Consider the following 115,343-nt stretch of genomic DNA (forward strand, 5'->3'; position numbering starts at 1 on the left):
AAACCGGCACCTATAATAACAACCTTTGCCATAGTGTTGCTCCCGTTATACTTGTTTTTATTGCAGCCCCCTCGGGCTTCATGAAAAGAACACGCAAAATTAATACCAAAATGCCATATAGCCAAGCAGTTATACAAGAATATTGAGCATATGCTATATTTTAACACGTACCATACACGCCTTTGGCGAGATATACCTGTAGTTGCGTTCCCGCAAAATCCAGCTTTATTTATACAACCACAAATTAACATTAAATAGCGAAACAGGCACCATGAACCTGCAACAGAAAAAAAGAATCGCTGCTATAGACTATGGAACGAAGCGCATCGGACTTGCATGGAGCGACCCTCTCGGACTCTTTGCCCAGCCTGCCGGCACATGCGCACATGACGAACTGTTCGCAAAACTCTCGGCAATGGTTGACGAAGGAGAAATCGGCATCATCCTGGTAGGATATCCGCTCAACGACGATGGAACGGAAAACACCATGACCAGAGTTGTAGACCGGTTCATCGACGATCTCGGTGTCGCCTTCCCCTCGGTGCCGATTCAACGGGTAAACGAACACCGCTCTTCGCGCGATGCAATGCGGATTCTTGCCGAATCAGGCATAAGCCGCAAAGAACGTCAGAAAAAAGGGCGCCTTGACAGCGCGGCGGCATGTGTTATTCTGCGGGAATATCTCGATTCGCACCGCTGAAGTCAGACTCAGAGGGTTTTTATTTTGCCGTTTTTGCCGAGGCTTCCGTATTTTAGCTGTTTACATACCCGATCATCAACCAATATCGATCCATGAGCAACCCTTCCTTGCTTGACGTGTTCAAGTCTACCGGCGCCCTGCTTGAAGGCCATTTCCGGTTAACCTCAGGCCGCCACAGCAATACCTATTTCCAGTGTGCAAAAGTGCTGCAGCATCCCGAACACCTCTCGCAGATCTGTAGCCTTATAGCGGAGCATTTCAGGGGTGCCGGAATCGACACCGTAATATCGCCGGCCATCGGAGGCATTGTGGTAGGCACTGAGGTCGGACGTCAGCTCGGAGTGAAAACGATCTTTGCCGAACGCAAGGACGGAGCCATGACCATCCGCCGCGGATTCGGCATTGCTGAAGGTGAACGGGTGCTGGTAATCGAGGATGTCATCACGACCGGCGGTTCGGTAGCCGAAGTAATCGCGCTCATCGAAGCGGTCGGAGCAAAACTCGCAGGAGTGGGATCGGTGGTAGACCGCAGCAGCGGCAAGGTTCGGCTCGCCGAAAACCAGTTCTCGGTACTGGCCATGGACGTAGTCAGCTACGATCCCGAAGAGTGCCCGCTCTGCAAGGCCGGAATACCGATTGAAGCGCCGGGAAGCAGAACCATCCGGCAGAACTGAAGCGCCGGACCCGTGCAACCCGTTATCAGGACAATATCGTTCGTCGGCCTGGGGCTGATCGGCGCTTCAATGATGCTGGCGTTCAGGCAGGCGCATCCCGAGGGAGACGAGCCCCTTTTCCTGAAAGGATACGATCCCTTGTTCAGCGAAGAGGAGCGTCAGGAAGTTCTCGACAGCGGACTCGACCGTTTTGAAACCGACAAAACCGATCTCTATGACGCCGACCTGATCATTCTCTCGGCGCCCGTAAAGGTCAACATCGCCCTGCTCGACGAGATCAAGGCATTAGCCAGCTCGGCGGTGCTGGTCACAGACGTTTCGAGCACCAAGTCCATGATAGCAGAAAAAGCGCGTGATCTCTGCATCCCGTTCATCGGCATGCATCCTATGGCCGGAAGAGAACAGCAGGGTTTCCGGGCTGCAAGCGCCGAACTGCTGCAGGGAAAAACCCTCATCCTCTGCGATAACGGCAACTTTCTCGATGAACCGAAAGGCAGGGCATTGTCGGCACTGCTCACTGCGGCCGGCTGCAGAACGATGATCATGGACCCTGCAAAACATGACAGAATCGTGGCAAATATCAGCCACCTTCCTCAACTGATTTCCACGCTGCTCGTCAACCACTGCGAAAAGAACATCGCCGCCTCGGGTCCGGGTTTCGCCACGCTGGCGAGGCTTTCCGGCAGTTCATGGGAAATCTGGAACGATATCGTACAGACGAACAGCGCCAATATAGCCGATGAACTTGAACGGTTCGCCGCCGAACTGGAAGTACTTGCCGAAGAGGTGAGGCGCCTTGACACACAGACCATTTCGTCGAGATTCAGCAATGCAAACAGGTTGTACCAAACCCTCAAGGAGCTCCACAAATAATGAAATTCGGCATCGTCGTCAACACGGAGCGCAGGGAAGCGCTGGTTCTGGCCAAGGAACTGACCGGCTGGCTCGACCGGCACAAGGCAGGATATGTTCTGGAATCCCTTTCCGCAGAAAAACTCGGCATCGGACCTTCGGCAAAAATAGACGATCTCAACCGGCTTTGCGACGTCTTCATATCGCTCGGCGGCGACGGAACCCTCCTCTTCACATCGCACTATTCCGAAACGAAACCGGTTATCGGTATCAACGTCGGGCACCTCGGATTCCTCACAGAGTTCAGCCAGGCCGAGATGTTCCCTGCCGTGGAAAAAGTGCTTGGAGGAACCTACTCGATTCACAACCGATCCCAGCTTGAAGCCGTCACGACGATCGACGGCCGCGAGCAGAGGCTGCGCGCACTGAATGACGTAGTAATCGAAAAGGGAACCTACCCGCGTATTCCTACCTTCGTCATCCGCCTTGACGGAGAGCTGCTGGGTTCGTACCGGGCTGACGGCATCATCATCGCTACATCGACCGGCTCCACCGCATATTCCATGTCAGCAGGGGGCCCGATCATCGCTCCCAAATCATGCGTGTTCGTCATTACGCCAATCTGCCCGCATATGCTGACGGTCAGGCCGATCGTCATCAGCGACGAAAAGATTATCGACGTATCGGTCGATGCGCAGACAGGAGAGTTTCCGTTGAACTGCGACGGACGCATCACCAAAATGCTGCTGCCGCAGGAGACGGTAACGGTTAAGAAATCAGATACGCTCATCAATCTCGTCGCCAACGAAAGCAGAGATTACTGTGAAATTCTGCGCACAAAACTGCTCTGGGGCCGCGAGCATAACTCCGGTCAGTAAACAAGCATCCGAATGCACCCCGCAAAAACCGCTTCATGAGCCACCCTGTCAGCCCTGCAGTCCTCCGCCATATTCTCGGCATACCGGAACGGACTCCTCTTTCCATCGATGCCATGTGTGCCGATCTCCGGTGCATGCTCTATCCCGCCACCGCGATAACGGCAAGGCTCGAACGGTTCTCGCTTGCTCTCGTCCGGGCAATGCGGACGCTTGGCATATCGACAGAGACATATGGCGAAACATCGCTTGTAAACGGTCGGTTCATCCCCGGTACGGTCATCCTCGCACCCGGCATCTTTCATGACGGAGAACTTGCCATAAACCGGGTTTCGACGCTCTATAACAATATCATCGTCGGCATCTACGACGAACCGCCGCCGCTTGAACCAAATGCGACGGCCCAGGAGAGGCTGGACGCCATTGTCCGGCGTCTGGCCCGGGATATGGTGCATATCCTGATCTACGTGACTGAAACATCTTGGACCATATGCACCATGAACGGCGGAGTTGCTACCTTCGATACTCCGCATCCCGCCAGAAAAGACGTGCGCGACACCCTGGTTCCGAAACTGACGGCTCAGGTGGTTCCGCCAAAACCGGAGGATTTCGACTTGCGTTCAGGCGAACTGCACCTTAAAAGTCCGGAGTACACGGCGGCTGCCGGTGACTTTCTTGCCTGCAGCCGATGCTGGTCTTCAAACAGCTGTCTCCTTACTCATACATCGACCGACGGGCTGGAATACCGCAATGATTTTTACCGGAAAATCGTGGCTCGATATCTCGACAAGCGCAGCGGCATGAGCTACGGATTTTTTGCAAAACAACTGCCGGTCGCCGTCCAGCCGGCAAAACCGGCCGGCGAAACCGTTCAGGGATGGGTACCGGTCAGAATCGCGGGTCGGACAATGCTCGTCCCTGTGCCGGACGTACGGGTGCTCACAACCCGGTCGGGATGCCGGAAGCACGCGCTGAATTGCGAAACCGACCTTGTCGAAATCGGAATTGAACAGGGAAAAGCATACATCAAGACACCTTCGGAGCTTCCGGAGGGTACCGGCAGCCGGCCATCGTTCGATACCTTCACCATCCTCGCCCACGCGCTTGGCAATGCATTCATCGCGTCCATTCTGAAAACCCTGAAGCCGGGAGCGCTTTTTCCCGATGAACTTGAAAAAAACGGGGCATCTATGACCCATTGGCATGCTTACCCCGACAGTTCTATCCTGCCGGCAGGATACTTCATGCACGGCCAGAGCAATCCGCCGGTCTCCTGCTCGACGCCCCAGTCGGCGGCATACAGCCTGTTCGGGAAAATCGAGGCGCTCGAACATGCGCTCTTATCCGGAAAAGCGTATCAGGGCGATGTGCATGTCGAACCGCACCACGGCACGAACATCGTGGGAGTTCTCAGTCTCGAGGAGACCGCCCGGTTTCTGAACGGGCATGTTCCGCAAGGGACGATCCCGGAAACCTCTTCAGAAAGAAAAAAATAAACGCGGACCTACCCTTCGGTCTCCTGATCGCTGTAAACCCACTTTCCCTGCTGCTGCAGCACCATTTCGACAATTTCCCGGATACACCCCTTGCCGCCTTCGTAAGCGGAGATATAGCCCACGCGGTTCCGGAGATAGTCTGCCCCGTCTATCGGCGTTGCGGGAAAACCCACCCTCTCGAGCAGGGGAAGATCGGCAATATCGTCACCGATATAGGCACATGCTTCATCCTCGATACCGTACTGCCGAAGGAAGGCTTCATAGGCATCGGGAAGACTCGATGACCCGAGATAGATGCCGGTCACGCCGAGCGATTCAAGGAGGGGGCGGAATCCTGCCGCATCCCGATCCGAGAGCACGGCAATCTGCAGACCCTGGCCGATTGCGGCCCGGATAGCGGAAGCGTCCCGATTGGAAATGGAGACAATCTCGCCTCCGTTGCCGTCGAAGGTCATTCGCGGGCCGTTCAGGACGCCGTCAACCGGAAAGATGACGGCCCTGACGGCCTGCAGTGCCTGCTGGATCTTCGATGATGGATCGGCCAGCGAAGGCTCCATGCCGAAATACTGAAAACCTGACAAAACGTTCTTCCTGTTTTAACGTGAATGAATCGACTGCATGCACTGAGAAAGCCGCTGCAGTTCGTTGACGACGGCGGCAAAATCGCCGAGAGGAATCTGGGTCGCCGCATCGGAAAGCGCCGACAGAGGATCCGGATGCACTTCGAAAAAAAGTCCGTTCACTCCCGCAGCCACGGCAGCTCGCGCGAGCGGAAGCAGGTAGCGGCGCTCTCCTCCCGAAACTCCGTTGCCGGCCCCGGGGAGCTGCAGACTGTGGGTTGCATCGTACACCACAGGATATCCGGTCTCAGCCATCTGCGGAATTCCCCGGAAATCAACCACGAGGTTGTGATAACCGAAACTGGAGCCGCGTTCCGTCAGCATGATCCTGCTGTTGCCGGTAGCGGCAACCTTCGCCGCGGCATGAGCCATATCGCCGGGCGCCATAAACTGACCTTTCTTGATATTGACTGGCAGCCCGCTGCGGCCGGCGGCCACCAGCAGATCGGTCTGACGGGACAGAAATGCGGGTATCTGGAGCACGTCGACAAAGGGCGCCGTACGTTCGACCTCAGCCACCTCGTGAACATCGGTCAGTACAGGCATGCCGAACCGCTCTCTGACCTCTGCAAGAATATCGAGAGCCTCGTTGTCCCCTATACCGGTAAATGACGATACTGACGAGCGGTTAGCCTTGCGGTAGGAGCCCTTGAATATGAAGCGCACACCTCCCTCGGCGGAAATGCGCCGCAACTCCCCTGCCACGTCGAGAGCCATCTCGCGGCTCTCGATGACGCATGGACCGGCAATAAAAAAAAGAGAACCTTCCGTTGGCATGTCAATAGTGCCGATTGAGAACTTTTGCACGGTGTTACCGGTTATTTTACTGATAGTTACCTTTACCCCCAAATGAGGGAAACGAAATTTTCGACTGACGTTAAATTTACAACATTATTTATTATTAGCATCCGGTAATCAAACAAGAGAAAAAACATGAGTACCGCAGATACAAAACAGCGCCTCCAGGAAATAGAAAAGCAGCTTGCCGGGCTTGTAGAAGAACAGACCAGAGTGAAAGCCCAGTGGGAAAGCGAAAAAGAGCTGATACGTGGATCGCGCGACCTGAAGTCCGAACTCGAACAGCTGAGAGTGCAGGCTGAAGAACATGAACGGCAGGGCGACTACGGCAAGGTTGCTGAAATCCGTTATGGCAGCATTGCACGCATCGAACGCGACATAGAGGAAAACCGCAGAAAAATCGAGGAGAAACAGGCCGCGGGCGACCTCATCATGAAAGAGGAGATCGATGCCGAGGATATCGCCGACATCGTCTCCCGATGGACCGGCATACCGGTCAGCAAAATGCTTCAGTCGGAAAGGCAGAAACTGCTCGGCATCGAAGATGAACTGCACAAACGGGTGATCGGGCAGTACGAGGCTGTCAGCGCGGTCAGTGAGGCAGTAAAGCGATCGCGCGCCGGCATGGGAGACGAAAAGCGGCCTATCGGCTCCTTTATTTTTCTCGGTCCGACAGGCGTTGGAAAAACCGAGCTTGCACGCACCCTTGCGGAATACCTGTTCGACGACGAGGATTCGCTTATAAGAATCGACATGAGCGAATATATGGAGTCGCACAATGTGAGCCGGCTCGTGGGCGCCCCTCCCGGTTACGTCGGCTATGAAGAGGGCGGACAGCTCACCGAAGCCGTAAGAAGAAAACCATTCTCGGTGGTACTGCTCGACGAGATCGAAAAAGCGCATCCCGACGTCTTCAATATCCTGCTGCAGATTCTCGATGACGGCCGGCTGACCGACAGCAAGGGCCGTACGGTGAATTTCAAGAACACCATCATTATCATGACGAGCAACATCGGAGCCCATCTGATCCAGTCGGAAATGGAAAAAATGGACGGCACCAGCCGGGATGCCGTACTCTCCGGTCTGCACGACAAGCTCTTCCAGCTGCTCAAGCAGCAGGTACGCCCCGAGTTCCTGAACAGGATCGACGAGATCATCCTCTTCACTCCTCTATCCAGAGAAGACCTTCGCCATATAGTGCAGGTACAGTTCAACCGCATCAGGGCAACGGCCATGCGCCAGCGCATTTCGATGGAGATAACTCCTGAAGCTCTCGACTGGCTTGCCGATGCGGGATTCGATCCGGCTTTCGGAGCCCGTCCGCTCAAACGCGTGATGCAGAGAAAAATCACCAACAGACTCTCGGAGATGATCCTCTCCGGCACGGTTCAGGAGGGCGACAATGTACTTGTCCGCTTGACGGAAGGCGAACTGCAGATCACCAGAAATGCGGGAGTAGCATGAAACCGCCAACCGTTCTGGCTGCACTGCTGCTGCTCACCCTCTTTCCCGGTCAGACCCTCCAGGCCTCCGCCCGGGCGGACAGCCTCTCCATCAAAATCGGCCAGATGCTCATGATCGGCTTCCGGGGCATGACCGTCGACGATGCTCCGGAAATCGTCGGGGATATCCGCTCACGCCATATAGGCGGGGTAGTGCTGTTCGATTACGATATGCCCCTGAAATCACCGGTAAGAAACATCGGAAGCCGGGAACAGCTCTCGAAGCTGACAACAGGCCTGCAGCAATTGTCGGACATCCCGCTCTTCATCGCAATAGATCAGGAAGGCGGAAAAGTGAACCGGCTGAAAGCATCGAAAGGCTTTCCGCAATCGGTTTCCGCGGCACACCTCGGAATGCTCGACAACCCCGACAGCACCGAAGCCGCTGCAAGGAAGACCGCGGCGACAATGAAGTCGATGTGCATGAACATGAACCTCGCTCCGGTACTCGATCTGAACGTCAATCCGGACAACCCGGTCATCGGCAGGCTCGGCCGCAGCTACTCCGCCGATCCGGCAATTGTCGCACGGCACGCCATGCTGACGGCAGCAGCGTTCCGCGAAGAGGGAATCATTCCGGTATTCAAGCATTTTCCCGGACACGGCAGTTCTGAAACCGATACCCACAAGGATTTCACGGACGTTACCGGAAGCTGGACTGAAAAAGAGCTTGAACCTTACCGGGCCATGATAGATGCCGGTTACAACGATGCCGTCATGACCGCACACGTATTCAACCGGAAGCTCGACAGCCGCTTTCCGGCAACACTCTCGAAAAAGGTTCTGGACGATCGCCTCCGACAGCAACTCGGATTTGGTGGTGTGATCCTCAGCGACGACATGCAGATGCAGGCCATTGCAGGTCATTACGGGCTTGAGAAAGCTGTTCGGCTTGCCGTGGAAGCCGGCGTTGATATCCTTCTCTTCGGCAACAATACGGCCTACGATCCTGACATAGCTGAAAAAGCATCGTCGATCCTGCACCGTCTGGTTAAGGAGGGAACCATCAGCAAAGCCCGCATCGATCGATCATATCACCGGATCATGAAACTCAAGGAACGCTTTATATACTACTGCAAATGAAAACCCTCTACCTCGTCAGACACGCCAAATCAAGCTGGGACAACCTGCAACTCAGTGATTTCGAACGAACCCTGAACGATCGCGGAATGGAATCAGCTCCGCTCATGGCTGAACGGCTTAAAAAGAAACATATCGTTCCCGGCATAATGGTGTCGAGCCCCGCAATCCGGGCGATCACAACGGCAGGCATATTCGCCGGCATCCTCGGTTATCCGGAAAAGGCGATTGTTCAGAACATGGATATCTATACCGGCAACACCTCGGATCTTCTCAGGATAGTTCGTGCGCTTCCCGACAGTTGCCAGTCGGCGATGCTGTTCGGACACAATCCTGTCATGACGGAATTCTCGAACCTGCTTACGGGAGAGCATCTCGAAAACATGGTCACCTGCGGAGTGATGCGGATCGATATGGGAGAAAGCTGGAAAGAGACCGGAGAACGAACAGGAAAAGGGGTATGGTACGACTACCCTAAAAAAAAGGATTGAGGCGATTAATAGATCTCCGTCTTCGGCTCGCGGGTCATCAGGTCGAGGGTTGCCTGCAGAACCGGTTTCTTCTCGAAGAGCATCTCGCAGACCGCCTGGGTTATAGGCATTTCGACGCCGCAGGTTCGGCTCAGTTCGTAGACAGATTTCGAGGTAAGAACACCTTCGGCAACCATATCCATATGACTCACCACATCGTCGAGCGAACGACCCTTACCGATCTCTTCGCCGACATAGCGATTGCGGCTGTGCCGACTCAGGCAGGTAACAACAAGATCGCCGATGCCCGAAAGCCCCGAAACCGTTACCGGATCGCCGCCCAGTCGCTCGCAAAGCCTCGATATTTCAGCGAGGCCTCGGGTGATGATGGCAGCCTTCGCATTATCGCCATAACCGATACCGTCCGAAATACCCGCAGCTATGGCGATGACGTTCTTCACCGAACCGGCAATTTCAACCCCGACGATGTCGGTGTTGGTATAAACACGAAACATGCTGGTGCGGAACGCGTCCTGAACCTTTTCGGCCGTTTCCTGAGAGGAAGAGGAAGCTACAACCGTGGTCGGCAACTCCCTTGAAACCTCTTCTGCATGACTCGGCCCGTAAAGTGCGGAAACCTGTGCAGGAACGAGTTCCGGCAGCGTTTCAAGCAGCACCTCCGACATGCGTTTCCCTGTCCGCAATTCGATACCCTTGGCGACGTTCACGATGATGCGTCCCTGCATGGAAATCCCTCTGAGCTGTTCGGCGGTTTCGCGAAGAGCCTGGGAAGGCACGGCCGTCACGATCATGGAGGCCGGAGTTACCGCATCGATGATCGAATCCGTGACCCTGAGATTTGCAGGAAATGCGACGCCTTCAAGGTATCGGCGATTTTCGCGCTCGGCGGAGAGCTGCCGTGCGAATTCAGGTCGATGGGCCCACAACGAGACTCTGTGGCCTTTTCTTGCCAGAAGCACGGCAAGCGTCGTACCCCAGCTTCCTGCGCCAAGAACGGCAATATTGATAAAATCCCCGGAAACGGTCACGAATGTTTACCGAAAGTTACCCGATTCTCGGTGCCGGCCAGCAGCCTCCTGATGTTGGCGCGATGGGTATAGAGAATCCCGAGGGCTACGATCAGACCGAAAATCAGCAGATGGTAGTCGAGACTGTCATGGAAAGAAACCGGGGCGCCGAACAGCCTGATATAGTAATCCAGACCGCTTCCAAGCTCGAAAATATACTTGCGTACGGCGATGATCAGCGGAAACGCGACCGCTGCAAGCATAGATGCCACCGAAACATAACGGGAGATATAGATGGTCAGAAGAAAAACGCCGATCACCATCAGCATGCTGACGGGAGCTATACCGATGAGCATACCGGCCGCAGTGCTGACACCCTTGCCTCCCTTGAAGCCGGCGAAAACCGTGAAAACATGACCGACCACTGCGCTCATTCCGGCAACCAGTCGCAAGGCGACTTCATTCATATCAGGAAAAACATCGATGGGATAATGGCGAAAAAAAGCGACCACGGAGACGGCGGCAACGACGCCCTTGAAGATATCGATCAGCGTGACCGAAAGGCCTGCTTTCCAGCCAAGTACCCTGAAGGCGTTCGTCCCTCCGGCGTTACCGCTGCCGAACTTCCTCACATCGATGCCTTTGAGCATTTTTCCCGCCATGATGCTGGTAGGAATGGATCCGATAATGTAGCTCACTGCTATAATGGCAAATAACGTCAGCATAGCGTATTGGTTAATTATTGCGCGGCAAGATCCGGGAATCGCTCCCTGACGCTTCCGGAACCCCCGTCAGCTTTGATCCGATACCGCTCACGATAAGGAATAATGCCTTTTTCTGCGAAAAATGGCAAAAAGCATCATGTTCTGGTAACTGAACCTATAATGTATGCAATTTCACCCTTTGATTTCAAATAGTCCATGATTCCTGCTGCCCCTTCCCGGCGAATCACCATCACGAGACCGATGCCGAGATTGAAGGTCCGGCGCATGTCCTCTTCAGGAACATCCCCCTCTTTCCGGATGATATCGAAAATGGCCGGTTCGGGCCATGAAGACCAGTCAACCGAAAGATCGAGCCCCTTCGGAACGATACGCATGGTGTTGCCTGTCAGACCTCCGCCGGTGATGTGAGAGAGGCCCCTGACATCGGTATTGCCCGACAGCGGAGCGATAACCTGCAGATAGCTGCGGTGAACCTTGAGCAGCTCTTCGCCGACAGTGCCTTCGAGCCCTGCAAAACGCTCGCGCATCCTGCCCTCGAACACTTTGCGGGCAAGCGAATATCCGTTGGTATGCAAGCCTGTCGACGGCAGCCCGATAAGTACGTCACCCTCCTCGATCGTCGATCCGTTCACGATTTTAGCGTGATCGACCACGCCCACGATCGTACCGGCAAGATCGAAATCGGCTTCGTCGTATACGCCGGGCATCTCTGCTGTCTCTCCTCCGATAAGCGCGCAGCCGTTCTCCCTGCAGGCGTTCACCATCCCGGTAACCACCCCCGCCGCTATGTCGGGTGAGAGCCTGCCGCAGGCATAGTAATCGAGGAAAAAGAGCGGTTTGGCTCCGCAAACAAGGATATCGTTCACGCAGTGATTCACCAGACACGAACCGACCGTATCGTAGATACCAAGTTCGATGGCGATTTTAAGCTTGGTGCCTACGCCGTCGATGCTGCTGACCAGTACCGGTTTGCTGTATCCTGAAAAATCCGGCTGATAAAAACCGCCGAAAGCGCCGATATCGGTTATGACTCCCGGGGTAAAGGTCTGGCGCACCTGGGGTTTGATCAGGCGAACGAACTCTTCTCCCGCTCTGATATCCACTCCGGCTTTCTTGTAATCCATGATGGCGTGTTCTGTTTTTTTATGCGTTTTTATCCATATCATTGAAATCGTTGCACTCCGGCGACACCCTACGGGATCCCTGCGGGCTTTTCAAAAATACCGGCAGTCTCTTCGCCCGAAAAGAACTCGTGATGCAGGGTATTGACCGCCTCGTTGACATCCTGCTCCTGAACGACAAAACCAACGTTGATCTCGGATGAACCCTGTGAAATCATTCGGAGGTTGACGTTCCGGAGCGAACTGAAAATTCTTCCGGCAACGCCTTTCGACATCCGGAGATTATCGCCTACCACGCTGACCGTGGCTACTGCATGCTCAATATCGACCTGGCCCAAAGCCTTCAATTCCTGGAGCAGCTCGTCGCCGAATGATTTGTCGTCGACCGTCACCGAAACCGACACCTCGCTTGACGAAATCATCTCTATGGAGACCCCGTGACGCGAAAACGCGCCGAAAAGCTCGGTCATGAATCCGTAGCGCCCAAGCATGCGATTGGAACGGATGTTGATGATGCACTGGCCTTTCTTGACGGCGATCGACTTGACAAGCCCTCCATAGCTCATGCCGGCAAGCCGCTCGGGGTCGTCGGTAATGAGCGTTCCTTTCGCGTCGGGATGCCAGGTATTGAGCACCCAGACCGGAATATTCTTCTCCACCGCGGGAGCGATGGTATCGGGATGAAGCACTTTAGCGCCGAGATAGGCGAGCTCTGCGGCTTCGCTGAACGTCATGACCCGGATGCTGCGAGCTTCGGGCACAATCCTCGGATCGCAAGTCATCACACCGTCGACATCGGTCCATATCTGTATGGCGTTGTCGCCGAGCCATGCGCCGAGCAGCGCCGCAGTAAGGTCGGATCCACCCCGTCCGAGCGTGGTGGTGCGACCGGCTTCAGTCGCGCCTATATATCCCTGCGTGACCACGATGGTACCCGCTTCGAGCAGCGGCCTGATGATGGCTGCGGTATTAGACTCGCAAACCGGAGTGATCGGTCTGGCGGCTCCGAAATTGTCATCGGTTATCATCACCCTGCGGACATCCACCCACTCTGCCTGGTACCCCTGCTCTATCATGGCAGCGGAAAACACGGTAGTCGAAAGCAGTTCGCCGAAAGAGCAGAACATGTCTTTCGACCGTTCGGTCAGTTCTCCGACGATATCGACGCCCCGTGCAAGCATTTCGAGCTTCGACACATATCCATCGACCTTCGCGGCAAGCTCCGGTTTGGCCGCCTGATCCGTTATCAGTTCTTCGATAAGCGAAAGATGGTGCGCCCGAACCTCCCCTGCAAGCATAAGCGCTTCGTCAATATCGCTACGGCCGGCGGCATCGGCCAGCCGGACGAGTTTGTTCGTAATTCCGCTGCATGCGCTGAGCACCACGAGCGGCGTTCCGTTCCGTTGTTCACGAACGACAAGATCTATTGCCTGCTGCATCGCCCTTGCGTTACCTACAGAGGTTCCGCCGAATTTCATAACCGCCATAACCTGCAAACAGTAAAGGATTAAGTTTTCTTATTGCCGAAGTTTTCGCTTATTTGCAATCATCACCCGTCGGTGCTTTTCCGGATAAACGTCACCCTCCATCCGGAAGAAAACAGAACAGCCGTTTTATGACACAAAACCTCGGCCGGTTGAACGGATCTTCATTGAAACGCCACTATTACGGTAACCTGCGGACAACGTTCCTTTTCACGCTGCTGCTGGCGACGTTTGCCGGATGCAGCACCGTCTCCACAGGCTCCCGCTACGATCCGGACTGCAAATATAGCTTAAAAAAGAGAAAAACACATATACCGAGAATCGTTCCGGGCTCCCCTGTCCCGGTGACGGAAGAGCTTCCGGTCAAGGTGCCGGAGCGTTCTGTCCGACAGATGTTTTCATCTGTCATGGAGCGGTTCGGTACAACATACCTGCGGGGCGGCAGATCGCTCGACGGCTTCGATTGCTCGGGCTTTGTTCAGTACATTTACGAGGAATCCTTCCAGCTCCTCATGCCGAGAACATCTGCCGACATGGCATCGCTCGGCCAGGTTGTTCCCCGCAGAAAACTCCGGCCGGGAGATCTCGTTTTTTTCAGTAACGGAGGCAGAACCATCGACCATGTTGGCATCTATATGGGCGATAACAGTTTCGCCCATGTATCGACAAGCCGCGGCGTACGCATCGACCGGCTTGATTCCCGTTATTACGATCAGCGGTTCGCATGCGCGGCCCGCATCATCATGCCGGACTGAGCGCAAAAGGCCCCCAGACCGACACGCCTCGTAATTTTTCCCTATATTGACCGCCTGAGCATATAATCAAAAAAACCGGTTATCGATTCCACCATCATGCTGCCGACAGGAACACACAACTATATCGAACTCGCCATAACGATCGCACCGGCCCTTTTCGAACCCTATATAGCCATTCTTTCTGAAGAAGGCATCGAATACTTCCTCGAAGATGACGACCGCCTGCTCGCATACCTCCCCGAAACCCTGTGGAACGAGGATAAGGAGCTTGCCGTGCGCAACCTGCTCGAAGAGACTTTCGGCAGCGTACCGCCCTACAGGGCGAGCTTCATGGCCGACAGAAACTGGAACGCCGAATGGGAGGCCCACCTGCAGCCGATCGAAATTTCAGACCGGTTCCTGATCGTTCAGAAAAACAAGGAGGTCTCTCCGAAACCGGGGCAGATCGTCATCGAGATCAACCCTAAAATGTCGTTCGGCACCGGTTACCACGCCACCACCCGTCTCATGCTTCGGCAGATGGAGAATCTCGACCTGCAGGATCGAAAAATAATGGATATAGGCACAGGAACCGGCGTGCTGGCCATCGCCGCCCGAAAACTCGGAAACCGGCATCCCATCCTCGCTTTCGACAATAATGCATGGGCCGCAGAAAACGCGGTTGAAAATGCTGAAGAAAACGATGCGGCAGATATCCGCATAGAACTGATAGATGCAGAAGAGGAACTGGTAAAAAACCTCCGTGAAGGTTATGACCTGATCCTGGCGAACATCAATAAAAACGTGATCGACCGGATACTGCCTGTCATTAGAAACTATGCCTCGGAAGCGGACGTACTGCTGTCGGGAATCCTCGTGTACGATGAGCCCTGGCTGAAAAAACTCCTGAAGCGGCTCGGCTACGTCAACATAAAGACCATATACGAGGATGAGTGGCTATCGAGCCTTGTGCGTGCGGAAACCGCTTCGAAATCCTGAGCTGTTCCATCCATGAGACGTGCATCCTGCATCGATATCGGCACCAACACAGCCCTTCTGCTTATTGCAGACCTTGAACCTGAAAGCGGCTCCATCATTCCCCTGCTGCACCGGCAGACCATAGTCCGGCTGGGCGAGGGAGTCGATGAACGGAAACTGATCTCCGCAGAAGCAATACGGCGTCTTGCCGCCTGCATGGAGGAATACCGCCGACTGTCCGAAGAACATGGCGCAGAAGCGATCATCGCCTGCGGCACCAGCGCCCTGCGCGATGCTGCAAACCGTGACGAGGTTATCGGAGACATCGGCCAGAAAACCGGTATCGGAATCACATGCATCTCCGGCGAAGAAGAAGCCGAGCTTACATTCTTCGGAGCGGTTGCAGGAATGAGCGAGCTGCCTGAAAGCTTTCTTGTCATCGACATCGGCGGAGGAAGCACGGAAATCTCCATGGGAAGCATCAACTGCCTGGAAGAGAGCATCAGTATGGATATCGGCTCGGTAAGGCTTACCGAACGTTTTTTCAGGGCGCAACCCCCTTCTGCTGACGAGTTCGAAGCCGCAAGGAATGAGATCAACAGGGTGCTGACAGGATGCATCATACCGTTCTTCGAAGCCAGGGAATCGGTTTACGGGGTTGCCGGCACGCTTACGACGCTTGCGCAGGTCAGCCAGGGGCTGAACGGATTCGATGCAGCGAAGGTGCAGAACTACAGGCTTTCCTATGCAGAGGTGAATCGGCTGCTCGCACGTTTCGGCAGTTGTTCGCTCGAAGAGATCGTCGCCGAGGGAATTCCCGAAGGACGCGCCGACGTCATCACCATGGGGACGCTCATTCTGCACCAGTTCATGCGACTGCTCGGCGTAACTGAAGTGAGGGTCAGCATACAGGGGCTGCGTTTCGGGCTTGCGCAGAAAGAGCTGCTCCGCCTGCGGCAGCCTTGACGCCGTAGACGCAGACCGGCTCGCCGTCGCTATCCCTTGTAAAAAAAAGATAGCGGCTGTCGCTCTCCCTGAGCCGGAACTTTCTGCGTATCTCTTCCGATTGAAGCGGAAAATCACGACGCTGAAGAGCCGCTTCCGTAATATCGTGCCGCCGGAGAAACTTCCTGAAGGTTTTAGGCCTGTATCGCTCGACGGCCATAACACGGAAGACTCGGCCGGGAAAATCGGCAATAAGCACGTCGGCGGTAAGATAATCGACGCTTCCGTTCACGAACGACAATCCGAGATCAAGAGCGAGCTTTCCGGCAAGACCGGCCCTGATGACTGCAGCATCAGGTTCGTAGAAATATGTTTGCACCTGGTGCGACACCGCTCTTTCTTCCGTTCCGGTTCCCGATATTGCAAGCTCGACAGCACCATCTTTCGAGAGCAGCACGGCCGTTCGCAGCACGCCATGATCGTTCGGCTCGCCCCGCTCAAGCAGCAGCAGCGATTCCCTGCACTCTCCGTCAACAGATACTACGCGTATTTCCGAGAGCGACGGCAAGTCCCTCCTCAACCCGCTCGGTTCGAGAGCCGGAGAAGCCTTTATCATCACTCTCGGTGCCTTGGAAAGCAGCAGGTCATGAGCGGCCGTGACGTCAGGGCTCGCCGCAACGAGGCCGACGGAACGCCGCCCGCTCTCCCTTCGGGCAGGATCGACGAAAATCCATTCGAAGTGGTTATCGGGAAACAAATGCAGCATAGAGAGACTCTCTCCATGCAGAATTTCCACATTGGTGAGATCGAGCTTGCGAAAATTGTTCGCGGCAAGTTCCGCAAGCACCGGATCGCGCTCGCAATACACCACGCAGCGAAACACCTTTGAAAAAAAGATGGTATCGACGCCAAGCCCTCCGCTAAGATCAATCACTCTCTCTCCGCTCATAATCGAAGCCTTGTATGCCGCCGCAGCTTCGCCCGATGCCTGTTCGAGAGCAAGAGAAGCGTAGAGTAACCCCTTCAGCGAGAGCATCGGTATTTTTTTCGCCGCCTTCCTGCGGCAGGCGAGCTGTTCGGCGATCGCCCTTGCGGGAATATCCTCGCGGCCCTGAAACCGCATGGCAAAATCGGCAGGGTCATCGGAACCGTGTTCTTCGAGCAGGGCGAGATTTTCCGGCAGCAGCAATTGCCGGAGTTCATCGAGAGTCATTTCCCTGTCGTCCCTGCCTTCTTGCAATGTTCCTCGACAAGTTTCCGACGAAGCACCTTGCCTACCGTGGATTTCGGGAGCGCTTCGATGAATTCCACGTGCCGGGGAATCTTGTAGGCGGCAAGGTCCTTGCGGCAATAGTCGCAGAGTTCATCTGCAGCGAGCGTGTGGCCCGAGCGCAGCACGACCCATGCCTTGACCGCCTCAACCTTGTAAGCATCGGGAACTCCGGCAACGCTTACCTCCTGCACGGCGGGATGGCGGGCGATCACCTCCTCGACATCTCTGGGCCATACCTGGAAACCGCCGGGTTTGATGACATCTTTTTTACGATCGACGATAAAAAGATAGCCGTCCTCGTCGAGATAACCGAGATCGCCCGTATAGAGCCATCCATCCCGTAAGACAAGAGCAGTCTCCTCAGGATTCTGCCAGTACTCTTTCATAAGCTGGGGTGCGCGCATGAGCACCTCGCCGACCTCTCCGGAACCAAGTGCCCCGGTTCCGGTCTCCTGATCGACGATACGAACCTCTACATCGGGCACGGGAATTCCGACCGAGCCCGGCTTATAGGTTCCGAGAATGGGCGTGAAGGTCGAAGCGAGAGTGGTTTCGGTAAGGCTGTAAGCGTCGATGATCCTTCCTCCTGTCAACTCTTCGAAACTGCGCTTGGTTTCCTGCATGAGCGGAGCGGCTCCCGAGACGCAGAGTTTGATGGATTGCATGACTCCCCGCCGCTTCTTCACCACCGGATGGTTGAGCAGCGCGGTAAAAAGCGTCGGAACGCCGGGAAGGACAGCTGGCCGAAGAGTTCGGATCGAGTGCAGCAGGTCGTCGAGATCGCGCGGGTTCGGTATCAGAACAAGAGGGTATCCGCCCATCAGGGCCGCCGGCATGATCCCGGCCTGACCATAGACGTGGAACAGCGGCATGTTTAGAATAATGGAATCTTTCCCTTTTTCGAGGATCACGCTGAACCATGCTGCAATCTGCATGCCTGATATGACAAGACTGCTGTGGGTACTCACGGCACATTTCGGGTTTCCGGTCGTACCACCGGAAAAAAGGAAGAGCGCAGGGGCCTCGCGGCTGACCGGCATGGGCCGGGCTTCTGCTCCGACATGCCGCCGGACAAGATCCTGCAGCTGAAAATCTCCTTTATGCAGTTCGATGCGATGGCCATCCTTCTTTTCCTTCAGCAATGTGAACAGCAGGCTTTTCAGGGGAGGCAGATACTCCTTGATGCTCGTAGCTATCACCCTCCTGAGCCGGGTATCCGGACTGACCGCTCTGATCTTGCCGTAAAAACTGCTGAGCACGATAACGGTTTCCGCTCCGCATTCGTTGAGCGCGTAAGCAAGCTCGTTTTCCGTATAGAGCGGGTTCAGCGGCACGACGATCGCGCCTGTTTTCCAGACAGCGAGTTCGCCGATGATCATCTGCGGAGAATTGGGCATGAGCATTGCCACTCTGTCGCCGGGCGCAACGCCAAGCTCTTTGAGCGATTCGGCCAGAGCATTGCTCTCCCTCTCGATCAACCCGTAGGAGAGCTCACGGCCCTTGAAGTGCATGGCCGGCGTCTCCGGATGTTCCGATGCCCTCTTGCGTACGATATCGACAAGCGTCTGTTCCGGATAGGGCTCAAGCGTATGGGGAACTCCTTTATCGTAATGATGGATCCAGGGTCTGGCAATAGTCATGACAATTGCGTCTTGCGTTGGTAAAACGGCATAAAAATCTCAGTTTACGCACTCTGCAGGGATAAATCAAAAATGTGAACCGTATTCCCCCGCAATATCGCAGACAGCGGTTGTCAGCAGCTCAAGATCTCCCGTGCCGATGATGAAAGGCGGCATCAGATAGACCAGCCTGCCGAAAGGACGTACCCAGACACCTTTTTCGACGAATCGTTTCTGGATTTCGCTCATATCGACTTGGCGTTTCAGTTCGACGACCCCTATAGCGCCAAGCACGCGGACATCGGCGACGCCGTCGAACCCGCGACAGGGTTCTAGCCCCTCCTGCAGCTGCCGCTCGATGCGAAGCACCCTATCCTGCCATCCCGATCCGAGCAGGAGCCGGATGCTTGCGACGGCAACGGCACAGGCGAGAGGATTGGCCATGAAGGTCGGACCGTGCATGAACACCCCGGCCTGGCCGGAACAGACCTTTTCGGCAACATCTTCAGTTGCAAGCGTCGCGGCAAGAGTCATGTACCCGCCGGTCAGCGCCTTGCCGAGGCAGAGGATATCGGGCGCCACCCCGGCATGTTCGAGCGCGAATAGTTTTCCCGTACGCCCGAAACCTGTTGCGATTTCATCGAAAATCAGAAGCACGCCGTGCAGGTCGCAAAGCTGGCGCAGCCGACGCAGGTAGTTCGGAGAGTAAAACCGCATGCCTCCGGCACCCTGTACCACAGGTTCGATGATCACGGCGGCAAGTTCGTCGGCATGTCGTTCGAGCTTCAGTCGCAGATCGGCGATATGCTCTTCGCTGCAGATATCGGAAAAACCGCACTGCGGCGCTTCGGCAAAGTACTGTTCAGGAAGAACACCCCGGAAAAGACGGTGCATGCCTGTTTCGGGATCGCAGACCGACATGGCTCCGAACGTATCTCCATGATAGCCGGAACGAACGGTCAGCATCCGCTTCTTCCGGAAATTGCCAAGTCCGGCCCAGTACTGGATCGCCATTTTCAGGGCGACCTCCACCGCTACCGATCCGGAATCGCAGAAAAACACCCGGTCAAGCGGTTCAGGGGTAATCCCCAGAAGTTCTCTGGCCAGCGTGACCGCTGGTTGATGGGTAAGACCTCCGAACATGACGTGGCTCATGCTTTCGAGCTGCTCACGCACCGCACGATTGAGTTCGGGATGATTGTATCCGTGGATTGCCGCCCACCAGGATGACATGCCGTCCACGAGCTTGCGTCCGTCTTCGAGCTCGATATGCACCCCGCTGGCGCCTTTTACCGGATAGACCGGCAATGGCCCGGTAATCGAAGTATAGGGGTGCCAGATATGAGCGCGGTCGAAATCGAGATCGATTGTATTCATGCAATGAAATGGTCTCTGGTTTTTCAGCCGTCTGCGAGTCCGAACATCTCCGCCGAGCCGGCCTCAAGCCCTGATTCGTCAAGCGTGGCTATCGGTGCGGAACTGCCGTAGCGTTTAAGAAAATTGAGAATCGTCCCGAAGGCATCGTCTCCGATCGTCCGGTCGGCTTCCCGAAACCGGTTGAAAACAATCCCCTTGAGTGAAATTCCCCGCTTCAGGCAGGCTTCGATGGAAAGCAGGGTGTGATTGATGCTGCCGAGTCGCGAGGATGTCACCAGCAGCAGCGGGTAACCTGCATCGCGGATATAATCGGCAAGCAGCAGGTCGCCATTGAGCGGCACCAGCAGTCCTCCCGCACCTTCGAGCAGAATGGTGCCATAACGCTGCTGGAGCCTGAAAGTTGCCCGTCTGATGGCTATCGGGTCGATTGAGCGGCTCTCCAGTCTTGCCGCAAGATGGGGGGATGCCGGATACTCGAACACATAGGGCGAAGTGATCCCGTCGATGTCTTCCTGCATCAGTCCGATGCCCATGAGCCGCCGGTGCTCGACGATGTCTTCGGCAACCCTGCCGGAACATCCGGTCTGCACAAGTTTCTGGGTTATGACCCGTACCCCGCGATCGAGCAAAGCCCTTGCAAGCAGTCCTGTCGCGACGGTTTTCCCCGTTCCGGTGTCGATGCCGGAAACCGCAATTACTTTTCCTTTCATGGTAACATCTTCCTGAAACAGCAGTAGACCGGATGATAGGTAAGGTATACCCCTTCTTCACAGGCGTATGCCTCCTGATATCGACGAAGGAAGCGCAGGTAGCGGCCTTTCGTCCAGGTGCGCCGGGCTATGCCGTTAACGCCTGTTTTCCTGATATGATGCAGCATGGATACCGGTGAATCGAATGCCACCCGGCGATGTTCCTCTTTAAACACGATCGGCTCCAGATAACGACTTCCAAGAGCTTCCAGATCGGAAAGTTCCGGATAGCTGAGCCCCTCATCCTCAAGTGCCGCTATTTCGAGCATGTTCAGGCTGCTGAACGTGCTGAATGCAAGCAGGCCTCCCGGCTTCAGACAACCGGCAATCTTCATGAAAAAACCGTCGAGATCCGTCAGCCACTGCACCGTGGCATTCGAAACCACAAGATCGAGTTCTCCGGGCAGCTTTTCGAGCGTTTCGATATCGCCCGGAAGAAATTCAAACCGGGCATGCCCCTGCAGCACGGCTTCGCGAGCTATGTAGCCTCGGCTCTCGGCGACAATATCATTGGCAATGTACGTGTCGATGTCAGAACGGCTGAGCAGCGCCCCGGTCAGCGCTCCGGTTCCTGCTCCGACTTCGAAAACACGTCCGAAACTGCGTGACGGAACTGCGGCACAGACCATGTCGGCAAGCACAATAGCCATCTCGCGCTGAACGACGGCATGCTCGCGGTATGAGCCAAGCGCTTTTGCGAACCGCTCGCGAACAAGCCTCTTGTCTATTCCCTGCCGCATGCAAGCACCTCTTCCATACCGGCAAGATGAAAAAACGGGTAGTGAGGCATATCGGCAATCACCGTCTGCCGATAGCCTTTCCATGCGGAAAACTGTCTGGATGCGGGAAAGATCATGTCCCTGCCGCCGATAATGACGTGGTCGTACCTGAACCTTTCCCGCCCCTCGCCAGCCGTCAGCCTCCCGGAAAATGCAGCCAGTTCCTGCTGCTGGCAGAGAGCTGTCCGTTCGGGCTGAACCGAAAGAAAGTGCGTCAGAACCTCTCCGCCTCCGCACATCCTGCGGTTGAACCGAAGCCGGTTTCCGTCGTTGTAGGTATCGAGCGTAGCCTGAAACACCTCGGGATCGATCCCCTTTTCGCGATCGACGGGCCAGAGCGTCCCGTTCACCGCCACGGCATGGGAAACGGGAGGAAGCTCCGCATGGGCCGCCGACCAGACGCCGAAAGACCAGGCGACAACTGTACGCTTGCGGTACGAACACAAGGCATCGTATGTCGTCGCGTCTATCTCCCCGGTTCGGTAGTCATGGAACGCCAGGATGTCATACGCAGCCGATGCGTGAGATAGCGAAAGATGATCGGCGATCCGTCGGTCCATCCCCCAGCCGGCAAAGAAAAGCAGCGCCTCTCCGGCACCCTGCCGGATGATCCATTCGGCAATCATACCATCCCCGCCTTTATGATATCGGGAATATAGCCGATATCGTCCCACTGCAGGTTCGCTCTGAGGGAAAACCGGATTCGCGCCCGGTTTTCAGGAACGGTCGGAGGCCTGACAGCCATGCCGAGCACACCGCCGTTTCGCAGCTTTTCGGCGAGACTGACCGCGCTGTCGTTGCTGCCGGTGATGACCGGGATGATATGGCTCTCACCCGGCACCTCGAACCCCGCCTCTTTAAGCCGCCCGCGGAGCGTGGCTGCAATCCGCTGCAGGTGGCCCCTTTCGACCTGCATCTCCGTCTGTTTCCGGAGAGTCATGAAGCTCCAGGCAAGTACCGCCGGCGGCAGGGCCGTGGTAAATATGAACGAGCGCATGGTATTGACCAGGTAATCGCGAAGGACGGTATCCATCACGGCATAAGCCCCTGTCGAAGCGAAGGATTTGCCGAAAGTGCCGATGATAATATCGATATCGGCAACGGTTCCGGTTGACTCGCAAAGGCCAAGTCCCTTCTCACCCAACACGCCGGCGCCATGGGCTTCATCGACAATGAGCACTGCGCCGTAGCGTTTCCTGAGTTCCACGAGCTTCCGGAGATCGGCAAAATCGCCATCCATGCTGAATACCGATTCGGTCACGATGAACGTGTGCCTGTAACGACCCTTCGTCCCTTCAAGCAGCTCTTCGAGATGTGCGGTATCGTTATGTCGGTAACGCTGATGCGCCGCTCCGGAAATACCGGTACCGTCGATGATGCTTGCATGGTTGAGCCTGTCGGAAAGAATGAGGTCGCTGCGTCCCGCAAGAGCCGGAAGGATTCCTACGTTGGCGTGGTAACCGCTGTTGAAGACCAATGAGGCCTCTCTGCCGTAGAGCCGTTCAAGTTCCCGCTCGAGCTGATCGTACCAGCGATGGTTTCCGGTAAGAAGTCGGGAAGACGAACTGGTCATGGCGAATCCCTGTTCCCTGCAGGCATCACTGAAGGAACCGCGAAGAAAACGATCTTCAGCGAGACCGAGATAGTCGTTCGATGACAGGTTCAGGCGAGGCTCTCCTGCGACATAAATATTCTTTCCGCTCCGTTCCCCGATATCGGGAAGCACGCGAAGCCTGTTGTCACGGCGAAGCGCATCGAGCCTGCCATGGATAAACGCATGAAACTCCACGATTAGGACGCCCTCCCGCCGAACTGCGCAAGCTGGTTGACGAAAGCCCTGTCGGTGCAGACATCCCTGCCTCTCGTTGTCAGATATCCTCCGGTCAGAAAACCATTCGCTCCGGAAAGCATGAGGAGCCCCTGAAAATCCTTCATCACGGTCTCTCGCCCTGCAGCGAACTTAATGATTTTTCGGGGATGGACGAGGCGGCAAATCGCGAAGGTCTTGACGATATCGGCAAGACCGGTCGCCGGAGCTGCTTCGAGCGGCGTGCCGTCGATCGGCACCAGCACGTTGAGAGGAATGACCGCAACGTCAAGATCCGCAAGGGCAAAGATCATGCCGATGCGCTCAATCATACTCTCGCCGACGCCGATTATACCGCCGCAGCAGACCGGTATACCGTATTTCGCGAGCAGCCTGACCGTAGCGATGCGCTCCTCGACTGTATGGGTATCGGCGATCAGTTCTCCGTAACGTGACGGGTCAACCTGGATATTGATATTGTAATGAGCAATCCCGTGCTCCGCAAGTGCGGCTGCGGTCTCCTCGCCGAGCACGCCGAGCGATGCGCAGACGTTAAGTCCCGGCAGTTCGCGCCGCAACCGGTCGATCATGGAAATGATCCTGCGGAATTCCGGCGTAGGTTTAAGGTACCCGTATCCGCTTGTCACGATGCCGAAATGCCGCACTCCCTGAGCAAAGGTCTCCGCCGCCTGTTCCACTGCCGCGTCTTCGGAGGCAAGGTCGTAAATATCGATCTTCGCGCTGTTATGGCGCGACTGGGCACAGAACCGGCAGTTCTCTCCGCACTCCCCTGATTTGGCGTTCATGATGGAACAGGTATGGAGATCTCCGGACTCTCCTGCATAACGAAGACGCACCTTATGCGCCAGGGAAGCGAGATCGAGCACCGCATCTCCCGGAATGCCGGCAAGCTCGATAGCGCTCTCCCGGTCGAGAGGCTCACCGGTCTCAAGTACCCGGTATGCCTTGATGACAGCCTGATGTATAATGGTACTCATAAATGGTTATGTTAATCTGTTCACATGGTATACGCACTGGAAAGCGATGCCTCTCCGGATGATATCGGCCTTACGGTGCCGTCGACCATACCGAGCAGCAGTTCCCCTCCGGGAGCAATACCTTTCACCGTCCCTGTAATCTGCCGGGTCAGCTGGTCAACAATCACATCCCTTCCCTGCAGAAGCGAATACCGCTCAAGATAGGGCAGGATAAACCCGAGATCATCTTCGCGGAGCCATTGCAGGTAGAGTTCCTCGAACCGGTTCAGCACTCCTGCCAGCAGCTCCGGTCGGCACAGAGAAGAACCGCATTCACGACGCAGAGAGGTCGCCCGGTCAAGCAGATCGGGAGCAAACTCCCCCTGGTTGACGTTAATGCCGATCCCCACGACAACGAAATGCGTTGTGTCGGGATCGGCCTGCATTTCGCACAGCACTCCGCAGAGTTTTTTGCCTCCGACGACAATATCGTTCGGCCATTTTATTCGCGCGTCGATACCGGAAAGAGTCTCGACGAGGGCCCGATGAATCGCGGCTGCCGAAAGCAGGGTTATCTGCGGAACCCGATACGAAGCCACAGGAGGACGAAGAATAACGGAAAAATAAAGGTTCTGACCTGCAGGGGAAACCCAGCTCCTGCCGAGACGCCCCCTTCCGGCGCTCTGGAAATCCGCAGTGACGACGCTTCCCTCCGGCGCTCCCGCTACCGCAAGATGTTTAGCCTCAAGATTGGTCGAGTCCGTCTCCTTCCGGTAGTGAACGATGCGGCCTGCAAACCCGGTGTTCAGAAAAAGCGCGACCTCCGCCGACACCGGAGCACCGGAAAGAGCGAGCAGTCTGTATCCCGAACCGGTAACGGCGTCGATCCGGCAGCCGCTCAGGCGTAGCTGCCGGATATGCTTCCATACAGCGCTTCTGGTAATACCGAACTCCCGGCAAAGCTGCTCTCCGGAAAGATAGCCATCCGCCGAATGAAGACGGGCAAGAATGCCGGAAGTCAGACCGCTCATAAAAACACCCTTTTAATAACCCGATACACCTTGATTGCCCCCCGAGGGCTTCCTGTTGTCAACCTGAATTTATGTGCCGGTTTACAACTATCCAACAAAAAAGCGCTATTGAAATCAATAGCGCCATCATATCCATAGAGAGCCTCGGTTATTTACCAATTGCGGCAAGCTGTTCCCGCTCGTAGTTCTTGCGGTAGCTTTCAATACCCTGGAATATTCTGTATGCGATCTTCGTCTGTTCCTGGCGATCACGCAGAACCCGCTCCTCTTCTGCATTCGACAGATAACCCGCTTCGACAAGAATGCTCGGCATGGAGGGAGTCCAGAGTACCATGAAGCCGGCCTGACGCACCCCTCTTCCGTTCGTGCTGTCCGATCTGCCGATCCGGTTCTGAACCTCGACGGCAAGATCGGCCGACTGTTTTGCAAACGCACTCTGCGCCATGCTGCTCATGATGAGATACTCGGCCGAAAACCCCTTGTAGCGCTCCTTGTAATCGCTCTCTTTTGTAATGACGGAGTTTTCGAACATGGCCACTTCAAGAGCGTCCTTGCTTTTATGCGGTCCGAGAATATAGACTTCGGATCCCTTTATATGATTTTTTTTATTCGCATTGCAATGCAAGCTGACGAACAGCTTGCCGCCGTTCCTGTTGGCGATTTTACCCCGTTCGTGGAGCGGAATGAACCGGTCGTCCTTTCTGGTATAGACAACCCGCACATCCGGCCATTTCTGAGCAATGAGGTTGCCGAGATCCCTGACGATGTTGAGCACCACATCCTTCTCCCGGGTTCCCCTTACGCCTATCGCGCCGGGATCGTGGCCCCCGTGACCCGCATCGAGCACGATGGTATTGAGCCTCCATTTCTCGACATCGCTGTTGAGCACGCTTGCGATCTGCCGCTCCTTCTCTTTCATCCGGATATCTTTCACGTCTGCCTCGCTCATGATATAGACGAGATAACGGTTGTTCGGCTCATCACGCTGAAAATCGACGGTCTTTATCCTGTACCCTTCCGTATCGAGGTCTATTGCGAACTGCAGCTCCCCGCCGGAAGGAGAGATCGGCGTAACGGATTTCACCAGTCCTCCGCTGAACAGCTTCGTCAGGGCATCGACATCGCACGACGCATTCTGCAACGTTAAATATGCCCTGCCGTTCGCATCGGGCTTCTTTACCCTGGCCCTGACGGACTTGCCCGATGCGGCGAACATGACAACCGCACCGTTCGCCTTGTTCTCGATATTGACGCCTTTGATCACGGTACCCGGCTCAACGGGAATATGCTTTCTGTCTTCTGTTGCGGCCTGAATTTCTCCGGGTCTTAAGGATCCGACATAACCAACCGAGTCGCCGAGCCGCGTGCCCCAGAGCCATGCGGTCATGATGCCCGAAGAATAGTCGTACACGACGTCCTTGTCGAGCCAGAGCGTGAAAAGCCTGCAGGCATGAAGCACCGGCAGGAAAAGCCTTCCGTCCCTGAGTACAGGGGCGGACTGAAGCTGTACGATGCGTTTCATGCGCTGGGCATCCTTCGGAACGAACATCGCGAAATTATTGTCGCTCCTCAACTGGCAGCTGCTTCCCGGAGATGCATCGGTCTCCTCCATCAGGAGAACCCCGGACTCCTGCCGTGAACTGAGACGGAGCGCACGCGCGAACGACTCGATATCGACTAACAGGCCGCTGTCGGTCCTCAGAGCGATCACCTTGATGGTATAGCCCTCTTCGTTTCCCGTCGATACCCGGAGAGGAACCGTGGTATCTTCTGCGCGGGTGAAAGATGGCGAGGCATGCGCGATCATCGGAATCAACGAACCAAGCATTATCAGGAGCGCTGCAAGGGCAGTGCAGGAACGATAATAAAAAAGTGTCATAATATGATCAGCTTGTTGCTGTACAGTAACAGTTTGTAATAATAACATATAATTGTGTTCTTTCCGACAACGGCGACACTTGCGGACTCAGGATCGGGAGGCGCAATGAGAGAGAAATTTGTTTTTTGGCAACCAACACCTATCTTTTTTCAAATTTCAGGGCACCTCGACGGCCCGCAGGCAGACGGCACATTCTCGGATAACCTCCTTTTCAGCAGGGATCGATCAATGGCATCAAAAACACCGGCTCTTTCAGCCAAGAACAGAACCCTTATTGTCGTTGAGTCCCCGTCAAAGGCGAAAACCATCAACAAGTACCTCGGCGACCGCTACACGGTGTTCGCTTCCGTCGGGCACATCAAGGACCTGCCGAAACGGGAGATCGGCCTTGATTTCGATCATCACTACGAACCCCGGTATGAAATAATCGCCGGAAAGGAAAAAGTTGTCCGCCAGCTCAAGAAACTCGCATCTGAAGCTGACGCGATCATGATCGCAACCGACCCTGATCGCGAAGGTGAGGCCATCGCCTGGCATATCGCAAACGAAATCGATGCGCACGGCAAACCGGTCTACCGGGTACTCTTCAACGAAATCACCAAAAACGCCATCCTCGCGGCTATCAGGGAACCTCGCCAGATCGACTACCGCCTCGTACGCTCGCAGCAGACCCGGCAGGGGCTCGACAAAATCGTAGGCTACAAAATCAGTCCGTTCCTCTGGAATGTCGTGCTGCGGGGGCTTTCTGCAGGAAGGGTTCAGTCGGTAGCCCTGCGGCTCATCTGCGAACGCGAAGAGGAGATCAGCCGGTTCGAAGTACAGGAGTACTGGACGATTTCCGCCGATTTCTTGACCGGCAAAGGGGATTCGTTCCGCAGCAGGCTGATAAGATATAACGGCGGCAAGCCCGAACTCTCCTCGCAGGAACAGGCCGAAGCCATTGCCGCACTTGCAGAAAAACGGCTCTACGCCGTCGGGGATATCTCCACGAAAACCCAGTTGCGAAAACCTCCGCTGCCGTTCACAACCTCGCTCCTGCAGCAGGCTGCATCGAACCAGCTCGGTTTCGGTTCGCAGAAAACCATGCGCATTGCCCAGCAGCTCTACGAAGGCATCGATCTCGGCCGAGAAGGCGCTACCGGCCTGATCACATACATGAGAACCGATTCGACGCGTATCGGAACTGAAGCCGTTGCCGAAGCCCACAGCTATATCCGTGCCTCTTTCGGAAATGACTACACCGGCGGAAACACCGCCGCCAGATCATCGAAAAACGCACAGGATGCCCATGAAGCCATCAGGCCGACCTCGGTTGCGCGAACGCCGGAATCGCTCCGGAACTATCTCTCCGGCGATCAGTACCGGCTCTATGAACTCATCTGGAAACGACTTATAGCGGCAATGATGGCCCCTGCAAAAATCGAGCAGACAAAGGTCGATGTCGAGGACCGGGAAAAGCAGCTCGTCTTCCGCGCCAACGGCAGCAGGGTGCTCTTCCCCGGTTTCATGCGGGTATACGACGACCAGCAGGAACTCGATTACGAAGCAAGAACCTCCACAAAAGATGAAGACGCCGAAAAAGAGCAGCTCGTAAGAATTCCCGAGGGCCTGGCCGTACTTGACGCGCTCAGCCTTGGCGGCATGGACCGCAAACAAAGCTTCACCCGGCCTCCGGCAAGATACAGCGAGGCCACGCTGGTCAAGGATCTCGACAACTACGGTATCGGCCGCCCATCGACCTATGCCTCGATTTTCTCGACGCTTCAGGAGCGCCGCTACGTGGAACTGCAGAAAAAGAAAATCATCCCGACCGAGCTTGGAAAAGACGTCTCGCTGATACTTGTCGCCAATTTTCCCGATATTTTCAACGTACGCTTTACCGCGTTCATGGAAGACGAACTCGACAAGGTCGCTGCCGGAGAGGATGAGTACGAACAGGTGCTCGACAGCTTTTACCGACCGCTGGAGACCGCTCTCGGCCTGAGGAAAAACGATCCGCTCATTCCTCAGAACTCCGCTGCTGAATTATGCGATAAATGCGGCGAAGGGCACATGATCATCAAATGGACGGCAAGCGGCAAATTTCTCGGCTGCTCACGCTACCCTTCCTGCAAGAACATCAAGCCCATCAGTTCCACGAAACCTAAAGCCAGGCAGACCGGCATCAAATGCCCCTCCTGCGAAGAGGGCCAGATGCTCCTTCGCGACGGAAGGCTTGGGCCTTTCCTTGCCTGCTCCGGGTACCCGAAATGCAATACCCTGCTGAACCTCAGCAAGCAGCGCCATATCGAACCGCTCAAAACCCCTCCGGTACTGACCGATCTGCCATGTCCCAAATGCGGAGCGCCGCTCTATCTCAGAAGCGGAAAACGGGGGTTATGGCTCGGGTGCTCGAAATTCCCGAAATGCCGGGGACGCCTGGCATGGAACTCTCTCGACCCGGCACTGCAGCAGCACTGGGAATCGGTGATGGCCGAGCATCGCAAGGCGCATCCCGACGTCGTTATCCTCATGACAGACGGCAGCAAGACGCCAATGAACCTTCCCGTCGAAGACATCATCACGCAGGCTGAAAATGCCGGCCTCGTCAACCCTGTAACCGAAGAGCCGGCCGAGGTCACAGCATAAGGAGAGCCGCGCGATAGGTAATGAATGAAAACACCCAGGCGAGTGCAAGCACAAAAACCGAGTAGAGCAGAACAGGTTTCCACTGCCCTATCTCTTTTTTCATGACGCCGACCGCCGCAACGCAGGGAATATAGAGAAGTACGAAAACCATGAGGCTGAGCGCGGTAGCGCGGCTGAAAGCCGGATCGTTTTTCAGAATCGTTGCGAGTTCGGCCGAGGACTCGTCGGTCTCTCCGAGAGCATAGATCGTACCCATGGTCGATACCACGACCTCTTTTGCCGCAAGCCCGGTGACCAGCGCTATTCCGATTCGCCAGTCGAACCCGAGCGGCGCTATGGCCGGTTCGATAACTTTGCCCAACCTGCCGGCTATGGAGTGCTGCAGTTGTTCCGACTGCGTCCTGTACTCCAGCTCATCGAGAGCCTCCTTCTTTTCGGCCGGCGAGCCGGCATCTGTTTCGATGCGGGCGCGTTCCGCTTCAGCAGCGCTGTCGATCGCCGCGCTGTGCGGATAGTTGCTGACGGCCCAGATAATGATGACTGCCATAAGAATAAGCGTTCCGGCTTTCTTAACATACATCATAGCCTTGATCCTCGCCTGAAACAGCACCGACCGCAAGGTAGGCCACCGGTAGGGGGGAAGTTCCATCACGAATGGTTCGGAATCGCTTTTCAGCACGGTTGATTTCAGGAGCTTCGCCACGAGGAGAGCTATGACCACCCCGAACAGATAGATAGAAAACAACACGTTGGCGGCAACGTCCGGAGGAAAGAACGCTCCGGCAAGCAGCACATAGACCGGAAGCTTGGCGCCGCAGCTCATGAAGGGAATAACGAAAATGGTGGCAAGACGGTCCGTCGGGCTTTTGAGCGTCCGCGTTGCCATGATGGCCGGAATGGAACATCCGAATCCCGTAATCATGGGAATGAACGACTTGCCGTGCAGGCCGAACCGGTGCATCACCTTGTCGATTACAAACGCCGCCCTGGCCATATACCCCGACGCTTCGAGAAAGGAAAGACCGATGAAAAGCAGCACGATATTGGGAAGAAACACCAGTACGCTGCCTACGCCGGCAATGATGCCGTCTATGACGATCGAACGGAGGGTGGGATGCGGAAGAAGCGGTTCTACAGCGCCGGCAAACGCGCCGAACAGAAACTCGAGCATGTCCATGAGCGGGGTGCCGAGCGTAAAGGTGATCTGAAAAATCCCCCAGACCACAAGCAGAAAAACCGGAAGGCCAAGCGCCCTGTTGAGCACCACCATGTCGATATAGTCCGTCAGCGTCGATTTCCTTGATTCGGAAACCCTTACGCACTCTTTTACTGCGCCCCTGATAAACGCGTAACGATCCTCGGTGATCAGCATTTCAGGATCCGAATCGAACAGCTTCGCCGATGAACGGAGAGCATCCTGCAGGGCAAGCTCGACTTTCACCCATACAGGATACTGCTGTACCTGATGATAGACCTCGCGGTCGTTCTCAAGCAGTTTGATGGCAAGCCAGCGCACTTCGACGCCGACAAACTCCATTTCCCGCTTCAGAAACCCTGCGACGGTATCGACCCATTCCTCCACTTCCGGCCTGAACGACAATTTGTTCTTCTGTATTTCAATATCTTTTTCATACACCCTCACGATATGCGCCAGAAGGGAATCCATACCGGTTTTCTTCTTTGCCGAGGTAGGAACGATATGGCACCCGAGAAGGCGCTGAAGCTGCTTGACGTCGATCGACATTCCCTTGTCCTCGACCTCATCAATCATGTTGAGTGCAACAAGAAAATCGACATTCATCTCCATGAGCTGTGTGGTGAGCTGCAGGTTCCGCTCGAGATTCGGAGCTTCGAGCACGTTGACCACAACATCGGGCCGCTCGTCTATAAGGTAACGGCGGGTAACCAGCTCTTCGGGAGAGTATGGGGTGAGGGAGTATATGCCCGGAAGATCGACAAACCGTATCCGGTAGGCTCCGTAGTCAAGATAGCCCTCGTGTTTCTCTATGGTAACGCCCGAAAAATTGCCGACCTTCTGGTGAGAACCGGTCAGAACATTGAAAAGAGACGACTTGCCACAATTAGGATTGCCGGCAAGCGCCACGCTGATCTCCTTCACGTTCATCATTGCGAGCCTCCGCGGAAGGAGCGGCTCCCGTTCTCGCCCGACATCGGAACGCCGTCTCCTGCCTGGCCGGTTTTGCGCACCGATATGCCCTCGGCTTCACTTTTTCTGAGGCTCAGGTACATCCCCTTGAAATAAATCTCCATAGGATCTCCAAGCGGAGCGACGCGCAGCACCTTGAAGCGCGTTCCGCTGATGAGCCCCATATCGAGCAGCCGGCGACGCACAGCCTGGTCCGCCTTTACCCCTGTAACCTCGGCCTTGTCGCCGACCTGCAGCTCCGACATTTTCATACCGCTTGTCCCGATAAAATACATGACAGATTATTTAACTGGATTGAATGTAAATAACTGCCATGGAACAGAAAAAATTCTTGCCGTTTTTTTTCAGCCAATAAACTGCAAGCCCATTATGCCCGGACCAGACGGCGAAGCACCGTCTGGAGGATCCCTCCGTTCCGGAAATAATCAGCCTCGGGCAATGTATCGATGCGTGACCGCATGGAAAACCGCTTCACCTCGCCGGTTCCGGGCGAACGGGCCGTCACCTGCACGATCGCGCCCGGCACAAGACAGCCCTCAGCAGGGATATCGAATAGTTCAGACCCCTCAAGACCGAGCGAGTCGGCATCGTCTTCGCCGCAGAACTCAAGGGGAAGCACGCCCATGCCGACCAGATTCGAACGGTGGATCCGTTCGAAACTCCGGGCAAGCACCGCACGAACTCCAAGCAGCAGTGTGCCCTTGGCCGCCCAGTCACGGCTGCTCCCCATGCCGTAATCGCGACCTGCCAGGATGACAAGAGGAACACCCCCGCTTCGGTAACGCATGGCTGCATCGTAGATGGTCATGATCTCGTGCCCGGTTTCGTCAGAAGAAAACCATGTCGTATACCCTCCTTCGATTCCTGGAGCCATACGGTTGCGAATCCGGATATTGCCGAACGTACCGCGGATCATCACCTCATGATTCCCCCTGCGCGAGCCGAAACTGTTGAACCTGTCCGGAGATATCCCCAAACTCTGCAGATAGAGCCCTGCCGGCTGCGTTGCCCTGATCGCTCCTGCCGGACTGATGTGATCGGTCGTAACGGAATCTCCGAATACTGCAAGTACCCGTGCCCCCTCTATTGGCTTCGGCAAAGTGGGTTCGATTGTCATCCCCTCGAAAAAGGGCGGCTTCCTGATATATGATGACGACGGATTCCATGCATATCGGGTTCCCCCTGCCACCGTGATTTCCCGCCACGCTGCCGTTCCCTGAAAAACGTCGCGATATCGGGAGATGAACTGATCTTTTGATACAAACCGCACGACGACATCGGCGATCTCTTCATCCGCCGGCCAGAGATCCCTGAAATAAACCGGTTCGCCCATATCGTCGTATCCAATCGGTTCGACGGTTAGATCGATATCGATAGTTCCGGCAATCGCATACGCCACGACCAGCGGCGGACTGGCAAGATAGTTGGCCTTCACCTGCGGATGAATCCGCCCCTCGAAATTCCTGTTTCCGGAAAGCACCGAGGCAGCGACGATGCCCCTTCTTTCGATATCGTCCGAAACGGCCTGCGGCAGCGGTCCGGAATTTCCGATACAGGTTGTGCACCCGTATCCGACCGTCGCAAACCCGAGAGCGTCGAGATCGGCGGAGAGACCTGATGCGTCGAGATAGTCGGTAACGACCCGGGATCCCGGCGCAAGCGACGTCTTGACCCACGGCCTTGACCGGAGCCCCCGCTTCAGGGCGGCACGAGCCACAAGACCGGCAGCGACCATGACCGCGGGATTGCTCGTATTGGTGCACGAGGTGATCGCGGCGATCACGACCGCCCCGTGTCCCGGCAGAACCGGCGAATCGCAACCTGTCCGTTCGTCGCCGTGACCGCAGCCGCTGCCGGCAATGCCTTCGTTTTCCATCTCGGGAGCGCCGTTATCCACTTGGGCGGCATCGAAAAAAACGGCGGATTCCTTACGCCAGAGGGAAGCGACAGAGGCGAGCGGCACCCTGTCCTGGGGCCGTTTCGGGCCGGCAAGAGAGGGCTCGATGGACGAGAGATCGAGATCGAAAACCCTTGAAAAAACTGGATCGTTATTCTCTTCCCTCCAGAGTCCCTGCTCTCTGCAATAGCGTTCGGCAAGCTCGGCCGCCGCATCGCGCCCTGTCATCTTCAGGTATTCGACGGTAACGCCGTCAACAGGAAAAAAACCCATGGTCGCGCCGTATTCCGGAGCCATATTGGCTATTGTAGCCCGATCCGGCAGCGAAAGGCTTGCGAGGCCTGACCCGAAAAACTCGATAAAATCGTTTACGACGCCGATCCTGCGCAGCATCGCCGTTACGCTCAGCACCAGATCGGTGGCAGTCACCCCTTCCCGCAGGACGCCCGAAACGCGCACGCCGGTAACCCTCGGAACAGAAATGGAGATCGGCTGGCCAAGCATAACCGCTTCCGCTTCGATGCCTCCGACGCCCCATCCGGCAACGCCAAGGGCATTGATCATGGTGGTATGACTGTCAGTACCTACCAGCGAATCCGGGAATGCCATGCCCTCCCGAACTGAAACCACGCCCGAAAGATATTCGATATTGACCTGATGCACGATTCCGGTGCCCGGAGGCACTACCCTCAGGTTCCGGAAGGCGCTCTGTCCCCATTTGAGGAATTCGTAACGTTCGCGATTACGGGCGAACTCGAGCGCAAGGTTGTCGTCAAATGCCCCGGCATCTGCGAAAAAATCCACCTGAACCGAATGATCTATCACCAGATCGCAGGGAACAAGCGGATCGATCCGTTGCGGATCGGCGCCAAGCTCCTCGCACGCATCGCGAAGCGCGGCAAGATCGACGATCGAGGGAACACCGGTAAAATCCTGAAGAAGTACCCGCGCAGGCCTGAAGGCGATATCGGCAGAACCTGCCGTTCCGGGCGTCCATAATGCAAGACGGCGAACATCTTCTTCTGTAACGAGATATCCGTCGCAACCCCGAAGCGCAGCCTCAAGCAGTATTTTCAGCGATTTCGGAAGACGGCCTATGCCGTTGAAGCCGCTATCGGCAAGTGCATGCAACGAAAAAAACGAAACCGGCCCCGCGGGAGTCAGGAGCGTCCGTATGTATTCGGCAGGATCGACAGAACTCATCGCACATGCTGTTTATCGACAGTTCGCAGAAAAAAAACAGCTCAGCCGTGGATGGAAGCCTCACCGGGAAACGGCGGCCAGCCCATCCGGCGGCCGCCTGTCAGATGGCCGTGGATATGAAAGACGCTCTGCAAGGCATCCGGGCCATTGTTGAATACCAGCCTGTAACCTGAATCAAGGACTCCGGTTATTTCGGCAACTTGCCGGGCTGCCAGCAGGATATGCCCGGCTATATCGAGATCTTCAGGCTGCAGATCGCTGAGAGAAGCTATATGCCTGACTGGAATGATCAGCACATGCTGCGGAGCCGCCGGAGCAATATCCCTGAAAGCCAGGACATGTTCGTTGCGATAAACCACCGTCGCGGGAATCTCTCCCCGGACAATGCGACAGAAAAGGCATTCGGGATTATGAAAAGTCGTATTCATCGATGATCAGTCATGATTGCAGAACTGTTGCGGTCGTGAACCCGGCGCTACTGCTTTTTTTCCTGCGAAACGGCAAGTGAAAGCGCCTTGTTGTCTCCCATGAGAAATACCGTGACCGCTCCATTTGTCGCCTGAATCGTCCCCCCCGACCCCTCAGCCGACGTCACCGTGGTCAGGGTCGTCTCAAAACCGGCTTTTTTCAGGAGCGCGTCGTACTCCCTGAGGGCGTTGGCAGAAACCTTTTCGATCGTAACGGACCATCCGTCAGATTCGGGGGTCTCCGTTCTGGTGGCCATCATGATGGTGCCATAGGCAAACCTGGGAACGACGGAAGGCATGTCGTCAGGCCAGGTCGCCTTATCCTGCGTAATTTCGAATTTTTTTCCCTCGGATTCGATAGAAACCCTGCCGGATCCGGTATTCAGCTCGACATCACTTCCGGTTGAGTGCTCTATCACTTTTTCGAGGATCACGTCTTCAGCTTTCTTCTGGCAGGAAGCAAGCAAAACGAAGGAACCCGCAAGAAGCAGAGGCAGGATGCCCTTATGGAAAACGGTGGATTTGATCATGAGTGGACAATTCGGAATTAGAGTGCCATGCAGCCTTTGAAACATCACCCTATCAATGTACATAATTGCACAAAAAAGAAAGAAGAGCAGGCTTCAGGCCTGCTCTTCCGCCCCGCGCGATACCATAGCTCCCTCCTCTTTTTCGGTCAGGGTCTCCAGGCGGGATGCAAGCACCTTGTCGATGCGCTTGCCGTCGAGATCGATAACTTCAAGCCGCCAGCCCTCCCACTCCGTCACGTCGCCGGTATCCGGCATCCTGCCCAGCAGCCACATCAGGAGACCGCTCAATGTATGGTAGAGCCCCTTATCCTCTTCGGGCACGCTCTTCAGATCGAGAGTATCCTTCAATTCCGGCACAGGAATCATGCCGTCAAGCAGCCAGGAACCGTCTTCGCGCTCTACAGCCCACGAATCCTCGAGGTTCCGGGGAACGAACTCGCCGGTCACGGCTTCAAGCAGATCCTGAAGGGTGACCAGTCCCTGAATTTCGCCGTACTCATCCACGACAAACACCATCTGCGTGCCCGACAATCTGAAATGTTCGAGCAGTTCCATGCCGGTAAGGGTTTCGGGAACATAGACGCACGGCTGCAATTGGGCGCTGAAGTCGGTTAGTCCTCCTTTCAGCGTCTGGGCAAGCAGTTGCTTGGCGTTGACCACGCCGAGCAGGGAGTGCAGACCTCCCTGACAGACCGGAAAACGGGAATGTTCCGAACCAGTCACCCTTTCGATGTTCACTTCAACAGGCAGGGCCGTATCGAGAAAAACGATATCGGCTCTCGGAACCATCAGGGTGCCAAGCTGACGATCGTCGAGCCGGAATACGTTGCGCACCATCTCGTGCTCCTGCTGCTCGATGATGCCGGCCTCGGAACCCTCTTCGAGCATGGCATGGATCTCCTCCTCGGTCACGCTCGGCAAAGTCAGCGGGTTCTTGCCGAGCAGCCGCAGAATGGTATCGGTGGAAACGGAGAGCAGGCGAACGAACGGTTTGGTAATGGTGGCAAGAGCGAGCATGGGACGCGACACGATGCGGGCTACCCCTTCGGGGTTGAACTGACCGAGCCGCTTGGGAACCAGCTCTCCGATAACGATGGTCGTATAGGTTATGATGACAACGATCAGCACCATCGAGAGAATGCCGCTGATCTCGGAATCCATTCCCAGCGAATTGAGCCAGAGTGACAATGGCCCGGCAAGTGCGCTTTCGCCGACGATACCGCTGAGAATACCGATCGATGTGATGCCGATCTGGATTGTCGAAAGAAATTTGGTCGGCTGCTGGCCGAGCTTGAGGGCGACTTCAGCCGATTTATCGCCTTCGCTGGTGAGTTTCTGGAGACGTGAACGCTTTGCGGTAACAAGAGCGATCTCCGACATGGCGAACATGCCGTTAAGAACAATCAGTAATAACAGAAATATTATTTCCATACATTGGAATTTGAACCCTCGGACGTCCGCACTGCCTTATGAGTTGCAGAGCGTTCAATGCTACGATGTTTCGCCGTCGGAATTCTGATTGACAAAATTTTTACAGTTAACGATACTCTGCCGAGATTATCGGCTGCTCAATTAAACGCACGTATGCAGATCGAACATAGTACGATTCCGGCAAAACTGCCGCACATCCGGACGATGCGGCAAAACCTGCTTCCTTAACCTGATCGTAAAACATGTTAACCCGCATACGGATAAAAAGATTCATTATAATCATTTCTCCTGACGTTATGCGTCATTATAACTTGAAAAAATCTTTTGACCCCCTATTTTAAGCATATGCCAGAATAACAGCAAAAACACACGAAAATCCATGATCTCCAGAAATCCCATCTCCGACGCTGTTGCGCTGCTCCTGCTTCTGCTTGTAGCCGCCTGCAGCGGAGGAAAACCGAAGTCCGTGACCGACATCGACGGAAACACCTACGCAGCCGTCTCCATCGGCAACCGGATCTGGACCGCCGGGAATCTGAACGTCGCCCGTTACCGCAACGGCGATCCGATTCCCGAAGTACGCGACCCCGAAGAGTGGTCGAAACTGACGACCGGGGCATGGTGCCAGTATGAAAACATCGAAGAAAACGGAATAACATACGGACGCCTCTACAACTGGTATGCGGTAAACGATCCGAGAGGATTGGCGCCTGAAGGATGGCGCGTGGCGACCGACGAGGACTGGGCCGCGCTCTCCGAAGCCCTTGGAGGCGAAAAGGTCGCCGGTGGACGCATCAAGGCAGCTCGTCTCTGGCAGCAGCCGGATGGCGAAGCGGGGAAAAGCGGATTCGAACTGCTGCCGGCAGGCGCGCGGCGGGATACTGACGGCGCCTTCGTACTGCAGGGTGAGTACAGCAGGCTCTGGTCGTCAACGGAAACAGATTCCATCCGCGCCTGGGGACGCGCGGCAGGCCATTTCGATTCCGCTCTGCGCCGCGGACAGGCGCACAAGCGCCTGGGATTCGCGGTGCGCTGCGTGAAGGAGTAGACTCCCTCAGATCGAATCCCTGATGACTCGCTCCTTTCGGGAAAAAAGTTTTGCCGCAAGAAATTCCCGGTTCATACGTGCGATGGTCGTAACGGATATTCCTTTCGGGCACTCGACTTCGCATGCGTAGCTGTTGCTGCAGTTACCGAATCCCAGACGGTCCATTTCGGAAACCATCTTCCTGACGCGCGCGGCGGCCTCCACCTTTCCCTGCGGCAGAAGCGCCAGATGCGAAACCTTGGCCGCGGTGAACAGCATGGCCGCGGCATTCGGGCATGCCGCCACACAGGCTCCGCAGCCGATACACGCTGCCGCATCGAAAGCCTCGTCGGCATCCTCTTTCGGCACCGGAATGGTATTGGCATCGGGAATGCCGCCGGAATTGACCGATATATAACCACCGGCCTGAATGATCCTGTCAAGCGAGCTCCGGTCTACCACCAGATCCCTGATTACGGGAAAGGCTTTCGCCCTCCACGGCTCTATATTGATCACATCCCCGTCGCCGAACGAACGCATATGCAGCTGGCAGGTTGTCACCCCCCGAACCGGACCGTGCGGGCGGCCATTGATATAGAGGCTGCAGGTTCCGCAGATACCCTCCCTGCAGTCGTGATCGAACGACACGGGCTCTTCGCCCCGTTCGATCAGCTGCTGGTTGAGCACGTCGAGCATTTCAAAAAAAGAGATGTCGGGCGAAATGCCGCTTACCTGATAGGTAACCATTGCGCCGCGCTCCGTTGCGTTCTGCTGCCGCCAGATCCTGAGCGTGAAATTCATAACCTGTTGTTTATTTATAGGAGCGTTGTGAGGGCCATACCACGTCGAATTGGAGATCCTCCCTGTGCATAGTTGCCGGTTCGTTCCGCCCCCTGTACTCCCAGGCCGAAACAAATGAAAACTCCGGATCATTTCGCAGCGCTTCGCCGTCCGCGGTCTGGTACTCCTCCCTGAAATGTCCCCCGCACGACTCTTCGCGCTGCAGGGCGTCACGCACCATCAGTTCACCGAGCTCGAGAAAATCCGCAACTCTCCATGCTTTTTCGAGTTCCGGGTTATACTCTTCAAGCCCTCCGGGAATCCGGACGTTCCTGTGATACTCTTCGCGCAACTGCGGAATTTCCGTGAGCGCCTGCTCCAGCCCGCTTCTGTTGCGCGCCATACCGCAAAATTCCCACATGAGCCGGCCCAGCTGGCGGTGATAATGGTCTACCGACCGGGTACCTCCGGTATTCTTCAGTCGAGCCAGCCTCTCCCTGACCTGCTCCGCTGCAAGCGTGAACTCCGCGCCGTCGGGATCGAACCGCGGAGTATGGATTTCGGAGGCAAGATAGTTGCCGATTGTCGCAGGAAGGATGAAATAGCCGTCTGCAAGCCCCTGCATGAGCGCCGATGCGCCAAGACGGTTGGCGCCGTGATCGGAGAAATTGCACTCTCCTATCGCATAAAGGCCCGGAACCGTTGTCATCAGTTCGTAATCGACCCAGAGGCCTCCCATGGTATAGTGTACCGCAGGATAGATCATCATCGGAGTCTCATACGGATTCGCGGCAACTATCTGCTCATACATCTGGAACAGATTGCCGTAATTCGCTTCGATCGCATCCCTTCCCTTCCGTCTGATGGCGTCGGAAAAATCGAGGAAAACCGCCACTCCGGTACTGCTGACGCCATACCCGGCATCGCACCGCTCCTTGGCGGCTCTCGAAGCGACGTCCCTCGGCACGAGATTCCCGAAAGCGGGATATCGCCGCTCGAGATAATAATCGCGATCCTTCTCCGCAATATCCGACGGCTCGATCTCTTTCGAGCGAAGCTTTTCGACATCCTTCTTGTAAGCCGGTACCCAAATCCGGCCGTCATTTCGAAGGCTTTCGCTCATCAGGGTCAGCTTCGACTGAAACTCGCCATGAACCGGAATGCAGGTAGGATGAATCTGGGTAAATGCAGGATTCGAGAACATCGCGCCCCGTTTGTAGGCGCTCCAGGCCGGCGTAACGTTGGAACCCATGGCATTGGTGGAGAGGAAGAAAACGTTCCCGTAACCGCCGCTGGCAAGCACCACTGCGTGAGCCGCATGACGCTCTATGGCTCCGGTAACGAGATTGCGCGCAACGATCCCGCGCGCCTTGCCCTCAACAATAACGATATCGAGCACATCGCGCCTGTTATAGAGAGTGACGTTCCCCGCCTCAATCTGCCGGCTCAGGGCGCTGTAAGCCCCCAGGAGCAGCTGCTGACCCGTCTGGCCCCTTGCATAGAATGTTCTCGAAACCTGGGCCCCGCCGAACGAGCGGTTGGCCAGCAGACCGCCGTACTCCCTGGCGAAAGGCACCCCCTGCGCCACAGAGAGATCGATGATCTGATTGCTGACCTCGGCAAGACGGTAGACATTCGCCTCGCGGGAACGGTAGTCGCCGCCCTTGATGGTATCGTAGAACAGGCGGTAGATGCTGTCGCCGTCGTTGGGATAGTTTTTCGCCGCATTGATTCCGCCCTGCGCAGCGATGCTGTGCGCGCGCCGCGGGGTATCCTGATAACAGAACACCTTCACGTTATAGCCGAGCTGGCCGAGCGTCGCCGCGGCGGAGGCCCCGGCAAGCCCGGTTCCCACAACGATGACGTCGAGCTTACGCTTGTTGTTCGGGTTGACCAGCTTTGCTGTCGAGCGGTAGGAGGTCCATTTTTCTGCTATCGGTCCTTCCGGAATTCCGGCATTGAGGCGCTTCATGAAATAAGGGTTTTCAGCAATTGTTAACCTATCTGAAAAGGAGAAAATAGAGGGGAATCACCATAAAACCGAGCGATATCGCAACAGAATAGATGGTGCCCGCAAGCTTGACCGCGCCCATATACCGGGAGTGGTTCCAGCCCATGGTCTGAAATGCCGACTGTATCGCGTGATTGAGATGGAAACCGAGCGGTATGAAGCTGAACATGTAGAAGAGCGCGTACCATGTACTGGAGAAAAGATGCAGGGTCATCGCATAAAAGTCGTGAGCATCGATCCCCTCGGGAGGCGGTACAAGACCGATCTTGACGAAGTAATAGTCGGAAAAATGCAGGGCAAGAAAAAGCAGTACGACAATACCGCTATGCATCATGTATTTGGAGAGGAAAGAGGTCTCCGTGCGGTTTCCGACTTCGTAACCGGCAGGTCGGGATGCACGGTTCTTGCCGGAAACGAGAAATCCGGTGAAAATATGTATGAGAAACCCGGCCATCAGAACGATTTCAAATATCCTGATCAGGGGATTCGTCCCCATGAATGCCGCCGCTTCTGAAAAAGATCGCCCACCGTCAGCCTTGAGAAGCAACAGATTGATGCCGAGATGCACGCCGAGAAACGTAACCAGAAACAGGCCGGCAAGCGCCATCGCCACTTTTGAGGCAATCGACGAATACTGCAATAACTTGTTCATACATAAAGGATTCAGTGCAATGGTAAAGAACAGGCGCCGGCAACTATCCGGCGGTGAAAAGTACTATCATCTTTTGAAATTGCAAAACAAATCCGCTGTTTGCCCGACGATTGCGATTGCGCGCACCGGGGATGCTTCGGCGCCTTCGAGTTTCAGCGGCAAAGAGCAGAACAGAAACCGGCGCCCGGCAAGCTCTTCGGGAATATCAAGGTTTTCAATGATGAGAATATTCCTTTCAAGAAAAATCCGGTGTACCGGCAATGCGGCTGAATCGGCGGCATCAACGGACATCATGTCGACGCCGACCCCCTTGAGACCGAAATCGGCCAGCCACTCTGCGGCCACGAGATCAAGAACGGGATAGCCTGAAAGATATGCCTCCGTTCCCCAGTATCGCCCCCATCCGGAACGGATCAGCAGGAACTCGCTCCGCTCTGCAAGCGCGGCATAAGGGCGAAGAAGATCGCCGCTGATGAGCGATCCGCAATGACCTGATACATCGATGACCGCCGCAGGACCGATGAACTGTTCGGCAGAAAAGCCATCAAGCGAGTTGCCATGATGAAACAGATGAAGGGGAAGATCGACGTGGGTTCCGGTATGCGAGGAAAACGTCAGCTGCCGTTCGCTGAAACCGTGCTCCCCTATGGTGCACAGCGGCACGGAATCCGGCGGCGGGGTACCGGGATAGCACGACATGCCGGGACCAAGCGTCCGGGTGAGGTCCACAACACGCTCTGCCGGAGAACACTTCTCCGGCGTTCCTGACGGTTCTCTGCACATCACGTCAGATGCTTCTGCCGACTGTCCGGACGGATATATGAAAAAGATTTACCCATCAATGAATGCCGCCGAAAAACTTCATAAACTGTACCCGTTCGTAAACGGCAGGATTGCCGGTACGCGCCATGCTCATCTTGCCGACCAGATCGTCCACCGAAGAGAACATGTGCCGCTCCATATACTGCTCCAGTTCCGAAACCATATTTCCAATCTCTCCAAGTCCTTTCCGGTAAAGAACTGAGGCAATCTCGACGGCTCTTGCACCGGCCAGAAGCTGCTTGATGAGCGCATTGCCGTCATGCACGCCAGTCGATGCTGCCAGGTCGCACTTCACCCTTCCCGACAGAATGGCGATCCAGCGCAGCGAATGGTAGAGATCGGCAGGCGAACTGAACACCCCGCTGGCCGTCACGTCGAAGGTTTCGATATCGAAATCGGGAGAAAAAAAACGGTTGAACAGCACCAGGCCACCGATGCCGGTACCCGACAACTTCAGGGCTTCACCTGCGAGACTGGAAAAATAGCTGCTAATTTTGGCGGCAACGGGAATCCGCACCGACCTCGACACCGTTTCGAGCACATCCACGTAAACCTGCTCGTTCTCTGCGCCGCTTCTGCAGGGATCGGAAGGCAGCACGAAAATGTTGATTTCCAGCCCGTCAGCGCCTGCCCGCTCGATCTCGGCAGCAAACGCAGTCCATTCTCCATGCGTAACGCAGTTGATGCTGGCGATAACCGGGATATCGACGGAATCCTTGCACTGCCTGACGAGATCGAGATAGGCCGACAGAGCATTGCCTCTGGTATATTCCCGGATATAATCCTCAGCCTGCGCATAGTAATAATCCTGAGCATTCGCGGCCTCGGAAAAGCCGGATTCAAGCTGAATCTGCTCTTCGAAGAGCGATTTCAGCACTACGGCACCGGCTCCGTGAGCGGCGGCTGCCTTGACGTTTTCGAGGGTTCCTGTCAGCCCCGAACTTGCCACGATAACAGGATTACGGAGCTTCAGCCCCATCCATGTCGTTGAAATATCTGCCATAAGTGATTGCCAAAGGTTGCTTTTCTGCACAGCGAAAAACCGCTCCGTCTTGTTTTCTCCAGTAAAGCTAACAAAGAAACTCCTTACTTGCACAGGAAAACAGCGCAGTTCGGCGAGAGTTCCTTCTGGCTGCCCCGCAGGAATTATTGCCGCAGCTTCGCTGTTGCTGCTTTGAAAAAGCATACCATTATGAACATCTCGCACGTCATTGTCATCAACCGCCCGGTAAAGGAGGTCGCAGCATACCTGTCCGATATAGCCAACGACAGCGTCTGGCAGGAAGATGTGCTCGAATCGGCCGTTACGACCTCCGGCCCTGTCGGCAAGGGAACCGCAGGATTCGAAGTTCGATCTATCATGGGCTTTCCCATGCGCACTGAATGGATCGTAACATCCTATGAACCCGAAAAACTGCTCTGTTTCGAGAGTACTGCAAGCGCGTTTCCGTACGAAGGCGCCATGGAGTTTTCGGCTGTCGATGGCGGCACCCGGCTGACCTATGCGTTTTCAACCAAAACCGAAGGCCTGGCTTCACTTTTCGATCCGCTTATGAAGCTGTTTTTCGGCTTCAGGTTCAGGGCTAACCTCGACAATCTCAAAAGGATTCTCGAAACATCCTGAGGCGAATTCGCCGTTTTATCAGTTACCGCCGTTCGCCAAACCGCGCAAGCCGAATCAGCTTTCCGGCTATGCCGGTATTGTCGTAGTAACCGCCAAACGCCTCTGAACCGACCCCCGCAGCGAACACCTGTACAGGAACCGCCGTATGCGCATTGCTGGCCCATCCGATCCCCGCCTTCGCATTCAGCATCGCCGTAACGGCGGAAGCGAATCCCGCCGCGCTGCCGGAAGCCGCCGAGCCCGCCGCTCCTTTCGCAGAACCGCCTCGATATGCCTTGCTCAGGACAGTCCTCTCTTCGCCCGAAAGCACAAGAGAAGAGTCAGCCGACGCGTCGCCGAGTCCGAAGTAGACCTTAACGCTGTCGAGCGCCATCGAAAAAGAAACGTTGCGGCTCGCCTGCCACCCAGCAACCTTCCGGGTGAATCTTTCAAGCGAAACCTTCTGGCGGCGCAGCAGCGATATTCTGCTATCGTACCCGCGCCTGCCGTTGCCGAGCGAAAGCCCTCCGCATTCGTGATCGGCCGTCACCACAATGAGCGTCTCGTCCGGATGGCTTCGGGAAAAAGCCTCGGCTTCCCTGACCGCATCGTCGAAAGCGACAACGTCATGGGCAGCCGCTGCGGCATCGTTGGCATGACACGCCCAGTCGATCTTTCCTCCCTCCACCATCATGAAAAACCCATTCGGATTGTCGAGCAGGCGGATCCCCTCCCTTGTGAACTCCGCAAGTGAAATATCCTGCTCCTTCCTGTCCATCTCGAAACTCATGGCAGCCTTGCCGTCATAACCGGTATATGCCCAGCACTTCTTACCCGGCTGCACTGAGCGAAGAGACGAACGATCTGAAACCACCCGGTATCCGGAGCTCCTCATGAGAGTCGGTATATCCGTCCGGTTAACGCTCCCGTTGAGTCGGTTCTGCAAAAAATCCCCTTCGGCAAAACCACCTCCGAAATAATCGAAACCGCTTGAAGCCATCTGAGCGGCTATATCGTAGTAGTTGCTTCTTTTGGCATTGTGCGAAAAAAAGCATGCCGGCGTCGCATTGTCGATGCCGACGCTCGAGACGATGCCCACCCGCATGCCGTCGCGCCTGGCCAACTCGGCTACCGTGCGCAGCGTATCCCGGTGGTTGCTCTTCATTGAGATAGTCCCGACGGAAGTCTTGCTGCCTGTCGCCAGCGCCGTTCCGGCAGCGCCGGAATCGGTGATGTAACGGTCTTCGGCATGGGTCGTAATCGTACCGAGAACCGGAAATCCGGTCATCGCCAGCGTACTGGAGGAGTCAAGCACTGCGCCGGAAAGACCGACCTGCGCAGGGCCCATGCCGTCGCCTATAAAGAGAAATATGTACTTCGGCACAGGGAACCGGCCTTCTGCGGGCGCCTGCGCCACCCTGCCGTCGGCACAGGCCGCCGTCGACAGAAAAAGGACGAACATGAGAAAAGTCAGGGTGAGGGAAAGGGGTTTTCTTCCGGACAGCAGAGGCATGGTAAGCTCCTTCGACAGGATTGCTGAAAAGTAAAAAAGGCGACACCGCAGCGCATAATGTGTCGCCCTGTACTTTTTGAAGATAGGAAACGCAACCGGTTCCGTTTGTTACGGGTACGTTACAAGAGTAGCGCCCTTACGCAATCCGTCCATCAGTAGAGCCAGGAAAACCCGGCGACGATCGCATTTGAATTCAGACCGTCATTTGAACGATCAGCAAGACCGGCATGCGAGATATGCCTGAAGCGATACCCTGCGAAAAGCGCTTTTCCGGGAGCGAACCGGTACTGCAGGCCCGCACCGAACTGGTCAAGAAAATTGAATCCAGCCGCACCCTGCTCCCTGGTGTCAATACTGTAATACATGGGAGCCACGCTTGCCTCGACAAACAGATCGACGGGAGATGCGACTTCATGCAGGTAACGCACGCCGAAACCGCAGCCGGCCTCGACTCCGTCGTCAGGCCCGGAAACAATATTGACGAAGGGCTCGAGCGTCAGCTGCAGAGTGCTTCTGCTGCTTCTGATGCCGAACAGTCCATTGGCGTTGAAACCGATCCGAACGAAAGCGGGGTAGATAGTCATATCCTTGTCATCCCCCTTCAGTGAACCCCAGGCATAACCCGAACCTATACCGGTTTCGTTTAGATAGACGGCCGGTTTGCCTCCATCAGGCAAGCTTTCGGCAGCGGCATGGCAGAAGGGAACGGACATCGCAAATACAAAGACAAAAAACAGGGGGCACAAAAAAGCACTGTAATTTTTCATGATATTTTCTGGTATTAATGGTTAACAATTACTGAGCGGCCGAAGCCGGCCTCTGACAAAATCCACGACCGCCTGCATCGCGCGATTCCTCTCGCAGTCGCAGAAGATCTGGTGCTCCGACCGATCCAGCCAGACGATCCGCTTCCGGTTCGGCGACGTACTGACGCGTTCATAGAGCATATCCGCGGTTTCGGCCAGCACGGTCGTTTCACTCCTGTTATGCAGAATCAGCAGCGGCACATGAACATCGGCAAGCAGCGGCTCGGTCATGCCAATAAGCCTGAACAGAGAGAGAATGGCATCGGTCGGAGCCCAGTCGTACTGGCCGGGGCAACGGAGAACATCCTCTCCGGCATAGACTGGCCTGATCTCCCATTTCCTGACTATCGAGGAGAGCGGCTCGGCAATGAAATGCAGCGGACGCCCCGGAGCCAGAAGGGACGAAAGTCTCAGGGCCGGAGCGGCAAGCACAAGGGAATCGACGATCGCCGGGTAAGCACTGACAAGCTGCAATGCAAGCAGCGCTCCCATGCTGTGACCGACGACAACGATCTTTTCTGCCTCTGCCGACATCTCCTGCAACGCTCGTGAAACATCGTCGATCCACTGCCTGCAGGATACTCCCCTGAGCGATTCGGGAGAGAGTTCTCCGTGCCCGGTCAGCAGCGGCATGGCGACCGGCAGCCCCAGGGACTTCAGCGGGCCTTCAAGAATGGCAAGGCTATCCGGAGTCGCGGTGAACCCGTGAATGAGAATGACGCCGATAGCTGCTCGCTGATGGTGTTCTGGCATAATGATTACGGAAATAGATGCCTGATGCGGTTATGTCCGGCATCGGAATCGCATTGAAATCAAAACGGTGAATATAAGCCGAGTGCGGGAATATTCCTGTCAATTGGCTATTTTTCAGGAGAGCCGTCTGAGTTGTTGCACACATACGATCATTCATGGCAAGACGTTCAGCAAACAAAAATTGACGCTGATAATGACACACCGGTTGATTTTTACCCTGATGATGGCTGTTGTTCTGAGCCTCGCTTCCTGTTCGACAAGCAGGGGGCCGATCTCCCCCGGAGCAACGGGAAGCCTGATTTCCCCTGAAGATGCCTACAGGCTCGGAAAGCTCAAGAATAAACCCTATTTCATCGACGGCAAGCTCTACGTTCCGATGGATTACCGGGAATCGCTCGGTTATCAGGAAACCGGCCACGCCTCATGGTACGGACAGGAAACCCTCGACCAGCACAACAACCAGCCGACCGCGTACGGCGAAATTTTCCGCCCCGACAGGCCAAGCGCAGCGCACAAATATCTTCCCCTGCCCGCAGTCGTCAGGGTCACGAACCTCGAAAACAACGCATCCATCATCGTGCGCGTCAACGACCGGGGACCTTTCATCGGAAACCGGGTGATCGACCTCTCCGCCGAAGCTGCCAAACAGCTCGGTTTCTACAACAAAGGCACCGCGAGGGTCAAGCTCGAAGTGTTATCGAAATAACAAGGGACTGGAGCATGAACACACCCATTCATCTCTTGTAGAATTTCCTGAACTCCGCCGAAGGCTCCCTGTCTGTATAGATGTAAACCGCATTCCCGATCGGGTCAATTACCGAAAAGCCGCGATCTCCCCACGGATGGTCCTCGATCGGCATGACGGCCTCAGTCATGCGACGATATTCGGCGTCCACGTCATCCACCCTGAAATTGAGCATCACGCCCTGACCTCCGAACTCCGGCATGCCCTCCTGCGGCTGCATGAACTGCATCGTCGGCCCGTCGCTGCCAATGCGCAGATTCACGTACCACCCGCAGTCGAATATCGCTTGCGCCGAGAAATGGCGCTCGTAGAAATCACGGCAGGCATCGACATTGGTTGTCACGAAACAGGTTGAAAGTTCGCTTGTTTTCATAGTGCCTTGAGTTTACAAGATCAGCTGAAAGACCTGCTCAGCCATGAAAGGCCAGTTGATGTTAACGCTGCCCCGCGAAAAGAGCCCGTCGAAAGAGTGCGTCATTATTTATGTTTCTGTGTGACCGGCTTTGCTGATTCTGATCCGGTACGAATTTCGAATTTTTTCAATCAGCCTGATTTCAAGACCGGACTCGGAATCGACGTAACGGCTTTTGCCCTGCACATCAAACGCGGCGCCAAGCAAAGTGCTGACATCAGGATTTGCATCGACCAGACGAACCGGAGCCTCTCCGTTCCGGCATTCGTCGATGCCGTCATCGGCTTTCATGATCAGCACGCCGTGTCCTGGCAGAACACTATCATATAAACCGACGGGCTGGCGATTTTCGACAAGAATATACCGACTCGCCGTAATCCTTATCCGAATCGCCAGTATCTCCGATTTGCCATCAGTCAAAGGTCCAAGCAATACCTCGGCAGGCAGGGATAATGGGTCAACATCCCTTATTTTTTCCCGAGGGAACCAGCCCAATCGAAGCCTGGTCCACGAAGAAATGCCCGGAGGAGGAATATTCGGCCGATACAGGTGACAGGACATCGGATCCCAGTACCCCATATTGATCAGGCTATGCTCGAACCCGGTTTGTCTTGTTGGATATCGCTCCTGCAGATCATGGTCGTAGAGGCAGGGAACTGCCCTCTTGCCGTTCACGACGCCGCCCCAAACGTGAGCAATGTCATGGAACAGGGTGCCGACATGAGCGTTCGAGGTAAAGATAGCAACGCCATTGGGTACGACCTGCCCTCGACGTTTTGTTCTAAAAACAAGCTCGCGTGACCAACCAAGCATCCCGGGATAGCCACATAGACCGACCATTCCGTACTCCTGCATAGACGCACGCATGAAAATCACCACGTAATCGTAGAGGGAAAATACGTAACCATCATCTGCAGCGTCGATAGCGTCCTGTATGAGCTTGTATACCCTGGATCTGTCGACCTTGAGATTGGCGGGTGAGATCGAGTAATTCGATACCGGATCAGGAAGCAGAAGCCAGTTGGTAAAGTCGAACTCGGCACACGCATTTCCTTATGACATTTCATGGATATAGGTACTCAGTTTACGGAATCGCTCAGTGACGATGCCTTCCGTAACAGCATGCGAGAGCCCCGGAAAATCAGCCAGAATAACCAGACCTCGTCGCTTGGGGCAATATGCCGGTTCCGCAAACAGAAAAGAGGGAAGTTGAACTATTCCAAGGGCAAGAACTCCTGCAAGAAACTTTCTTCGGGTAAAAATCACCATAATTGCACCTCCTGCTGCATCATGCCAGAATCAAACCGTGATATGGGCTTTCATCCTTGAAACTTAAAGGATAACATGCGCAAAACGTCGAGCAAATCAGGAACGCGTCAAGTACAGCCAGGGATAACGCCACACCCGATCACTCGCTGTGGCCGCGTGCCATGAACGCCTCATGGAACGCAACACAGCCCTGAGGAACACGGCCATCGAACGAAAGCGCGAAAAACGCCTCCGGAGGCACTCCTTCAAAAACAAGCCCCTCAGGATTCACGAACCCGAATTTGCGGTAATACTCCGGATGCCCTACGAGGCAGCAGCCATGCGCGCCGAGATCTTTAAGCTTCGAAAGCCCTTCCCCGATCAGAGCCTTGCCGATGCCCTGCCGCTGCAGTTCCGGTTCCACCGAAACCGGCCCGAGGCCGTACCAGCCTGCACTGCCGTCCGACATTGTCACAGGAGAAAACGCAATATGGCCGACAATCCTGCCATCGAGCTCCGCCACAAGCGATACCGCAAGAGCTCCGGCATCGCGCAATGCATCGATCACGAACTGCTCGGTATGATCGCTGATCTCCAGCGTGCTGAATGCCTCGACGGTAAGGTCGAATATTCGTTGCCCGTCGCCGGACTCCTCGTTTCTGATGGTGATTTCAGTGTTCATTGGTTTTCATCTGTCGGTTTTCATTGCCGCAATATAAGAAAACGCCCCCTGCCTTTGCCGATGAAGAACAGTTATATCAGGAATGTACTTCGGTGAAATGCTTCCGGAGTGATCGAGCGAATCATCGATGAAACGGCTCATTCTGATCCGCAAGTTTACGTAATTGCGAGCGTCCCCTCTTTTACGGAGATCGTCGCAGAGGGGGGCTATGCTGACGCTTTGCGCCGCTCGAACGCCTTCACCAGCTCCATGATCGCGAGCACAACCAGGGCGAACGCGATGCACAAACCGATATTCGCGCCGCTCAGGCTGACGGCGGAAAAGAAGGTCTGGACGCCGGGCGTGTAGACGACGAACAGCTGCAACGCCACGACGGCGACAATCATGCCCATCAGCACCCTGTTCGTACTGAGCGGCTGCTTCCAGAACGGTTCAAGGAACGAACGCGAGCTGAGTGCGCGGCCAACCTGCATCATCGCGAGAGCCGTGAACATGAGCGTTCCCCACATCAGCACCTTGGGGTCATTGAACAGTGCGCTTCGATCCGCCTCGTCCTTGATCAGCAGCAGATTCGGAAGGTCGAGCTGCTGCCACTGCAGATAACCCACAGCGAGGAGCAACAGCCCGATCGCGGGGCCTATAATGGCGATGTGACGACCCACAACGCGGGAAAAGATGCTCTCCTGCGGCGAATACGGCGGCCGCTGCATGGTGTTCTTTTCCGCAGCCTCCATCCCCATGCCGAGACCAAGCAGGCCGTCGGTGAGCAGATTGGAGAACAGGATCTGAATCGGTTTGAGCATCACGGCAAGCCCGATCAGCGGCGAAAACGCCACGATGATCACCTTGGCAATGTTGCCCGAAATCGAAAACATGACGAAGCGTCTGAGGTTATCGTACACCACGCGTCCCTCTTCGATCGCGGCAACAATGGTGGCGAAGTTGTCGTCAAGCAGCACCATGTCCGCCGCCTCTTTCGATACGTCCGTGCCGGTGATGCCCATCGCCACACCGATGTCGGCGCGCTTGAGGGCCGGCGCGTCATTCACCCCGTCTCCGGTCATGGCGACGATGTTGCCCAGCTCCTGCAGGGCGCCGACGATGCGAAGCTTGTGCTCAGGCGAAACGCGTGCGAAGCAGTTCGTGTTGTCCTCCCTGAGAGCCTTCTTCAGGTGCTCGTCGCTCATCTTCTCAAGCTCGACGCCGGTGACGACCCGCCCGTCGGGCGTGGTTATTCCAAGATCGGCGGCGATGTAACGGGCCGTATCCGGGTGGTCGCCGGTGATCATGATCGTGCGGATACCTGCCGTCCTGCACCTGGCCACCGCATCCTTCGCCTCTGGTCGGGCCGGGTCGATCATGCCGACCAGTCCCAGAAACACGAGCTCGCGCTCCATCGTGCCGGGATGTTCGATCTCCGGCAGATCCGGGAGACCACGGTAACCGACACCCAGCACGCGAATGCCGTTCGAGGCCATCTTGCTGTTTGCGGCATGGATCCCTGCACGATCGTCGTCGGTCATGGGCCGCACCTGTCCGCCGCTGAAGACGCGGTCGCAGATCGCCAGCATGTTGTCAGCCGCGCCTTTGGTGAATGCCGCATACGGGCAGCCGCCCAGGCCTGCCGTCATGTCGGTAAGCATGGCCGGCATCGAACCGCCCTCCGGCAGCCGGTGTATGGTCGTCATGAGCTTGCGGTCGGAATCGAACGGAATCTCGGCCACACGCGGCAGCTCCGTCTCAAGATCGGATCGCCCGAGGCTGTAGCGGAACGCCGCCACTGCCAGCGCCACCTCGGTGGGATCTCCGACTCCGGTTTCGCCGTCGGGGTTCAGCACCGCATCGCAACAGAGCCCGGCGCCCGCCACCAGCGCCGCGAGCGCCGACTGGCCGTCTTCGATATCGTAGTGCCTCGAGCGCGTATCAGGTTCCACCCGCTGATCGAGGGTTTCAAGCGCCGTCACGGTCATCCTGTTCTGGGTGAGGGTACCGGTCTTGTCGCTGCAGATGACCGTCACCGAACCCAGCGTCTCGACAGCCGGCAGCTTCCGGATAAGCGCCTTGCGCCTGACCATCTTCTGGGCGCCGATCGCCAGCGAGAAGGTCTGCACCGCCGGAAGTCCCTCGGGAACGATCGCGACCGAAATCGCGATTGCGATAATCAGCACCTCGGCCCATGTCCTGCCCTCGATGTAGACGCCGGTAAGGGCTACAACCGCAGCAACGACCAGGGCAATGACCGCAAGGGTCTTGCCGAGCCTGTCCAGTTTTTTCTGAAGCGGCGTCTCCTCGTGCCGGACATTCTGGATCATCGAGGCTATCTTGCCCAGCTCGGTGCACATTCCGGTTTCAACCACCAGCGCCTCGCCCCGTCCGTAGCTGGCAAAGGTGCCCATGTAACCCATATTCTTCCGGTCGCCGAGCGAAAGATCTTCCTCCCCGATGGCTCCCGGAAACTTCTCGATCGGTTCCGATTCTCCCGTAAGAGCGGCCTCCTGGATGCGCAGGTTCACGCTCTCGACAATCCGGCAGTCGGCCGGCACAACGCTTCCCGTCTCAAGCTTCACGAGGTCACCAGGAACGAGGTCGCGTGCGCTCATCTCCTGCACCAGCCCGTCGCGCACCACCCTGACGGTGGGGGACGACATCTGCTTCAGGGCCGCGATGGCTTTCTGTGCGCGGTACTCCTGCATCACGCCAAGCACCACGAACAGCACCACGATCGAAAAAATCGCGATGGCGTCGATCGGAGGACCGCCGCCCCCCTTGAAAAGCAGCGCCAGCACGCCCGCGATCAGCAGAATCACAATCATCACCGAGCTGACCTGCTCCCACAGAATGTGCCAGACGGTGCGTCCCCCGTTTTCCTGAAGCTCGTTCGGACCGTACCGTTCACGGCGGGAATTTGCCTCTGCGGTAGTGATCCCCCCCTGCGACAGGCCGAGCCGGTCGAGCGCGGTCTCAATCGTCAGCGTGTGCCAGGGCTTGCCATCGAGAGCACTGGTATCAGGACGTCCGGGGATTTCAGTGGGCATAGAATCGGGTTGCATTTCGGACAAACGAAATCGTTTCATACTCTCCGCCGGACAAATCATGGCTGCTCATATCTTCATAAGCGCCAAACGCCTCGGCTTTCCCGTCACTCCCGAATATCGCAGCATTTCTTTTTCATAAACCGCCGACATCTCCTTGTCTGCATATATCCGGCGCTGACGGGCTCAATAATGATATGCATTTGCATATACAGCACGAAAGAGAAAAAGGTTTCCTGATAGCCAAAAGCACCATCATTTGCATTGGCTGTTCCTGTAAGCGGCATCGACATACTGCTCGAGAAACTTTCCCGTAATGTCAGCTGCCGAAACCAGCCTGATGTGCCGCCGCAGCTTCCCGCCGCCTTCCAGCACGCCGTGCGGATCATCAAGATCGCACCCGCGTCCGAACTCCACGCTGACATGCTCCCTGTATGCGAACACCCCGCAGAACTGAGCCACGCCCGAAAACATGAATCCGCCATACATCACCCGCTCCGAAGCATCCGGCACCAAGCGATAAATCGCCTGACGAACTGCCTGAACCAGTTCGTACCGCTCCGGGTTCGTTATCTGCAACTCCTGCAGCAGACGGGATACGTTGACGTCGGTCATGGTAATCTGTGTTTTTCAGGAATGGCTCTTCACGTATTCGTAAACCGCCAGCAATCGGTCGAACCCCTTCTGCATCAACATCTTCGCCTCCTGCAAATCAGACGGGACACTGCTCCATATCCAGGTATAGATCGTCAGATGCGGAGAAACCGGCATTTCTTTCTCGATGCCGCTGCTCGACAGGGTCACCAACTGCTTTGCCCTTCCTCTGTAATTTTTTTCTGCTGCAAGACATGAGGAGGCATCAATGAGCATTTCTTTCAAAAGGACATCCGTCAAACCGTCTAAAAGAATCCCTGAATGCTTGATGATATTTTCCTTTATAGGAGGTCGTCCTCCGGAAGGAATCCAGGCCTCTCGATAAAAATCAATATGTATTTTATCCTTTTCGACGGGCAGACTTGGCAAACCCGGATGCTCAAGTTCATGCTCGATAAATCGCGCAATGGGCCAGCCATCATACTTCATGCCTTCGAGATTCACGCCAAGCCTTGCTTTACCCGGACGATCCTTGAAAACAGCTACATTCCACTGAACGCCTTCATATCCATCGCTGATCCCATCATAAGATTTGGTTTTACTGCCAAACGACCGGCCCTGAATCCCAAGCAGGGTTCTGAATGAATCGACTGCGTAATCAAGCGCCATGTTCTTCATTTCCGTTGAATTTATCATGCGTTATTTCCGGGAATCACCGAAGCCCATGTTTCAAGTGACTGTGCAAACCTTTGAGAAACCACATCCTTGTGGCCTTTTACAACCTCTGCAAAGTCCTTGAAGGTGATAACCGATACCTTGTCTTCATGACTGAGATCAGGCTTATGTTCACGACAATCATTCGGCTGAACATAGACAATATGAATTTCCGAGGGTGAACCTAGGTACGTTATCTCTCGTATCAATTCATTCAACCCCTGCAGGTTCGACCTGTTCATAACAACCCGCATCTGATCTGGTATAGAAACCATGCCTGCTTTTTCAAGAAGATCGAACAAGTGGAAATATTTGCGCTTAGCTGCAGTTGCCATAAATATCTTCTTCAGGCCATCAGTCAGTCGCTCTAATCCCTCTTTTTTTGCCTTGCACAGGTAGATATCCTGACTACCACGCCGTGACGCATCATCAGTTTTCAGTTCGACAAGAAAGACCCGATCTCCGTCCTCTGAAAAAGCGACATAATCGATTTTGTATGATTTATCCGTAGGCTTATCCGGGCAAATGGTATTGATATGAACAGGAAACTCCGGGACAAGAACATCCTTCACCGGAAAACTGAAATGCTTTTCAAGAACTTCGGGGAGATACAGTGAGAAGAAGATATCGGTGCGTCTTTCAAGCTGATAATTCGGCAGATGTCTCCAGGCATCCATACGACCAAAAAAAATGTCGATGTTTTTCATGAGTTATTTGTGGTTGTTATCCCGCCTCGGCGTAAACCCCCGCATCGCGTTCGGGATAGGATTCGTAGACATGTTCGAATACGGCGGAGCATTTCTGCCGGTAGATTTCCGGCGTATAGGCTCGGGGTAAACCTTGGTCGAGGGCATCCTCGATGGTGAGCTTCAGCCTGGAGCGGGCCTCTGTTTTTTGCCGCCAGTTCAGCACAAGGAGACCCTTGATCTTGACGAGCAGTTCGCGGGCAACCTTTTTCACTTCGCTGCGTTCATCGGTATTGAGTTCCGGTGCCGGACGGGTGAGAATGTCGAAAATAACCAGCTCCTCCTCGTTCATATTTTCCCGAACATGGCGCTGCTCCTCATCGCTCAGGCTGAGCGACAGCTTGAGGAGTTCGTCAAAGAGATCTTCGATGCTCCTGCTGCCTGCATTGTAGCTTGCAATCAATTCTTCGAACTTCCCGGCAAAGTCCGCCCTTGTGCGATTGAGGCGAATCATGTTTTCCAGCTTGGCGTTAATCGCGGCCTTGAGTATTTCCAGATCGGTGTTCCTGTGCTTCGATTGCCTGAACCGATCAGAGAGCGCCTTGAAATTGATTTTCGAGAGATCGAGTACCGGCGGCCCGGATTCGCGGATGGCGTGACCGGTAATGGATTCGTCGAGCAATCTGCCGATTCCCTGCATGATTGTGGAAATATCCGGCGCAACGGGATTCAGCTTCCCCCGTATCGCTTCAGCAATTGCCGCAATACACGCAACCCTCTCCGAAAAAGTAATCGCAGCTGGATCGGGCTTTACCGCCTGGTAGAGCGTACGGACAAGACGTTCATGGCCGAAAAACTCCCGTCGCAGGGTGTCACCAATCAGGGCGTTTACCGCATCCTCGATTCGCTGCAGCCGCTCCATGCCTGAAACCGCATCTTCGATTCCGGCAAGATGCACCCCATGCTCCATGCAGAAGGCTGTTGCCAGCTCGACCGTCTTGCGTAATTCTTCGACAAGCGCCTCTTTCCCCCTCACAGGATTATGACCGCCCTTCCCTGCCCCGTAGATAGCCAGCGCCTTTTCAAGCGAGGCGAACACATTCGCGTAATCCACAATCATGCCGCTGTGCTTGCCGGGAAAAACGCGGTTTGCCCGCGCTATGGTCTGCATGAGCGTATGGTTGCGCATAGGTTTGTCGAGATAGACCGTCGAACAGCTCGGCGCGTCAAAACCGGTAAGCCACATGGCGCAAACAAACACGATTCTCAGCGGATCGTCGCTGTCCTTGAACTTCTCATCCAGAGCCGGCTGCGACTCAACCATGCGCTTGCGGTGCTTCACTATATCGAGGCCAATCTGCTGCATCTGTCCGATTTCGTTCTGGCCGGGAGAAACGATCACGGCCATGTCGGTGCTCTCAAGCACCTGAAGCCGCTCCTGCAGTTCCCCTCTTCTTTCAGACGAAAGATCATAACGGACAAGCTGCTGCCGGACAAGCCCCGTCTCTTCCATCCAGAACCGTTGCATTTTGTCGTACATCCTGATTGCGGTGGCCTTGTCGATAGAGACCACCATCGCCTTGCCGATGAACCCCCGTCCGAGAAAATGCCGCACAATATCCTTTGCAACGGTCTCAAGCCGGTCGTCGCGCGTCAGCAGATGATACTGTCGGTTCAGCTCCCGCTCAAGCTTCGATTCCTGATCGGGATCGAGTTCGGCATCCTCGATAAGCCGGTAGATATCGTCGTTCAGGTCGGGATTGACCAGTTGCAGCTCGGGCGTACGGTTCTCATAGAAAAGCGGAACCGTAGCTCCGTCCTCGACGGACTGCTGGAAATCGTAAATGGATACGTAATCGCCGAAAACCTCTTTGGTGCGCTCCTCTCCGGCAATGAGCGGCGTACCGGTAAAGGCGAGAAACATGGCATTGGGAAGAGCCGAGCGCATATTCAGCGCCAGCGTGTCGTACTGGCTGCGGTGCGCCTCGTCTGTCAAAACAATAATATCCGCCCTGTCACTCAGCACTGGCATGATTCCATTGTTACCCGCACCCGGTGTTTCGGAACAGATTCCCTCCCCCCCTCTACCTTTGGGAGAGGGACGGGGTGAGGGTGTTTCGGAACGAAACTTATGAATCAGCGTAAAGACGTAGCGGTGATTGCCCCGCAGCAGTTGCCGGAGATGATCGCCGCTCGAAGCGTGGCATGCATCGCCTTCAGCCTTGCTTACGGCACCGGCAGCCTTGAAGGTTTTTGCTATCTGCTCGTCAAGCTCAATACGGTCGGTCACCACCACGAAGGTCCAGTTGCCCGCAACCTTTCGAAGCACCTTCTGTGCAAAAAAGACCATCGAAAAACTCTTGCCGCTTCCCTGTGTCTGCCAGAACACACCAATACCATTAGGTCTTGGTGAGTTCCCCTCACCCCCGGCCCCTCTCCCAGTGGTAGAGGGGTACGGCAATGATTCACCAATTTCATTCGGTCTTGGTGTGTTCCCCTCACCCCCGGCCCCTCTCCCAGTGGTAGAGGGGTACGACAATGCTGCACCAATCACTTTCTGTACTGGTGTGTTCCCCTCACCCCCGGCCCCTCTCACAGCGGTAGAGGGGGGCGACAATGCTGCCTTGATTTGATTCAGAAACTCTGCCGGGTTATTCAATACCAACTGATTCTCAAACCGAATAACGGTATAACCAAGAGAACGCAAATATGCATCCCGCTGTGAATCCTTCGCAACCACCTCCGGCGAACGATGAACGTCACCATCAACTTCGACAACAAGTTTATGCTCTGAACAAAAGAAATCTGCAATATAATTTCCGATCTGGTGTTGACGACGAAACTTCAGCCCCTCGAACCGATGGTCACGCAAAAGCTCCCATACGATATCCTCTGCCGGTGTCTGCTGCTGCCGTAATTCCCTCGCGCGTTCAACCAGTCCCGAATAATAAAAACCACCACGATATTGCCCCTCTACCTCTGGGAGAGGGGTTGGGGTGAGGGTGGCGGGAGTTGCATATTCTTTACGAATCCTGAGTAAAGACGCAATTGCCGCATTGACTCCGAGAAACTGGTGGTTCTGTCCGATGATCTTCACCAGCCCGCTTTTACTCCGCCCCTCTACCCCTGGGAGAGGGGTTGGGGTGAGGGTGGCGGGATTTGCAAATCCCGCCTTATGCTCCGAAAAAAGCGTGAAGTTCTCAACGAGGTCAAGAAAACGACTGCGGTCGCACGTGCCGCGAAGCATCACCTCAAGCGAGACCCTGCGGGGCTCGTTTTCCCGCTCAATGCGCTTCCACTCGAAGAACCGTTCCCAATCAGCAGTGAGCGAACCAACCCGGCTTTCCGTACCGTTCGAAGCGATAAGCAGCGCATTGTACCAGAAAAGCGAAGGAATCTGCTCCTTGTAGTGCCTGAGATTCTCGTCGAAAGCCGTCCGGGCAGGCACACCCGGCTTTTTCAGCTCGATCACCACCAGCGGCAGCCCGTTCACAAACCCTACCAGATCAGGGCGGCAGGTGTAGAGCTGTCCCGTAACGCTGAATTGACTCACCAGCAGAAAATCGTTGTTCTCCGGATGCTCCCAATCAACAACTCTCACACGGACAATCTTCTGCCCTCCATATTTCTGTAGCGAATCGTTATTTCCTGCCCTTCTCCCAAAGGTAGATGGAGGTGGTTCTGCACCCTCGCCCTCTGGGAGAGGGAAACCTGGTGAGGGTTCGGTGTCAACAACGCTGACGCGAATCCCCTCCTTGAGCAGCAGATAGATTTCGCGATTCGCTGCCTCCAGAAGCATGGCTGAACGGTCGCGAGTCAATTCATCCATTGCCGAGGTGATTGCCTCGGGCGGCAGCGCAGGGTTCAACCGCTCCAACACCGCACCCAACCGTGACGCCAGAACCACCTCCCCCTTCGTCTCCCGCCCTAATGATATCCGGGAATCTCCATTACCCTCGCCCTCCGGGAGAGGGTGGCCAAAGTGGCCGAAGGAGGGTTCGGCAACGCCGAATGTCTCATCCAACGCCGACACCGTCGTCCAGCCAAGCTCCGCAAACAACCCGATAGCAGGCTGCTCGACAAGCTGGTCTTCGGTGTAAGGGTGGCTGGTCATTATTCAGGACTCCTTGTCAGATTTTTCAATCATGGCGCGACCGGCTGCGGTCGTAACATATCGCTGCTTCGGACTTCGGGGTTTATCGGGAACGGTGCGTTCCAGTAACCCGGCGGAAAGAAGCGGTTGAAGGTAGTGCTGATAGAAATGCTCTCGATTTTTGATCTTTGCGACTTCTTGCAGCACACCACGTGTCTTTGCTTCTCCTTCAGCCAGGTTAAGAATAGCTATCACTTGCGGGGTACATGCGGGGTACATGTCGGGTACATGTGCGGTACATGTCGGGTGCATGTCGGGTACATGTCGGATACCTTGCTCTGACGCCTCATGAATCGGACGAAACAGTGCGGTAAAAAAGTTGCCTGCAATAAACTCCGGTTCAGGATATCCCATCTCCCTTGCTCCATCGCGCATCCGCCGGATTCCGGTTCCAGCCTTCTCGATAAATGCAATACGATGCAACAGATCGGCAATGAGGGGATTACGGCGAATGCTTTTGCTTCCAAGATCCTCCGGAAGCATTCCTTTCGGAAGCGTACCGGGACTTGACACCTCAATGCGATCATCGTAAATCTCCACAAAAACATTGCCCCCCTCGATAAACCAGTCGCGGTGCATCACTGCATTGGTCAGCGCTTCCCGCAGGGCGGCAACCGGATATTGCGGAATCTCCTCACGCTGGAGCTTCTCGATCCGGTAGGCTGTGCGTGTGTTACGTTCAATAAAGCGCAAGCTCTCTTCGATATCGGCAACAATCCCTCCGGCAAAATCCTTGCGATCAAGAACATGCAGCTTGACTGTCCCCTTGAAAAGCAGGCAGGTGACGTAAGCGTGATTGAAAAAACGCCTCGGCTCACGGGCAAAAAAGAGCACTCCGGCATTACGAAAGAGAAGTTTTCCGCCTGAACGCTCAGCTGCTTCAATGTTTACAAGAATATCCTCCACGGGGCTGCGCTGTGAAATAGAACTTTTTTGCAGCCACTCCCTGAATTTAACGGAATCAAAATCCTCCGGATAGCGAAAGGCTGGACAAGGAGAAAGATCGAACCTTACTGCCCCTCCCTGCCGGAACATATCCCGAATCTCCTCACGCGAGAGCTTTTGGGTGACAGCTCCCTGCCGCAGAAAAAAGCCTTCGCTGCACTGCACCGGCTTTGCATCACTTTCAAGAACCGTCACCACCGATACCATGCTTATATGCTGCAACAGAATCTGCACCGGAGGATCACAGTTCCGGGCAATATCCTGAATTCGCGCCCGCAACACGTTTGTATCAGCAATCCCCTTAACCGAACCGTTATCCCGCACACCAAGCAGAATCCGACCGCCTGCCGTGTTGGCAAAAGCCACCAATTCACGGGCGAATGATCCAGAGATACCCTCCTTGTACTCAAGCATCACCCCCTCACCCTCCTGGAGCAGGATATCAAGATCAGCGGCTTTCATATAGCAATCTCCCCGGATATACGTTTCGGTAGCAGCAACACCTCAAGCGCAGACATCATCGCACAGCCAAGCTTCGCAAACAACCCAATAGAGGGCTGCTCGACAAGTTGCTCTTCTGTGAAGGGGTGGTTGCTCATGTGATGGCAGTTGTTAATTCGTTCATCTCAGAAAACCATTCAACGCCTTGAAAACAGCCTCAAACTTATCATACGATTGTATAACCTCTGGAGCCTCACCATCAAGAAGTTCTGGATGACGAAGCAAATATTCAGCAGGAACATAATGTCCAAAGTTCGGGATCTCTCCTGGCAATGTCCTGCACACTGCCTCCACCTGTTTGACTACTCGGGGTGTCCCATTACCAGCACTCTCAGCCTTCTTTACGGTGATGGCTTGGATCTTACTCAACCCTAACGCTTTGTTTACCAGTGCGCAATAAAACGTTGCATCGAATAAATCCTCGACGTCACTTTCAGTTTTCCCTGTAAAATCCGCAGCTGTAAGAACTCGTTCTGTTTTCAATATCTGACTTTGCCGAAGCCGTTCAACTTTTGCTTTGTCACCTGAACCATAATCGCAAAACACTGCAATATTTAGGCTGTTTCCTGAAAATAAAGAAGCAAATGACATAACCTTATCTAACCCACCAGTGGGACAGATAGTCCATCGATTATCCAAGCCCGTTCGTCCTCTTGCTTCCAACGCTCTCGATACAACTTGGAAATAGACTATATCTGAAGGACCTTCGACCAACAGACAATTCTGCCCTATAAAAAGAGATTGCGTTATCTCATAGCCAAGATGTGCCTGCAACGGAAACAAAGTGTCCTTATCTACAGACAAAACATCAGCAGAAACCTTGGTTCCTTTCACAATAGGACGGCGGGGGTCAGTGTATTCAACAACATCCTCAACAACACGTACATCTGCGAGTCGTTGTGCTGGCACCATAAAAGGTGAGTGTGTCGTGTAAATGACTTGATGTTCAGGAAGAATCCGGCTTTCGATATAACGGAGAAGATCCGACTGAGCCTTGCCATGCAGCGTTAGTCCTGGCTCGTCAAGCAAGATGATGACGTTTCCCGTATTCTTCTTTAGTTGTTTGAACTGTGATAAAAAAGAAAAGAACCAAACAAACCCAGCGCTACGCTCTGATAACGGCACAGATACTCGGTGATTTTTATTCTCAATTCTGACCTTTGCAACCATTCCACTATTGAATGGCGGAGAATCTTGCACTCGGCCTTCGTTCAGCTCTATCTTAACGGCAAGGGCTTCATTCTGGCTCCAGAACTCAAAGATTTCATCCGTAATATCATTAGATGCTCCTTCACATTGAGCCACTAAATCCTCAAATTTGGTGGCATCTCGCAGTTCTTCGATCGTAGTTCCAGCATATTCGAGGAAATCTAAAAAGATACGATCACCGATACTCACCGTATTTTGCTGCTTATCAGTAGCTAACTTGTTCAAAGATACCTCTCCTGACATTCGCTCAAAATGAGAAGTATAGAAGAATTTCGGCTTACGATCTTCAAGCAGGTCTATTGCAGCTCGCACAGCAGACCCATCCGGAAATTCATTCAACGCCTGCAAAAGCGCTTCTTGTGGAGCTGATCTTTCAACCTCTTCCGTCAAAATATCTAACGCATCTTTTGTCTTTTCTGCATTACAGAGTATACCCTTGTCCTTTGCGTTCAATCCATATTTTACCTCTAAAGCTGCAATATATTTTTTCTCTTCAATGGAGATCTCCCAAATATTTTCATTACGCCCAATAAAACTGGTAATTACAACCTCTCTGCTTTTAAGAACTCCTGAACAGAGCAACTCTTCTAAAGCTGCAATATCTTCATCTTCAAGTGACCAAACTGTTCTAGCCACAGGCGACTCACCGTTGCGGTGTCTTTCATCGAACTTGCTTAAGTATCGACGAGGATAGTCACGTGTCCGATCATATGCAAAATCATCTGTCGGACTGACTCCATGAATAGCTTTGAGAATAGCAGTTTTTCCAGCCTCGTTTTTCCCGACAAGACAGGTTATCTCGCCAATATCAAATACCTCGCTATCCTCCACAGATCGAAAGTTGGTCACTTGTAGTTTGACTAATTTCATATAGTCCTCCAATACGGATGGTTGTTAGGATTAAACACTTTTAGGATGAAAGTACATGATATATCAAGGTCAATTCATGGAGTAGTCCCCTTGGTTAGCAATTCGTCACGAACAAAGCACCCGATAGCATCTAAAACAAGCTCAATCGTTTTGTCGCAGTGCTGTATGAAATTGTCAGACATAAAGAAAATCCAGGGATTGTCATTATGTGTAGCGACTGAAAACCAATCTTTTGGCCATCCTTCGTTTTGAATTCTCTTTGCAAAGCGTTCACGTTCCTCGACCGGCCATTCAAACCCATGATGGAACATGCTGTTGCGGTATGCGAACAAGGCGGAAAGCACAGTTTTCAAGTCTGAAGAAAATCGCTCCAATAGTCCAATGGCATCCGACAACTGGAAAATTCCTTTAACAATGTCTTTGCGTATCCGACCTTTCTCAACAATAAAATGGCAGTCCCACTGATTGCCATGAGCTTCATTCCAGCGTTCATGGGTTTTACACGGTTGTGTCGCCGGATAAAACTTTATTCCAATAGATTGAAAGCATTGATAGAAAATTGTCTCAATCAGAGGTGCGAGCATTCCAACGGCAGACATACTATGAGCAGCATCTTGATACGTCGAATAAAATATTTTATCATCCCTTTCATCACTGGCCCGATCCGCTGCAACTCCTTTTAAATGTCTTGAGTGCTTCTCCAGCAGTTCGATCTCATCAATAGTGGATTTATCCGCATTACGGTTACGGTCCAAGAGTCCTCTGATAGCTATAAGCTGAGAATCAATATCAAAGTCAACCTCAAGTATGTAAGTGATATAATCCCGAGGCTCAAGGGAATTTATCAAACATTTGACCAGCTTAGAGTTATCGGTTTGTTCAGTCATTATTCATAACAATTTGACCTGACAGCAGACGCGAGAGTAACAGGTCACGCGTTCGGCGGAGATTTTGAATTTGGCGTTGGAATGCGAGAGCCTGTTCGATCATCGGTGTTGCAACGTCTTCAAAACGGCGAACCAGTTTGGCTGATGGATGAAGAAACTCGATTGTTTTGAAAACACCTCGACTAATTTCTTTGAAGGTCGCACCAGATGCCATTCGCTGAAACTTTGTCACATTCTCCTTCAGCCAATGGAAAAGGAAAAACCGAAAGACACGATCGTTCGGCAAGCAAATGATAAAACCTTGGTTCGTACAAGCTTCGTGTGTGTTAATGGCGATAGCGCCAATTGTGGCTCGACTCGTGAGCATTACGCTACCCGCCGGGAACAAACGCGCAGAGCTTTGGGCCAAACCAAGCTTGGTAATGTGATCGCGAGAATCGTCCATGAACATCGAACCTGCACCAGTCAGATCACTGGGCGAAAACCATTGGATTGCTCCACCGTCCCAATATTCCTGCTGTTTCCGTGATGGAGTGCCACCGCCGAATATCTCAAACGAATCCGCGACAGTCTTTACCTCCCACCCCTGCGGAATGTCGCCAAGGGAAGAGGGGACGAGCGGATGGTTTTCGTGGCCGGGAAAGCGGAAGTGAACGAACCATTCGCGGTAGAGCGAACGGGCCATCTCCTCCAGAATCCTGATTCGTCGCTGACTGTTCTCGATCAGTTCGTCGTAGGCCGACAGGATACCCGCAATCCGCCGTTGCAACGGAAGCGGAGGAACTTGAATTTCAGTTTCGTTGAGAATCGTCAGTGTCAAAAACTTTGTTGCAGCCCCAGTTGAAAAACTACGCAATTCTGAGAGCTTTGGCCGGAGTGAGTAATAAAGAAACTTTGTAGTCAGCTCTTCCGTGTTCTTCGGCTTGACGATATACGTCCGCTGATATGCATCAAACTTTCCGTTAAAGTATTTCAGCGGGTAAATGCCATTCGCGTTATTCCCAGCAAGCAACACACACTCGGTATCGAAACTATAGGTATTCGTACGCAGAGTTTCCTGTGAGCAAGTGAAAAATGGATAGTCACCATCAGGAACGGCGGCATTTGAATCCAGCTTGCCTGTTTTGAATACAACCAACTCACCAAGCTTCCTTGTTTGCCACTCGTTTACCATCATATCGCATCCAGAATCTCCGCCATCTGACAAGAATTCCTTGTGAGTTGCTTCACACAATTCGTTCATCATCCCGCATTCAGAATCTTCGTCACCTTGCAAGCAACACATTGTTTTAGTTGGCGCCTCAGCGCATTGCAAATTTTCAACAGTCATTCCCATCACTCCTCTGCTGAGTCTTTCAAGCCGTCAGGATTCTTCAACGACTTCTTTTCCTCGGAGGCCAGACGGCGCTCAACCTTCTTTACATCTTCGGCTGGCGGCAACGATTCCGGACGGATGCCCCGTTCGAGCAGGGTTTTCCGCACTGCCTTGTTGTTGGTGATGTGTTCCGTGGAAATTTGCCCTTCACTTTTCATCCCGTGTTCGCGTGCATTGAAAATGGTAATCTCCGTGGCAAAATCTTTGGCTTTCAGGATGATGGTGGGCGCAAAATCGGCCAGAGGGCGTTTATCCGGCACATTCCACGAAGCTTTCATGGCCTGTGTGCTTTTACCAAAAAGAGCCTGGTCCCCCTTGCTGCGGATCAAAGCGAAATTCTCGGTACTTCCGGTCTGCTCGAAGATCACGCCCGACAACTCCTTTTCCGTTGCGCTGAGCTTTTTTCGGGCGGATACTCTTTCGGCTTCCAGTAATCGCTGCTCGATGATTTCAGCGCGACGTGTCTGGATGGCAAAATAGGTCTGGGCAAAAGCGATTTCAGGCTTCTTCGGATCGCCATTCTGAGCAATGAGATAGCAGGCATAGCGAGTGAGCATGATATCCGATACCTCCTTGGTCGCACCCTTTGGCATCTGGATCGTTTTGCCGACGTCGGCAAAATGATCCGAGACCTTGTGGCCAGAGAGTTCGCAAGCAGTTTTTGCTTTTGAGACAACACTGACAAAGTTATCCCACTTGGTATAGCCAAGCAAATGCTGAAGATCACGGGCCAGCCAATATTCCACTGCTCCTTCGACCTTCCGGGCGTGCGCCTCAAATGTTGTCGTGAGTGTTTGTATCAGTTCAGTTTTCATGATTCAAGAATTTGAGTGACGTTTGCGGCAATCGTTATTACATCTTCGTGCAGCAGGTCTCTCCATCGGCAGTTGTAAAGAAATCCTTCACAACTGAATGCGCTACAAATACACTTTTTTCCGAACTATTAAGTATTTCTGAATAGTTGCCATATAAGCCTGAAATCCGCAACTGTCAAGGATTCCTTGACAGTTGCCTCACGCAATTCGCTCATGGTCAGGTCTCCAAAATTTGCGCCACGTTTCCGGCAATCGTTGCCTCCAGTTCACGCGCCTGCGCATTCAGGAGTTCCAGCTCCTCATTCAGCGTTTCGAGTTGCGCCTTGAAATCCTCGTCGCTGACGGCTTCGCCTGCAGTTACCCCAACGTAGCGGCCGGGATTGAGCGACCAGCCCTGCGCCTCTATTTCCTTTAATGTGGCGGCCTTGCATAAGCCGGGAATATCGCGGTAGGCGATATTCCCGGCACCCTCATGCTTTACAGCACCCTCATCCCCGGCCCTTCTCCCAAAGGTAGAAGGGAGTTTTTCAATTTCATCACTTGATCCGTATGGAGCGGGGGATTCGGCGGCCAGTGCGTGGGCAGAATGCCCCTCCTGCCCGTTCAAGCCTGCCGGGTCAGAACTTTTGGCAGCGAAAACCTCTTCGATCTTCTCGCGAGCTTCGTCGCCACCCAGCGTGTAGTCGAGCACTTCGCCGCGCCAGAGACGGACAAGGTTGGCCATAAAGCCAATCTGCCCGGGCGTCCAGTCGCGATGCGCCCTGTCAACCTGCCGGTAGATGTGCCGTGCATCGATAAACAGCACCGTATCCGCCCGGTTCGGACAATTCCCTCCCCCTTCGCGCTCTGTGAAAATGCTTCTGGATGAGAGCGCATATTCTTCTCCCCCTTCTACCTTTGGGAGAAGGGACGGGGATGAGGGTGGCGAAAGCCTTGCTTTCGCCTTATCGAAAAACCAAAGCGTGCAGGGCAGCGTGACGGTGTAGAACATGTTTGGCCCTACTGCGACCATTACGTCCACCGCACGGCTTTCGATAAGCTGGCGACGGATTTCCTGCTCCGAGGAGCGGGCGTCGGAAGCCGAGTTCGCCATGACGAAACCGGCTCTCCCCTTTTCGTTCAGTGCCGAGTAGAAAAGCTGTATCCAGAGATAGTTCGCGTTGTCGGTTCGCGGAAGACCGAAAGGAAAGCGTCGTCCCGGACCGACCGAATCTTTCAGGCGTTCCTTGTCAACGGCGTTAACATTGAACGGCGGATTTGCCAGCACAAAATCAAAATTCCCCGTTGCATCATGCGGATCGTCGTAGTAGCTGTTCACGTTGCCGCCATGCATGATACGGCCTTCAAGCCCGTGCACCGCAAGGTTCAGGCGGCAGAGCCTTCCCGTCTCGTCGGTCTTCTCGATGCCGTGGATGGAGAGTTCGGCCGAAGGGTTCTGTTTATGTTCGGAGACAAAGCGGGCCGAGGAGACGAACATGCCGCCGGAACCGCATGCGGGGTCGAGAATGCGCCCGTGATATGGCTCGATCGCTTCGGTCAGGAGACGAACGATGCTGACGGGCGTATAGAACTCTCCCCCCCGCCCTGCCCTTCGCTCATTGCGAATTCGCCGAGAAAGTACTCGTAGATGCGTCCGAACGCATCGTAATCCATCGAAGCGGGAATCTCCGACACCTTTTTCAGCAACTGCTTCAGAAGCGGGCTGTCAAACAGGTAGTAGGTCTTCGGCAGCACACCGGCAAGCTGCGGGTTGTGCTTCTCGATGTCGCGCATGGCTTCGTTGACCATCACGCCGATGTTCTCGGCTTCCGGACGGTTGAGCAGATAACCGAACCGCGCTTCTGGCGAAAGGTAGAGCACTCCTTCGGCATGATAGGCCGCCGGATCGTCCACACGACTCCCTCGACGGGAACTGCTCTTTGCCGATTCAAGCTCAGCCCTCCGGGCGGCGAACCGAACGTCGGCAAAGAGCAGGAAAATAAGCCCGAGAACGGGTGCGGAATACTCCTGGGCCTTGAGGCCGGAGTTCGCCCGAAGCTGGTCGGCGGCATCCCACAAGCGCTTTTCGAGTGCGGCGGTGGCGGTATCTTTTTCGGAAGGTGCGATCCAGTGCATGGTTACTGCTTGACTCTCGGGGCTAAATGAATAAAATAAAGAGTAATATACAGCTAACCGGCTCAGGATTGCAATGAAACATGCCCGATTATCTCTTGCTGCAGGCAAAAAAGAGGGATAGAAATGAAAGACTATTACAGGAAGACTTATCACCAGACAGATGCCTGTAATCTTCAATCGCATCATGAACGACGAAGCCTTCAAGACGTTCATAGCGCAGAAACTGATGCATAACGTCGTTGAAAACATCAACCGGCAGGTGGGGTAACGGCCTTTTTTTCAAGCTTGCGCCTGAAGTCGGACTCGGCATCGAGAAAGGAGATCATGGTATCGCTTACGTTTGTAAGCCGGGCCAGATCGGCACGATGAAAAGCACATTTCGAAACACTCTGCGTCAATTTCCGGGATGCTTCAATGATCCATGAGGTTCTGAAGGCTTAGACACCTGTTGAATACTCTATCATCACTCTGGAATGTGAGAACTCATCCAAGCTGTATTCTGGCATGGCGCAGCATCTCGAAGGTGTTTGTCCATGGTACTTCAAATGCCTCACAGATAATCGGTATCGGTATTTTTTTCTTCGTGGCCGGGTTGGCGCTCTCAAGCGTAACAACCACGCAGCGATTGACAAATGCATAAGCAACCAGCCATGGATCGGCATGCTCGTAACGCGCGAAATCCTGTTTCACTGCTGAGGTATAGCCGTTCTGCTCCTGAGACCAGGTTATGATTTTGATATACTTCTCTAAAACCTCGGGAGTCCCGGTTTTGAAAAAATAATGTGCAAAAGTGTGATTGACCCATGAAACCAGTTCATCGTTACCCCTGTTGATTTCGGCATGCACTCTGTCAATACTTCTGAGGTCGCCATCTCCTGCTTTTCGGTCTAAAGCTGACCAGAAGCCGGGAGCAATATCGAAGGCATAATACTGGCGAGCGGCGGTCATCAGGACGTTCGAATCGAGAAGAAAAGGTTGAGCGGAGTTCATACGCTTCTCCCGAATATCTTTTGTGCGTACTCCTGGAAGGTATTCTTCTTCAGACCGGTCAACCGCCATGCATCAGTATACAGCGTCGTTCCAGCTTGGACCGATCGGGTCAGCAAATCGCCGAACCTGTTGCCTATACGAAGGTTTAGATTTGCATAATAATTACCACCAGAGTCATCTTCAGCTTTTTTATGAGCAATCCTGAGTTCATTTTGCTGCCATTCATTGTAGAATCTGAAGAATTCTGCACGAACAATAAACCCCATATCAAGCAATCGCCGTGCCGCCACGATTTCACTGACCTTGAAGCGTTTAGCAAGTAACTGAAAAGCGTTATCTCTCCCACGAACCTGCGGCCAGAATTCCGCAAGAACGGTAGAAGGGACAAGAAATTCTGCCGCTATGAGGTTGCAGGCCCGTTCGTTATCATTGTCTGCAGGCTGCAAATCCCGCAAATCGAAGGCTGCACTGACGCCAATCCAAATGTGGGCAAGCTCATGCGCAAGAGTGAACATTCGCGCAGCTTTTCCATCCACACCATTGAGGAACACAAGTGGAGCATAATCGTCAACGAGCACAAAACCGCGGAATTCCTGCGGATCGAGTTTCCGATGCGTGTTGTTCTCGACGATCCCGTTGGACATGACCAGGATACCGGCATTTTCGACTTTTCCAATCAACGCTCTCAAAGCCTCACCCCAGTTTGGCTGATTCGCTGCCCAGCTTTCGTCGATACCAAGAACAGCCCTGATATTTCGGGCAATTTCGGCAGGCTCATTGTCAATCCGGCGGGAACCCACAAATGGCAGACGGTCATGCCCTTCAGCGATAAGATACTCTCTCATCCAGACCTGCCTGCGTTGCATTGCCTGGATGGTATCGATCAGTTCGGGACTTAACCCGGATCCGGATTCAGCCGAAACTGTCCGGAAATTGGCGACAGGCAGTTGCTCGACAGGAGGCTTCTGCAAAAGGAGATAGCCAAAAGGCACGGCAGCCGCTTTCGCAAAATCCTGCAATTGCCGGAAAGTCGGCAATGCATCCCCGTCCCGCCAGCCGGATAGCTTCGGAAATTTCCGTTCCAGACTTTCTCTTCGCCGGGAACGGTCTAACGCCCATTCAAGGACTTGTGCGTTGACAGCGACTTTCATTGTTCAATAAAACTGTAATCGTATCTGGATTATCTCTATCAATAACCAAATGTATGCATCAATGATCAGATGCGGGAACAAGAAATTCATTTTCGCACAGATTACCGTATAAATACAAAACATCAAACGGAAAAGCCGATTGCGGCAACGCGTTCATTACTGAATCCCATTTTCTGGCAGATGGTGGATTCCTGGGACATTTCCGGTTAATTTCCTTATGGGAACAAACTAAGCCGCCAAATGCTTTAGAGACACAGATGCGGGTTACAAGCATATGAAAATAATCCGAAAAACAGCGACTATGGAAAAGAATATGGGACAGGTTGACCGGGCCCTGAGGGCGGTCATAGGCATCATTGTGATCGTGCTCGGAGCAGTTAATCAGAACTGGCTGGGTGCGATCGGACTGATTCCCCTGCTGACGGCAGGCGTTGGCTTCTGCCCACTTTACAAGCTGCTTGGCATCAAAACCTGCAGCGAGTGCTGAGCAGCGGACTCCTTCGTTTCGGTCGATAACCCTCAGAGGGCTGCATCTGACAGGCATAATCCGCCCGGAGCAACGGGATTCCCCTCGCTGATCCGGCTACAAAAAAAGCCGGAAATGCGGGGCATTCCGGCTTGAAGGGAAATACGGGTGTCGCAACAAGCTACTTTTTCATCACGGCAGCATCTTCCATGAACTTCTTCAGCCCGGCGTCGGTGAGCGGGTGGTTGGCGAGCTGTCTGATGACGCCGTAGGGAATGGTGGCGATATCGGCGCCCATCATGGCGGCGGTCACCACGTGCTGCGGATGGCGGACGCTGGCCACGATAACTTCGGTCATGAATCCGTAGTTTTCGTAGATAGTGACGATCTGCTCGACGAGAGACATTCCGTCGGTGCTGATGTCGTCGAGCCTGCCTACGAAGGGGCTGACGTAATCGGCTCCTGCCTTGGCGGCAAGCAGCGCCTGGTTCGGCGAGAAGACGAGCGTTGCGTTGGTTTTGATGCCGCAGGCGGAGAAGTGGCGGATGGCTTTGAGCCCGTCGATGGTGAGCGGGCATTTGACCACTACGTTCTCGTGGATCGAGGCAAGGTCTTCGCCTTCGGCCATCATCTCTTCGGCCTTGAGGCAGGTTACCTCGGCGCTGACCGGGCCGTCGACGATCTCGCAGATGCGCCGGATGTGCGCCTTGAAGTCGTTGTAGGTGAAGTTCGACGGGTCGCCGACTATTTTCGCTATAAGCGAAGGATTTGTGGTGACGCCGTCCAGCACGCCGAGTTCGGCTGCTGAACGGATTTCGTCGAGGTTGGCGGTATCGATGAAGAATTTCATGCGTCCCCTTTACTGTGTTACGTTAGGCGCCTACGCTCTGCTTGTCGAGCATGGCATTGAAGTTCTTCGCTTCGCGGCCTTCCCAGTTGCGTTTGTGATAGGCGTAGCCTGCGATGAGCGGCATGGCCACGGTTGCTTCGGCAAAGACCATCTGCTCGTAGACGGTATCGACCTTTCCCCATGAGCTGGCCTCCTTGAGGGTGGAACCCGAAAGAGCGCCGTCACGTTCGTCGGCAACGGTGATCTGCACCGCGTAGGTGTGCATGGAGACCTCCTCGTAGCCGAGCACTTCGGCAGCGACCACGATGTCCTGCGTGAAGTTCTTCGGCACGCCTCCGCCGATCATGAAGATACCGGTCCTGTCGTTCTCGATCTTGACTTTGGTGAGCTCACGGAAATCCTTCACGGAGTCGATGGCCACGTGGTTATCGGGGTTGTGCCACTGGTGGAACACCAGACCGAAACCGGCGGAGCAGTCGCTGAATGCAGGACAGAAGATCGGCACGCCTTTTTCGTATGCTTTGTAGACAATGGAGTTTTTGTCGAGGTTGTTTGCCTCGATGTATTTAGCCATCTCGATGATGAACTCGCGCGAGGAGTATACGCCGGGCTGCATGGAGTCGGCGATCTTGCCCATGGTTTCGTCGCAGACACGCAGGTCGTCTTCGTCGATGTAGGTGTCGTAGATGCGATCGACGTGCATGTCGCGCAGGATGGCGTCGTCGATGAACGGGGTGCCTTTATAGTGTTTGAAGCCGAGCGCTTCGAAAAAGTCCTGATCGACGATATTGGCGCCGGTGGATACGATGGCGTCAACCATGTGGTTGTCGATCATGTCGATGATGACCTGTTTGAGGCCTGCGCTGATGAGCGAACCGGCAAGCGTGAGGATGACGGCGCACTCCCTGTCCTGCTGCATGAGATCGAGGATGGAGGCTGCTCGGGCAAGGTTGCGTGCCTGGAATGCGGTATCGGCCATCTGGTCGATAAGCGGTACTATATTGAGCTGTTTTATGTCGATATGCCTGACCGGCGCGTTGAGCAGTTCCTCTTTTCTGATTCCTTGTTCCATTGTTAGCCTTCCGTGCGGTTATTTTTTTTCAAAAAAAAAGAGAGCAAGCTTACTATATCACACATTCGAATTACCGGATGCTGCTTCCTTCCGGACCTGACATGGTTGGGCAACCGAATGTTGTATAGGACTTACTCTCTGAATATAGATGTTTGCGAGTTCTTTTCCTGTTAAGAAACCGAAACAAGTTGCCTAATATAGCGCAACGAAAACAAAAAACAAACAAAAGCTTTTTTCTTTATCGCGGCTGTTATAACTTCGTAATCTTTTATGACTAACGGAAAGCCACTGCCACCGCGCCGCCACGGGCAGTTTTTCATCAGGCAATACCGGCGGCGGATAACTTTATTATGGGCACTCTTCGCATTTTAAGCGGGATGCGGCCGACCGGCAAGCTGCACCTCGGACACTACACAGGAGCTCTCGAAAACTGGGTTCACCTGCAGAATCAGCTCTCAGACGACGGATCGAAGGTTTACGAAACCTGCTTCCTCATCGCCGACTACCATATCCTCAGCACTTCGCTCGATACGTCGGAAGCTTACCGGCACTCAATGGATATGCTGCTCGACTGGCTTGCCGCTGGTATCGATCCTGATAAAAGTCCGGTCTTCCGCCAGTCCCAGGTGAAGGAACACTCCGAGCTGTTCCTGATTTTTTCGATGCTGATCACATCCGCTCGGCTCGAACGCAATCCCACGCTTAAAGAGCAGGTGCGCGACCTGAACATGGAGTCGATGACCTACGGCCACCTCGGCTATCCGGTACTTCAGGCAGCGGACATCCTGCTCTACAAGGGCAACGTGGTGCCGGTGGGGGAGGATCAGATTCCGCACGTTGAAATCACCCGCGAGATCGCGCGGAAGTTCAATTATCACTTTCCGCATCCGGCGATAGGGGAGGTGTTCCCGGAACCGGAGCCGAAGATCACCAAGTTTTCGCGCCTTGTCGGACTTGACGGAAAGGCGAAGATGTCGAAGTCGCTCGGTAACACGGTGCTGCTTTCAGATTCCCCGGATGAGGTATTCGCTAAAGTGCGTAACGCCGTAACCGATACACTGAAGCTTCGCAGAAACGATCCGGGACGGCCTGAGGTGTGTACGGTGTTCAGCTATCATAAACGGTTCACCGCTCCGGATGAGGTCGCGGCGATCGAGGCAGAGTGCCGATCGGGAGCCCTCGGTTGCGTTGACTGCAAAAAGCGGTGCGCAGTTTCGATTTCGGCCGAACTGGAGCCGCTGCTCGAAAAGCGTCGCTATTACGAAGAGAGAATGGATCTTGTAAGGGATATCCTTCTTGAAGGCGAAAAGAAAGCTCGGGCGCTTGCGGCTCATACCATACAGGAAGTGAGAACCGCAATGATGCTTGGATGAAAACACGACGGATGAACGAACCCGGTAAGGAGAGAATGGAAAAACGAGAAGACCGATACGCATTTATTTTCGATATGGACGGCGTGCTGACCGACAATATGACGTTTCACGCGCAGTCGTGGGTCGAGCTGTTCAGGGACTTCGGTCTCGAAGGGATGGATCCCCAACGCTATCTTGTTGAAACCGCCGGCATGAAGGGGCACGATGTGCTCCGTTACTTCCTCGATCCTCATATCAGCGCCGCCGAGGCCGACCGGCTGACGGAACTGAAGGATTTTCTCTACCGGGTCAACTCCCGGAACCTTATTAAGCCGTTGCCGGGTCTGCACGGTTTTCTGAAACGAGCAGGCAATGCCGGCATCCGGCTTGGCGTCGGAACCGGCTCCGGCGCAAAAAACACGGAGTATGTGCTCGGACTGCTGAAAACCGAACATCTCTTTCAGGCCGTCGTCGGAGCGCATCAGGTCAGGAAAGGCAAACCCGCTCCGGATATTTTCCTCAGGGTCGCTGAACTGCTTGACGCTGATCCTCAGCGCTGCATCGTTTTCGAAGATGCGCTTCCGGGCATAGAGGCAGCATCCAGAGCCGGCATGCAGTGCGTAGCCCTCACCACAACAAACAGCCGCGATGCTTTCGAAGCGTTCGACAATGTCATCGATATAATCGAAGATTTCCGGAATGCCGAGCCCGCAGCGATGCTTGCCCGGCTGCAGGAATCTCGTACCGCAATCCTATAATTCATTTCGATGCAAGAATTTCTCCTTCCCGCCATTCAGAAGGCTCTGCTGGCGGCATCAATTACTACCGGCAAGCAGGTGCAGATCGAAAAGCCTGCCGACAGAAAAAACGGCGACTACTCGACCAATATCGCGCTGATGCTTTCCAAAGAGTGCCGCCGGAATCCGAGGGATCTGGCGACGGAACTGATCGGGCATATTGCATTTCCCGAAGGTACCGTCGAGAAGATGGAGATTGCCGGCCCCGGGTTCATCAACTTCTTCCTTGCGCCAACCTTCATCATGCAGTCGGTCGAGCATGTAATCCTCGAAGGAAGCGGTTACGGATCGTCGTGCGCGGGCAAGGGAAAGACAGCAATCGTCGAATATGTGAGCGCAAATCCCACGGGGCCGCTCACCATAGGAAGAGGCAGGGGAGGTGTGCTTGGCGACTGCATTGCGAATCTTCTTGCAGCCCAGGGGTACCTGGTCACCCGAGAGTACTACTTCAACGATGCGGGCCGCCAGATGCAGATTCTCGGAGAATCGGTGCGCTATCGTTATCTCGAACTGTGCGGCCGCGAGGTTGCATTTCCAGAAACGCACTATCAGGGTGACTATATCAGGGATATCGCCGAAGTGCTCTTCATGGAACATGCAGAGTCTCTTGCGGATATCACCACAAACACCGTCTTCAAGGATACCGCGGAGGCGATCATTTTCAATTCGATCCGCAGAACGCTCGAACGCATCGATATCCGGCACGACTCTTTCTTCAACGAGCACACGCTTTATACCGCTGCGGAGCATGAAACGTCTGCCAACCAGCGGGTGCTCGATCTGCTCGACGAAAAAGGGTTCATCGGAAGATACGACGGGGCAACCTGGTTTCTGACCACAAACCTCGGCCAGGATAAGGACAAGGTCCTCGTGAAGTCTACCGGCGAACCCAGTTACCGGCTGCCGGATATCGCCTACCACCTCGACAAGTATCGCCGCGGATTCGACCTCATCGTGAACGTTTTCGGCGCGGATCATATCGACGAGTATCCGGACGTGATCGAGGCGCTGCGCATTCTCGGCCACGATACCGGCCGTATCAGGGTCGCCATCAACCAGTTCGTGACCATGACGGTCAATGGCGAAACGGTCAAGATGTCCACGAGAAAAGGAAACGCAGACCTGCTCGATGAACTTATTGACGATGTGGGACCGGATGCTACCCGGCTTTTCTTTATCATGCGCAGTAAGGATTCGCACCTGAACTTCGATATCGAACTGGCCAAAAAACAGTCGAAAGACAATCCTGTATTCTATCTGCAGTACGCACATGCCCGCATCTGCAGCCTTTTGCGACTGGCTGCAGAGGAAATCGGGTTCAGGCCGGACGGAACCGGATACCACCTGATGCAGGCTCTTTCGCTTGAACCTGAAATCCAGCTCGGGTTCGCCCTGCTCGATTACCCGGAAGTCATCAGATCGTCAGTCCGGATGCTCGAACCTCAGAAAATGGTGGAGTACCTGCACACGGTTGCGGAGCTCTACCACAAGTTCTACCAGGAGTGTCCTATCCTCAAGGCGGAGCCGGAAATCCGCACAGCAAGGCTATTCCTGTCGGTAGCGACCCGTCAGGTATTGAGGAACGGTTTCGGGATACTGGGGATTTCGGCGCCGGAATCGATGTGACGGCTTCTGGCGCCATGCCCTCAGACGCTTCCGTAAAGCCCGTGTTCGGCGATGTAATGCCTGATGGACGAAGGAACGAGGCCGGTGACCTTACGACCGGCTGCTATGGCCTCGCGGATCTGCGTCGAGGAAACCGGATAGTCGAAATCGATGAAACGAACCGCACCCTCGGTAAAAGCATCCGACTGCGCATGCGAAGCCTCAGCGCCGCCTGAACGGCCGAAAACTGCGAGATTGCAGAGCGAGGGAAGGCTTTCCCACGATTTCCATGTGGTTATCTCACGGTAACTGTCTTCTCCTATGAGCAGCGTCAAGCGCTCATGCGGATAGATCGATCTGACGTAGCGCACAAGATCGACCGTATAGGATGGCTGTTTTTTTTCGAGTTCCCACCCGCTTACCTCCGCGACGATGCCGACGCCGGCAAGCTCACCGGCAAGCAGTCGTGCCATTTTTTTTCGATGGACGTCGGCAGCTGCGTATCGGCGTTTGAACGGGTTGTTCGATACTGAAATCAGGAACCTGTCCGGATGCAGCAACTCTGCGGCGAAAAGACAGAGGGCGAGATGCGCATTATGGGGCGGGTCGAACGACCCGCCGTAGAGTACCACATGCAAGGGAATCGAAAAAATCAGGCGTTGCTGAAATTCTTCATTATCCGGTCGCGGGTATCCTGCATTTCCGACTGGCTGTCAGGGTAGAGCTGCAGATACCTGTCGAGCGCCTGGTTTGCCTCAAACCATTTTTTTCGCTTGACGAGCACATCGATTTTCCCTTTCCATGCCTGTTCAGGGTAGCTGGTATCAGGGTAACGTCTTATAACCTCATCGAAATAGATGCCTGCAGCCTTGTACTTTTTGAGCTGGATATACTGCCGGGCGATGAAGTAGGCGTTTTTGGCCAGCTTGTCGCGAAGAGTTTTGATCGCATTTTCTGCATATCCCTGAGACTGCCCGCTTTTGAGTTCCTCCTGCGCAATGGAGTAGCGCTCCTGGTATGACTGGTTATCCGGATTGACTTTCAGAAGCTCGCGGTACATCTCAACATCGGAAGCAATCTGGGACGAATCTCTGCCGGGATAGCTCTCGAGATAAACTGCAAACTCCCGAATTGCCTTGACCGTGTGTTCGTGATCGAGTTCGAAATGCCTGGAAAGCCGTTCATGCGACATGGCAAGCTGGAACTGGGCCTGACGCGCGAACGGAGAATTCGGAACCTGTTGCATCAGTCTCGTATACATGTCTATTGCAAGCAGGTACTGTTCCGACTTGAAATACGACTGTGCAAGAAGATAAAGCACGTCATCTTCCAGAGACGTCGCTCTTGAAGTGAATATAACCGGTTCAAGCTCAAGGGCGGCATCGTTGTAATCTTCTTTATTGTAATACTCGGCGGCTTTGGCGTAACGGCCTTCAACCGAACCTGAGGCGTCGAGCGATACTTTCGATGAAGAACACCCTGAGATAAAAAGCATGCAGGCAGGAACAAGCATCAGCAATGAGCGCAGGATCGATCTGGTACGCGGCATGGTATTGACTCCGTTGGACCGTTGAATTGGTGGTAAAAAAAACATAATACGAAACAAAATAAAGAACTGGAACTCAAGCGGACGTTTCAGTAGCTCCCGGAAACGAATCGGGCCCGTAAACAATGCATTCAATGTACAACCTCCCTTTGTGATTATCAATCCGTAGCTGTTTTTTAGTTTTTTCACCCCAAAGACCAAGTCTTGCTGACATGATCCTCAGAGGCGGAGGTTTGCCTGACCTGGCCCGGCACAGTATATTCGATGATCGAGGAGTTGCGGAGGTAACAGAGGTGCGCAGGACCGAAGCAATCCTGATCCTGCGCAAAAGAAGCTATATATCAGAAGGTAAAGAGCTTTATACCTTCTTCGCGAAGATTTTCGGCGACTACGGGAGGCTTCGCTACACTGACGCCATTAATGAGATCGGTTTCGGCCTTTCCCTTGTTCGGAAGATAGAGTGGACAAACCTCGACCTTGACACCTTTTGCGATGAGATCCTGAAGCATCATCTGAGGAGATTTATTCATAGGCTTCATCAGGATCTGTCGGCTGTTTTTTATCGCCAGATCGCCTCCGGGCCCGCAGAGCAGAATCTGAAGTCGTTTACCCTGCGCAACTGTCTGTGTCGATAGCACCAGCGCCATCATCTGGGTCATAGGCTCTGCCTCGGTAATAACGACAAACAATCCTCTGGTCGTTTCGACCGAAGTTGCAGATACAGGTGCAGCAACAGGCTTCGGCTCAGCTGCTCCTGCACGGGAGGGCAGCAATGCGGCGCCAAGCAAGGCTATCGTAAGGAACTTTTTTTTCATGCAGGTCATCTCGTCTCCGTTTTATCGAATATGGTTGAAAAAAGCATCGGTACTCATCTTCGCAGCAAAAAAGCAGGTTGAGTTATGAACATACAATGCCCTGTAATATAGGCATGAAAAGGCACCCAGGCAATAGTTCACAATTATTACACTACACAAAAAAGCAGGTTTCGCATAAGAAAAAGGAGAGAAAACCGGGAAAAAGAGTTACGACGGAAGCGAGTGTGGAGCTTAGGGGAGTCGAACCCCTGACCTTCTCATTGCGAACGAGACGCTCTACCAACTGAGCTAAAGCCCCCTTGAACCATATTGCAGGCACTGACCCGCATTGCCGTAATATCTGAAAAAACGGGCAAAAAAAATAGCCCGTAATCATTACGGGCTATTTACCGTCTTTTATCGGTATATCATGACTATATTTTTCCGGAACTCAGGGATTGCCTCAGCAACTGAAGCTGGTGCTTCACGCTGCCGTCAAGAATGGTGTCGCCGATCTTTATCGTAACGCCGCCAAGCAATTCCTCTCTGAGAGTCATCTTTGCACGGACTTTCTTGCCGGTAAACATCGAAAGCTGATTGACGAGATCTTTGGATTGTTCTTCGCTGAGTTTTACCGCACTGCTGACGTCAATATTGATTACCCCATTCCTTTCATCAAGGAGCGTCCGGAATTCGGTAATGATTTCCGGAAGAAGGCCGGCACGCTTTTTCCTGGCAAGCAGTTTAAGAAAAATCATCAGTCTATCGTCGGCGATATCCTTGAACACTGCTTCGAGAATATGCGATTTCTTGTCGCCGTTGATAAGCGGACTGCGAAGTACATGAACGAGATCGCGAGAGTGATCGAGCGTCTCCTTGATGGCGCCAAGCGCCTCAGTGGCCTGATCGAGAAACCTGCCTTCTTCAGCCGCGGAAAGGAGCGCCGATGCGTAGCGTCTGCTTGCAATTACACTTGACATGTCCTAAGGAATTTTCAATTACGTTTTGATGCGAGATCCTGAATCATGCTTTCCACGATTTTCTTCTGCGTGTCGGCATCGAGGCTGGATTTGATGATTTTTTCGGCGCCCATTACAGCAAGATCCGCCACCTCGTTTCTCAGAACATCAAGTGCGCGGTGTTTTTCCTGTTCAATCTCTTCTTTCGCCGCAGTGATCATTTTTTTTGCTTCGGCCTGAGCTTTTTCAGTCATTTCTGCACGAAGCTTTTCTCCGAACTCCTTGCCTTCACGGATGATCTTTTCCGCTTCGGCATCGGCTTTTGCAAGCATTTCCCTGTTTTTGCGAAGTATTGACTCAGCTTCATCCTTTGCATTGTGCGCGCGATCGATGGCGGACTGAATTCCTTTTTCCCTTTCTTCCAGCGCGTTGATGATAGGTCCCCAGGCCAGTTTTTTCAGAATGAGCAGTACGAGGACAAATGTTACCGCGGTCCAGAAGATAAGCCCCGGGTTAGGGCTCAAAAGACCACCACTGAGAAGTATGACTCCCGACGTTAGCATGAACACTGTTCCTTTAACGGGTTGATAAAATCCGATTGCGGCCTGGCAGGGCCGGCCGCAATCGGGATATGTTCTGATTAAAGCGTTGAGACAGGCTCTGCTTATTTAAGGGCAAGCAGAACGCAGATAACCTCGCCGAACAGCGCGACACCTTCGATAAGCGCGGCTGCGATAATCATTGTCGTACGAATCTCCGAAGTAGCTTCCGGCTGGCGGGCTGTGCCCTCTGCTGCGGCTGCTGCAATGTTACCGATACCAAGACCTGCGCCGATAACGGCAAGACCTGCGCCGAGACCGGCACCCAAGTATCCTAAACCTTCCATCGTGTAATTACCTCCGATTAATTATTGAATGTTACAAAAAGAAAATTATGAGCAGTGTAAAAACCTGTCGCTCATGGAAACGCCCTGCATCAAGCGCTTCCGGAGCGTCGCCGCGTCTCAGTGATGAGCGACTCCGGCCTCATGCTCGTCATGGCCTTCATGAACGGTTGCAAGACCGATGAACAGCGCGGAAAGCATGGTAAAAATAAACGCCTGGAGAAACGCAACAAAGATTTCAAGCAGGTAGATGAATATAGAAAACGGAACCGATACGGCAACAGCCACAATGTAGCTTTTCAGGATGAAACTGATGAATATGAGGCTGAGAATAACGATATGGCCGGCGGTCATATTTGCAAAAAGTCGGACGGTAAGAGCGAACGGCTTGGTAAAGAGCCCGATGATTTCGATTGGAATCATGATGATCCAGAGTGACCAGTGGGTTCCCGCAGTAAGGTGCGCAAGGTACCCCTTGACGCCATGTGCTTTAAGCGCTGCCGTCTGGGTAATGAAAAAGGTGAATACCGCAAGGGTAAGCGTTACATTGATATTACCGGTCGGCGTCGCTCCATATGGCACCAGGCCGAGGAGATTACAGAGCAGAATGAAAAAGAATACCGTAAGAAGATAGGGCAGAAATTTTTCGAATCCGGGACCGATATTCGACTTTGCGACATCGAGCCTTATAAAATCGACCAGAGCCTCCATCGCATTGGCAAGGCCTTTCGGGGCATTTTTCGCCGTCATCTTCCTGTAGGCTCCGCCGACGGAACCGAATACAAGCAGGACGATGGCTGCGGCAATCCACATTATAACCACATGCTTCGTAATCGAAATGTCAAAACCGCCTACCACGATTTTCGGCAGGTGAACTTCGCCGAAAGGCTCAAAAGCATAAACGTTGCTGTCGAGGATATGGTGCATGATAACGTCGCCGGGCTTGTCGCTGTACCCACCTTGCTCCCCGTGCGCATCGCCCTCTCCATGGGCTGCAGCAGCTTCAGCCACAGCAGGCGCTCCGTGCATCGGGGCTTCGCCGGGCGAGGCTAACACTGTGTTACCGGCATTCATCAGAAGCGGTATGGTTAGCGCAAGTACTTTGAGAAACGCTCTGGCCTCTTTAACGATTACCGGTTTCATGCAATATTCTTTTTCTGTTTGTTTTTCTTTTGATATCCAAGTATCTCGACTATGACATAGATGCAGTAGAATGCAAAAAAAGACAAAACGAAGTCGTAATCAGACACATAATTTCCGACAAGAATAACTCCGACGAGCAGCATCATCACAAGCAGGCGAACAGTCAATCCCCCGAAGACAACCTTGTTGAACGACGACGAATCCCTTTCGAACGCGTACTCAAAAAGAAGATATCCTGAAAGGGTGTTCACGAATATCATCACCCACGCAATGAAAACCGACTTAAGGTCGATTGTACCCGGAGCGACCCCCCAGATAATTACCCCCCATAAAATGACGGTCAAGATACATAACTTTATCAGAAAATCAAATAAAGGTTTCATGGCGGCTTATCTCTCATGTTATTAAGTAATAAATACGTCCTATCCTTGTTTTTTTCGGTTCGCTATCTTCAGCGTTTTCATAAGCACAAGAACCATCCCGGCCATTCCCATGAAAACTCCTGCGATCAGCAGAAAAGGAGATGTACCGAACTGCCCATCCGCCCAGTAACCTGCAAAGACAAAAAAAACGAATCCCGCGGCAATCTGGATTCCAAGTCCCAGATAATCAGAAAGCGCCCTGAGCGAGCTCCCGAACTGATTCTGATAGCGCTCATCCTCCGGATGTTTTTTCATGGGGGTTCCCGTTTTACGCCGCATCTCATATACCGATATTGCGCTCAACATCACAAATAAATCTCCTGAATCCTGCCTCATTCATGAAAAAAACTATTTTCATACATGCAGCAGTCTCCCGCATGGCATTATAACGCTTTATTGCCATTCTATGAAACACGAACCCAGCATGTCAAGGATAGAGTACGTCGTTCCGGAATTGTTCGCCGATATCGAAAACCTCGTGGCCCTGCAAACCACCCGCAGGGGGGGCATAAGTCCGGTGCCTTTCGACGGACTTAATCTCGGAAGAAATACCGCGGACAGCCCGGCGAATATCAAAGAAAACACCCTGAAGCTCTGTGGGCTTCTCGGCATAAAACCAGAACAGCTTGCGAGCTCCGACCAGGTTCACGGCACAGAGATCCTGCACGCCATCTCTCCAGGCTTCTTTTCGGGATATGACGCGCTTGTCACGAATGAAAAAGATATCTTCCTGTGCATTTTTACCGCCGATTGCTACCCCGTACTGCTCTGCGACACGCAAACCATGGCCGTAGCGGCAATTCACTCCGGATGGAAAGGCGCTGCCGGAGGAATTGTCACTAAAACTGTTCTGTTCATGCAGAAGCAGTTCGGAACGGCCCCGGAAAATCTGCTTGCCTGGATCGGCACGGGAATCGCACAGTCCGCTTACGAGGTCGATGCCGCAGTTGCCGACGCTTTCAATTCCGAGCATCTCGCACCTTCCCTTCGGCAGACCGGAAAGTTCAATCTCGATCTGGCCGGCGCCAATCGCAGGCAACTGCTCGACGCAGGAATTCCCCAATCGAGGATCGAATGTTCCGCATTCTGCTCTTCGGCCGATGCGGGACTTTTCTACTCCTATCGGCGCGACGCGGGCATAACCGGCAGGATGGCAAGCATCATCGGCGTCACGACCGGCAGGAACCGGCAGAATCAAGGGCGATAAGCACCGTCCCTATACGCGTCTCAAGCTCGCGAACACGCGCAAGCTCTTCTGTCGAAAGCCCTGCGGCTATCACGTCGTAGTTGGAGAACGACAGAATGGTTTTACCGAGATCCTCTTCAAGTTTGCGGATTTCGCCGATCTGCTCAGGCGTGAGTTTAGATAGACTCGAAAGCATACCGCCTCCTCTCCCGTTTATGGTTTCTGCAGACATGGGTGATATGATGCATCACTTGATAATAACACATTGTACAGACTCCTTGCAGTTGTTTCATAAGCCTATTTAGGCTAAATTAGTTTTCGGGACAAAATAGGCTTCGGCTTCTCCGTACCATTCATTTTCTTAAACTCTTTAGCCTCATCCGTACATGAACGACATCGAGTTACTGAAACAAAACCACAGGGCAAACGACATTATTTTCAAAGGGCTTGTGGAATTCGGCTGTTTCAAGGCAGCTCTTGAACTTGACCTCTTTACTCAGCTTGGTGATGGGGCGAAAGACACGGAAACCCTCGCAACCGCAACCGGTTCGGTTCCGCCAAGACTCGGCATGCTGCTCGAAGCGCTCAGGCAGATGGGAGTCACCTGCGAAGATAACGGCTACTGGAGCCTCACGCCGTTCGCGCAAGCGATGTTCGTGCCCGATGCAGATCAGCCGAACCTTTATATGATTCCTGTGGCAAAAGCCATGGCACACCTTTCCGATGCATTTTATTTCAGATTGGCCGACGCGGTGAAAGGGCAGCTCGATTTCAAGGGAGAAGTTCCCTATCCGCCGGTAACTCGTGAGGATAACTGGTATTTCGAAGAGATCCACCGCAGCAATGCCCATTTTGCCATCAAGCTTCTGCTCGAAGAGGCCGACCTGTCCGGTGTAAAAACGATCGTGGACGTCGGCGGTGGTATCGGCGATATTTCTGCAGCGCTCCTGCAGAAATTCACGAACCTGCAATCAACGATCCTCAACCTGCCCGGCGCAATCGAGCTTGTCAATGAAAATGCCGCCGAAAAAGGGGTGGGCGACCGCCTCAGAGGCGCCGCGGTCGATATATACAGGGAGAACTATCCCCAGGCCGACGCCGTCATGTTCTGCAGAATTCTCTATTCGGCAAATGAACAGCTCACCGGCATGATGTGCCGGAAAGCATATGACGCGCTTCCTGCCGGCGGCAAAGTGCTCATTCTCGACATGATCATCGACGACCCGGAAAATCCGAATTTCGATTATCTGAGCCACTATATTCTCGGTGCAGGAATGCCGTTCTCCGTGCTCGGATTCAAACCGCAGAATGCTTACAGGGACATCCTCGAGAAAATCGGTTTCAGCGACGTGCGCATCGTCAGGAAATACGACCACCTTCTCTGCGAGGCCGTCAAGCCCGCATAAGCCGAGCGAGCCCCATCCGGTAAACAAGAGAAGGCTGCCCCCGGGCAGCCTTCTCTTGTTGTTGTCGAATCTTCGACCCTCACACCTCGCAGCTGCTCTTCTGTCCGTACAAATCGCGGGCGCTGCGACAGATTTCCTCCCGGAAGTCGGGATGGGCTATGGAGGCTAACGCTTCGGCTCGCTGGCGCAGGTTCTTGCCATGCAGGTTCACGATGCCGTATTCTGTAACGACGTAATGGACATGGGCTCTCGTTGTTACGACCCCTGCTCCGGGTTTGAGATGAGGCACAATCCGGGAAGCCCCTTTTCTCGTGGTGGAGGGCAGAGCTATGATCGGCTTACCGCCTTCGGAAAGCGCTGCGCCCCTGATGAAATCCATCTGGCCGCCTACGCCGGAAAAAAAGCGCTGTCCTATCGAATCAGCGCAGACCTGACCGCTCATATCGATCTCCAGAGCGCTGTTGATCGCCGTGACTTTCGGATTTTTGCGGATCTCCTTCGTGTCGTTGACATAGTCGGAAGGAAGCATTTCAACAAGCGGGTTGTCATCGACGAAATCATACAGCCGCCGGGTGCCTACAAGGAAGCTGGCGACCACGATCTCTTTGTGAGTCTTCTTTTTCCTGCCGGTAATAACACCTTTTTCGATGAGTTCGACAACGCCGTCAGAAAACATTTCGGTGTGAATACCAAGGTCACGATGAGAACCGAGCGCCGCAAGCGTTGCGTCGGGAATAGCCCCTATGCCCATCTGCAGCGTGGCGCCATCCTCTACGATCGAAGCGATATGGCGCCCGATGCTTTGTTCGGCTCCCGTCAGTTCATGCCTCGGCGTTTCGGGAAGAGGATCTTCCACTGCGACCATCGCATGAATCTTGCTGATATGGAGCAGGCCTTCGCCGTGCGTTCTCGGCATGAGCGGATTGACCTGCGCAATAACGTGGCGGGCATTGTGCACCGCGGCAAGCGAAGCATCGACAGATACTCCCAGAGAGCAGTATCCGTGACGGTCGGGAGGCGAGACGTGAACAAGCGCGACATCAAGAGGAAGAATCCTGTTATGAAACATCGAGGGGACATCGCTGAGGAATATCGGCATGGCATCGGCATCGCCCTGCTGAACCGCATTACGGACGTTTTTTCCGACGAAAAAGGCATTCAGCCTGAAACTATCCCTGTATTCAGGTCTTACATATGGAGCGTCACCCTCTGTATGGAGGCTCACGATTTCGACGCCCCTCAAATCCCCGGCACGGCCGACCATGGCTTCTATCAGGCGTTGCGGGGTAGCCGCCGCCGTATGAAGAAAAACCCTGTCTCCCGAACGAATAATTGAAACCGCCTCCTCTACTGAAAGCATCCGGTTTCCCATAATGTGTACTCCTTTTACGATGAAGCGCAGCTGTCAGCTGCCGTTGTTTTTCCTGCGAAGATAAGCCGGAAGATCCGTCGATCCCTTCTGTATCTGGTCTTCCTGTTCTTCGATACTCCGGGAGAAATGGCCTCCGTTTTCTGTATTCTGTTCCGCGCGCGTTTTGTTTCCGACCTCAAGAGGATCGTGAATGGATATCTGGCGTCTGACATAGGTCGGAATCCGCAGGTCCTCTTCCTGCCTTTCGGGCAGACCGGTCACCACCGACCTTACGGCTGTATGAGGAAAATGCCCATGGCGCTGCTCTGTATACTTCGGAGCCTGCTGTTCCTTCTCAGTTCCGGCAGATCCAGGGGAATCTTTTCGCCTGAATCCGGTAACGATGACCGTAACCCGGATCTCTCCGGAAATCTGCAGCTCATCGACGTATCCGTTGATGATTTTAGCCTCGCTGCCGACCTGTTCTTCGATGAAGTTCATTGCGTCGGTCATATCCCGCATGGTTACCTCACCGGTGATATTGACAAGCACCCCTTTTGCTCCCCTGACCGAAACTCCGTCGAGCAAGGGGCTGTTGAGCGCATCCGAGGCCGCCTTAAGCGCCCTCCGCTCTCCGGCTGCGGCAGCGGAACCCATTACGGCATCCCCGGCTCCGGACATGATGCTTTTGACATCGGCGAAATCCACGTTGACATGGCCATGTCTTGTAATGATATCGGAGATCCCCTTGGCCGCACGGTACAGCACGTCGTTGGCCATATTGAATGCTTCGGTTGCACTGATGCCGTCTTCGGCGATGCTGAGAATCTTTTCGTTCTCGACTACTATCAGGGTATCTATGAATTTGCGAAGTTCGTTGATTCCTCCGTCGGCGATGCGCGCTTTGACCTGGCCTTCGAAATTGAATGGCCGGGTCACGACCCCTATGGTAAGAATGCCCATGTTTCTGGCAATTGAGGCAATAACCGGCGCCGCGCCCGTTCCCGTGCCTTTGCCCATTCCTGCGGCAATAAACACAAGATCGGCGCCTTTCAACTGCGCAGCTATGATATCCCTGTCGTCCTCGGCAGCCTGCCTGCCTTTGGACGGATCGGCTCCAGCGCCAAGTCCGCTTGTGGCTTTCTTGCCTATCTGCACCCGTATCGGCGCCTTCGAATTCAGAAGCGCCTGCCGGTCGGTATTGAAAACGATATACTCGGCTCCGCTGATTTTCCGGTCAATCATGTTGTTTACCGCGTTGCCGCCGCAACCGCCGACGCCTACAATCCTGATGGTAACCCCTTTTCCCTGATCGCCCTCGAACAGTCCCGGGTCCAGTTCAAATGCCATGTTTTCGTTCCTGATTATTCATTCATGCGCCTCAAGCGGCGCCGGTTATAGTTCGCTCCAGAATTTTTTCAGCCGGTCGACGATCTTGGCTCCCGACGAATTGGACTGCGACGAATCCGGCGCCGTCTCGGAATCGTGCAGAGGCTCTTCCGCTTCGGATATTGTGCCGGCTGCAGGTGTGCCCTGAATGACGTGCACGGCTTCGGATTCTTCGAAAAGCGTGTTCTGGAGCGAGTGCGCGACAAGCCCCATGACCGTTGCGTACATGGGATTGTTGACCGAACCTTTTATGCCTCCCGACACCCCTTCAGGATACCCGATACGGACATCGAGCCCGAGCACATCCCTCGCAAGCTCCTCCGTACCCGGCATGAGGGCGCCTCCGCCGGTGATGATCGCTCCGGCGTTGAGAAATTCATAATATCCCGACCGTTTGATGGAATCCCGCACCAGTTCGAAGATCTCGATCATCCTGGCCTCGATGATCATGGTCAGAGAACTTTTCGGGAACGACTTCTGCGGACGGCCCTCGATACCCGGAATGAGAATGGTTTCATCCTCTCCGAGCAACTTGCTGTATGCGTTTCCATGCCGGATTTTCAGCTCTTCGGCAACTTCGTGAAGAGCCTTGACCCCATGCGCGACATCGTGCGTAACATCGTTTGCCGCAACCTTGATGACTTCGGAGTACCTGATCGCGCCATCGATATAGATGGCCACCTCGGTTGTGCCTCCACCGATATCGACAACCACGACGCCACTCTTTTTTTCGCTCTCTTTCATCACCGCGATACCTGAGGCGACAGGCTCGAAGGTCAGGGCGCCGACTTCAAGACCGGCTTTTTCAATGCACTGCTTGATGTTGCGGATCTTCGTGCGAAGCCCCACCACAATATAGGCGCTGCCGCGCATGGTGGTTCCCGCCATGCCGATAGGATCGAGCACTCCTTCCTGATCATCGACGATGAACTCCTGCGGGATCACATGGATGATTTCGTGATCGATATCGAGATACTTGATGTTGGTTTTGGCTTTTTCAAGAAAACGGCGAACATCCGACTCGTTGACTATGCCGGTCTGGTTGACGCTGATTTCGGAATTGCTGTGGATGCAGTTCACATGCGCTCCCGAAATACCGACATTAACCCCTCTGATCCGTATCGAGGACTCCCGTTCAGCATCAGCTACGGCCGCCTTGATGGCATCGACAGTCTTGTTGATATTGACGACCGTCGCCCGCTGCAGGCCCTCCGAATTTGAGCGCCCTTTACCGAGAACGTTGAGCTTTCCAATCTCGTCCTTTTCAGCAACGACAACGCAAACCTTGGTCGTTCCGATATCAAGTCCCACTGCTATATTGCTTTTCAGCATGATCGTCTATACTTGCATGATTGTCACAGGACAACATCCTGCCGCATCTGTCTGGCAAGAGTATCCAACGTAAATATCCTGTCCCTGAACCTCAGATCGACAGACTCGAACGCGTCCGTACCTTTCTTCGATACTACCTTTTGCCAGAATATCTCGAATTTTTTCAACTTTTCCTTAAAGTTCCCGTCACTGCCGACAACAAACCTGGCGGATGAACCGGCAGCCCGGCAGAACGTCAGACCGTCCGGCTGAAGATGGATTTCCCGGATCAGAAGCCTCGCATAGTCAGATTCCCGCAGAGCTTCGGCAAGGCTCATGACTACCGCACTGTCCCTTTCGGCAAGTCGCTCAGGCGCGTTTCTGCCCTTCACCGTACGTCCGATACCAAACACGCCGATCAGAGTGCCGAAACGGGAGGAGACCCGAGGTGTTTCCGGCAGGAGAACGCCTTCGGTATCGATAATCATGTTTCTGTTGCGGTAAACCGTCCGCGCCAGAGGCTCCCTCTCCGTAACTTTCACCCTGATGATTCCGTTCAATTCTCGGGCAATTGAAACCCTCCTGACATAAGAAACAGCGAGAAGTTTCGATTCGATCGCCCCGGTATCGAGATTCTGAAGATTCTTTCCGAGGTAGCCGTTCAGTACTTCAGAAAGCTCATTTCGAGGAACGATGTCCGCTCCTTCTATGACAATTTCCCTTACGGCTACCTCCTGCTTCCAGTTGGACGCATAGAAGGCGAGACCGGCAAGAGCGGCAAATACAAGCAGGAGAATGACAAGCACCGCTTTCCAGTTCCCGCCGCTGTCCCCCGGAAGCCGACCGGCGTTACCTTCGCTTCCGGAGGAAACGGAAGAACTATCCGGAACCTTAGAGTCCTCGTTATGTTCGGAATCAGAGATCTGCATGGCTCAATTCGGTAATCTGATCAAGGCGGGTATACCACAACCAACACAACAGCCTGAAAGAGTCTGACGTTTCAGCCGAAATACAAATAAAAGGAAAATATCCCGTTCACCTGCTGCCAAGCTCGCGGGCAAGTCTGGTCGCCATATGGGTAATGTCTCCCGCTCCCATGAAAAGGAGCATTGTGTCCTCATTGCAGCACTCCCCGAGCGCGACGTAAAGATCGTCCTTTCCCCCGATAAACACGGCCTGCCTCCCTCCGGCTTTCCTTACTGCTGCTGCCACCATCTCACCGTTCACTCCGGGAAAATCTTCCGCCTTTTCGCGGGAGGGATAGATATCGGCGATATAAATCGCATCCGCATGGGAAAGAGCCCAACCGTATTCGTCGGCAAACTCCTGCGTTCTCGAATAGAGATGGGGCTGAAAAACCGCAACGATCCGAGAATCCTTCCATCCGCTGCGGGCGGCTTTAACGGCCGCCTTGACTTCGGAGGGATGGTGCGCGTAATCGTCGACGATCATAAGTCCTTTTACGTCCTCGTATTTTATCTGGAAACGCCTTCTCATGCCGCTGTACATTCCAAGGCCGGCAATAAGTTTTTCCGGTGCGATGTCGAGTTCGAGGCCGGTTGAAAATGCCGCAAGCGCGTTGAGTACGTTGTGCCGACCCGGAACCTGCAGCTTCACCCCCTCGTAACGGCTTCCGAAAGCCCTTACGATGAACGAGGAATGGTTCCGCTCCAGCTGAATGTCCGTCGCCATAACATCAGCAGGCTCATCGATTCCGAACGTAGTCACTCGCCGGTTGAGCCTCGGGATGATCCGTCTGATTTCAGGCCAGTCTGCACAGCAGATCACCCTGCCGTAAAACGGCACCTTGTCGGCAAAGGCCACAAAGGCGTTCTTCAGTTCGTCGAGCGAGCCATAGGTATCCATATGCTCCGATTCAAGGCTGTTGACGACGGCAATAGTAGGAGTAAGTTTGAGGAACGCCCTGTCGTATTCATCGGCCTCTATGACCATATACTTTCCGTCGCCGACAACCGTACTTCCTTTCAGATAGTCTGAAACTCCTCCGATCATGACGGTAGGCGACTCGCCCGACTCGATCAGCATGGTGGCGACCATAGCCGTCGTGGTGGTTTTGCCATGGGTACCTGAAATGCATATACCCGACTTGTATCGCATCAGTTCTCCAAGCATCTCATCCCGCTTGATGACTGGAATGCCGGCTTTTTCAGCAGCGGTTATTTCCGCATTATCACTTATCCTGACCGCCGAAGAGAATACTACCACGTCGGCGTTTTCGATATGCTCTGAGCTGTGCCCATGATAGACAACCGCGCCGTGCTCGGCAAGCTTGTCGGTTACCTCTCCGGTCTGCAGATCCGAACCGCTGACGCTGAAACCTGATTTGAGAAGCAGTTCAGCAATCGCGCTCATACCGGCACCGCCAATTCCAACAATATGCACCCTTCGGGTTTTTCCGAGTTCCATGTTACAATCCGGTTACTGTTTTGCAAGTTGAATAATGCGCCCTGCAAGCTGCCTTGCCGCATCGGGATGCGCAAGCGAGTTGCAGGAAGCCGTCATGGAGGCGAGCCGCCCGGAATCATGGAGAAGATCCAGCACAATCTGCCTGGCTCCCGGAGTATCAAGCCGGCTGTCGTCGATAAGCATTGCGGCACCGGTACCTACAAGCGCTTTTGCGTTGAATCGCTGATGGTCTCCGGTAGCATGGGGGTAGGGTACAAGCACCGAGGGCTTCCCCATATTGGTCAGCTCGGCGATAGTCGATGCTCCGGCCCTGCACACGACAAGATCGGAAACCGCATAAGCATCGCCCATATGTTCTATATAGGGACCGATCCAGAGTCTCCCGGAAGGTTTGACCTGTCGACTGATGCGCTCATAGTCCAGAGAGCCCGTCTGCCAGACAAGATTGGCGCCCGAAGTGAACTCCCCGAACCATTGGAGCATGGCATTGTTGATGGACCGGGCCCCGCGGCTGCCGCCGAAAACAAGAAGAGTCGGCAGCGGCTCCATGAGGCCGAAACGCCTGAGGGCATCCTCCCTGCTTACAGGGGGAAATGAACGGGCCGGGTTTCCCGTAACGAAAACCCCCTTTTTTCTCCTGATATAAGCTCCTGCCTCGGTAAACGAAAGATGCACTTCGCGGGCAAGCAGAGAAAGCAGTTTCGTAGTCACGCCGGGAAACGCGTTCTGTTCCTGTATCAGCGTTCTGCGCCCCAGAAGCTGGGCGGCAAGAAGCACGGGAGCGCTCACAAACCCGCCGGTACCGACGACGACGTCCGGCTTTTCCCTTGCTATGATCGATGCGGCAGAAAAGAGCGCGGCGGCGAAATCCGCAAGCACCGCGACATTGCTCAAAAGCGCCTGAAGCGATCCGCCCCGCTTCAGTCCCCTGACCGGAAGCAGGTGCAGCCTGTAACCGAGACGCGGCACCTCTGTCGCCTCGATGCCGTTTTTCGTCCCAGCAAACGATACCGATGCTTCCGGCACTATTTTCAGCAACTCGCTTGCCATGGCGACAGCAGGGTAGAGATGGCCGCCGGTACCTCCGCCTGCGAAAAGAATATTCAAGAAAGCCCTCCTTCCGGTTTTTCCGTGCCTGATTCAGATTCCCGCCTCCGCTTCCTGGATCTCGATATGCTGATCAGAATGCCGACTCCGAGCGAATTGAATACCAGCGCCGTCCCGCCGTAACTTATAAACGGCAATGCCACGCCTGTAGTCGGAAGCAGATGCGTTGCAACGGCGATGTTGACGAAGGCGAAAAGCACGATTGCGATGGTGATGCCTGTTGCGACGTACTTCCCGAAATTATCCGGCGCATGCTTTGCGATAACAAGTCCGCAGCCGAGAAATGCCGAAAAAAGAAAAAGCACGAACAGTGCGCCTATAAACCCGTACTCCTCGCCTATAACGACAAAGACGAAATCGTTGTAGGAGAGCGGCAGGTAGAGCTCCCGCTGTTTGCTGGCTCCGATGCCAAGTCCGAAAAGCCCTCCGTTACCGAGCCCGATAAGTGCCTGGAGCACCTGGTAACTCATCCCTTTCTCGTCCCCGCTGAAAAAAGAAACCAGCCTTGCCATCCGGTAAGGCGCTATCATGGCATAAACAGCTCCGACGGGAATAATCAGACCGGCAGTCGCAAGAAGATAGCGGATGTTGACCCCCCCAATGAACATCATGATGAACCCGATCAGGGCGATAAGCGAAGCCGTGCTGAAGTTCGGCTCGAGCGCGATAAGAAAAACAACCGTAATCAGGATAACGACAAGCGGCAGATAGGTGTTATGCAGATCCTTGATATATGCCTGCTTTTCGCTTATCAGACGGGAGAAATGAAAAATCAGCGCATATTTTGCAACATCGGACACCTGAAACTTCAAAGGCCCGTACCCGATCCACCGGGCGGCACCGGATATGACGCCTACAACCTTCAGTACCAGCAGGAGGGAGAGCAGAAAAATGCTGAAAAAAAGAAAAAGCTTGCTGACTTTATAGAATATATGATAATCGATCCGGGCAAAGAACACGATAGTGAATATACCGATAACGGAAAAGAAGAGTTGCCGCCAGAGAAAGTATTCCGAACTGGAGTACTTGTTTTCCGCCCATCCGGCGCCACTGCTGTAGACGATCACGATTCCGATGCAGATAAGCAGGGAAACGATCAGCAGCATCAGCTTGCCGGCTATGACCTCCCCGGAGGTATTCCCCCTGTAAGGCCGGTCGATAGTTGGGGAACCGGCCGGTCCGACGCCGACAGTCATGATGTAAGCCCTTGTATAATATGCTTGAAAAGCCTTCCTCGCTCCTCGAAGTTCGAAAACATATCAAAGCTTGCGCATCCGGGAGAAAAAAGTACCGTATCGCCGCGGCCTGCGGCTTTGTCTGCCAGTTCGACCGCCTCTTCAAGCGTTTCGGCCGGAAGCGTCTGCGTGACACCTTCAAATGCCCGGCATATTTTTTCTTTCGACTCGCCGATGGCAATTATGGCCGCAACCTTGCTGCGTACGACATCGGCAAGTATGGAATAGTCGTTGCCCTTGTCCCGTCCTCCCGCTATCAGCACAAGCCTGCCGGGTACCGCGTTGAGCGCCTGAAGCAACGCATTGACATTGGTTGCCTTCGAATCGTTGATCCAGTCGACTCCATCGAGGGAACGTACGAGCTCCTGCCGGTGCTCGACCCCGGTAAATCCGGATAACGCCGTCCGGACGGCATCCCTGTCTATACCAAGGGATAGAGCTGCGGCGGTTGCCGCCAGCGCGTTGTATATATTGTGCCTGCCCCGGAAACTGCTTTTAAGAAACTCGTCGCCGGCGACGACCGGATATGATACGCCTCCTTGCCAGTGCAGAATCATGCCTTCGTCGAAAGAAAACCCTTCTTCGGAAGCGTACCGGACTGCATCCGCGCCTATACCGAAGGGGATGAGCCGGAAGGGATATGCGCCGTCTCCTTTGCCGAAATGCTCCCTGAGCAGCGGGTCGTCGATATTGTAGCAAAGGGCATCCGGCGCCTTCTGCTGACGGCAGATCCTGTATTTCGCCTCGGCATACTCCCGTATGTCTCCATGATACCGGTCAAGATGGTCGGGAGTTATATTGGTGATGACCGATACGGCTGGATGAAAACTCACGCACCCTTCAAGCTGGTAGCTGCTCAGCTCGATGACGGCAAGATCATCCGGTGCGAGTGACGTGACGACAGAGGAGAATGGCACCCCGATATTTCCGGCGCTGACGGCCCGGTATCCCCGCGCATTTCCTTCGGCTTCGGCGATTCGGTACAGGAGCGTCGCAGTAGTGGTTTTTCCGTCGGTACCGGTAATGCCGGCCATTCTCGCCCTGCAGAACCATGAGGCCGCTTCGATCTCGCTGAAAAGAGGAATTCCTTTATCGAGCACCATGCGGACCACGTCCGACTCGCGAGGAATTCCCGGACTTACGACTGCAAGATCGGCATCGCAGAGACGCTCGGTATGTCCTCTGTCTTCATACTCGACTCCGAGTCCTGACAAAAGCGATTTTTCGTCGTCGGACAACTGCCCGAGTTCGCTCACGTAAACGCTGGCTCCTTTTACAGAAAGCAGCCCGGCCGCAGCCATGCCGCTCCTTTTTGCGCCGATAACCGATATTTTTTTTCCGTTTACCTCCATAGTGCGCTGATGCTACCTGAGTTTCAATGTCATGAGACTTGCAAGAAAGAACAGAACGGTGATAATCCAGAACCGGATAACTATTTTCTGTTCGGGCCAGCCCTTCAACTGGAAATGATGATGCAGCGGGGCCATGAGAAAAATCCTGCGTCCCTGACCGAAACGCATTTTCGTATATTTGAAGTACAGCACCTGCAGGGAAACCGACAGGGTTTCGATAAAGAATATTCCAGCCAGCACAGGAAGAAGCAGTTCCTGTTTGATCAGCAGCGCAATAACTGCAATGGCGCTTCCGAGAGCAAGCGATCCCGTGTCGCCCATGAACACCTCAGCAGGATTCGAATTGAACCAGAGAAATCCTACGCAGGCCATAACTATGGCCATACTCACAACGGCAATTTCACCGCCGCCGGGAATAAAGGGAATCTTCAGATACGATGCATAGACGGCATTGCCGGCAAGATAGGCGAAACCGCCGAGCGCGAAAACCACGATAGCCGAACTTCCAGAGGCAAGACCGTCGAGACCGTCGGTAAGATTCACGGCGTTGGAGACCGCCGTGATGATGAAAATCACCACAGGAATATAGAAAATGCCGTAATCGATCGTGAGATTTTTAAAGAACGGCACAGTCGTGGTCGAACGCAGCACCGAAAATGCCGGATCGAACCATGTATAAAAACCGATGAAAAGACCGAGAGCTATCTGCCCGATGAGCTTGTACCTCGGAGAGAGCCCCCCCTTAACCTTGAGCACTGCCTTCATGTAATCGTCAAGAAAACCTATGGCTCCCATCCAGAAAACCGCAAGCATGATCAGCCATACGTGCGGATCGTCGAAACGCGCCCACAGAAAGACCGATATCTCGATAGCGATGATGATGAGCAGGCCGCCCATGGTCGGAATGTCCTTCTTTTTCCTGTGTTCCGGCGGCGCTTCCTCTTTTACAGGCTCGATAATGCGTCCTTTGAGGTACCTGATGAACCAGGGGCCGAAAACGAGACAGATAAGAAGTGCCGTTACGGCAGCAGCGCTTGCCCTGAAGGTGATAAACTCGATAACGCCGAGGCCGGGCGGATCATAAGCGTCGTTTAAGTATTTAAGGATATAATACAGCATTCAGGCTGAAACGTTGATTATTGAGATATTCTTTCGATACACAGCGCATTTGCCGTCTCATCAAGCCGCATGCCCCTCGATCCCTTGAAAAGCACGGCGTCTCCGGGAACCACCATATCGATGAGCGCTTTCGACAGCTCTTCGCGACTTGCATAGTGGCCGTATGCGCGCGTCTCGTTTCCCGACAGATACCCGCGGGCCAGATCGCCGAATGTCAGAAGCAGGTCGATCGTGCTCTGCTGAATATACCTGCCGATCTTTTCATGTTCAAGTTCTCCGCAATCCCCAAGTTCGAGCATATCGCCGAGTACAGCTATTTTTCTGCCGGGGCACGACAACTCGTCGAGAAGGTCGATGGCGTAACGTACCGAATCAGGGTTGGCATTGTAGGTATCGTTGATGACGGTAACGCCTCCCGCTTCCCGGTATTCCATGCGTTTCCATCCGGACGGAGGCTGCAGGTTTTGAAGTCCATCCCTGATGCAGGCCAGGGAGAGCCCGAAATACGACCCGACCGCAGCAGCAGCAAGCGCATTGATAACGTTATGGCGGCCTGTCAGCCGCAGGGTGACGGAGAGACGATCCCCTCCGGAACAGAGGAAAAACATCGGCCGGCCATGTGCGTCAAGACCGATCTCTTCGGCATACGGCACCTGTTCGCTGTGTTCGTCGAGACCGTAGAGCACCCTGCGCTGAAGGCCTTCGGCTGCTTTTTTCAGCCGGGTATCTCCGGTATTGACAAAACAAACCCCTCCATTGCTGTCGAGATAGTCGTAAAGCCTGGTTTCTGCGGCGGCAACCCCGTCGAGATCGTGCAGAAACTCCAGATGCTCATGGCCGATATTGGTAAGCAGGCCATGAGTCGGCCTTGCGATGGAGGCAAGCAGCTCCATTTCCCCGGGGTGGTTTATTCCCATCTCCACGACGGCGATCCCGGTATCCCGTTTCATCTGAAGCAGGGTAAGAGGAACGCCGAGATGATTGTTCAGATTACCTTTGCTCATATGCACCCGGAAACCGGTTGCAAGAACCGATGCGATCAGTTCCTTTGTGGTTGTCTTTCCGTTGCTTCCGCCGATACCCAACACAGGCACGTCGAAGGTGCCGCGATAAGCCGAAGCAAGCTGCTGAAGCCCTCTGACAGTATCGGCAACAACCAGATAGTTCCGCTTCCCCATACCCGCTTCCAGCGGATGCGACGCATACCACTCCTTCGACACTACCGCCCATGAAGCCCCTTTCGAAAAAACCTCGTCAATATAGCGGTGCCCGTCTGTCTTTTCCCCCCGTAGAGCGACAAAGACATCTGCGCCCTTAACCTCGCGAGAGTCGATGACAACAGACGGCTCCTGCATCTGCGGCACATCCCCGCCGGCATCTTCCGATACGATTTCCCCGATCTGTCTCAGATCGGCTTCACCAAGAACGCCTTTCATACGGATTGATTTGTCGTTACGTCGTCCACCCCCTCCCGGAAACACTCCCTGAGCGTCTCCTGATCTGAGAAATAATGCTTTTCGCCGGCTATTTCCTGACTGGTTTCATGACCTTTTCCTGCCACAAGCAGCACATCGCCAGGCCGAAGTGATGCGGTAGCCTCGCGGATCGCAGCTGCCCGGTCGACGATGCGTTTGTAACCGCTGCCGCTCATGCCGCTCTCGATATCATCAAGAATCTCTTCCGGATCTTCGTTTCTTGGATTGTCGGATGTCAGATAGGAGTAATCGGCGATTTCGGATGCGATCCTGCCCATAAGCGGACGTTTCATCCTGTCGCGATTTCCGCCGCATCCGAAAACCACGACAAGACGGGATGACGGACGGACGAGTTCCCGGATCGTACCGAGAGCCTTTTCAAGTGCGTCCGGAGTATGCGCGTAATCCACGAAAGCGCATCGGCCGGCGTTTGCGTCCAGGACTCGCTCCATTCTTCCCGGAACGCTGAAGGGTGTCTTCAATGCCTCGGTAACCGCGCCGGACGACATGCCCATGCCCGAAACGGCGGCGGCGGCTTCGAGAAGATTCATGACGTTATATCTGCCCGGAAGTTCGGTTCGCACCTCTGCTGAAACATCCGGAAAATTCAGGCGGATTGTCGTGGCGGCAGGGGAAATCTCCTGAACGGAAGCGGAAAACCGTTTTGCGCACTGCAGATTCCGATGTAATTCCGGCTCCATGGAGCAGCAGAACCGTCGCTCCTGCGGCACCCTTTCCGCCATGAGAGCCCCATAAGAATCGTCTCCGTTAATGACGGCATAACCATCCGGCTCGAGTTGGTCGAACAGCAGTTGTTTTGCCCGGGCGTATTCCTCCATGGTATGATGAAAGTCGAGGTGATCCATGCTCAGATTGGTGAACACCGCGCTCCTGAACCTGAGGCCGTAAACCCTGTCAAGCACAAGGGCATGCGAAGAAACTTCCATGACCGCAGCCTTGCACCCCTCCTGAAGCATGGCGGCGAAAAGCGCCTGCAGCTCATGCGCTTCGGGCGTAGTACGTTCGAGCAGAATATCCCGTGAACGCATCCGGCAGAGCCCGGTACCGATATAGGCGGCGGGAATCCCGCCGGCATTGAGAAGTCCGGTTATCAGCCGGGCAGTGGTGGTTTTTCCGTTGGTGCCGGTTACGCCGATAAGGAAAAGTTTTTCGGATGCCTGACCGTAAAAAACTTTTGCTGCTTCTGCAAGCGCTTTTCGCGTATCGGCCACCCGTATGAAAAGCACTCCGGGAGCGGGCTGCACAGGCGGCTTTTCGCAGATTATCGCGATCGCGCCTTTGAGAACTGCGGCGTCGATGAACCGATGGCCATCGGAAACAAACCCCGGAATCGCCGCGAACAGCGAACCGCTGACGACCTCCCGCGAATCGGCGGTGATCGCTGTGACCGACAGCCCGTCCGGATAGGGACCTGAACAATCGAGGTGCCTGACCTGAGAGAGAAGGTCGGAAAGCCTGACCGGCAAGACCGGTTGTGAAAAAGAAATTCCCTTTATCATAATATGGCCCGCTGCCTGACCGCGGAAGAAAGTTTGACCCTAACTATCCCTGACCTGTCTATTTTCATGCCGGGACGGACGCTCTGGGCCCTCACAACGCCGTCCGAGGCACCGCTCGATTCCATTTCAAGCCCGAGCCATTTAAGAAGGCGTCGGGCATCGTCGCCCTTCAGTCCTTTGAGATCCGGAACGGCGACGGTTGTCGTCGAATCGATAGCCGCCTGCTCGGGAGACTTGAAACCGAGGTTTTTCTGCAGCTCTTCGGAACAGGCAAGAATCCTCGAAGATATTTTCGAAAAAAACGGAGCGGCGACAGTTGCCGCATAATAAGCTTTCTGTGGCTCCTCGACCAGCACGATGAGGGCATACCTTGGTGCTTCGACAGGAAAATAACCGACAAAGGAGGAGACATAGACGGCATTCGCGTAGGAACCTCCGGTCGCCCTCCTTGCCGTTCCGGTTTTTCCGGCAACGCTCATGCCTGGAATTGCTGCGCTTCTTGCGGTACCGCTGTCTACGACCGCCTTGAAATACTCCTTTCCGAGATACCTTGCAGTCTCGGGCTCGACAACCTTTCTTACCGCTTCCGGCTGATTCTCGACGACGATACGCCCGGCCGCATCGGTAATGCTCTTGAGAACAAAAGGCCTCATGAGCACACCGTCATTGGCTATCGCCGCATAGGCCTGCAGTATCTGCAAGGGAGTTGCCATAACCTGATAGCCGTATCCCATCCAGGGAAGCGTTGTCTTGTCCCACTTGCTCAGCGGCCTGACCCTGCCCGACGACTCCCCGACCAGGCCGATGCCGGTTTTTGAGCCGAATCCGAAATTCTTCGTATAGGCATGGAATTGCGCCCTGCCGGTTTCCATCGCGGTTTTGGCCGCCACCACGTTGCTCGAGTGCATGAGCGCCTCCCGGAAAGTGAGATCTCCGTAAGGCTCATGATCCCTGATCCTCAGACCGAACAACGGCAGCACGCCATTATTGGCATATACCCTGTCTTCCGCTTTTCGGCCGAGCACTTCGGTGGCGGTTGCCGCCATGACGATCTTGAAGGTCGACCCCGGCTCGAAACTGTCCGTAACGGCGCGATTTCGGGATTTTTCCGGAGTCCATGTCGCCCTCCGATTGAGATCGAAAGTTGGAATATTTGCCATTGCGAGCACTTCTCCGGTTCGCACGTCAATAACGATGCCTGTTGCCGCATTCGCCTGGGACGTAGCGACAGCTTCGGCAAGCTCGTCCTCGACAATACTCTGGATATCGGCATCGAGCGTCAGTTGAACCGTATTGCCTTTTACTGGATCGAGCTGCAGGGCATCTGGAGCCGGGTAGCGCTTTCCGGTTGCCGACCTCTGGTAGACCCTCGACCCGTCCCGTCCCTTCAGATAGCGATCGAACTGCATCTCGATACCGCTGATGCCGCTGTTGCGGTTGTCGGTTACGCCGATTACCTGTGCTGCGACATTGAGATAGTAACGCTGCTGTTCCCGGTCGAACCAGACGCCGGGAATTTTTTTCTGCATGAGCGGCAAAGCCTGTACGGCAGAAATCTTGCGGCCAAGAACGGCAAGCCGCTTGCCTCTTCTGAGTTTTTTAAGGTATTCCCGACGGCTTTTGCCGAGATGCGCGGAAAAAAGCCGGGCTACCTCGGCAGAGTTATCGAATGTTTTCTGTTCGCCGGTTTTCCTGTCTATCACGGCCTTTCCTTTTTCGTCGAAAAGCGGAGTATTCCTTACGATCTGCGGGTCTGCATAAAAAGAAATCGTTTCGACGGTTTCTGCAAGCATCCTCCCGTGACGGTCGAGAATGACCCCTCGCTGCGCATGTTCGGTAACAAGCCTGATATACTGTTTTTCAGCCTTATCCTGATACTTTTTAACATTGACAATCTGAATGTTCAGCAGCATGGCGATAATGCCGACAAGAAAAAGCAGAAAACAAAGCACCACCAGGCCAAGACGCTTTCCGAACTCCGCATCCGGAGTTTTTTGCGGTATCTCGTTTTCACTCATTTGGCAACATGCTCACAAGATTGACGCTTATATTACGGCACAATTTCGACTGCAGGAACGCTTGACGCCTGCAGGCCGAGACGCTCCGCCTGCAATGCGATATTGTGAATGCCCTGCAATTCGTTCACCTTGAGTTCCTGGGAGGTAATGACGCTCGAACTCATTGCTATCTGCTCTCTGAGCGTTTCGTTCGCAAGGGCAAGTTTCTGTATCGCTATGGTATTGTAAATCTGAAACAGAAGAATGCCGGTTACCGGCAGAAGGTATAAAAAAGTCCTTAAACGCAGGAGATCCGAAAGCCGGAAACCGAACGCCCGGCTTAAGAGTTCTTTCACGCCCCCGTCTCCCTTGCCGGTAGGAGCCTGCATTTCGGAAAAACGGGCAACCCCTTCGCCGCCTGCGTCGATCATCCGCGCCGACCCCGATCTTTCCCTTTCATCATGATGATCTGTCTTGCGAATATGCATGAGGTCGAAAGCCCTCCCCGACAGATGGGGCGAAAAACCATTTTCAGCATTATGTGAGATCAACGGCCTCTCCTTCTGCAAGTTTTTCGAGAATCCGGAGCCTGGCGCTCCGGGCCCTCGGATTCGACGATATTTCCTGTGCTCCTGCTGTAACAGGTTTTCTGGTTACGACCCGGAACTCCGCTTTTCTGACAGGCTCCCTGAGCCCTACCCCTCTGGGCCCCCAATCGCTGCGAGCCCTGTCGGCGAAAAAGCATTTGACCATCCGGTCCTCGAGAGAATGGTAACTGATGATCGCAAGCCGTCCACCCGGGATGAGCATTGATGCGCTTTCTTCAAGAGCACCGGCAAGTACGTCGAGCTCATGGTTAACCTCGATCCTGACAGCCTGGAAAATCCGTGAAAGCGTTCTGATGACCCGGTCCGGCCTCGGCTCCCTCTGACGGATAAGTCCCGCCAGCGTCTCGGTTCGCAGAATCGGGCCCTGCCGATCCCGATACTCCACAATATCGCGGGCGATGCTTCGGCTTCGAGGTTCTTCGCCGTAACGGAAAAAAAGATTCGCGAGCTCCCGTTCGTTCATGGTATTGACTATATCCGCGGCGCTTCGGGCGGCTTCGGGATCCATGCGCATATCGAGAGGACCATGCTGCAGATAGCTGAATCCCCGTTCGGGAGAATCGATCTGCGCCGATGATACACCAAGATCGAGCAGTATGCCTGCTACCGATGGAGCCATACGCCTATCCCGGCATACCCTGAGCACAATCGAACGAAGATCCCCGAAATTGCCTTTAACCAGAACGATATTGCCTTCACACAATGCAAGGCGTTTTCGTGCCGCCTCGAGCGCACGATCATCCTGATCTATACCGATAAGGAGCGACTGCCCGCCGAAACCTTTCCTGAACAATTCTTCAAGAATTGTCCGGGAGTGTCCTCCTCCGCCCAGAGTACCGTCAACATAGACTCCCGGCATTCTCACCAGCAGGTCCGGTATTTCAGCAGCAAGAACCGGTTCATGATATCCTTTTGCGTCCATGATCCTTAAAAAAATCTCCCGGCAAGAAGAGAAAACCGTTCGGCATTCCCCTGCAGCAATGCCTTGAGCCTTCCCGGCTCCCAGATTACCAGTTTGGTATCAGCTCCCATAATAAGAGCGTCTTTCGCAATTCCCGCGTGATCGAGGCTCTCCCGCGAAAGAGCGATCCTGCCCTGCCGGTCAACGGCTACTATATCGAGACTTTCGTAGAGCATGGTTTTCAGAAGCCGTTCATCCGGATTGAAATCCGAAAGACCGACCAGAGAACGCTTCATCTGCTGCCAGATTTCCGGCTCGTAGAGTTCCAGCGATCCATCTGGCGCTTTCATCAGATAAAGATATATTCCCGATGCAGATGTCGCGGGAAAAAAATCTCTGCGGAAACGGACCGGAATCATCAGACGGCCCTTTTCATCGAGAGCATGCAGCTCTTTACCGATAAATCCAGCCATTAATACCTGTTCCCGGAAAAGATTAGATATATGTAAACGAAAGCAGCCGGTACTGACAGGCCTCGAACATGTGTAAAAAGTAAACGGAAAAAAGGAAAACGCTCCCACATTTTACCATTTTGTCCCACAAAAAATGTATGTAAAAAGGTTACAGCAAACAAATAGTTATCTCTTTTACACATCGGATTTTTTCACCGGTGGTCTTTGCCACACTGAACAGCATGTTGAATACCGAAATCATCATTGACGGATACAACCTCCTGCATAAGCTCTTTCCTGCGGGCGGCGGCTCCTCACTCGAACAGTGCCGGAAGAAAACCGAAGCCCTGCTTGAACGCTACAGAAAAAAAGCGAAATGCTCTGTCACCATTGTTTACGACGGTGGCGGAATCCGCGATACAGCCGCTGGAGCCGCCGTTCTGATCGTTTATACCGCTTCGTCAAAAAGCGCCGACAGATGGATCATAGATTATGTAAAATCATTGAACACAAGCAGAAAAATGGTTACTATTGTAAGTTCGGACCGGGAGGTATGCCTTTATGGAAAAGCATATGGGGCCGAATGCCTTACCTCGGAGGAGTTCATTACGCTGCTTGACCCTGAAAATATAAAGGGGAGCCCGGGATGTTCGGCCTCTGGCCGAAAATACAGCGACAGGATTCTTGATGACAGGGAGGTCGAGCAATGGAAACTCCTGTTCGAACGGGGAAAACGCTGATCGGCAGCGCTTGTCAGTCTGTCCCGCAAAGGCCTCCTTGAAACGTATATCTCTAAAAAACGCATGTTATCTAACAAGCATGTCTGAAAGCACTCTCGGAAATAGCGGGCATTGGCGGGAACTGGAAGAATGGAGAAAAAAAATCGACGATATTGACCGGCAGTTGGCAGCCCTCCTCTGCGAAAGGCTTCAGTGCGCCCGGAATATCAGCGTTCTCAAAGCGAGAATCGGCGAACAGGTGCTCCAGCCCGAAAGGGAAAAAGAGGTTCTCAGCAACGTCATCAGTCAGGCAGACTCGGAGCAGAAAATCAGCGCACTGAAAAGAGTCTACCTCAGCATCCTCGAGGAATCCCGACTTTTTCAGCATGAACAGAACTGCGGGCACAAGCATACCTGACCCGGAAAACCGGCATGTCAAATCATGGCATCATTATCCAGACCGTTCGGAACATTGTTCGCCGCCCTTCTGCTCATGGCAGCGGCTGCATTTTGCGGGATGCTATTTATTCCGGGCCTCAATACCGCAGACCGCCCGACCGGCTTCACCGTTCACAGAGGAATGGGTTTTATGGAGATTGCCGGCGAAATGCAGCGCAAGGGCGCAATCAGAAACCAATGGCAGACCATCATTGCAGGAAGAGCGATCCCGGGGCTGCACAACATAAAACCCGGACGCTACACGGTTCCTCCCGGTTTGTCGAATTACCGGCTGCTACGCTACCTGTATACGCATCCGCAGGATGAAGTGCGGGTCACCATTCCTGAAGGCCTTGAACTGCGCGAAATTGCCCGACTGCTCTCATCGAAACTCGACATGGATTCGGCAGGATTCATGGCCGCAGTGCGCGACCCCGCGTTTCTCGGAAACAACGGGATAAGTGACAGCAGCGCAGAAGGATACCTTTTCCCGGGCACATACAATTTCGCATGGTCGGATACCCCGAAAGAAGCCGCGGGATTTCTTGTAAGGCAATTCAGAAAATTCTATTCCGACAGTCTGAAATCCATTGCCGCATCAAAAGGGTTCACAGAAAAATCACTGCTGACACTGGCTTCGATCGTCGAGGCCGAAACGCCTCTCGATGAAGAAAAGCCTGTCGTCGCCAGCGTTTATCTGAACCGCCTGAAAAAAAACATGCGCCTCCAGGCGGATCCGACGGTTCAGTACGCGCTCGGCGGAGAGTACCGGCTTCTTTACTACAAGGATCTTGCCGTCGACTCGCCCTATAACACCTACCTCCACCCCGGACTGCCTCCCGGTCCGATTTGCAATCCCGGCGCAGCATCGATCAAGGCTGTGCTGAATCCTGCCGAGACCGGCTATCTCTACTTCGTCGCGACCGGAAAAGGTGGGCACTATTTCGCATCGACACTTGCAGGACACGCCGAAAACGTCAGGAAATACCGGGAGGCCAGGAAAAGCGCTACAGAATGAACCATAACCGTTACTGATGCATCGTTCCTTTTCCAAAAGAGAAATACATTATATTAAGTACCGAGAGAGAATGATACGTTTTATAACAAACCATAATGAACAATGCAGAAAAAGACCTTGTCCGACGTAGCCATCCAGGGTAAGCGGGTATTGATGCGCGTCGATTTCAACGTTCCCCTCGATGCGGAAAAAAACGTTACAGACGACAAACGAATAGTTGAAGCCCTCCCTTCGATCAGGAAAGTGCTGGAAAATGGCGGGCGACTGATCCTCATGTCGCATCTCGGCAGGCCGAAAGGCAAGCCCAATGTCGAATTCTCGCTTGCTCCAGCAGCGACAAGGCTCTCCACCCTTCTCGACTGTCCGGTAACAATGGCAGCCGACTGCATCGGAACGGAAGTCATGCAGCAGGTTCTCGCCCTTCAGGACGGCGAAGTGATCATGCTTGAAAATCTCAGATTCCATCCGGAAGAGGAGGCCAACGATCCTGATTTCGCACGCGAACTCGCTTCGCTGGGGGAGATTTATGTGAACGACGCCTTCGGCACCGCCCACAGGGCACATGCTTCAACGGAGGGTATCACCCGGTACATGCAGACCGCTGTTGCCGGATATCTGATAGAAAAAGAGCTGAAATATCTCGGTAAAGCTCTCCAGGAACCCGAAAGACCCTTCGTGGCGATCCTCGGCGGATCGAAAATCTCAGGAAAAATAGATGTTCTCGAAAATCTTTTCAACAAAGTTGATACCGTTCTCGTAGGCGGCGCGATGGTCTTTACCTTTTTCAAGGCACAGGGACTGGCGATCGGCAACTCCCTCGTTGAAGACAACAAACTCGAACTGGCACTGAATCTCATAGAACAGGCAAAACAGAAAAACATCAGATTGCTGCTTCCCGTCGATGTCATTGCAGCAGATGAAATCTCCGCGGCTGCCGAATGCAATGCTGTATCTATTGAAACCATTCCGGATGGTATGATCGGAGTGGATATCGGCCCTGAAACCGCCTCGATATATCGCCATGAAATTCTTGGAGCAAGAACCGTGCTCTGGAACGGACCGATGGGGGTATTCGAAATCGACCGCTTCGCCGAAGGAACCATAGCCATTGCAGAAGCCATGGCCGAAGCGACCGCCTCAGGGGCTACCACCATCATCGGAGGAGGTGATTCCGCAGCAGCCGTAGCAAAGGCCGGACTTGCGGAGCAGATGACCCATATCTCCACCGGCGGCGGAGCAAGTCTCGAATTTCTGGAAGGAAAGGAACTTCCCGGAATTGCCGCGCTGAACGACTGACCGGCTGGTTTCGTTAAACAATCAAGTATAAACAGGAGAGCCAAAAGCGACCGCCACATGAGTTATTATAATCAGCCATACAGCCCCGGGGGGTTCCAGCTCATGCCTCCTGCGATAAAAACCATACTGATGGCGAACATTGCGATATTTCTGTTGCAGATTATCATGCAGAACTCATCGCTCGGCGGTCTGCTCACTGCTGCAGGGGCGCTATGGCCGATTGCATCGCATAACCAGGACGGTCTCTCTTTCCAGATATGGCAGCCTGTCACCTACATGTTCCTCCATGGCGGCTTCGGCCATCTCTTCTTCAACATGTTCGCATTATGGATTTTCGGCGCCGAACTTGAGAACTACTGGGGTACAAAGCAGTTCACCATCTATTATTTCGTATGCGGCGTCGGAGCGGCCCTCATCAATCTCCTTACCACCATCGGCGATCCATATCCGACCGTCGGCGCCTCCGGCGCCATTTACGGAGTGCTTATCGCTTTCGGCATGATGTTTCCCGAGCGGTACATCTTCCTGTATTTCCTGTTTCCTGTCAAGGCAAAGTATTTCGTCGCAGGGTATGCCTTCATCGAATTCATGTCAGGACTGGGCAGCAGGGCAATGGGAAGCGGCAGCAACATCGCTCACTTTGCCCATCTTGGAGGCATGATTATCGGGTTTCTGTACATCACTCTCCGAAGGCAGGGCTGGACATTGCCGAAATGGCCGATAAAGTCGCCCTCTACCGGAAAACGATCTGAGCGGAAGCAGGCTTCGATCCGCCGCATCGATGAAGGCAATGCGGCATCAGTATCTGAAGCAGAGATCGACGCCATTCTCGACAAAATATCGAAGAACGGCTATGAATCGCTTACCGGAGAGGAAAAGCGGAAACTGCTGAAAGCAGGCGGGAAATGACATCATGAAGGAAAAGAACCGTCTTTTCGATTCAGCCGGAAAAAAAGCCGCCAGCGTGCTGAAAGATCCGGAAAAAACGAAAAAGCTGCTTGATACAGCTTTCAGGCGTTCTTCATCCGCAAATCATACATCGCCTTTTTTTTCGATCAGCAAAAAAATACAGGCAGCAATCCGCATGATGCGCGCCTATATCCAGAAAGAGTATACCGACATCCCGTGGCAGAGCATCATCGCCCTGACTGCGGCATTGATCTATTTCGTCTGGCCGCTGGACGCAATTGCGGATTTCATACCTCTTATGGGTTTTGCCGACGATGCGGCCATTCTTTCAGCCGTGCTTGCCTCCATCAATCAGGATCTTGAACGGTTTCTTTCGTGGGAAAACAGCGTCGCAAAAGCTGCTGATGAAGCCCGTCCTGACGTCATCGATGCGGTGTTCGAGGAGATAAAGAAAGAGGGCAAAAGCTCATAGCAGACTCTGTGGATAGACTCGTTCCAGCCGGCAAGAGCTGCTGGACAGCTCTACGAACACTCCGGTTTACGATGGAAAATACCTCTCCCGTAGCATCCATACCGCTTTCATCATCAACTGTTCGCCATCGAAAACGATCTGTCGCCTCTGCTTGTCGTTGCGCTGCTTCAGGTAGCTCGTAACGTTCATCCGGCGTATGGACTGCACAACGAACCTCCTTCTTTGAGGAATATCCATGATCCGGAGAGCAAACTGAAATGCTTGTGCCGATGAAACAGTTCCCGTTCATTCAGCTCCTCCCGGCTGAACGTTCAACCAGGCCAGACATAGTCAGGAGATTGCACCAGAGCATCGAACTCCCTTTCCCGTTCTTCTGCCCTGACATACTGCCGAAGCCAGCCTCTGAAGGTTTCGTACAGTGTGGAATGCTCACGCTGCGCTTTTTCCCTCGCCTTGCGAATCAGCTTCTCTTATGCACGCTTCTTGAGCATTTCGACCTGGATTTCCTATGGAAATATGATTACCCCGCCCTCTCGAAACAAGCGACGCTTTCGACGTGAACCGTGTTCGGAAACATATCGACCGGCTGGATCGATACCAGGCGGTAGCCGTTCAGTGAAAGGTCCCTGCCGTCGCGGGCAAGATTCGATGGGTTGCAGCTCACATATACGATTCGCCTTGCTCCGAGTCTGATCATCGTTTCCAGCGCTTTGGGGTGCATGCCGGCTCTTGGGGGATCGGTTACGATAACTCCGGGCGAGTCGTAACGGGCAAGCTGCTGCAGCAGAGCATGAAAATCTTTCAGGTCGGCCTGGAAAAAGTCTGCGTTTGTAATGCCGTTTTTTGAAGCATTCATAGCAGCATCCCTGAGCGAGCTTTCGACCACCTCGATTCCCACAGCCTGCCGGCAGTGCCTGGCCAGATAGAGCGTTATGGTCCCCGTACCGCAGTAGAGGTCGTAGACGGTATCGTCGGCTCGCAGACCCGCGACTCTGATGATCTCGTCGTAGAGAACTTCAGCCTGCCTGGTGTTGGTCTGGAAAAACGAATTCGCAGATACCCTGAAATCGAGCGATCCCAAGCTCTCAGTTAATGAACCGGTGCCCAGAATCGTATACTCATACTCGCCAGTCGATACAGTATTTTTTTTAGCCGTGACATTGTTCACCACCGTCAGTCGCTCTTCGGGAAGAGCCGCTGCAAGAAAATCCGCATATTGCTTCATGAGCTGTGCGTCATGCCACGACGTGACAATGTTGACCATGATTTCTCCGCTATGCATGCTTGATCGCAGCATGAGGTTGCGCAAATACCCTTCGTGAGCCTTAACCGCATAGGGGGCAAGACGATGCTCCAGGGCGAACAGACGGGTAAGGCGAAGCAGGTCGTTCATCCGTTCGGTCGCAAGATAGCAGTAATCGATATCCAGCACTTTCTCGAAATTGCCGGACGCATGAAACCCGAGAGCGAAATCCTTCGGTCTGTCCAGTTGCTCAAGCGGGAGTTCTTCCGGCAGAAGATAGCGGACGCTCGAACATGAAAACTCAACCTTGTTGCGGTAATGAACGGGCGAACGTGCCGGCAGAACCTGCTCTACAGGAGGATCGACAAACCCGCCTATATGCTCGAGATCGTCAGCGACCTTTTTCTTTTTATAGCGAAGCTGCGCCTCGTAGGTTATATGCATGAGCTTGCAGCCGCCGCATACTCCGAAATATCCGCACTGCGGCTCCACCCTGTCCGCAGAGGGCTCGACAACCTGAAGCGCCTGAGCGTCGATATAACGCTGCTTGACCCTTCTGACCAGCGCCCGCACGCGGTCGCCCGGAGCCAGCATGCCGCTTACCATAACGCCCATGCCGTTTTCAAGACGACCGAAACACCGGTCTTTATCGGCGAAATCGGTGATAGTCAGCTCGAAGATATCGCCTTTTTTCAAGATTGAGCTTTCCATACGCTGTACGTTTCATGTTTCATGTCCTGCGACAAGCAGGGCGGCGCCGAAAACACCGGCACTGTCACCAAGCCGTGGTTTCAGCAGAGGCACCATTAACTTTTGGCTGAACAGACCGTCTTCGATAATGCCCCGGGTCTCTTCAGAATAGAGCGAATCGATATTTCCGACGCCTCCGCCGATGATGCAGCAGTGAGGATCGAGAATATTGAGTACGGCTGCAAGGGCTGCGCCGAAATAACCGCTCAGGCGCCGGATGGTCGCTTCCGCGGCAGAGTCTTCAGCGGCCATGCCGGCGATCTCCATCAAAGGTTTTGAAGAACCCGTCAGAGACCGGTAATATCCTTCAAGCGCAGGTCCCGAAATAACCGTCTCGACGCATCCTCTTTTGCCGCAGTAACAAGGTTCGCCGTCCGGAACGAGAACGTTATGGCCCCACTCTCCCGCAATCCCGTGAGCTCCTGTCAGCACCCTGCCGCCCGAAACGATACCGCCTCCCACGCCGGTACCGATAATCATGCCGAATGCAGTCCGTCCGCCTCCTTCGCACATGATATCCCTTCCGGCTCCCAGCAGCGACTCAGCAAGAACGAAACAGTTCGCATCGTTGGCAATAACCGTTTCCCTCCTCAGAAGATACTCCAGATCGCCTTTCAGGTCACGACCGTTGAGGCAGCGCGTATTGGAATTGCTCATGCTGCATGAAGCTTCCTCATATCTTCCGGGAGTACCTATACCGATACGCGGCGGTAAAGGAAACCCCGTCTCTTCCGAAAGCTCTTCAAGCAAGCCGACAATCCTTCGGAGAATACGTTCATAACCGGAATCCGCTCCGGTGGGAATCCTTCTGCGAATCAGCTGGTTCATATTTCGGTCTGTTATGACCGCCTCGATCTTCGTTCCGCCGAGATCGACTCCCCAGTACCGTTCGTTCATGTATCGGAAAATCCTTTCCTGATCAGCAAAGGCTGCAAGACGTTCTTGAACGCCCAGGAACACAGCAAATACGCAAGCAGGCCGCTGGCACAACCGATTGCGAAGCCTGCGAGCACATCTCCGGGATAATGCACGCCGACATATATTCTTGAATATCCCACAAGAAAAGCGTAGCCGGCCATCAGAAAAACCATTATCCTCTCAACCCGCTCCCCGCGACCGAACACTATCCAGAAAACCGAAGCAACTGCCGCTGAATTGGCCGCATGTGAGGACGCGAACGAATAAGAACGTGACTGGTCAATCAGCAAACGGCATCCATCGATAACGAAGCAGGGGCGGGTTCGCTGAACCAACGGTTTAAGAATGCCGGATGCCGTGTAATCAGCAATGCCGATGGCAAGCAACCCTATGGCAATAACGGCAATGCCGCTGCGCCCTTTTCTGATAAAAATAAACAGCGCAGCGAGCAGAAACAGATGTGATGAAAGCTTGAACATGGTAAGAAATACCATGAGGTCATCGAGAGCAGGATGTATCATATACGAGTTTACCCACAGGAAAACCCGGGCATCAATCTCGTCGACCATATCCATAAACGGTCACTTTTTAACGCGGCCCTTCTGTTTTTTCGGAGCAGCAGCTGCAATCGCGGCGTCAAGCGCGGCTTTCGGCACATCATCGGAAGAGGTCGTGGAATTGATGTAGAACTGCTGGGCAACGCTGAATACATTGAACATCAGGTAATAGAGACCGAGACCCGCCGGGAGGTTATTGAAAAAGAGCAGCATCATAGCGGGAAATACATAGAGCATGACCTTCATCTGCTCGTTGCTCTGGGCTGTCGGCGTGATTTTCTGCTGCACGAAAACCGTAACGGCCATCAGTATCGGAAAAACGGCTATATGATCTCCATAAACCGGAATGCTGAAACCGAAATCGAAAATAGAATCCGGCACCGAAAGATCTTTTGCCCAGAGAAAACCGTGATGTCGCAGTTCGATCGATGAACGGAACACATAGAACATCGCAAAAAGCAGCGGCATCTGAAGTAATACCGGGAGACAGCCTCCCAGAGGATTAACTCCGGCTTCCTTGTATATTCTGCCCAGTTCGCTCTGCAGCTTTGCCGGATTATCCTTGTACTTTTCCTGAAGATCCTTAAGCGCCGGCTGCAAAGCCGCCATTTTTTTCATAGACTTCGTTGAAGCCATGGTGAGCGGATAGGTGACCAGTTTGATCAGCAAGGCGAAAATGATAATGATAACGCCGTAATTGCTGATAAACCCGTTCATCCAGTTAAAGACAGGCAGAATAATGAATTCGGCAAAAGGCCTGGTCAGCCAATCCCAGCCGAAATCCATGATCTTTTCAAGATCTGCGTCGAGCTTCTTGACGGTATTGTAATCGAGAGGACCGATGTAGAGACTGTAACGGTTTTCGGATACGTTATCCGATGAAGGCACCGCCATTTTCAGCGAGGCAAGATACTCCTCGAAATGGCCCCCCTGGCGTTTACCCTCAAGATAAATTCCTTCCGTTTTGCTTTCGGGTATCAGGGCCGCAGTGAAATATTTGTTCCGAACGGCAACCCAGCCGGCTTCGCCCGACTGCTCTTCGCGATAAGTCTCATTATCCTTGGATGCGTCGATCTTCACGAAACTTCCTCCGAGATAGCCGCCTGCAAGTGCATTGTGCGATTCATCCTCGCGGTTTTTTTCGGAGTATGTCAGTCCGCCGTCCCATTGCAGCTGATACTCGTTCCCGGCAAGCGCGTTGTTGAATCCGGTAAGCTTCACATCGTAATCGATCTTATAGCTGTTCCCGGAAAAACGGTAGGTAATCTCGATAGCCTGAGATGGACCGATGTCGAGCCTGTAACGCACCGAGGAACTCTCACCTCTTTTGAGATTAATCTTCGAGCCGCTGACGATTGACTTGAAATAGAGATCTCTCGTATCGATTTTCTTTCCGTCATTACTCAGAAAAAGCAGGGAAAGCGCTCCTTTACGTGCATTGCTGACAAGATCGAACGGCTGAAGTTTCCCGTCAAGGTGCTTTTTAAGCACGACAGACCTGATCGTAGCGCCTTTCGATGAAAGCGTGATTTTCATTAGATCGTTTTCAACGGTCATCAGCTCAGCTTCGCCGGCAGATGCATCGGCAAAAACTCCGAAAGCGTCCGAGGGCTGTTCGGGTGCAGGTATGCCCGGCGATTCCTGCTCCGTTTCAGGACTCTTCCTGCCGTTTTCGGCAAGAGGCGTCTTCGTTTCCGGCGACATGAACTGCAGCCAGACAATCATGATCAAAGCTATCAGCGCAAGACCCGTCACTGAATTTCTATCCATTATCGCCTTCTTTTAAGTTGTTCAGTGTTCTACCGGGTTTCAACGGCACCGGATCATAACCGCCTTTTGAAAAAGGATTGCAGCGAAGCACTCGCCAGATTGTCAGCCACGATGCGTAGAAAAAATTGTGCTCCGCATACGCATCGAGCGCATACTGCGAACAGGTGGGATAATATCTGCAGGACGGACCGAGCAATGGGGACAGAAATGCGCGATAAAACCTGATAAGAGCAACAGGCACCAGATTCAGGATCTCACCCAGCGACATGCTTTTCACAATTTGCATCTTCATTCGTAACGAAAACAGCCTCTGCGAACCGAAAGCCACATCGAATCCGCAATATGCTTTCAACTGTTCAGGATAGTAAACAATAATCTGCTTATTTCCCTTCGTAAAACATCCAGGGAAGGCAAGTCGCGTCCGGATCCTCTATAGATGATTGCCAGACAGAGCGTTTTAGAAATACGCGGGTCGCAACCTGTCGTCCGCTTATCAGTCAGCAGGTGCTTTTCGAGCCGGTACGCCTCTTTGAGGAGCCGCCTGACCCTGTTTCGCGACACCGCATCCCTGACCTTTTTTCTGCCCACGGCAAAAAGAACGGCTGCGGGCACTCTTCTGTGTTCGGCACCTGTTTCGAGATGCCCGTAAACAATTGTAACATACTCGCCATTCAGTTTTTTCCTGATTCTGAAAAGAGCCGCAATAAATTGTTCTTTCCTCAGTATTTCATGCTTGCGCAGCGAATTGACTGACACAATCAATCAGAAGGTAAAAAACAGCCGCTTTTATATGCGATCTTAGTCAGTTGGCTTCGCATGACGAAATTATCTCGATGCAGTGCCCATCTCGCTGCTGACCGTCAGGCGATGACGTCCCTTTGCCCTTCTTGAAGCAAGCACTTTCCGTCCGTTCTTGGTCGACATTCTCAGTCTGAACCCGTGCTTGTTTCTTCTTTTTCTATTACTTGGCTGAAATGTTCTTTTCATCTCGCTTTACTCCGGACTTTTTGGATAATGTAAAAATTCTGGGCATACAATGTAGCATATGACGGGAATATATACAAGAGATCGATCATAACAGATTACACCGCACGGAACCCCCCGGGAACCTGTCAACAATGTTGATAACTTGTTGACAAAAAAAACACCTCACCCGCAAACCCAAAACACAAAAGCATCAACACCTGTCCACAAGTGTGGACAATACATGCCTGAAAATCATCTAAAACTTTATAAGATAATCAGATAATGTGTTGATAACAAATACCCTCAAACCCCGCAGATCATGATGGTTTTTCAACAGGCAGATTGTTATTTATCCACTTAAAACAGTAACTTGCAAACATTTGATGTGGATAATTTCGCTCTCTGCTCCACATTGATTACAATCAATTCGCATCCATGACTGACTCGAGATCCACCGCACAGACGGAAAACGTATCGCAAAAACACCTGAAAAGCTCCTCACTTGAACATCAGGTCTGGACATCATGCCTTGATGCTATCAGGGAAAAAATTAATCCTCTCGCATTCAAGACATG

General features: G+C 53.9%; 111 protein-coding genes, 1 tRNA gene and 1 other RNA gene (2 of these 113 only partly in view). 28 read left to right on the forward strand and 85 right to left on the reverse strand.

What is annotated here, in order from left to right; genetic code table 11:
• On the reverse strand, positions 1-32 hold the start of the coding sequence (locus tag K4305_RS00640) for an NAD(P)/FAD-dependent oxidoreductase (protein ID WP_331560389.1). Its footprint begins 1,402 nt before the window's first position; 32 of the gene's 1,434 nt are visible here — the first part of the coding sequence; it begins with the start codon at positions 30-32; the stop codon falls past the left edge of the window.
• A 239-nt stretch (positions 33-271) separates the two neighbouring features.
• Between K4305_RS00640 and ruvX the strand changes: the two genes are divergently transcribed.
• The 5 genes from ruvX (at position 272) to K4305_RS00665 (ending at position 4,597) form a co-directional block, all read left to right on the forward strand.
• Positions 272-700: a Holliday junction resolvase RuvX gene (ruvX, locus tag K4305_RS00645; protein ID WP_331560390.1), complete on the forward strand. Its 429-nt coding sequence runs from the start codon at positions 272-274 to the stop codon at positions 698-700.
• Positions 701-792: 92 nt separating this feature from the next.
• Positions 793-1,374, forward strand: a complete 582-nt coding sequence (pyrE, locus tag K4305_RS00650; RefSeq protein ID WP_331560391.1) for an orotate phosphoribosyltransferase — start codon at positions 793-795, stop codon at positions 1,372-1,374.
• 12 nt (positions 1,375-1,386) lie between these two features.
• Positions 1,387-2,247, forward strand: coding sequence for a prephenate dehydrogenase (locus tag K4305_RS00655; protein ID WP_331560392.1), 861 nt, complete (start codon positions 1,387-1,389; stop codon positions 2,245-2,247).
• Positions 2,247-3,104: an NAD(+)/NADH kinase gene (locus tag K4305_RS00660; protein ID WP_331560393.1), complete on the forward strand. Its 858-nt coding sequence runs from the start codon at positions 2,247-2,249 to the stop codon at positions 3,102-3,104. Before K4305_RS00655 ends, K4305_RS00660 begins: the two co-directional genes overlap by 1 nt.
• A gap of 35 nt (positions 3,105-3,139) precedes the next feature.
• The gene (locus K4305_RS00665; protein ID WP_331560394.1) at positions 3,140-4,597 is read left to right on the forward strand and encodes a hypothetical protein; all 1,458 of its coding nucleotides are present in this window, start codon (positions 3,140-3,142) and stop codon (positions 4,595-4,597) included.
• Positions 4,598-4,605: 8 nt separating this feature from the next.
• Here K4305_RS00665 and K4305_RS00670 read toward each other — a convergent pair whose 3' ends face one another.
• Together K4305_RS00670 and kdsA are read right to left on the reverse strand one after the other, a co-directional pair.
• Positions 4,606-5,178, reverse strand: a complete 573-nt coding sequence (locus tag K4305_RS00670; RefSeq protein ID WP_442880399.1) for a KdsC family phosphatase — start codon at positions 5,176-5,178, stop codon at positions 4,606-4,608.
• A gap of 15 nt (positions 5,179-5,193) precedes the next feature.
• Complete coding sequence (kdsA, locus tag K4305_RS00675; protein WP_331560395.1) at positions 5,194-6,024, reverse strand: 3-deoxy-8-phosphooctulonate synthase; 831 nt, start codon at positions 6,022-6,024, stop codon at positions 5,194-5,196.
• A gap of 126 nt (positions 6,025-6,150) precedes the next feature.
• Here kdsA and K4305_RS00680 point away from each other — a divergent pair, with 126 nt between their 5' ends.
• Genes K4305_RS00680 through K4305_RS00690 form a run of 3 tightly spaced genes read left to right on the forward strand, consistent with a single transcriptional unit; the run spans position 6,151 to position 9,088 of the window.
• Positions 6,151-7,479, forward strand: coding sequence for an AAA family ATPase (locus K4305_RS00680; protein WP_331560396.1), 1,329 nt, complete (start codon positions 6,151-6,153; stop codon positions 7,477-7,479).
• The gene (locus K4305_RS00685) at positions 7,476-8,600 is read left to right on the forward strand and encodes a glycoside hydrolase family 3 protein (RefSeq protein ID WP_331560397.1); all 1,125 of its coding nucleotides are present in this window, start codon (positions 7,476-7,478) and stop codon (positions 8,598-8,600) included. The genes K4305_RS00680 and K4305_RS00685 overlap by 4 nt, the downstream gene beginning before the upstream one ends.
• Positions 8,597-9,088, forward strand: a complete 492-nt coding sequence (locus K4305_RS00690) for a SixA phosphatase family protein (protein ID WP_331560398.1) — start codon at positions 8,597-8,599, stop codon at positions 9,086-9,088. Before K4305_RS00685 ends, K4305_RS00690 begins: the two co-directional genes overlap by 4 nt.
• Before the next feature lie 5 nt (positions 9,089-9,093).
• On the opposite strand, the gene K4305_RS00695 is transcribed toward K4305_RS00690, so the two are convergent.
• From K4305_RS00695 to lysC, 4 genes are all read right to left on the reverse strand, one after another.
• A complete protein-coding gene (locus K4305_RS00695; protein ID WP_331560577.1) occupies positions 9,094-10,095 on the reverse strand; it encodes an NAD(P)H-dependent glycerol-3-phosphate dehydrogenase in 1,002 nt (333 codons plus the stop codon).
• A 17-nt stretch (positions 10,096-10,112) separates the two neighbouring features.
• Entirely contained in the window at positions 10,113-10,820 is a 708-nt protein-coding gene (plsY, locus tag K4305_RS00700; protein WP_331560399.1) for a glycerol-3-phosphate 1-O-acyltransferase PlsY, read from the reverse strand.
• Positions 10,821-10,954: 134 nt separating this feature from the next.
• Positions 10,955-11,944, reverse strand: coding sequence for a phosphoribosylformylglycinamidine cyclo-ligase (gene purM, locus K4305_RS00705; RefSeq protein WP_331560400.1), 990 nt, complete (start codon positions 11,942-11,944; stop codon positions 10,955-10,957).
• Positions 11,945-12,012: 68 nt separating this feature from the next.
• Entirely contained in the window at positions 12,013-13,428 is a 1,416-nt protein-coding gene (lysC, locus tag K4305_RS00710) for a lysine-sensitive aspartokinase 3 (protein WP_331560401.1), read from the reverse strand.
• A gap of 128 nt (positions 13,429-13,556) precedes the next feature.
• Here lysC and K4305_RS00715 point away from each other — a divergent pair, with 128 nt between their 5' ends.
• From K4305_RS00715 to K4305_RS00725, 3 genes are all read left to right on the forward strand, one after another.
• Entirely contained in the window at positions 13,557-14,180 is a 624-nt protein-coding gene (locus tag K4305_RS00715) for a C40 family peptidase (RefSeq protein WP_331560402.1), read from the forward strand.
• Between the two features lie 96 nt (positions 14,181-14,276).
• Entirely contained in the window at positions 14,277-15,158 is an 882-nt protein-coding gene (gene prmA, locus K4305_RS00720) for a 50S ribosomal protein L11 methyltransferase (RefSeq protein WP_331560403.1), read from the forward strand.
• Positions 15,159-15,170: 12 nt separating this feature from the next.
• Positions 15,171-16,103 (forward strand): Ppx/GppA phosphatase family protein, encoded by a 933-nt coding sequence (locus K4305_RS00725; protein ID WP_331560404.1) that lies wholly within the window; start codon positions 15,171-15,173, stop codon positions 16,101-16,103.
• On the opposite strand, the gene K4305_RS00730 is transcribed toward K4305_RS00725, so the two are convergent.
• The 10 genes from K4305_RS00730 to K4305_RS00775 form a co-directional block, all read right to left on the reverse strand.
• Positions 16,039-17,322: a THUMP-like domain-containing protein gene (locus tag K4305_RS00730; RefSeq protein WP_331560405.1), complete on the reverse strand. Its 1,284-nt coding sequence runs from the start codon at positions 17,320-17,322 to the stop codon at positions 16,039-16,041. The genes K4305_RS00725 and K4305_RS00730 overlap by 65 nt on opposite strands.
• Positions 17,292-18,995, reverse strand: a complete 1,704-nt coding sequence (locus K4305_RS00735; protein WP_331560406.1) for a long-chain-fatty-acid--CoA ligase — start codon at positions 18,993-18,995, stop codon at positions 17,292-17,294. The genes K4305_RS00730 and K4305_RS00735 overlap by 31 nt, the downstream gene beginning before the upstream one ends.
• Positions 18,996-19,061: 66 nt before the next feature.
• On the reverse strand, positions 19,062-20,351 hold the full coding sequence (gene bioA / locus K4305_RS00740; RefSeq protein WP_331560407.1) for an adenosylmethionine--8-amino-7-oxononanoate transaminase: 1,290 nt from the start codon (positions 20,349-20,351) through the stop codon (positions 19,062-19,064).
• Positions 20,352-20,374: 23 nt separating this feature from the next.
• Positions 20,375-21,061 (reverse strand): dethiobiotin synthase, encoded by a 687-nt coding sequence (bioD, locus tag K4305_RS00745; protein ID WP_331560408.1) that lies wholly within the window; start codon positions 21,059-21,061, stop codon positions 20,375-20,377.
• The gene (gene bioC, locus K4305_RS00750; protein ID WP_331560409.1) at positions 21,058-21,840 is read right to left on the reverse strand and encodes a malonyl-ACP O-methyltransferase BioC; all 783 of its coding nucleotides are present in this window, start codon (positions 21,838-21,840) and stop codon (positions 21,058-21,060) included. Before bioC ends, bioD begins: the two co-directional genes overlap by 4 nt.
• On the reverse strand, positions 21,825-22,505 hold the full coding sequence (locus tag K4305_RS00755; RefSeq protein WP_331560410.1) for a DUF452 family protein: 681 nt from the start codon (positions 22,503-22,505) through the stop codon (positions 21,825-21,827). Before K4305_RS00755 ends, bioC begins: the two co-directional genes overlap by 16 nt.
• A complete protein-coding gene (locus K4305_RS00760) occupies positions 22,502-23,668 on the reverse strand; it encodes an aminotransferase class I/II-fold pyridoxal phosphate-dependent enzyme (RefSeq protein WP_331560411.1) in 1,167 nt (388 codons plus the stop codon). Before K4305_RS00760 ends, K4305_RS00755 begins: the two co-directional genes overlap by 4 nt.
• A gap of 2 nt (positions 23,669-23,670) precedes the next feature.
• Positions 23,671-24,684, reverse strand: coding sequence for a biotin synthase BioB (gene bioB / locus K4305_RS00765; protein ID WP_331560412.1), 1,014 nt, complete (start codon positions 24,682-24,684; stop codon positions 23,671-23,673).
• A gap of 20 nt (positions 24,685-24,704) precedes the next feature.
• Positions 24,705-25,694, reverse strand: coding sequence for a biotin--[acetyl-CoA-carboxylase] ligase (locus K4305_RS00770; protein ID WP_331560413.1), 990 nt, complete (start codon positions 25,692-25,694; stop codon positions 24,705-24,707).
• Positions 25,695-25,842: 148 nt separating this feature from the next.
• On the reverse strand, positions 25,843-27,573 hold the full coding sequence (locus K4305_RS00775; protein ID WP_331560414.1) for an N-acetylmuramoyl-L-alanine amidase family protein: 1,731 nt from the start codon (positions 27,571-27,573) through the stop codon (positions 25,843-25,845).
• 228 nt (positions 27,574-27,801) lie between these two features.
• Between K4305_RS00775 and topA the strand changes: the two genes are divergently transcribed.
• Positions 27,802-30,201 carry a type I DNA topoisomerase gene (gene topA / locus K4305_RS00780; RefSeq protein WP_331560415.1) on the forward strand — a complete coding sequence of 800 codons (2,400 nt, stop codon included), beginning with the start codon at positions 27,802-27,804 and terminating at the stop codon, positions 30,199-30,201.
• Here the strand turns inward: topA and feoB are convergent.
• The 6 genes from feoB to K4305_RS00810 all read right to left on the reverse strand — a co-directional run bounded on the left by feoB (position 30,191) and on the right by K4305_RS00810 (position 37,896).
• A complete protein-coding gene (feoB, locus tag K4305_RS00785; RefSeq protein WP_331560416.1) occupies positions 30,191-32,329 on the reverse strand; it encodes a ferrous iron transport protein B in 2,139 nt (712 codons plus the stop codon). The genes topA and feoB overlap by 11 nt on opposite strands.
• Entirely contained in the window at positions 32,326-32,619 is a 294-nt protein-coding gene (locus K4305_RS00790) for a FeoA family protein (protein ID WP_331560578.1), read from the reverse strand. Before K4305_RS00790 ends, feoB begins: the two co-directional genes overlap by 4 nt.
• Positions 32,620-32,735: 116 nt before the next feature.
• On the reverse strand, positions 32,736-35,468 hold the full coding sequence (gene acnA, locus K4305_RS00795) for an aconitate hydratase AcnA (protein ID WP_331560417.1): 2,733 nt from the start codon (positions 35,466-35,468) through the stop codon (positions 32,736-32,738).
• Between the two features lie 41 nt (positions 35,469-35,509).
• Positions 35,510-35,896 (reverse strand): histidine triad nucleotide-binding protein, encoded by a 387-nt coding sequence (locus tag K4305_RS00800; RefSeq protein ID WP_331560418.1) that lies wholly within the window; start codon positions 35,894-35,896, stop codon positions 35,510-35,512.
• A gap of 47 nt (positions 35,897-35,943) precedes the next feature.
• Entirely contained in the window at positions 35,944-36,465 is a 522-nt protein-coding gene (locus K4305_RS00805) for a hypothetical protein (RefSeq protein ID WP_331560419.1), read from the reverse strand.
• A gap of 93 nt (positions 36,466-36,558) precedes the next feature.
• Entirely contained in the window at positions 36,559-37,896 is a 1,338-nt protein-coding gene (locus K4305_RS00810) for a hemolysin family protein (RefSeq protein WP_331560420.1), read from the reverse strand.
• A 379-nt stretch (positions 37,897-38,275) separates the two neighbouring features.
• Here K4305_RS00810 and K4305_RS00815 point away from each other — a divergent pair, with 379 nt between their 5' ends.
• Positions 38,276-38,944 carry a fibrobacter succinogenes major paralogous domain-containing protein gene (locus K4305_RS00815; protein ID WP_331560421.1) on the forward strand — a complete coding sequence of 223 codons (669 nt, stop codon included), beginning with the start codon at positions 38,276-38,278 and terminating at the stop codon, positions 38,942-38,944.
• Positions 38,945-38,950: 6 nt separating this feature from the next.
• Here the strand turns inward: K4305_RS00815 and K4305_RS00820 are convergent, their stop codons facing one another.
• The 5 genes from K4305_RS00820 to K4305_RS00840 form a co-directional block, all read right to left on the reverse strand.
• Positions 38,951-39,724, reverse strand: coding sequence for a succinate dehydrogenase/fumarate reductase iron-sulfur subunit (locus K4305_RS00820; protein ID WP_331560422.1), 774 nt, complete (start codon positions 39,722-39,724; stop codon positions 38,951-38,953).
• Between the two features lie 10 nt (positions 39,725-39,734).
• On the reverse strand, positions 39,735-41,675 hold the full coding sequence (locus K4305_RS00825; protein ID WP_331560423.1) for a fumarate reductase/succinate dehydrogenase flavoprotein subunit: 1,941 nt from the start codon (positions 41,673-41,675) through the stop codon (positions 39,735-39,737).
• Between the two features lie 28 nt (positions 41,676-41,703).
• The gene (locus K4305_RS00830) at positions 41,704-42,366 is read right to left on the reverse strand and encodes a succinate dehydrogenase cytochrome b subunit (RefSeq protein ID WP_331560424.1); all 663 of its coding nucleotides are present in this window, start codon (positions 42,364-42,366) and stop codon (positions 41,704-41,706) included.
• Positions 42,367-42,432: 66 nt separating this feature from the next.
• Positions 42,433-43,149: a cyclase family protein gene (locus K4305_RS00835; RefSeq protein ID WP_331560425.1), complete on the reverse strand. Its 717-nt coding sequence runs from the start codon at positions 43,147-43,149 to the stop codon at positions 42,433-42,435.
• A gap of 55 nt (positions 43,150-43,204) precedes the next feature.
• Complete coding sequence (locus K4305_RS00840) at positions 43,205-44,191, reverse strand: dihydroorotate dehydrogenase-like protein (RefSeq protein WP_331560426.1); 987 nt, start codon at positions 44,189-44,191, stop codon at positions 43,205-43,207.
• Positions 44,192-44,380: 189 nt separating this feature from the next.
• On the opposite strand from K4305_RS00840, the gene K4305_RS00845 reads away from it, so the two are divergent.
• On the forward strand, positions 44,381-44,812 hold the full coding sequence (locus K4305_RS00845; protein WP_331560427.1) for an SRPBCC family protein: 432 nt from the start codon (positions 44,381-44,383) through the stop codon (positions 44,810-44,812).
• 22 nt (positions 44,813-44,834) lie between these two features.
• On the opposite strand, the gene K4305_RS00850 is transcribed toward K4305_RS00845, so the two are convergent.
• The 3 genes from K4305_RS00850 to K4305_RS00860 all read right to left on the reverse strand — a co-directional run bounded on the left by K4305_RS00850 (position 44,835) and on the right by K4305_RS00860 (position 47,863).
• On the reverse strand, positions 44,835-46,304 hold the full coding sequence (locus tag K4305_RS00850) for an alkaline phosphatase (RefSeq protein ID WP_331560428.1): 1,470 nt from the start codon (positions 46,302-46,304) through the stop codon (positions 44,835-44,837).
• Positions 46,305-46,456: 152 nt separating this feature from the next.
• Positions 46,457-47,071 carry an acyloxyacyl hydrolase gene (locus K4305_RS00855; RefSeq protein ID WP_331560429.1) on the reverse strand — a complete coding sequence of 205 codons (615 nt, stop codon included), beginning with the start codon at positions 47,069-47,071 and terminating at the stop codon, positions 46,457-46,459.
• Between the two features lie 21 nt (positions 47,072-47,092).
• The gene (locus tag K4305_RS00860) at positions 47,093-47,863 is read right to left on the reverse strand and encodes an alpha/beta hydrolase (RefSeq protein WP_331560430.1); all 771 of its coding nucleotides are present in this window, start codon (positions 47,861-47,863) and stop codon (positions 47,093-47,095) included.
• 193 nt (positions 47,864-48,056) lie between these two features.
• Between K4305_RS00860 and K4305_RS00865 the strand changes: the two genes are divergently transcribed.
• A complete protein-coding gene (locus K4305_RS00865; protein WP_331560431.1) occupies positions 48,057-48,569 on the forward strand; it encodes a septal ring lytic transglycosylase RlpA family protein in 513 nt (170 codons plus the stop codon).
• 28 nt (positions 48,570-48,597) lie between these two features.
• Here the strand turns inward: K4305_RS00865 and K4305_RS00870 are convergent, their stop codons facing one another.
• The 17 genes from K4305_RS00870 to K4305_RS00950 form a co-directional block, all read right to left on the reverse strand.
• Positions 48,598-48,981, reverse strand: coding sequence for a VOC family protein (locus K4305_RS00870; protein ID WP_331560432.1), 384 nt, complete (start codon positions 48,979-48,981; stop codon positions 48,598-48,600).
• Between the two features lie 108 nt (positions 48,982-49,089).
• Positions 49,090-49,887, reverse strand: coding sequence for a hypothetical protein (locus K4305_RS00875; RefSeq protein ID WP_331560433.1), 798 nt, complete (start codon positions 49,885-49,887; stop codon positions 49,090-49,092).
• A gap of 541 nt (positions 49,888-50,428) precedes the next feature.
• Positions 50,429-50,950, reverse strand: a complete 522-nt coding sequence (locus K4305_RS00880; RefSeq protein ID WP_331560434.1) for a GNAT family N-acetyltransferase — start codon at positions 50,948-50,950, stop codon at positions 50,429-50,431.
• A gap of 206 nt (positions 50,951-51,156) precedes the next feature.
• Positions 51,157-53,985, reverse strand: coding sequence for a cation-translocating P-type ATPase (locus K4305_RS00885; protein ID WP_331560435.1), 2,829 nt, complete (start codon positions 53,983-53,985; stop codon positions 51,157-51,159).
• A 252-nt stretch (positions 53,986-54,237) separates the two neighbouring features.
• The gene (locus K4305_RS00890; RefSeq protein ID WP_331560436.1) at positions 54,238-54,597 is read right to left on the reverse strand and encodes a DUF1801 domain-containing protein; all 360 of its coding nucleotides are present in this window, start codon (positions 54,595-54,597) and stop codon (positions 54,238-54,240) included.
• A gap of 15 nt (positions 54,598-54,612) precedes the next feature.
• The gene (locus K4305_RS00895) at positions 54,613-55,254 is read right to left on the reverse strand and encodes a hypothetical protein (protein WP_331560437.1); all 642 of its coding nucleotides are present in this window, start codon (positions 55,252-55,254) and stop codon (positions 54,613-54,615) included.
• 14 nt (positions 55,255-55,268) lie between these two features.
• On the reverse strand, positions 55,269-55,997 hold the full coding sequence (locus tag K4305_RS00900; RefSeq protein ID WP_331560438.1) for a hypothetical protein: 729 nt from the start codon (positions 55,995-55,997) through the stop codon (positions 55,269-55,271).
• 16 nt (positions 55,998-56,013) lie between these two features.
• Positions 56,014-60,090 carry an HsdR family type I site-specific deoxyribonuclease gene (locus tag K4305_RS00905; protein ID WP_331560439.1) on the reverse strand — a complete coding sequence of 1,359 codons (4,077 nt, stop codon included), beginning with the start codon at positions 60,088-60,090 and terminating at the stop codon, positions 56,014-56,016.
• Between the two features lie 3 nt (positions 60,091-60,093).
• Positions 60,094-61,536 (reverse strand): ATP-binding protein, encoded by a 1,443-nt coding sequence (locus K4305_RS00910; protein WP_331560440.1) that lies wholly within the window; start codon positions 61,534-61,536, stop codon positions 60,094-60,096.
• A gap of 159 nt (positions 61,537-61,695) precedes the next feature.
• Entirely contained in the window at positions 61,696-63,654 is a 1,959-nt protein-coding gene (locus K4305_RS00915; protein WP_331560441.1) for an ATP-dependent nuclease, read from the reverse strand.
• A gap of 74 nt (positions 63,655-63,728) precedes the next feature.
• Positions 63,729-64,541, reverse strand: coding sequence for a hypothetical protein (locus tag K4305_RS00920; RefSeq protein ID WP_331560442.1), 813 nt, complete (start codon positions 64,539-64,541; stop codon positions 63,729-63,731).
• Positions 64,534-65,871 (reverse strand): restriction endonuclease subunit S, encoded by a 1,338-nt coding sequence (locus K4305_RS00925; protein WP_331560443.1) that lies wholly within the window; start codon positions 65,869-65,871, stop codon positions 64,534-64,536. Before K4305_RS00925 ends, K4305_RS00920 begins: the two co-directional genes overlap by 8 nt.
• 5 nt (positions 65,872-65,876) lie before the next feature.
• Positions 65,877-66,731 carry a DNA damage-inducible protein D gene (gene dinD, locus K4305_RS00930; protein ID WP_331560444.1) on the reverse strand — a complete coding sequence of 285 codons (855 nt, stop codon included), beginning with the start codon at positions 66,729-66,731 and terminating at the stop codon, positions 65,877-65,879.
• A gap of 217 nt (positions 66,732-66,948) precedes the next feature.
• The gene (locus tag K4305_RS00935; protein ID WP_331560579.1) at positions 66,949-68,337 is read right to left on the reverse strand and encodes an HsdM family class I SAM-dependent methyltransferase; all 1,389 of its coding nucleotides are present in this window, start codon (positions 68,335-68,337) and stop codon (positions 66,949-66,951) included.
• Positions 68,268-68,846, reverse strand: a complete 579-nt coding sequence (locus tag K4305_RS00940; protein ID WP_331560445.1) for a type I restriction-modification system subunit M N-terminal domain-containing protein — start codon at positions 68,844-68,846, stop codon at positions 68,268-68,270. Before K4305_RS00940 ends, K4305_RS00935 begins: the two co-directional genes overlap by 70 nt.
• 483 nt (positions 68,847-69,329) lie before the next feature.
• A complete protein-coding gene (locus K4305_RS00945) occupies positions 69,330-69,836 on the reverse strand; it encodes a DUF4411 family protein (protein WP_331560446.1) in 507 nt (168 codons plus the stop codon).
• On the reverse strand, positions 69,833-70,987 hold the full coding sequence (locus K4305_RS00950; RefSeq protein WP_331560447.1) for an ImmA/IrrE family metallo-endopeptidase: 1,155 nt from the start codon (positions 70,985-70,987) through the stop codon (positions 69,833-69,835). Before K4305_RS00950 ends, K4305_RS00945 begins: the two co-directional genes overlap by 4 nt.
• 301 nt (positions 70,988-71,288) lie before the next feature.
• Here K4305_RS00950 and K4305_RS00955 point away from each other — a divergent pair, with 301 nt between their 5' ends.
• Positions 71,289-71,474 carry a YgaP family membrane protein gene (locus K4305_RS00955; RefSeq protein WP_331560448.1) on the forward strand — a complete coding sequence of 62 codons (186 nt, stop codon included), beginning with the start codon at positions 71,289-71,291 and terminating at the stop codon, positions 71,472-71,474.
• 160 nt (positions 71,475-71,634) lie between these two features.
• Here K4305_RS00955 and fsa read toward each other — a convergent pair whose 3' ends face one another.
• From fsa to ffs, 3 genes are all read right to left on the reverse strand, one after another.
• Positions 71,635-72,303 (reverse strand): fructose-6-phosphate aldolase, encoded by a 669-nt coding sequence (fsa, locus tag K4305_RS00960; RefSeq protein ID WP_331560449.1) that lies wholly within the window; start codon positions 72,301-72,303, stop codon positions 71,635-71,637.
• Between the two features lie 22 nt (positions 72,304-72,325).
• Positions 72,326-73,375: a 1,9-bis(guanidino)-5-aza-nonane synthase gene (locus K4305_RS00965; protein WP_331560450.1), complete on the reverse strand. Its 1,050-nt coding sequence runs from the start codon at positions 73,373-73,375 to the stop codon at positions 72,326-72,328.
• A 38-nt stretch (positions 73,376-73,413) separates the two neighbouring features.
• Positions 73,414-73,512: signal recognition particle sRNA small type (ffs, locus tag K4305_RS00970), an RNA gene on the reverse strand.
• Between the two features lie 213 nt (positions 73,513-73,725).
• On the opposite strand from ffs, the gene trpS reads away from it, so the two are divergent.
• From trpS to argS, 3 genes are read left to right on the forward strand one after another with little or no spacing between them, the layout of a single operon-like run.
• On the forward strand, positions 73,726-74,748 hold the full coding sequence (gene trpS, locus K4305_RS00975; protein WP_331560451.1) for a tryptophan--tRNA ligase: 1,023 nt from the start codon (positions 73,726-73,728) through the stop codon (positions 74,746-74,748).
• Positions 74,745-75,485 (forward strand): beta-phosphoglucomutase family hydrolase, encoded by a 741-nt coding sequence (locus tag K4305_RS00980; protein ID WP_331560452.1) that lies wholly within the window; start codon positions 74,745-74,747, stop codon positions 75,483-75,485. The genes trpS and K4305_RS00980 overlap by 4 nt, the downstream gene beginning before the upstream one ends.
• Positions 75,486-75,494: 9 nt before the next feature.
• Entirely contained in the window at positions 75,495-77,150 is a 1,656-nt protein-coding gene (argS, locus tag K4305_RS00985) for an arginine--tRNA ligase (RefSeq protein ID WP_331560453.1), read from the forward strand.
• Positions 77,151-77,170: 20 nt separating this feature from the next.
• On the opposite strand, the gene nadD is transcribed toward argS, so the two are convergent.
• From nadD to K4305_RS01035, 10 genes are all read right to left on the reverse strand, one after another.
• The gene (gene nadD, locus K4305_RS00990) at positions 77,171-77,767 is read right to left on the reverse strand and encodes a nicotinate (nicotinamide) nucleotide adenylyltransferase (RefSeq protein ID WP_331560454.1); all 597 of its coding nucleotides are present in this window, start codon (positions 77,765-77,767) and stop codon (positions 77,171-77,173) included.
• Between the two features lie 14 nt (positions 77,768-77,781).
• Complete coding sequence (locus tag K4305_RS00995; protein ID WP_331560455.1) at positions 77,782-78,678, reverse strand: outer membrane protein assembly factor BamD; 897 nt, start codon at positions 78,676-78,678, stop codon at positions 77,782-77,784.
• Positions 78,679-79,016: 338 nt separating this feature from the next.
• Positions 79,017-79,490 (reverse strand): hypothetical protein, encoded by a 474-nt coding sequence (locus tag K4305_RS01000; protein WP_442880400.1) that lies wholly within the window; start codon positions 79,488-79,490, stop codon positions 79,017-79,019.
• Positions 79,491-79,715: 225 nt separating this feature from the next.
• Positions 79,716-79,788: transfer RNA gene (locus tag K4305_RS01005), tRNA-Ala, on the reverse strand.
• Positions 79,789-79,903: 115 nt separating this feature from the next.
• The gene (atpH, locus tag K4305_RS01010; protein ID WP_331560457.1) at positions 79,904-80,449 is read right to left on the reverse strand and encodes an ATP synthase F1 subunit delta; all 546 of its coding nucleotides are present in this window, start codon (positions 80,447-80,449) and stop codon (positions 79,904-79,906) included.
• 14 nt (positions 80,450-80,463) lie between these two features.
• A complete protein-coding gene (locus K4305_RS01015) occupies positions 80,464-80,991 on the reverse strand; it encodes a F0F1 ATP synthase subunit B (protein ID WP_331560580.1) in 528 nt (175 codons plus the stop codon).
• Between the two features lie 101 nt (positions 80,992-81,092).
• The gene (gene atpE, locus K4305_RS01020; protein ID WP_292002558.1) at positions 81,093-81,314 is read right to left on the reverse strand and encodes an ATP synthase F0 subunit C; all 222 of its coding nucleotides are present in this window, start codon (positions 81,312-81,314) and stop codon (positions 81,093-81,095) included.
• Positions 81,315-81,431: 117 nt separating this feature from the next.
• On the reverse strand, positions 81,432-82,454 hold the full coding sequence (locus K4305_RS01025; RefSeq protein WP_331560458.1) for a F0F1 ATP synthase subunit A: 1,023 nt from the start codon (positions 82,452-82,454) through the stop codon (positions 81,432-81,434).
• Positions 82,451-82,837: a hypothetical protein gene (locus K4305_RS01030; protein ID WP_331560459.1), complete on the reverse strand. Its 387-nt coding sequence runs from the start codon at positions 82,835-82,837 to the stop codon at positions 82,451-82,453. The genes K4305_RS01025 and K4305_RS01030 overlap by 4 nt, the downstream gene beginning before the upstream one ends.
• Before the next feature lie 39 nt (positions 82,838-82,876).
• Positions 82,877-83,131, reverse strand: a complete 255-nt coding sequence (locus tag K4305_RS01035) for an AtpZ/AtpI family protein (protein WP_331560460.1) — start codon at positions 83,129-83,131, stop codon at positions 82,877-82,879.
• 169 nt (positions 83,132-83,300) lie between these two features.
• Between K4305_RS01035 and pgeF the strand changes: the two genes are divergently transcribed.
• Entirely contained in the window at positions 83,301-84,083 is a 783-nt protein-coding gene (pgeF, locus tag K4305_RS01040) for a peptidoglycan editing factor PgeF (protein ID WP_331560461.1), read from the forward strand.
• Here pgeF and K4305_RS01045 read toward each other — a convergent pair.
• Entirely contained in the window at positions 84,046-84,294 is a 249-nt protein-coding gene (locus K4305_RS01045) for a hypothetical protein (RefSeq protein WP_331560462.1), read from the reverse strand. The two genes, pgeF and K4305_RS01045, sit on opposite strands and share 38 nt — an antisense overlap.
• A 154-nt stretch (positions 84,295-84,448) precedes the next feature.
• Here K4305_RS01045 and bchU point away from each other — a divergent pair, with 154 nt between their 5' ends.
• The gene (gene bchU, locus K4305_RS01050; RefSeq protein WP_331560463.1) at positions 84,449-85,468 is read left to right on the forward strand and encodes a bacteriochlorophyllide d C-20 methyltransferase BchU; all 1,020 of its coding nucleotides are present in this window, start codon (positions 84,449-84,451) and stop codon (positions 85,466-85,468) included.
• A gap of 79 nt (positions 85,469-85,547) precedes the next feature.
• Here bchU and K4305_RS01055 read toward each other — a convergent pair whose 3' ends face one another.
• The 15 genes from K4305_RS01055 to mraZ all read right to left on the reverse strand — a co-directional run bounded on the left by K4305_RS01055 (position 85,548) and on the right by mraZ (position 103,733).
• Complete coding sequence (locus K4305_RS01055; protein ID WP_331560464.1) at positions 85,548-86,840, reverse strand: acetyl-CoA hydrolase/transferase family protein; 1,293 nt, start codon at positions 86,838-86,840, stop codon at positions 85,548-85,550.
• A 33-nt stretch (positions 86,841-86,873) separates the two neighbouring features.
• On the reverse strand, positions 86,874-88,169 hold the full coding sequence (gene ftsZ, locus K4305_RS01060) for a cell division protein FtsZ (RefSeq protein ID WP_331560465.1): 1,296 nt from the start codon (positions 88,167-88,169) through the stop codon (positions 86,874-86,876).
• Between the two features lie 45 nt (positions 88,170-88,214).
• Positions 88,215-89,540 carry a cell division protein FtsA gene (gene ftsA / locus K4305_RS01065; protein ID WP_331560466.1) on the reverse strand — a complete coding sequence of 442 codons (1,326 nt, stop codon included), beginning with the start codon at positions 89,538-89,540 and terminating at the stop codon, positions 88,215-88,217.
• Positions 89,541-89,563: 23 nt separating this feature from the next.
• Positions 89,564-90,448 carry a cell division protein FtsQ/DivIB gene (locus K4305_RS01070; RefSeq protein ID WP_331560467.1) on the reverse strand — a complete coding sequence of 295 codons (885 nt, stop codon included), beginning with the start codon at positions 90,446-90,448 and terminating at the stop codon, positions 89,564-89,566.
• A gap of 106 nt (positions 90,449-90,554) precedes the next feature.
• Positions 90,555-91,946: a UDP-N-acetylmuramate--L-alanine ligase gene (gene murC, locus K4305_RS01075; protein WP_331560468.1), complete on the reverse strand. Its 1,392-nt coding sequence runs from the start codon at positions 91,944-91,946 to the stop codon at positions 90,555-90,557.
• A gap of 12 nt (positions 91,947-91,958) precedes the next feature.
• A complete protein-coding gene (murG, locus tag K4305_RS01080; protein WP_331560469.1) occupies positions 91,959-93,053 on the reverse strand; it encodes an undecaprenyldiphospho-muramoylpentapeptide beta-N-acetylglucosaminyltransferase in 1,095 nt (364 codons plus the stop codon).
• The gene (locus tag K4305_RS01085; protein ID WP_442880401.1) at positions 93,050-94,249 is read right to left on the reverse strand and encodes an FtsW/RodA/SpoVE family cell cycle protein; all 1,200 of its coding nucleotides are present in this window, start codon (positions 94,247-94,249) and stop codon (positions 93,050-93,052) included. The genes murG and K4305_RS01085 overlap by 4 nt, the downstream gene beginning before the upstream one ends.
• Positions 94,246-95,640 (reverse strand): UDP-N-acetylmuramoyl-L-alanine--D-glutamate ligase, encoded by a 1,395-nt coding sequence (gene murD / locus K4305_RS01090; protein WP_331560470.1) that lies wholly within the window; start codon positions 95,638-95,640, stop codon positions 94,246-94,248. The genes K4305_RS01085 and murD overlap by 4 nt, the downstream gene beginning before the upstream one ends.
• 12 nt (positions 95,641-95,652) lie before the next feature.
• Positions 95,653-96,759, reverse strand: coding sequence for a phospho-N-acetylmuramoyl-pentapeptide-transferase (mraY, locus tag K4305_RS01095; RefSeq protein WP_331560471.1), 1,107 nt, complete (start codon positions 96,757-96,759; stop codon positions 95,653-95,655).
• A 17-nt stretch (positions 96,760-96,776) separates the two neighbouring features.
• Entirely contained in the window at positions 96,777-98,195 is a 1,419-nt protein-coding gene (locus K4305_RS01100; protein WP_331560472.1) for a UDP-N-acetylmuramoyl-tripeptide--D-alanyl-D-alanine ligase, read from the reverse strand.
• A complete protein-coding gene (locus K4305_RS01105; RefSeq protein WP_331560473.1) occupies positions 98,192-99,754 on the reverse strand; it encodes a UDP-N-acetylmuramoyl-L-alanyl-D-glutamate--2,6-diaminopimelate ligase in 1,563 nt (520 codons plus the stop codon). The genes K4305_RS01100 and K4305_RS01105 overlap by 4 nt, the downstream gene beginning before the upstream one ends.
• On the reverse strand, positions 99,751-101,772 hold the full coding sequence (locus K4305_RS01110; protein ID WP_331560474.1) for a penicillin-binding protein: 2,022 nt from the start codon (positions 101,770-101,772) through the stop codon (positions 99,751-99,753). Before K4305_RS01110 ends, K4305_RS01105 begins: the two co-directional genes overlap by 4 nt.
• Before the next feature lie 32 nt (positions 101,773-101,804).
• Positions 101,805-102,182, reverse strand: a complete 378-nt coding sequence (locus K4305_RS01115; RefSeq protein WP_331560475.1) for a hypothetical protein — start codon at positions 102,180-102,182, stop codon at positions 101,805-101,807.
• A gap of 106 nt (positions 102,183-102,288) precedes the next feature.
• Positions 102,289-103,281, reverse strand: coding sequence for a 16S rRNA (cytosine(1402)-N(4))-methyltransferase RsmH (rsmH, locus tag K4305_RS01120; RefSeq protein ID WP_331560476.1), 993 nt, complete (start codon positions 103,279-103,281; stop codon positions 102,289-102,291).
• Between the two features lie 5 nt (positions 103,282-103,286).
• Complete coding sequence (gene mraZ, locus K4305_RS01125; protein WP_331560477.1) at positions 103,287-103,733, reverse strand: division/cell wall cluster transcriptional repressor MraZ; 447 nt, start codon at positions 103,731-103,733, stop codon at positions 103,287-103,289.
• Positions 103,734-103,954: 221 nt separating this feature from the next.
• Here mraZ and K4305_RS01130 point away from each other — a divergent pair, with 221 nt between their 5' ends.
• The 6 genes from K4305_RS01130 to K4305_RS01155 all read left to right on the forward strand — a co-directional run bounded on the left by K4305_RS01130 (position 103,955) and on the right by K4305_RS01155 (position 108,564).
• Positions 103,955-104,452, forward strand: a complete 498-nt coding sequence (locus tag K4305_RS01130) for an NYN domain-containing protein (protein ID WP_331560478.1) — start codon at positions 103,955-103,957, stop codon at positions 104,450-104,452.
• Between the two features lie 79 nt (positions 104,453-104,531).
• Positions 104,532-104,849 (forward strand): chorismate mutase, encoded by a 318-nt coding sequence (locus K4305_RS01135; RefSeq protein ID WP_331560479.1) that lies wholly within the window; start codon positions 104,532-104,534, stop codon positions 104,847-104,849.
• Positions 104,850-104,873: 24 nt separating this feature from the next.
• Positions 104,874-105,887, forward strand: a complete 1,014-nt coding sequence (gene mltG, locus K4305_RS01140) for an endolytic transglycosylase MltG (RefSeq protein WP_331560480.1) — start codon at positions 104,874-104,876, stop codon at positions 105,885-105,887.
• Between the two features lie 102 nt (positions 105,888-105,989).
• A complete protein-coding gene (locus K4305_RS01145; protein WP_331560481.1) occupies positions 105,990-107,183 on the forward strand; it encodes a phosphoglycerate kinase in 1,194 nt (397 codons plus the stop codon).
• A gap of 57 nt (positions 107,184-107,240) precedes the next feature.
• The gene (locus tag K4305_RS01150; RefSeq protein ID WP_331560482.1) at positions 107,241-108,092 is read left to right on the forward strand and encodes a rhomboid family intramembrane serine protease; all 852 of its coding nucleotides are present in this window, start codon (positions 107,241-107,243) and stop codon (positions 108,090-108,092) included.
• A 4-nt stretch (positions 108,093-108,096) separates the two neighbouring features.
• Entirely contained in the window at positions 108,097-108,564 is a 468-nt protein-coding gene (locus tag K4305_RS01155) for a YkvA family protein (RefSeq protein ID WP_331560483.1), read from the forward strand.
• 66 nt (positions 108,565-108,630) lie between these two features.
• On the opposite strand, the gene K4305_RS01160 is transcribed toward K4305_RS01155, so the two are convergent.
• The 8 genes from K4305_RS01160 to rpmH all read right to left on the reverse strand — a co-directional run bounded on the left by K4305_RS01160 (position 108,631) and on the right by rpmH (position 114,789).
• A complete protein-coding gene (locus tag K4305_RS01160; RefSeq protein WP_331560484.1) occupies positions 108,631-108,771 on the reverse strand; it encodes a hypothetical protein in 141 nt (46 codons plus the stop codon).
• A 313-nt stretch (positions 108,772-109,084) separates the two neighbouring features.
• A complete protein-coding gene (gene rlmD / locus K4305_RS01165; protein ID WP_331560485.1) occupies positions 109,085-110,518 on the reverse strand; it encodes a 23S rRNA (uracil(1939)-C(5))-methyltransferase RlmD in 1,434 nt (477 codons plus the stop codon).
• 12 nt (positions 110,519-110,530) lie between these two features.
• Complete coding sequence (locus tag K4305_RS01170) at positions 110,531-111,454, reverse strand: ROK family protein (RefSeq protein WP_331560486.1); 924 nt, start codon at positions 111,452-111,454, stop codon at positions 110,531-110,533.
• Complete coding sequence (locus tag K4305_RS01175; protein WP_331560487.1) at positions 111,451-111,996, reverse strand: phosphatase PAP2 family protein; 546 nt, start codon at positions 111,994-111,996, stop codon at positions 111,451-111,453. Before K4305_RS01175 ends, K4305_RS01170 begins: the two co-directional genes overlap by 4 nt.
• A gap of 60 nt (positions 111,997-112,056) precedes the next feature.
• Entirely contained in the window at positions 112,057-113,802 is a 1,746-nt protein-coding gene (gene yidC, locus K4305_RS01180; RefSeq protein WP_331560488.1) for a membrane protein insertase YidC, read from the reverse strand.
• A complete protein-coding gene (gene yidD / locus K4305_RS01185; protein ID WP_442880402.1) occupies positions 113,795-114,094 on the reverse strand; it encodes a membrane protein insertion efficiency factor YidD in 300 nt (99 codons plus the stop codon). Before yidD ends, yidC begins: the two co-directional genes overlap by 8 nt.
• Positions 114,095-114,150: 56 nt before the next feature.
• Positions 114,151-114,558, reverse strand: a complete 408-nt coding sequence (locus K4305_RS01190) for a ribonuclease P protein component (protein ID WP_331560489.1) — start codon at positions 114,556-114,558, stop codon at positions 114,151-114,153.
• 69 nt (positions 114,559-114,627) lie between these two features.
• A complete protein-coding gene (gene rpmH, locus K4305_RS01195) occupies positions 114,628-114,789 on the reverse strand; it encodes a 50S ribosomal protein L34 (RefSeq protein ID WP_331560490.1) in 162 nt (53 codons plus the stop codon).
• A 414-nt stretch (positions 114,790-115,203) separates the two neighbouring features.
• Here rpmH and dnaA point away from each other — a divergent pair, with 414 nt between their 5' ends.
• Positions 115,204-115,343, forward strand: the 5' end (the start) of a protein-coding gene (gene dnaA / locus K4305_RS01200) for a chromosomal replication initiator protein DnaA (RefSeq protein ID WP_331560491.1). Its footprint extends 1,336 nt past the window's final position; only the first 140 of its 1,476 coding nucleotides appear in the window; its start codon is at positions 115,204-115,206; its stop codon lies beyond the right edge, outside the window.

Origin of the sequence: Chlorobium sp. (assembly GCF_036528655.1) — a bacterium.
Classification (GTDB): domain Bacteria; phylum Bacteroidota; class Chlorobiia; order Chlorobiales; family Chlorobiaceae; genus Chlorobium.

Excerpts from the sequence above, each read along its gene's own strand:
- K4305_RS01055 (WP_331560464.1), bottom strand. The coding sequence starts at position 86,840 with ATGGGAAACCGGATGCTTTCAGTAGAGGAGGCGGTTTCAATTATTCGT.
- K4305_RS01105 (WP_331560473.1), bottom strand. The coding sequence starts at position 99,754 with ATGATAAAGGGAATTTCTTTTTCACAACCGGTCTTGCCGGTCAGGCTT.
- K4305_RS00915 (WP_331560441.1), bottom strand. The coding sequence starts at position 63,654 with ATGAAATTAGTCAAACTACAAGTGACCAACTTTCGATCTGTGGAGGAT.
- fsa (WP_331560449.1), bottom strand. The coding sequence starts at position 72,303 with ATGAAATTCTTCATCGATACCGCCAACCTCGACGAAATCCGTTCAGCA.
- K4305_RS00845 (WP_331560427.1), top strand. The coding sequence starts at position 44,381 with ATGAACATCTCGCACGTCATTGTCATCAACCGCCCGGTAAAGGAGGTC.
- K4305_RS00925 (WP_331560443.1), bottom strand. The coding sequence starts at position 65,871 with ATGACTGTTGAAAATTTGCAATGCGCTGAGGCGCCAACTAAAACAATG.
- K4305_RS00945 (WP_331560446.1), bottom strand. The coding sequence starts at position 69,836 with ATGAACTCCGCTCAACCTTTTCTTCTCGATTCGAACGTCCTGATGACC.
- K4305_RS01150 (WP_331560482.1), top strand. The coding sequence starts at position 107,241 with ATGAGTTATTATAATCAGCCATACAGCCCCGGGGGGTTCCAGCTCATG.
- K4305_RS01135 (WP_331560479.1), top strand. The coding sequence starts at position 104,532 with ATGTCTGAAAGCACTCTCGGAAATAGCGGGCATTGGCGGGAACTGGAA.
- K4305_RS00980 (WP_331560452.1), top strand. The coding sequence starts at position 74,745 with ATGAAAACACGACGGATGAACGAACCCGGTAAGGAGAGAATGGAAAAA.
- K4305_RS00680 (WP_331560396.1), top strand. The coding sequence starts at position 6,151 with ATGAGTACCGCAGATACAAAACAGCGCCTCCAGGAAATAGAAAAGCAG.
- K4305_RS01170 (WP_331560486.1), bottom strand. The coding sequence starts at position 111,454 with ATGAACGAACGGTACTGGGGAGTCGATCTCGGCGGAACGAAGATCGAG.
- mraY (WP_331560471.1), bottom strand. The coding sequence starts at position 96,759 with ATGCTGTATTATATCCTTAAATACTTAAACGACGCTTATGATCCGCCC.
- K4305_RS00685 (WP_331560397.1), top strand. The coding sequence starts at position 7,476 with ATGAAACCGCCAACCGTTCTGGCTGCACTGCTGCTGCTCACCCTCTTT.
- argS (WP_331560453.1), top strand. The coding sequence starts at position 75,495 with ATGCAAGAATTTCTCCTTCCCGCCATTCAGAAGGCTCTGCTGGCGGCA.
- K4305_RS00875 (WP_331560433.1), bottom strand. The coding sequence starts at position 49,887 with ATGCGTGCGTCTATGCAGGAGTACGGAATGGTCGGTCTATGTGGCTAT.
- K4305_RS01025 (WP_331560458.1), bottom strand. The coding sequence starts at position 82,454 with ATGAAACCGGTAATCGTTAAAGAGGCCAGAGCGTTTCTCAAAGTACTT.
- K4305_RS00865 (WP_331560431.1), top strand. The coding sequence starts at position 48,057 with ATGACACACCGGTTGATTTTTACCCTGATGATGGCTGTTGTTCTGAGC.
- K4305_RS00725 (WP_331560404.1), top strand. The coding sequence starts at position 15,171 with ATGAGACGTGCATCCTGCATCGATATCGGCACCAACACAGCCCTTCTG.
- K4305_RS00885 (WP_331560435.1), bottom strand. The coding sequence starts at position 53,985 with ATGCCCACTGAAATCCCCGGACGTCCTGATACCAGTGCTCTCGATGGC.
- plsY (WP_331560399.1), bottom strand. The coding sequence starts at position 10,820 with ATGCTGACGTTATTTGCCATTATAGCAGTGAGCTACATTATCGGATCC.
- K4305_RS00810 (WP_331560420.1), bottom strand. The coding sequence starts at position 37,896 with ATGGAAATAATATTTCTGTTATTACTGATTGTTCTTAACGGCATGTTC.
- bioA (WP_331560407.1), bottom strand. The coding sequence starts at position 20,351 with ATGAATACAATCGATCTCGATTTCGACCGCGCTCATATCTGGCACCCC.
- trpS (WP_331560451.1), top strand. The coding sequence starts at position 73,726 with ATGGGCACTCTTCGCATTTTAAGCGGGATGCGGCCGACCGGCAAGCTG.
- K4305_RS00805 (WP_331560419.1), bottom strand. The coding sequence starts at position 36,465 with ATGATCAAATCCACCGTTTTCCATAAGGGCATCCTGCCTCTGCTTCTT.
- K4305_RS00840 (WP_331560426.1), bottom strand. The coding sequence starts at position 44,191 with ATGGCAGATATTTCAACGACATGGATGGGGCTGAAGCTCCGTAATCCT.
- K4305_RS00955 (WP_331560448.1), top strand. The coding sequence starts at position 71,289 with ATGGAAAAGAATATGGGACAGGTTGACCGGGCCCTGAGGGCGGTCATA.
- K4305_RS00890 (WP_331560436.1), bottom strand. The coding sequence starts at position 54,597 with ATGACCGACGTCAACGTATCCCGTCTGCTGCAGGAGTTGCAGATAACG.
- K4305_RS00770 (WP_331560413.1), bottom strand. The coding sequence starts at position 25,694 with ATGAGCGGTCTGACTTCCGGCATTCTTGCCCGTCTTCATTCGGCGGAT.
- lysC (WP_331560401.1), bottom strand. The coding sequence starts at position 13,428 with ATGGCGGTTATGAAATTCGGCGGAACCTCTGTAGGTAACGCAAGGGCG.
- K4305_RS01045 (WP_331560462.1), bottom strand. The coding sequence starts at position 84,294 with ATGTCTGCAGAAACCATAAACGGGAGAGGAGGCGGTATGCTTTCGAGT.
- K4305_RS00735 (WP_331560406.1), bottom strand. The coding sequence starts at position 18,995 with ATGACTATTGCCAGACCCTGGATCCATCATTACGATAAAGGAGTTCCC.
- ruvX (WP_331560390.1), top strand. The coding sequence starts at position 272 with ATGAACCTGCAACAGAAAAAAAGAATCGCTGCTATAGACTATGGAACG.
- dinD (WP_331560444.1), bottom strand. The coding sequence starts at position 66,731 with ATGAAAACTGAACTGATACAAACACTCACGACAACATTTGAGGCGCAC.
- K4305_RS00835 (WP_331560425.1), bottom strand. The coding sequence starts at position 43,149 with ATGTGCAGAGAACCGTCAGGAACGCCGGAGAAGTGTTCTCCGGCAGAG.
- bioB (WP_331560412.1), bottom strand. The coding sequence starts at position 24,684 with ATGAGTACCATTATACATCAGGCTGTCATCAAGGCATACCGGGTACTT.
- ftsA (WP_331560466.1), bottom strand. The coding sequence starts at position 89,540 with ATGCTGAAAAGCAATATAGCAGTGGGACTTGATATCGGAACGACCAAG.
- yidD (WP_442880402.1), bottom strand. The coding sequence starts at position 114,094 with ATGAAGATGCAAATTGTGAAAAGCATGTCGCTGGGTGAGATCCTGAAT.
- K4305_RS01070 (WP_331560467.1), bottom strand. The coding sequence starts at position 90,448 with ATGCAGATCTCTGATTCCGAACATAACGAGGACTCTAAGGTTCCGGAT.
- K4305_RS01110 (WP_331560474.1), bottom strand. The coding sequence starts at position 101,772 with ATGAGTGAAAACGAGATACCGCAAAAAACTCCGGATGCGGAGTTCGGA.
- K4305_RS00880 (WP_331560434.1), bottom strand. The coding sequence starts at position 50,950 with ATGAACACTGAAATCACCATCAGAAACGAGGAGTCCGGCGACGGGCAA.
- rpmH (WP_331560490.1), bottom strand. The coding sequence starts at position 114,789 with ATGAAAAGAACATTTCAGCCAAGTAATAGAAAAAGAAGAAACAAGCAC.
- K4305_RS00660 (WP_331560393.1), top strand. The coding sequence starts at position 2,247 with ATGAAATTCGGCATCGTCGTCAACACGGAGCGCAGGGAAGCGCTGGTT.
- K4305_RS00910 (WP_331560440.1), bottom strand. The coding sequence starts at position 61,536 with ATGAAAGCCGCTGATCTTGATATCCTGCTCCAGGAGGGTGAGGGGGTG.
- rlmD (WP_331560485.1), bottom strand. The coding sequence starts at position 110,518 with ATGGAAAGCTCAATCTTGAAAAAAGGCGATATCTTCGAGCTGACTATC.
- murC (WP_331560468.1), bottom strand. The coding sequence starts at position 91,946 with ATGGAACTCGGAAAAACCCGAAGGGTGCATATTGTTGGAATTGGCGGT.
- pyrE (WP_331560391.1), top strand. The coding sequence starts at position 793 with ATGAGCAACCCTTCCTTGCTTGACGTGTTCAAGTCTACCGGCGCCCTG.
- K4305_RS00790 (WP_331560578.1), bottom strand. The coding sequence starts at position 32,619 with ATGAAAATGTCGGAGCTGCAGGTCGGCGACAAGGCCGAGGTTACAGGG.
- rsmH (WP_331560476.1), bottom strand. The coding sequence starts at position 103,281 with ATGGACGCAAAAGGATATCATGAACCGGTTCTTGCTGCTGAAATACCG.
- bioC (WP_331560409.1), bottom strand. The coding sequence starts at position 21,840 with ATGCGGCAGGGAATAGACAAGAGGCTTGTTCGCGAGCGGTTCGCAAAA.
- K4305_RS00715 (WP_331560402.1), top strand. The coding sequence starts at position 13,557 with ATGACACAAAACCTCGGCCGGTTGAACGGATCTTCATTGAAACGCCAC.
- K4305_RS01035 (WP_331560460.1), bottom strand. The coding sequence starts at position 83,131 with ATGAAAAAACATCCGGAGGATGAGCGCTATCAGAATCAGTTCGGGAGC.
- K4305_RS00815 (WP_331560421.1), top strand. The coding sequence starts at position 38,276 with ATGATCTCCAGAAATCCCATCTCCGACGCTGTTGCGCTGCTCCTGCTT.
- mltG (WP_331560480.1), top strand. The coding sequence starts at position 104,874 with ATGGCATCATTATCCAGACCGTTCGGAACATTGTTCGCCGCCCTTCTG.
- acnA (WP_331560417.1), bottom strand. The coding sequence starts at position 35,468 with ATGAGTTCTGTCGATCCTGCCGAATACATACGGACGCTCCTGACTCCC.
- feoB (WP_331560416.1), bottom strand. The coding sequence starts at position 32,329 with ATGATGAACGTGAAGGAGATCAGCGTGGCGCTTGCCGGCAATCCTAAT.
- K4305_RS00825 (WP_331560423.1), bottom strand. The coding sequence starts at position 41,675 with ATGAAGCGCCTCAATGCCGGAATTCCGGAAGGACCGATAGCAGAAAAA.
- bioD (WP_331560408.1), bottom strand. The coding sequence starts at position 21,061 with ATGAAAGGAAAAGTAATTGCGGTTTCCGGCATCGACACCGGAACGGGG.
- bchU (WP_331560463.1), top strand. The coding sequence starts at position 84,449 with ATGAACGACATCGAGTTACTGAAACAAAACCACAGGGCAAACGACATT.
- K4305_RS00870 (WP_331560432.1), bottom strand. The coding sequence starts at position 48,981 with ATGAAAACAAGCGAACTTTCAACCTGTTTCGTGACAACCAATGTCGAT.
- K4305_RS00940 (WP_331560445.1), bottom strand. The coding sequence starts at position 68,846 with ATGCACTGGATCGCACCTTCCGAAAAAGATACCGCCACCGCCGCACTC.
- K4305_RS00830 (WP_331560424.1), bottom strand. The coding sequence starts at position 42,366 with ATGAACAAGTTATTGCAGTATTCGTCGATTGCCTCAAAAGTGGCGATG.
- K4305_RS00775 (WP_331560414.1), bottom strand. The coding sequence starts at position 27,573 with ATGACACTTTTTTATTATCGTTCCTGCACTGCCCTTGCAGCGCTCCTG.
- K4305_RS01175 (WP_331560487.1), bottom strand. The coding sequence starts at position 111,996 with ATGATACATCCTGCTCTCGATGACCTCATGGTATTTCTTACCATGTTC.
- K4305_RS01155 (WP_331560483.1), top strand. The coding sequence starts at position 108,097 with ATGAAGGAAAAGAACCGTCTTTTCGATTCAGCCGGAAAAAAAGCCGCC.
- atpH (WP_331560457.1), bottom strand. The coding sequence starts at position 80,449 with ATGTCAAGTGTAATTGCAAGCAGACGCTACGCATCGGCGCTCCTTTCC.
- mraZ (WP_331560477.1), bottom strand. The coding sequence starts at position 103,733 with ATGGCTGGATTTATCGGTAAAGAGCTGCATGCTCTCGATGAAAAGGGC.
- K4305_RS01015 (WP_331560580.1), bottom strand. The coding sequence starts at position 80,991 with ATGCTAACGTCGGGAGTCATACTTCTCAGTGGTGGTCTTTTGAGCCCT.
- purM (WP_331560400.1), bottom strand. The coding sequence starts at position 11,944 with ATGGATTACAAGAAAGCCGGAGTGGATATCAGAGCGGGAGAAGAGTTC.
- K4305_RS00950 (WP_331560447.1), bottom strand. The coding sequence starts at position 70,987 with ATGAAAGTCGCTGTCAACGCACAAGTCCTTGAATGGGCGTTAGACCGT.
- K4305_RS01000 (WP_442880400.1), bottom strand. The coding sequence starts at position 79,490 with ATGAAAAAAAAGTTCCTTACGATAGCCTTGCTTGGCGCCGCATTGCTG.
- K4305_RS00755 (WP_331560410.1), bottom strand. The coding sequence starts at position 22,505 with ATGATTGCCGAATGGATCATCCGGCAGGGTGCCGGAGAGGCGCTGCTT.
- K4305_RS00665 (WP_331560394.1), top strand. The coding sequence starts at position 3,140 with ATGAGCCACCCTGTCAGCCCTGCAGTCCTCCGCCATATTCTCGGCATA.
- K4305_RS00995 (WP_331560455.1), bottom strand. The coding sequence starts at position 78,678 with ATGCCGCGTACCAGATCGATCCTGCGCTCATTGCTGATGCTTGTTCCT.
- K4305_RS00895 (WP_331560437.1), bottom strand. The coding sequence starts at position 55,254 with ATGAAGAACATGGCGCTTGATTACGCAGTCGATTCATTCAGAACCCTG.
- K4305_RS00800 (WP_331560418.1), bottom strand. The coding sequence starts at position 35,896 with ATGAATACGACTTTTCATAATCCCGAATGCCTTTTCTGTCGCATTGTC.
- ftsZ (WP_331560465.1), bottom strand. The coding sequence starts at position 88,169 with ATGGCATTTGAACTGGACCCGGGACTGTTCGAGGGCGATCAGGGAAAA.
- K4305_RS00690 (WP_331560398.1), top strand. The coding sequence starts at position 8,597 with ATGAAAACCCTCTACCTCGTCAGACACGCCAAATCAAGCTGGGACAAC.
- yidC (WP_331560488.1), bottom strand. The coding sequence starts at position 113,802 with ATGGATAGAAATTCAGTGACGGGTCTTGCGCTGATAGCTTTGATCATG.
- prmA (WP_331560403.1), top strand. The coding sequence starts at position 14,277 with ATGCTGCCGACAGGAACACACAACTATATCGAACTCGCCATAACGATC.
- K4305_RS01145 (WP_331560481.1), top strand. The coding sequence starts at position 105,990 with ATGCAGAAAAAGACCTTGTCCGACGTAGCCATCCAGGGTAAGCGGGTA.
- K4305_RS00920 (WP_331560442.1), bottom strand. The coding sequence starts at position 64,541 with ATGACTGAACAAACCGATAACTCTAAGCTGGTCAAATGTTTGATAAAT.
- pgeF (WP_331560461.1), top strand. The coding sequence starts at position 83,301 with ATGTCAAGGATAGAGTACGTCGTTCCGGAATTGTTCGCCGATATCGAA.
- K4305_RS01130 (WP_331560478.1), top strand. The coding sequence starts at position 103,955 with ATGTTGAATACCGAAATCATCATTGACGGATACAACCTCCTGCATAAG.
- K4305_RS00965 (WP_331560450.1), bottom strand. The coding sequence starts at position 73,375 with ATGGAACAAGGAATCAGAAAAGAGGAACTGCTCAACGCGCCGGTCAGG.
- K4305_RS01100 (WP_331560472.1), bottom strand. The coding sequence starts at position 98,195 with ATGAAAGGCGTTCTTGGTGAAGCCGATCTGAGACAGATCGGGGAAATC.
- K4305_RS00855 (WP_331560429.1), bottom strand. The coding sequence starts at position 47,071 with ATGAAAAATTACAGTGCTTTTTTGTGCCCCCTGTTTTTTGTCTTTGTA.
- K4305_RS01030 (WP_331560459.1), bottom strand. The coding sequence starts at position 82,837 with ATGAAACCTTTATTTGATTTTCTGATAAAGTTATGTATCTTGACCGTC.
- K4305_RS01085 (WP_442880401.1), bottom strand. The coding sequence starts at position 94,249 with ATGACTGTCGGCGTCGGACCGGCCGGTTCCCCAACTATCGACCGGCCT.
- K4305_RS01115 (WP_331560475.1), bottom strand. The coding sequence starts at position 102,182 with ATGATCGACGCAGGCGGCGAAGGGGTTGCCCGTTTTTCCGAAATGCAG.
- K4305_RS00900 (WP_331560438.1), bottom strand. The coding sequence starts at position 55,997 with ATGAAAAACATCGACATTTTTTTTGGTCGTATGGATGCCTGGAGACAT.
- K4305_RS00820 (WP_331560422.1), bottom strand. The coding sequence starts at position 39,724 with ATGAATTTCACGCTCAGGATCTGGCGGCAGCAGAACGCAACGGAGCGC.
- atpE (WP_292002558.1), bottom strand. The coding sequence starts at position 81,314 with ATGGAAGGTTTAGGATACTTGGGTGCCGGTCTCGGCGCAGGTCTTGCC.
- K4305_RS00850 (WP_331560428.1), bottom strand. The coding sequence starts at position 46,304 with ATGCCTCTGCTGTCCGGAAGAAAACCCCTTTCCCTCACCCTGACTTTT.
- K4305_RS00905 (WP_331560439.1), bottom strand. The coding sequence starts at position 60,090 with ATGACCAGCCACCCTTACACCGAAGACCAGCTTGTCGAGCAGCCTGCT.
- topA (WP_331560415.1), top strand. The coding sequence starts at position 27,802 with ATGGCATCAAAAACACCGGCTCTTTCAGCCAAGAACAGAACCCTTATT.
- murD (WP_331560470.1), bottom strand. The coding sequence starts at position 95,640 with ATGGAGGTAAACGGAAAAAAAATATCGGTTATCGGCGCAAAAAGGAGC.
- K4305_RS00860 (WP_331560430.1), bottom strand. The coding sequence starts at position 47,863 with ATGCCAGAACACCATCAGCGAGCAGCTATCGGCGTCATTCTCATTCAC.